General features: G+C 59.6%; 96 protein-coding genes, 2 tRNA genes and 1 riboswitch. Of the genes, 36 read left to right on the top strand and 62 right to left on the bottom strand.

Going from position 1 to position 98013, the window contains the following annotated elements; genetic code table 11:
• The 10 genes from Q0K07_RS02610 to Q0K07_RS02565 all read right to left on the bottom strand — a co-directional run.
• Positions 1-383, bottom strand: a 383-nt coding sequence (locus tag Q0K07_RS02610) for a rhamnan synthesis F family protein (protein ID WP_294555997.1), incomplete at its 3' end; no start/stop codon positions are given.
• Between the two features lie 102 nt (positions 384-485).
• Positions 486-2393: a rhamnan synthesis F family protein gene (locus Q0K07_RS02605; protein ID WP_294555995.1), complete on the bottom strand. Its 1908-nt coding sequence runs from the start codon at positions 2391-2393 to the stop codon at positions 486-488.
• 3 nt (positions 2394-2396) lie between these two features.
• Positions 2397-3410, bottom strand: a complete 1014-nt coding sequence (rfbB, locus tag Q0K07_RS02600) for a dTDP-glucose 4,6-dehydratase (RefSeq protein WP_294555992.1) — start codon at positions 3408-3410, stop codon at positions 2397-2399.
• 22 nt (positions 3411-3432) lie between these two features.
• A complete protein-coding gene (locus tag Q0K07_RS02595) occupies positions 3433-4725 on the bottom strand; it encodes a UDP-glucose/GDP-mannose dehydrogenase family protein (RefSeq protein WP_294555989.1) in 1293 nt (430 codons plus the stop codon).
• Between the two features lie 165 nt (positions 4726-4890).
• Entirely contained in the window at positions 4891-7203 is a 2313-nt protein-coding gene (locus Q0K07_RS02590; protein WP_294555986.1) for a glycosyltransferase, read from the bottom strand.
• A gap of 86 nt (positions 7204-7289) precedes the next feature.
• Positions 7290-8120 carry a dTDP-4-dehydrorhamnose reductase gene (rfbD, locus tag Q0K07_RS02585; protein ID WP_294555983.1) on the bottom strand — a complete coding sequence of 277 codons (831 nt, stop codon included), beginning with the start codon at positions 8118-8120 and terminating at the stop codon, positions 7290-7292.
• Entirely contained in the window at positions 8111-8659 is a 549-nt protein-coding gene (rfbC, locus tag Q0K07_RS02580; RefSeq protein WP_294555979.1) for a dTDP-4-dehydrorhamnose 3,5-epimerase, read from the bottom strand. Before rfbC ends, rfbD begins: the two co-directional genes overlap by 10 nt.
• Positions 8646-9533 (bottom strand): glucose-1-phosphate thymidylyltransferase RfbA, encoded by an 888-nt coding sequence (gene rfbA / locus Q0K07_RS02575; RefSeq protein WP_294555976.1) that lies wholly within the window; start codon positions 9531-9533, stop codon positions 8646-8648. Before rfbA ends, rfbC begins: the two co-directional genes overlap by 14 nt.
• Before the next feature lie 1518 nt (positions 9534-11051).
• Positions 11052-11138 (bottom strand) — tRNA-Leu (locus Q0K07_RS02570).
• A 66-nt stretch (positions 11139-11204) separates the two neighbouring features.
• Entirely contained in the window at positions 11205-12158 is a 954-nt protein-coding gene (locus Q0K07_RS02565; protein WP_294555974.1) for an ABC transporter ATP-binding protein, read from the bottom strand.
• Positions 12159-12447: 289 nt separating this feature from the next.
• Between Q0K07_RS02565 and Q0K07_RS02560 the strand changes: the two genes are divergently transcribed.
• Together Q0K07_RS02560 and feoB are read left to right on the top strand one after the other, a co-directional pair.
• A complete protein-coding gene (locus Q0K07_RS02560; RefSeq protein WP_077072415.1) occupies positions 12448-12681 on the top strand; it encodes a FeoA family protein in 234 nt (77 codons plus the stop codon).
• On the top strand, positions 12681-14900 hold the full coding sequence (gene feoB / locus Q0K07_RS02555; protein ID WP_294555972.1) for a ferrous iron transport protein B: 2220 nt from the start codon (positions 12681-12683) through the stop codon (positions 14898-14900). Before Q0K07_RS02560 ends, feoB begins: the two co-directional genes overlap by 1 nt.
• Positions 14901-15251: 351 nt before the next feature.
• On the opposite strand, the gene Q0K07_RS02550 is transcribed toward feoB, so the two are convergent.
• Positions 15252-16082, bottom strand: coding sequence for an Mrp/NBP35 family ATP-binding protein (locus tag Q0K07_RS02550; protein WP_294555970.1), 831 nt, complete (start codon positions 16080-16082; stop codon positions 15252-15254).
• 321 nt (positions 16083-16403) lie between these two features.
• On the opposite strand from Q0K07_RS02550, the gene Q0K07_RS02545 reads away from it, so the two are divergent.
• Positions 16404-16682: a hypothetical protein gene (locus Q0K07_RS02545; RefSeq protein WP_294555968.1), complete on the top strand. Its 279-nt coding sequence runs from the start codon at positions 16404-16406 to the stop codon at positions 16680-16682.
• Between the two features lie 286 nt (positions 16683-16968).
• Here Q0K07_RS02545 and thiE read toward each other — a convergent pair whose 3' ends face one another.
• The 7 genes from thiE to Q0K07_RS02510 all read right to left on the bottom strand — a co-directional run bounded on the left by thiE (position 16969) and on the right by Q0K07_RS02510 (position 22970).
• Positions 16969-17604, bottom strand: coding sequence for a thiamine phosphate synthase (thiE, locus tag Q0K07_RS02540; RefSeq protein ID WP_294555966.1), 636 nt, complete (start codon positions 17602-17604; stop codon positions 16969-16971).
• A gap of 10 nt (positions 17605-17614) precedes the next feature.
• The gene (thiF, locus tag Q0K07_RS02535; protein WP_294555964.1) at positions 17615-18235 is read right to left on the bottom strand and encodes a sulfur carrier protein ThiS adenylyltransferase ThiF; all 621 of its coding nucleotides are present in this window, start codon (positions 18233-18235) and stop codon (positions 17615-17617) included.
• Complete coding sequence (gene thiH, locus Q0K07_RS02530; RefSeq protein WP_294555962.1) at positions 18223-19374, bottom strand: 2-iminoacetate synthase ThiH; 1152 nt, start codon at positions 19372-19374, stop codon at positions 18223-18225. The genes thiF and thiH overlap by 13 nt, the downstream gene beginning before the upstream one ends.
• A 217-nt stretch (positions 19375-19591) precedes the next feature.
• Positions 19592-20359: a thiazole synthase gene (locus Q0K07_RS02525; protein WP_294555960.1), complete on the bottom strand. Its 768-nt coding sequence runs from the start codon at positions 20357-20359 to the stop codon at positions 19592-19594.
• Position 20360: 1 nt separating this feature from the next.
• A complete protein-coding gene (gene thiS / locus Q0K07_RS02520) occupies positions 20361-20585 on the bottom strand; it encodes a sulfur carrier protein ThiS (protein ID WP_294555958.1) in 225 nt (74 codons plus the stop codon).
• Between the two features lie 34 nt (positions 20586-20619).
• Positions 20620-20724: riboswitch (TPP riboswitch) on the bottom strand.
• A gap of 10 nt (positions 20725-20734) precedes the next feature.
• Complete coding sequence (locus Q0K07_RS02515; protein ID WP_294555956.1) at positions 20735-22126, bottom strand: Na+/H+ antiporter NhaC family protein; 1392 nt, start codon at positions 22124-22126, stop codon at positions 20735-20737.
• A gap of 28 nt (positions 22127-22154) precedes the next feature.
• Positions 22155-22970 (bottom strand): LpxI family protein, encoded by an 816-nt coding sequence (locus Q0K07_RS02510; protein ID WP_294555954.1) that lies wholly within the window; start codon positions 22968-22970, stop codon positions 22155-22157.
• Between the two features lie 282 nt (positions 22971-23252).
• Here Q0K07_RS02510 and Q0K07_RS02505 point away from each other — a divergent pair, with 282 nt between their 5' ends.
• The 14 genes from Q0K07_RS02505 (at position 23253) to hslV (ending at position 39909) form a co-directional block, all read left to right on the top strand.
• Complete coding sequence (locus Q0K07_RS02505) at positions 23253-25193, top strand: aconitate hydratase (RefSeq protein WP_294555952.1); 1941 nt, start codon at positions 23253-23255, stop codon at positions 25191-25193.
• Positions 25194-25253: 60 nt separating this feature from the next.
• Positions 25254-27155: a SurA N-terminal domain-containing protein gene (locus tag Q0K07_RS02500; RefSeq protein WP_294555950.1), complete on the top strand. Its 1902-nt coding sequence runs from the start codon at positions 25254-25256 to the stop codon at positions 27153-27155.
• Between the two features lie 273 nt (positions 27156-27428).
• Complete coding sequence (locus Q0K07_RS02495) at positions 27429-27911, top strand: cytochrome c3 family protein (RefSeq protein ID WP_294555947.1); 483 nt, start codon at positions 27429-27431, stop codon at positions 27909-27911.
• A 176-nt stretch (positions 27912-28087) separates the two neighbouring features.
• Positions 28088-28840, top strand: coding sequence for a hypothetical protein (locus Q0K07_RS02490; protein ID WP_294555945.1), 753 nt, complete (start codon positions 28088-28090; stop codon positions 28838-28840).
• Between the two features lie 115 nt (positions 28841-28955).
• Positions 28956-29459: a hypothetical protein gene (locus Q0K07_RS02485; protein WP_294555943.1), complete on the top strand. Its 504-nt coding sequence runs from the start codon at positions 28956-28958 to the stop codon at positions 29457-29459.
• Between the two features lie 293 nt (positions 29460-29752).
• A complete protein-coding gene (locus Q0K07_RS02480; RefSeq protein ID WP_294555940.1) occupies positions 29753-30061 on the top strand; it encodes a YggT family protein in 309 nt (102 codons plus the stop codon).
• A gap of 62 nt (positions 30062-30123) precedes the next feature.
• Positions 30124-30345 carry a DUF465 domain-containing protein gene (locus Q0K07_RS02475; RefSeq protein ID WP_077072431.1) on the top strand — a complete coding sequence of 74 codons (222 nt, stop codon included), beginning with the start codon at positions 30124-30126 and terminating at the stop codon, positions 30343-30345.
• 189 nt (positions 30346-30534) lie between these two features.
• Entirely contained in the window at positions 30535-31815 is a 1281-nt protein-coding gene (gene lysA / locus Q0K07_RS02470) for a diaminopimelate decarboxylase (protein WP_294555935.1), read from the top strand.
• Positions 31816-32086: 271 nt separating this feature from the next.
• A complete protein-coding gene (locus Q0K07_RS02465) occupies positions 32087-33508 on the top strand; it encodes an MATE family efflux transporter (protein ID WP_294555932.1) in 1422 nt (473 codons plus the stop codon).
• Positions 33505-34407 (top strand): phosphatidylglycerol lysyltransferase domain-containing protein, encoded by a 903-nt coding sequence (locus Q0K07_RS02460; protein ID WP_294555929.1) that lies wholly within the window; start codon positions 33505-33507, stop codon positions 34405-34407. Before Q0K07_RS02465 ends, Q0K07_RS02460 begins: the two co-directional genes overlap by 4 nt.
• A gap of 88 nt (positions 34408-34495) precedes the next feature.
• Positions 34496-35887, top strand: coding sequence for a glutamate--tRNA ligase (gene gltX, locus Q0K07_RS02455; RefSeq protein WP_294555927.1), 1392 nt, complete (start codon positions 34496-34498; stop codon positions 35885-35887).
• A 419-nt stretch (positions 35888-36306) separates the two neighbouring features.
• Positions 36307-37764 carry a cysteine--tRNA ligase gene (cysS, locus tag Q0K07_RS02450; protein WP_294555924.1) on the top strand — a complete coding sequence of 486 codons (1458 nt, stop codon included), beginning with the start codon at positions 36307-36309 and terminating at the stop codon, positions 37762-37764.
• A 26-nt stretch (positions 37765-37790) separates the two neighbouring features.
• Entirely contained in the window at positions 37791-39209 is a 1419-nt protein-coding gene (locus Q0K07_RS02445; protein WP_294555921.1) for a M48 family metallopeptidase, read from the top strand.
• A gap of 160 nt (positions 39210-39369) precedes the next feature.
• Positions 39370-39909, top strand: a complete 540-nt coding sequence (hslV, locus tag Q0K07_RS02440) for an ATP-dependent protease subunit HslV (protein ID WP_294555918.1) — start codon at positions 39370-39372, stop codon at positions 39907-39909.
• A 195-nt stretch (positions 39910-40104) separates the two neighbouring features.
• Here hslV and Q0K07_RS02435 read toward each other — a convergent pair whose 3' ends face one another.
• A complete protein-coding gene (locus Q0K07_RS02435) occupies positions 40105-40971 on the bottom strand; it encodes a MerR family transcriptional regulator (protein ID WP_294555915.1) in 867 nt (288 codons plus the stop codon).
• Between the two features lie 39 nt (positions 40972-41010).
• On the opposite strand from Q0K07_RS02435, the gene Q0K07_RS02430 reads away from it, so the two are divergent.
• Positions 41011-42225, top strand: coding sequence for an MFS transporter (locus Q0K07_RS02430; protein ID WP_294555999.1), 1215 nt, complete (start codon positions 41011-41013; stop codon positions 42223-42225).
• 24 nt (positions 42226-42249) lie between these two features.
• Here Q0K07_RS02430 and Q0K07_RS02425 read toward each other — a convergent pair whose 3' ends face one another.
• A complete protein-coding gene (locus tag Q0K07_RS02425) occupies positions 42250-43227 on the bottom strand; it encodes a DUF1848 domain-containing protein (protein WP_294555912.1) in 978 nt (325 codons plus the stop codon).
• Positions 43228-43549: 322 nt separating this feature from the next.
• Here Q0K07_RS02425 and Q0K07_RS02420 point away from each other — a divergent pair, with 322 nt between their 5' ends.
• Positions 43550-44728 (top strand): cyclophilin-like fold protein, encoded by a 1179-nt coding sequence (locus Q0K07_RS02420; protein ID WP_294555909.1) that lies wholly within the window; start codon positions 43550-43552, stop codon positions 44726-44728.
• 5 nt (positions 44729-44733) lie between these two features.
• Here the strand turns inward: Q0K07_RS02420 and Q0K07_RS02415 are convergent, their stop codons facing one another.
• From Q0K07_RS02415 to Q0K07_RS02385, 7 genes are all read right to left on the bottom strand, one after another.
• Positions 44734-45414, bottom strand: coding sequence for an HAD hydrolase-like protein (locus Q0K07_RS02415; protein ID WP_294555906.1), 681 nt, complete (start codon positions 45412-45414; stop codon positions 44734-44736).
• A 145-nt stretch (positions 45415-45559) separates the two neighbouring features.
• On the bottom strand, positions 45560-45973 hold the full coding sequence (locus Q0K07_RS02410; protein WP_294555903.1) for a zinc ribbon domain-containing protein: 414 nt from the start codon (positions 45971-45973) through the stop codon (positions 45560-45562).
• 93 nt (positions 45974-46066) lie between these two features.
• On the bottom strand, positions 46067-46915 hold the full coding sequence (locus tag Q0K07_RS02405; protein ID WP_294555900.1) for a hypothetical protein: 849 nt from the start codon (positions 46913-46915) through the stop codon (positions 46067-46069).
• 246 nt (positions 46916-47161) lie between these two features.
• Positions 47162-47497, bottom strand: coding sequence for an IscA/HesB family protein (locus tag Q0K07_RS02400; protein ID WP_294555897.1), 336 nt, complete (start codon positions 47495-47497; stop codon positions 47162-47164).
• 68 nt (positions 47498-47565) lie between these two features.
• On the bottom strand, positions 47566-47883 hold the full coding sequence (locus Q0K07_RS02395; RefSeq protein ID WP_294555894.1) for an IscA/HesB family protein: 318 nt from the start codon (positions 47881-47883) through the stop codon (positions 47566-47568).
• A 133-nt stretch (positions 47884-48016) separates the two neighbouring features.
• Positions 48017-49207 carry a cystathionine beta-lyase gene (gene metC, locus Q0K07_RS02390; RefSeq protein WP_294555893.1) on the bottom strand — a complete coding sequence of 397 codons (1191 nt, stop codon included), beginning with the start codon at positions 49205-49207 and terminating at the stop codon, positions 48017-48019.
• A gap of 148 nt (positions 49208-49355) precedes the next feature.
• Positions 49356-49808 (bottom strand): EF-hand domain-containing protein, encoded by a 453-nt coding sequence (locus Q0K07_RS02385; RefSeq protein WP_294555890.1) that lies wholly within the window; start codon positions 49806-49808, stop codon positions 49356-49358.
• Between the two features lie 130 nt (positions 49809-49938).
• On the opposite strand from Q0K07_RS02385, the gene Q0K07_RS02380 reads away from it, so the two are divergent.
• The 3 genes from Q0K07_RS02380 (at position 49939) to tig (Q0K07_RS02370) (ending at position 53181) form a co-directional block, all read left to right on the top strand.
• Positions 49939-50412, top strand: a complete 474-nt coding sequence (locus Q0K07_RS02380; protein ID WP_294555887.1) for a GNAT family N-acetyltransferase — start codon at positions 49939-49941, stop codon at positions 50410-50412.
• A 27-nt stretch (positions 50413-50439) separates the two neighbouring features.
• Entirely contained in the window at positions 50440-51720 is a 1281-nt protein-coding gene (gene tig, locus Q0K07_RS02375) for a trigger factor (RefSeq protein WP_294555884.1), read from the top strand.
• Positions 51721-51846: 126 nt separating this feature from the next.
• Positions 51847-53181 (top strand): trigger factor, encoded by a 1335-nt coding sequence (gene tig / locus Q0K07_RS02370; protein WP_294555881.1) that lies wholly within the window; start codon positions 51847-51849, stop codon positions 53179-53181.
• A gap of 114 nt (positions 53182-53295) precedes the next feature.
• Here tig (Q0K07_RS02370) and Q0K07_RS02365 read toward each other — a convergent pair whose 3' ends face one another.
• The gene (locus tag Q0K07_RS02365) at positions 53296-54303 is read right to left on the bottom strand and encodes a lytic murein transglycosylase (RefSeq protein ID WP_294555878.1); all 1008 of its coding nucleotides are present in this window, start codon (positions 54301-54303) and stop codon (positions 53296-53298) included.
• Positions 54304-54974: 671 nt separating this feature from the next.
• Here Q0K07_RS02365 and Q0K07_RS02360 point away from each other — a divergent pair.
• Both Q0K07_RS02360 and Q0K07_RS02355 read left to right on the top strand, forming a co-directional pair.
• Complete coding sequence (locus tag Q0K07_RS02360) at positions 54975-55565, top strand: hypothetical protein (RefSeq protein ID WP_294555874.1); 591 nt, start codon at positions 54975-54977, stop codon at positions 55563-55565.
• 316 nt (positions 55566-55881) lie between these two features.
• The gene (locus Q0K07_RS02355; RefSeq protein WP_294555872.1) at positions 55882-56307 is read left to right on the top strand and encodes a VOC family protein; all 426 of its coding nucleotides are present in this window, start codon (positions 55882-55884) and stop codon (positions 56305-56307) included.
• A gap of 310 nt (positions 56308-56617) precedes the next feature.
• On the opposite strand, the gene Q0K07_RS02350 is transcribed toward Q0K07_RS02355, so the two are convergent.
• Entirely contained in the window at positions 56618-57652 is a 1035-nt protein-coding gene (locus Q0K07_RS02350; RefSeq protein WP_294555869.1) for a branched-chain amino acid aminotransferase, read from the bottom strand.
• A gap of 444 nt (positions 57653-58096) precedes the next feature.
• Between Q0K07_RS02350 and Q0K07_RS02345 the strand changes: the two genes are divergently transcribed.
• A complete protein-coding gene (locus Q0K07_RS02345; protein ID WP_294555866.1) occupies positions 58097-58597 on the top strand; it encodes a single-stranded DNA-binding protein in 501 nt (166 codons plus the stop codon).
• Positions 58598-59302: 705 nt separating this feature from the next.
• Here the strand turns inward: Q0K07_RS02345 and Q0K07_RS02340 are convergent.
• A tRNA-Glu gene (locus Q0K07_RS02340) sits at positions 59303-59378 on the bottom strand.
• 55 nt (positions 59379-59433) lie between these two features.
• Entirely contained in the window at positions 59434-60036 is a 603-nt protein-coding gene (locus Q0K07_RS02335; protein WP_294555864.1) for a GDSL-type esterase/lipase family protein, read from the bottom strand.
• A gap of 427 nt (positions 60037-60463) precedes the next feature.
• Between Q0K07_RS02335 and Q0K07_RS02330 the strand changes: the two genes are divergently transcribed.
• Positions 60464-61018, top strand: coding sequence for a hypothetical protein (locus tag Q0K07_RS02330; protein ID WP_294555862.1), 555 nt, complete (start codon positions 60464-60466; stop codon positions 61016-61018).
• 340 nt (positions 61019-61358) lie between these two features.
• On the opposite strand, the gene Q0K07_RS02325 is transcribed toward Q0K07_RS02330, so the two are convergent.
• The 26 genes from Q0K07_RS02325 to Q0K07_RS02200 form a co-directional block, all read right to left on the bottom strand.
• Positions 61359-62369, bottom strand: coding sequence for a hypothetical protein (locus Q0K07_RS02325; protein ID WP_294555860.1), 1011 nt, complete (start codon positions 62367-62369; stop codon positions 61359-61361).
• Complete coding sequence (locus Q0K07_RS02320; protein WP_294555858.1) at positions 62362-63078, bottom strand: lytic transglycosylase domain-containing protein; 717 nt, start codon at positions 63076-63078, stop codon at positions 62362-62364. Before Q0K07_RS02320 ends, Q0K07_RS02325 begins: the two co-directional genes overlap by 8 nt.
• A gap of 2 nt (positions 63079-63080) precedes the next feature.
• On the bottom strand, positions 63081-63506 hold the full coding sequence (locus Q0K07_RS02315; protein WP_294555856.1) for an ATP-binding protein: 426 nt from the start codon (positions 63504-63506) through the stop codon (positions 63081-63083).
• 103 nt (positions 63507-63609) lie between these two features.
• On the bottom strand, positions 63610-63945 hold the full coding sequence (locus Q0K07_RS02310) for an STAS domain-containing protein (RefSeq protein ID WP_294555854.1): 336 nt from the start codon (positions 63943-63945) through the stop codon (positions 63610-63612).
• Between the two features lie 15 nt (positions 63946-63960).
• Positions 63961-64611 carry a type III secretion system export apparatus subunit SctR gene (gene sctR, locus Q0K07_RS02305; RefSeq protein WP_294555852.1) on the bottom strand — a complete coding sequence of 217 codons (651 nt, stop codon included), beginning with the start codon at positions 64609-64611 and terminating at the stop codon, positions 63961-63963.
• Between the two features lie 16 nt (positions 64612-64627).
• Positions 64628-65680 (bottom strand): type III secretion system cytoplasmic ring protein SctQ, encoded by a 1053-nt coding sequence (gene sctQ / locus Q0K07_RS02300; protein WP_294555849.1) that lies wholly within the window; start codon positions 65678-65680, stop codon positions 64628-64630.
• A 15-nt stretch (positions 65681-65695) separates the two neighbouring features.
• Positions 65696-66343: a type III secretion protein gene (locus Q0K07_RS02295; RefSeq protein WP_294555847.1), complete on the bottom strand. Its 648-nt coding sequence runs from the start codon at positions 66341-66343 to the stop codon at positions 65696-65698.
• A gap of 19 nt (positions 66344-66362) precedes the next feature.
• The gene (locus tag Q0K07_RS02290) at positions 66363-66863 is read right to left on the bottom strand and encodes a YscO family type III secretion system apparatus protein (protein ID WP_294555845.1); all 501 of its coding nucleotides are present in this window, start codon (positions 66861-66863) and stop codon (positions 66363-66365) included.
• A gap of 2 nt (positions 66864-66865) precedes the next feature.
• A complete protein-coding gene (sctN, locus tag Q0K07_RS02285; RefSeq protein WP_294555843.1) occupies positions 66866-68182 on the bottom strand; it encodes a type III secretion system ATPase SctN in 1317 nt (438 codons plus the stop codon).
• A gap of 12 nt (positions 68183-68194) precedes the next feature.
• Complete coding sequence (locus tag Q0K07_RS02280; RefSeq protein ID WP_294555841.1) at positions 68195-68815, bottom strand: HrpE/YscL family type III secretion apparatus protein; 621 nt, start codon at positions 68813-68815, stop codon at positions 68195-68197.
• Positions 68794-69453 (bottom strand): hypothetical protein, encoded by a 660-nt coding sequence (locus Q0K07_RS02275; protein WP_294555838.1) that lies wholly within the window; start codon positions 69451-69453, stop codon positions 68794-68796. The genes Q0K07_RS02280 and Q0K07_RS02275 overlap by 22 nt, the downstream gene beginning before the upstream one ends.
• Before the next feature lie 12 nt (positions 69454-69465).
• Entirely contained in the window at positions 69466-70230 is a 765-nt protein-coding gene (gene sctJ, locus Q0K07_RS02270) for a type III secretion system inner membrane ring lipoprotein SctJ (RefSeq protein ID WP_294555836.1), read from the bottom strand.
• A 15-nt stretch (positions 70231-70245) separates the two neighbouring features.
• Positions 70246-70692: a hypothetical protein gene (locus tag Q0K07_RS02265; RefSeq protein WP_294555833.1), complete on the bottom strand. Its 447-nt coding sequence runs from the start codon at positions 70690-70692 to the stop codon at positions 70246-70248.
• A 93-nt stretch (positions 70693-70785) separates the two neighbouring features.
• Positions 70786-71157, bottom strand: coding sequence for a tetratricopeptide repeat protein (locus Q0K07_RS02260; protein ID WP_294555831.1), 372 nt, complete (start codon positions 71155-71157; stop codon positions 70786-70788).
• 239 nt (positions 71158-71396) lie between these two features.
• A complete protein-coding gene (locus Q0K07_RS02255; protein WP_294555829.1) occupies positions 71397-71642 on the bottom strand; it encodes an EscF/YscF/HrpA family type III secretion system needle major subunit in 246 nt (81 codons plus the stop codon).
• 14 nt (positions 71643-71656) lie between these two features.
• Positions 71657-71863, bottom strand: coding sequence for a hypothetical protein (locus Q0K07_RS02250; protein ID WP_294555826.1), 207 nt, complete (start codon positions 71861-71863; stop codon positions 71657-71659).
• Positions 71856-73367: a type III secretion system inner membrane ring subunit SctD gene (gene sctD / locus Q0K07_RS02245; protein WP_294555824.1), complete on the bottom strand. Its 1512-nt coding sequence runs from the start codon at positions 73365-73367 to the stop codon at positions 71856-71858. Before sctD ends, Q0K07_RS02250 begins: the two co-directional genes overlap by 8 nt.
• On the bottom strand, positions 73368-75170 hold the full coding sequence (sctC, locus tag Q0K07_RS02240; RefSeq protein ID WP_294555822.1) for a type III secretion system outer membrane ring subunit SctC: 1803 nt from the start codon (positions 75168-75170) through the stop codon (positions 73368-73370).
• 20 nt (positions 75171-75190) lie between these two features.
• Positions 75191-75637 (bottom strand): hypothetical protein, encoded by a 447-nt coding sequence (locus Q0K07_RS02235; protein ID WP_294555820.1) that lies wholly within the window; start codon positions 75635-75637, stop codon positions 75191-75193.
• A 119-nt stretch (positions 75638-75756) separates the two neighbouring features.
• On the bottom strand, positions 75757-76629 hold the full coding sequence (gene sctB / locus Q0K07_RS02230) for a type III secretion system translocon subunit SctB (protein ID WP_294555818.1): 873 nt from the start codon (positions 76627-76629) through the stop codon (positions 75757-75759).
• Between the two features lie 107 nt (positions 76630-76736).
• A complete protein-coding gene (locus tag Q0K07_RS02225; protein ID WP_294555816.1) occupies positions 76737-77750 on the bottom strand; it encodes a type III secretion system protein in 1014 nt (337 codons plus the stop codon).
• A gap of 3 nt (positions 77751-77753) precedes the next feature.
• Complete coding sequence (locus tag Q0K07_RS02220; protein WP_294555813.1) at positions 77754-78236, bottom strand: SycD/LcrH family type III secretion system chaperone; 483 nt, start codon at positions 78234-78236, stop codon at positions 77754-77756.
• Positions 78237-78307: 71 nt separating this feature from the next.
• Positions 78308-78841: a hypothetical protein gene (locus Q0K07_RS02215; RefSeq protein ID WP_294555810.1), complete on the bottom strand. Its 534-nt coding sequence runs from the start codon at positions 78839-78841 to the stop codon at positions 78308-78310.
• Between the two features lie 95 nt (positions 78842-78936).
• Positions 78937-79464 carry a hypothetical protein gene (locus Q0K07_RS02210; RefSeq protein WP_077072495.1) on the bottom strand — a complete coding sequence of 176 codons (528 nt, stop codon included), beginning with the start codon at positions 79462-79464 and terminating at the stop codon, positions 78937-78939.
• A gap of 51 nt (positions 79465-79515) precedes the next feature.
• Complete coding sequence (locus Q0K07_RS02205; RefSeq protein WP_294555806.1) at positions 79516-79809, bottom strand: hypothetical protein; 294 nt, start codon at positions 79807-79809, stop codon at positions 79516-79518.
• An 11-nt stretch (positions 79810-79820) separates the two neighbouring features.
• On the bottom strand, positions 79821-79991 hold the full coding sequence (locus Q0K07_RS02200; RefSeq protein WP_294555803.1) for a hypothetical protein: 171 nt from the start codon (positions 79989-79991) through the stop codon (positions 79821-79823).
• A 132-nt stretch (positions 79992-80123) separates the two neighbouring features.
• Here Q0K07_RS02200 and sctW point away from each other — a divergent pair, with 132 nt between their 5' ends.
• The 10 genes from sctW to Q0K07_RS02150 all read left to right on the top strand — a co-directional run bounded on the left by sctW (position 80124) and on the right by Q0K07_RS02150 (position 90022).
• Entirely contained in the window at positions 80124-81242 is a 1119-nt protein-coding gene (sctW, locus tag Q0K07_RS02195) for a type III secretion system gatekeeper subunit SctW (RefSeq protein ID WP_294555800.1), read from the top strand.
• A gap of 4 nt (positions 81243-81246) precedes the next feature.
• Positions 81247-81612, top strand: coding sequence for a type III secretion chaperone SycN (locus Q0K07_RS02190; protein WP_294555797.1), 366 nt, complete (start codon positions 81247-81249; stop codon positions 81610-81612).
• A 42-nt stretch (positions 81613-81654) separates the two neighbouring features.
• Positions 81655-82020 carry a type III secretion protein gene (locus Q0K07_RS02185; RefSeq protein WP_294555794.1) on the top strand — a complete coding sequence of 122 codons (366 nt, stop codon included), beginning with the start codon at positions 81655-81657 and terminating at the stop codon, positions 82018-82020.
• A 1-nt stretch (position 82021) separates the two neighbouring features.
• Positions 82022-82378 carry a hypothetical protein gene (locus tag Q0K07_RS02180; RefSeq protein WP_294555791.1) on the top strand — a complete coding sequence of 119 codons (357 nt, stop codon included), beginning with the start codon at positions 82022-82024 and terminating at the stop codon, positions 82376-82378.
• Entirely contained in the window at positions 82375-84465 is a 2091-nt protein-coding gene (gene sctV / locus Q0K07_RS02175; RefSeq protein WP_294555789.1) for a type III secretion system export apparatus subunit SctV, read from the top strand. Before Q0K07_RS02180 ends, sctV begins: the two co-directional genes overlap by 4 nt.
• Before the next feature lie 8 nt (positions 84466-84473).
• Positions 84474-84734, top strand: coding sequence for a type III secretion system export apparatus subunit SctS (gene sctS / locus Q0K07_RS02170; protein ID WP_294555786.1), 261 nt, complete (start codon positions 84474-84476; stop codon positions 84732-84734).
• A gap of 76 nt (positions 84735-84810) precedes the next feature.
• The gene (gene sctT, locus Q0K07_RS02165) at positions 84811-85629 is read left to right on the top strand and encodes a type III secretion system export apparatus subunit SctT (protein WP_294555783.1); all 819 of its coding nucleotides are present in this window, start codon (positions 84811-84813) and stop codon (positions 85627-85629) included.
• A complete protein-coding gene (gene sctU, locus Q0K07_RS02160; RefSeq protein WP_294555780.1) occupies positions 85626-86669 on the top strand; it encodes a type III secretion system export apparatus subunit SctU in 1044 nt (347 codons plus the stop codon). The genes sctT and sctU overlap by 4 nt, the downstream gene beginning before the upstream one ends.
• 126 nt (positions 86670-86795) lie before the next feature.
• A complete protein-coding gene (locus Q0K07_RS02155; protein WP_294555777.1) occupies positions 86796-88070 on the top strand; it encodes a sigma-54-dependent Fis family transcriptional regulator in 1275 nt (424 codons plus the stop codon).
• On the top strand, positions 88067-90022 hold the full coding sequence (locus Q0K07_RS02150) for a SpoIIE family protein phosphatase (RefSeq protein WP_294555775.1): 1956 nt from the start codon (positions 88067-88069) through the stop codon (positions 90020-90022). The genes Q0K07_RS02155 and Q0K07_RS02150 overlap by 4 nt, the downstream gene beginning before the upstream one ends.
• Positions 90023-90157: 135 nt before the next feature.
• Here Q0K07_RS02150 and Q0K07_RS02145 read toward each other — a convergent pair whose 3' ends face one another.
• From Q0K07_RS02145 to Q0K07_RS02125, 5 genes are all read right to left on the bottom strand, one after another.
• Entirely contained in the window at positions 90158-90826 is a 669-nt protein-coding gene (locus tag Q0K07_RS02145) for a GNAT family N-acetyltransferase (RefSeq protein ID WP_294555772.1), read from the bottom strand.
• The gene (locus Q0K07_RS02140) at positions 90823-91806 is read right to left on the bottom strand and encodes an alanine racemase (protein WP_294555769.1); all 984 of its coding nucleotides are present in this window, start codon (positions 91804-91806) and stop codon (positions 90823-90825) included. The genes Q0K07_RS02145 and Q0K07_RS02140 overlap by 4 nt, the downstream gene beginning before the upstream one ends.
• On the bottom strand, positions 91806-94142 hold the full coding sequence (locus Q0K07_RS02135) for an MFS transporter (RefSeq protein ID WP_294555765.1): 2337 nt from the start codon (positions 94140-94142) through the stop codon (positions 91806-91808). Before Q0K07_RS02135 ends, Q0K07_RS02140 begins: the two co-directional genes overlap by 1 nt.
• Complete coding sequence (locus Q0K07_RS02130; RefSeq protein WP_294555762.1) at positions 94135-95271, bottom strand: ABC transporter substrate binding protein; 1137 nt, start codon at positions 95269-95271, stop codon at positions 94135-94137. Before Q0K07_RS02130 ends, Q0K07_RS02135 begins: the two co-directional genes overlap by 8 nt.
• Positions 95272-95389: 118 nt before the next feature.
• Positions 95390-96616, bottom strand: coding sequence for a PqqD family peptide modification chaperone (locus Q0K07_RS02125; protein ID WP_294555759.1), 1227 nt, complete (start codon positions 96614-96616; stop codon positions 95390-95392).
• Positions 96617-98013 lie beyond the last annotated feature (1397 nt).

Below are 98013 nucleotides of genomic sequence, written 5' to 3'. Positions count from 1 at the left end.
TTTTCCGGTACTTCCGGCTGCCGGTTGATGCCCCAGAAATCGCATTCCCGCCCTTCCATGGCCCGGAACATTTCGGAGAAAGGATACATGGGGCCGTAACAGGACGAGTTGCAGAGAATAAGCTCATCGTACCGGGAAAGCGTCTCCCATCCTGTGCGGGCAAGGGCCGCCTGCCATGCCGCAAAGTCGATTCCCCTGTTTTCGCGGACAAAAAAGTCCACACCCAGCGCCTCAAGGCGCTTTTTTCCCTCTCCGGACAGCGTGCCGTTGACAATGACCACCACATCCCGCGCCACCTCAGAAAGTCCCCTGAGGTAATACGCAACATGGTCATGCACGTCCCCGTTCCGTTCCCAGAACACATAAAGAGCGAGGCGGTTCATGCGATTCCCAGCCCTGTTCTCATGCCGATTCCCCGCATTCATGCCGCCGGAGGATCCGCCTGTTCCGGCTTCCCCTCCGTTTTCGTGAGTACCCTGCACGGATCAATCTTCCTGCTGCCGTTTCCATTTCTTGAGGAACTTATATTTCTTCTTGTAATGACTGCGTATACTGCCGAATGTTATTTTTGAAAGCACTTTATATTTATAATAGGTAATCTTATTGAATTTCCTATCGACAAGGAAGGAAAATTTGTCATGAATATCCCTGTCGAGCGTTTCAACCATACCCGTCCAGTTATTGAATTCATAAAGTTTATACAGGCGCTTATTGTATTCACGCATCATATAGGATAAATTGTTCATATACAGAGATGCATGAATGTCGGGAGAACACCAGGCCGTATAGTAGCCTTCATCCTGCACCGCAAGAGGGTATATCCGTTCCATACCATGGGAAATGGTGGAATCCACGGGAAGCGGCTCGTCGGGGAAATCCTCATACTTCCAGTCGTGGCGGAACATGGCCGCAAGGGCCGCCCCTCTGGCCCAGAAATACGCCCCGAAGGGCGCCACGGGGGTATCATCCATGGGGCAGGAAAGGGAAAGCATCTCACAGGCCTCCGTCATCGACTTCCTGTTACGGAAGGATTCCGCCCCCAGCGTGCAGAAATCCCCATAATACACCGTGGGCGGGACAAGCAGTCCGCAGAACGGTTCCTTATGGAAAAGTTCTATGATATTGCGCATATAATCTTTACTGTGCAGGCAGCATTCCATGCAGTGATAGCCGAAGTCCTCCGCCATGATCTGGCAGGAGAGCTGCTTCGACTTCTTGTCGTGAACACAGCAGACAAGTTCATGGTTCTGCAGAATATCCCGGCCGGTGACAAGGTAGGCCGACACGTCCCTTCCCCGGTTGGGCTTGAGGCGGTATTCCACGTTGCGGAAGGGAAGTTTCGCCATTTCCTCCCGGTAGGCATCCAGCGTGTCTTCCCGGGATGAAATGATGCAGATATGCGCATCCTCGGGCATGGAGGCGATGTAGCGGCACATGAAGGCGCACAGATCGGGATAGTAGGCAAAGCACAGAAGCGCCGTATCTGTTTTTTCTTCCGTCTTCTCCGAAAGCTCCGAAGGCAGAATGTAGTTGAGGTGCAGGGCGTCCTTCACTTCAGAAAATTTCTGTGTGGCGAGCAGATCCTGCCAGATGAAGGCCTCGGGATAGCCGGTGCGCTCCTTCAGCAGGCGGAAGACGTCTCTTGCCACATGCCCCATGCACCTGCGTATCCACCATCGCGGGTCATGCACGAAAAGCTTTCGCTGTATCAGCGGCATCCGGTCTGACACAAGCATTTTGTCCGCATAAAGAAGCGTGACATTGTCATCAGGCGCAAGATCAAAATATTTTTTCATGTCCACAAGGCAGGACGACGTATAGCCTGCGGACTCAAGGTATTCCGTAAAGGTTACTTCAGGATGATCAACCTCCTCCACAAAGCCCTTTGCGGGATCAAGTTCTTCCCACCAGCGGCGGAAATGCTCACCGGAGAGGACTTTTTTGCGGAACACCATAAAAAAAGACTGGATATGCTCTTTAATACTGCGTTCCGGGTCATCCGAAAGGAGACGTCGTGCTGTTTTCGGGTGCCGGGCCATGCCCCAGAAGTCGCATTCACGCGCTTCCATGGTCCGGAACGCTTCGGAAAAGGGATACACCGGTCCATAGCAGGATGAGTTGCAGAGAATAAGCTCATCGTACAGGGAAAGCTTATCCCATCCGATATCCTCAAGCGCAGCCTTCCACGCCGCAAAGTCCAGCCCTTCATTCTCCCTGACGAGAATGTCTGCGCCGAGTTCTTCCAGCTTCTTTCTGCCTTCGGCGGACAGCTTCCCGTTGACAATGACGATGATATCCTGCGCAACTTCCTTCAGGGCGTTCAGATAATACGTTACATAGTCACGGACTATGCCGTCTTTTTCCCAGAATACATAAAGAGCGAGGCGGTTCATGAACTATCCCAGCTTTTCCAGATACCACTCCACAGTCTTCACAATGCCGGAATCAAAGTTTTCATCCGGTTTCCACCCCAGTTCCGTGACGATTTTGGTGGGGTCGATGGCGTAGCGCCTGTCGTGTCCCGGGCGGTCGGCCACAAAGGTCATGAGCTCTTCGTACTTTGCGCCGTTGGCGCGGGGCCGCATTTCGTCGAGAATGCCGCACACCTTGTGCAGAATCTGGAGATTGTCGCGCTCGTTGTGGCCGCCTATATTGTAGGTTTCGCCGCTTCTGCCCTTGTGGAAGATGAGGTCGATGGCCTTGCAGTGGTCGAGCACATAGAGCCAGTCGCGGATGTTCGCGCCGTTGCCGTACACGGGGATGGGCTGCCCGACAAGGCACTTTGAGATGATGACTGGAATGAACTTTTCAAAGTGCTGTTTGGGGCCGTAGTTGTTGGAGCAGTTGGACGTGGTCACGTTCATGCCGTAGGTGTGGTGATAGGCGCGCACGATGAAATCCGAACCCGCCTTGCTCGCGGAATAGGGGGAGTTGGGCGCATAGGGCGTGGTTTCGGCAAAGAATCCGGTTTCACCCAGGGTGCCGTACACCTCATCCGTGGAAATGTGGTGGAAGCGTGCGTTCTCATAGCCCGCCTTCACCTTGCCCGGGGCCTCCATCCAGTGGCGGCGCGCGGTTTCAATAAGGGTGAAGGTGCCCATAAGGTTGGTTTCCATGAAGGCGCGGGGGCCCTTGATGGAGTTGTCCACATGGCTTTCCGCCGCAAAATGAACAACGCCCCTGATGTCGTATTCGGTGAACAGCTTCTCAACAAGCGCCTCGTCGCAGATATCCCCCTGCACAAAGGTATAGTTGGGCAGGCCCTCGCATTCCTTCAGGTTGTCGAGATTGCCCGCGTAGGTGAGCTTGTCGAGATTGATGATGTGATAATCCGGGTACTTTTCGCAGAAGTACGGTACAAAGTTGGATCCGATGAATCCGGCTCCGCCGGTGACGAGAATGGAGGTCATGACTTATCCTGTTGAATTAACATTATCGGCCGATACTGTAATATTCCACGCCGCTTTCCGCCATTTTTTCAGGCTTCCAGATGTTGCGGCCATCAAATACCAGCGCATTCTTCATCCATGACTTGAACATGCCCGGCTCAAGAGATGCAATTTCCGGCCATTCCGTAAAAATGAAGCAGGCATCAGCATCGGTTAACGCTTCTTTCACCGACGCGCAATAGGTGACTTCCGAAGGATACTTTTTGCGGAAATGGGGAATGCCCGCCGGATCATAGGCATACACGTCCGCCCCCGCTTCAAGAAGCAGCGGAATATTCACCAGCGACGGGGCTTCGCGCAGATCATCCGTTCCCGGCTTGAAGGTCAGTCCCAGCACGGCCACCTTCAGCCCCTGCAGCGTCAGCAGTCTTTCCCTGGCCTTCTGGAAAAGGCGGAGTTTCTGCTTCCTGTTGATCTGTATGGCCGCGTCCACGGTCTTGAGTTCGTAATGCAGGGAATTGGCAAGAGAAAACAGTGCACTGGTATCCTTGGGGAAGCAGCTGCCGCCGTACCCTATGCCCGCATGCAAAAACTTTTCACCGATGCGTGAGTCATACTTCATGCCTTCCACCACATCATCGATGCTGGCGCCGACAAGTTCGCATAAGTTTGCAATATCGTTGATATAGGAAATCTTGAGTGCCAGAAAGCCGTTGGAGGCGTATTTGATCATTTCCGCACTGCGGCGGCTGACGGAGACTATGGGCAGCCCGAAAGGTTCATAAATCTCTCTCAACACGGCCTCCGCTTCGGCAGACTCTGTCCCTATGACGATGCGTGCGGCCTTGAGGGTGTCGTGCACGGCCGTTCCCTGAGCCAGAAATTCGGGATTGGACGCCACTTCTATCTTCACGGGATGTTTCTGAAAGTCGTGCAGAAAACGCTCCACCTTGTCATTGGTGCCGACCGGAACCGTGGATTTGATCACGACAAGGCAGTCCTGCTCCACACTTTCCGCAATCTGCCTGCAGACATCGGACAAATAGCTGAGGTTTGCGCTGCCGTCCGCCATTTCCGGCGTCCCCACACCGATGAAAATGGCATCGGCATGAGCGTAGGCGGAACGGTAATCCGAGGTATAGTGCAAACGTCCCGCCGCATTGTTGTTGCGCATCAGCTCCTCAAGATCATTCTCATAAATGGGGGAGTGCCCCTGGCGCATGAGTTCGAGCTTTGCTTCATCAATATCCACACAGGTGACATGATGTCCTTTCTCCGCAAGACATACCCCGGAGACAAGGCCAACATAACCGGTACCTGCAATTGCAATATTCATCCAATCTTTCTCCTGCCAATTTCAATGAATGACATATCTATATATTTATTATAGGTATCTCCATAATTACACTTTTCATCATGTTTTTTTATTTTTATTTTTTTGTTTATTATGCCTTCTATAAATGTAATAAATTCATCATGATTTTTTGCTATGTATATATTATTACTGTTGTATATACCGTTTACGTCTGTTGAAACTACAGGTATATTGAAAAAAGTCATACATCATGACTTTCAACGGGTTCATATAGTACGATATATCATCATTTTTGTGAGGAATTATCAAAATATCACAATATTCGATAAGGCGGATAAGTCGTTCTTCATTTAATGGTCCATAATAAATAACATTGTTATATTTTAAAATTTTATACAAATCACTTTGTGAATTGTTTGCAACACCAACAATATGTATTTTTGAATTTTTAAAGACTTCAGCTGTTTTAATAAACAGGTCCCAGTCAATACGGTCATTCATATTTCCTGAATAGATAATATTTATACAGTCATGTTTCTTTGGACTGTATTCTTTATACCATGTATACCAATTTTGTATAAGTACACTCTTATCTTGCCTGTCCGACAGGAAAAGTTTGTTGAAATAATCCATATTATATTTAGAATTGAATATATTCAAGCTTGATAAGCTGAATACTTCTTTGTAATATTGACTTTTTATATCATATTTTTCTTTATCCCACATAAGATTATTGTCTACAATATCAGCTATGGTATGATACATACTGACAATTTTTAATATTCTCTGGTCGGGTATTATGGGAAATATAATCATACATGTGTTTAAAACAGACAACTCGTTATTATGTATGAATTTAACAAATTCCTTATTTATATCATCATTCTCATAAAAAATGGATATATATTCCACACCATTTTGAATATAGGTATTATATTTTTTTTGTAATAAGCTGTATTTTAAATTTGCATCGGAGTCCATATTTAAAAGTTCTGAATTTAAATTTACATAAACTTGATGAGAAGCTATCTCTAATACGATAACACGGCAATTTTTATTATGATACTTGTATGTGCGGGCTATTTGATCAATTCTTCTTCCATACAGCCCGGCATCAAATTGTTTCCAAATTAATACAAGGTTTTGTTGTTTATGCTGAATATTATTTTCACGAAGCGAAAGCATGCTGTCGGAATTTGATGCAGCTTTTTCAGCATTACAAAATATCTCATAGCCCCTTTCCAGGGTAAACTCATAAGGCATGGGATATATTTTTTTTGCTTTGGAGATATGATATATAATAGATTCAAAATTGTCCTCATCATATATAAAAATGCCATCTATATCTTTAATATCTGCCACTGATGGACTGTCTGGAACCAGTACTGGTATGCCTGCAGCAAGAGCATCACCAATTTTTGATGATATCTGATAATGGGAAACTGTCGATTCCTCCGGTCCTCCTGTTATGGATGCATCCATCGATGAAATAATAGTATAGAGCTCTTCTCTTGAAATGAGCCTATTTTCTATAGTAATATTTTTGTTTTCTTTAATCGTTTGTAATGTCTCTTCGTCGATATCTCCATAAATGTGTAATTTAATTTGTAAGTCATTATTTGTATTGAATGTGTGAATGATTCGTATCATCCCAAGAATGTCTTTATGCTTTCTGACCGTTCCCGCAAAGCATATATGAAAAAAATTATCTGTATTTCTATTAAGTGTAATATTTTGTTTTTTTCTTGCGTGTCTGCATATAAGACCACCGAATTTTTCTTTAAGTGTACAACTTGAAACTGTTTTAGAGTGTATATTTTGAGTTAACTCATTACAAATATTTTTAGATATTGTACTATAAATGTAGTTATAATTGTCATTATCATAAAATAATTCTTCAAAATCATCTATATCAAGAATAAATTTTGTATTATTATTTGATAAATTCGACGCAAGTATAAGACTTGGCAAACGATTCTTTGATATCCATACGGTTTTAAAGGTAATGTTGAATAAATTTAATATATTGAAATATATATTTCTTTCACTCCATGGAATAATAAAAATATGACTTTTTCCATCGTCTATGGGGGACCAGATTTTTTCACCAAAAGATCCCATGGAGAACGCAAATAACACTACGGGGCGTCCTGCATTTTCCAATATATCATAAAGAACTTTTGCTCTTCCAATCGGATTATGACAGCCTTCCCAGCAGGCAATGGCAACTGAATCTTCAGATTCAGATATGTCTTTTATCATATTTATATTATCTATAAAAATATCTAAATTATCTTTTTCATTTGATGAAAAGGGCATTTTTCTTATAATGTTTTTTACACGACCTTCTTTTTTTCCATATTTAACATAGTGCTCCCATGGATCTGTTCCTGACTTTTCAACATCAGGATAAAGGCATAGATAACCTTCAGGAAAAAAATTTTTGGAAAATATCATTTTATGTAATTTCCAGTAATATTTTTTTATATATTTATTCATACTCAATACTCCTGTATTGGCATATTGAAAGTTATAAGGTCAGACTTTTATGAAAGGATATTGTTACATCATAGATGGTAATTTTTTTAATTTTCTATGATTCGGACACACCTTTTCAGTCCGTCTCTCCAGTGAGGGATGGTGAGGCCGAAATCCTGCCTGATTTTCGCCTTGTTGAGCACGCTGTAGGCCGGACGCACGGCACGGGTGGGGTATGCCGAACTTTCGATGGGGCGCACGGCGCAGGCAAGGTGCGATTCTTCCATGATGGCCACGGCGAAATCGTACCAGCTGGTCACGCCCTCGTTGCTGAAGTGATACACTTCCTTCATGCCGGGCCTGATCTGCGGCAGCATGGAGACAATGGCCGCGGCAAGATCCGCCGCATAGGTGGGGGTACCCGCCTGATCGAACACCACGCCGAGGCTCTCGCGTTCCGCGCCCAGGCGGCGCATGGTCTTCACGAAATTTGCCCCGAAGGAGGAGTAGAGCCACGAGGTGCGGATGACGACGGCGCATTCGGCCCCGGCAAGCACGGCGTTTTCCCCGGCAAGCTTGGTTCTGCCGTATACGGAAACCGGATTCGGGGCATCCTTTTCCGTATAGGGGCGGCAGGAGGTGCCGTCGAACACATAATCCGTGGAAATCTGTACGATGCGGCGGCCGTAGCGCGCAAGGTACAGGGGGCCGAGCGAGTTCACCTTCTCCGCCGCCTCTGTGTCGTCCTCGGCCTTGTCCACCGCCGTGTAGGCCGCGCAGTTGATGACGAAATCGAAGCTGTTTCCGGCAAAAAAGGCCTTCACCGCCTCTTCATCCGTGATGTCGAGTTCCCCGTGCCCGACATACACGGCCTCTTCGCCCAGAAGAAGCCTCAGTTCACTGCCGAGCTGGCCGCCGGCTCCGGTAACTAGAAACATGTTTCAAACTCCGAGAAATACGGGTGCTGCTTATCCTTTTCCGAAGTGAGGGCCTTTGCCATGTCGATACGCCAGTCGATGGCAAGGGTGGGGTCGTCAAAGCGGATGCCGCCTTCGGATTCCCTGCAATAGAGGTTGTCGCACTTGTAGGCGAACACCGCCGTTTCACTCAGCACGGAAAAGCCGTGGGCAAAGCCGCGCGGAATCATGAGCTGGCGGTTGTTTTCCGCAGAAAGCTCCACGGCCACATGCTGCCCGTAGGTGGGAGAGGCGCGGCGAAGGTCCACGGCCACATCGAGCACCACCCCTTCCAGCACGCGCACCAGCTTGGCCTGGGCGTGTTCGCCCTTCTGAAAATGCAGACCACGCACCGTACCGTAGGAGGACTTTGACTGATTGTCCTGCACGAAGTCGTAGAAAAGCCCGGCCGCCTCAAAGGCCGCCTTGCTGTAGCTTTCAAAAAAATAACCGCGATTGTCGGTGAAGACGCGGGGTTCTATGATGAAGACGCCCTCAAGGGCCGTTTTAATAAAGTTCATGGCTTTCCTCGAACACTTTGACGCAGTACTCGCGGTACGCGCCTTTTTTCATGGAGTTGATGAGACGTTTCATGCCCGCGTCGTCGATGAAGCCCTTGCGGTAGGCGATTTCCTCCACGCAGGCGATCTTGAGGCCCTGGCGCTTTTCAATGACCTGCATGAAGTGCGTGGCGTCGGCCAGAGAATCGGGCGTGCCCGCGTCCAGCCACACGATGCCGCGGCCCATGGGCACCACGCTCATGCGGCCTTCCTTCAGGTACATGTTGTTGAGGTCGGTGATTTCCAGCTCCCCGCGCGCCGAAGGCTCAAGGGTGGCCGCCTTGCCGCACACGTCCCCGGGGTAGAAGTAAAGGCCCACGGAAGCGTAGTTGGACTTGGGATGTTCGGGCTTTTCCTCAATGCTCAGGGCGCGGCGGTTCTCGTCGAATTCCACCACGCCGAAGCGTTCGGGATCGGAAACATGGTAGGCGAAAATGGTGGCCCGCACCCCCGTGTTCTGCTTCACCGCGCGGCGGTACACCTTCATCTGATCGCCCATGTAGAAGATGTTGTCGCCGAGAATGAGGCACACGTCCTCATCCCCCACGAAATCCGCCCCCAGGGTGAAGGCCTGGGCTATGCCCTTCGGTTCCGGCTGCACCTTGTAGGAAAGCTTCAGCCCCAGCTGCGAACCGTCGCCTAAGAGCGCCTCGATGTTCGGCGTGTCCTGCGGCGTGGAAATGATGAGAATCTCCCGGATGTCGAAGAGCATCAGCGTGGAGAGCGGGTAATAGATCATGGGCTTGTCATAAACGGGCAGAAGCTGCTTGGAGGTGATCCTTGTAAGCGGATAGAGCCTTGTGCCGCTGCCGCCTGCGAGAAGTATGCCTTTCATGACGGGTCCTTGTGTACGGTTGAATGACGTTGTCTATGCGTCGGAGTTTCAGGCCGGTAAGGTCCATGATGCTGCGCAGTTCCGGTCTGCCGTTTGTTTTTGCGCAGAAGGTTTCGTGTATAGGTGAAGGGATGCGGACCGGTTGCCGTTTGCAGAGGAGAAAGGAGAGGGGACATTCTTGTATTCTGGAAGATTACAGATGCGCTTCATGGCCCCGTTGTTGAGCGGAATGAGGCGGCTGCACTCCGTGCAGGTGCTGCTTGCGGCAAGAATGCCGTATCTCAGACTCACGTTTTCCCGGCGGGCATGCAGAATTTCCGACTTGGCCGTACCTGTGCGCAGAAGCAGATGGATGGCCTGGGCGCTGGGCCTTATGCCGTATTTCTCCGGAAGGCGGGTGAACGTGCAGGCTTCTTCCGGGCTGAGCATCCTGCGTTGTTTTTCTCCGGGGAAGGCGGCGTTTCTGAAGGTTTCCCCATCGGGAAGGACATGCCGGCACACGGCGCAGTTCCGGATGTCTTTCACCGGCCAGAAAATGCGGCAGCAGGAGACGGAAAGCTCCGTCACGTTCAGCGTGAAGAGTCGGTTTCTGTGCTTGTTTTCCTTGATAACCGCAGGGGGGAGGGCATCCAGACAGGGCAGAACATGCGAGCAAAGGTGCCGTCCGTCCGTATTCCAGCGGCGCTTATGTCTGCGGATAAGGAAATTTCCGGACAGAAGCGGGGAGCCGGAGATCATGCCGCTGAGATCATGTTGTTGTTCCGTCATGATGCTTCTGTCCCCCGGTGTCGAAGAAGAGTGCTTTCCTGTCACAGGAAATAGTGTCAGTCGTTAGTCTGAGCTATATTAGGGAATCCTTGAAAATTCCAGTAAAAAATGCTTTGTCTTTAAAATCCATCCGTTCAAAAAGTACATTTTTTTGATATGTTACGAATGATTCTGTATTTTTGTCAATCGGTGTTTTTTGCAGAAATGAGCGCATGTTTTTCTGCTTTCCGGGGAAAAAGAATGCCCGGGACATCATGCCGCTTCCGATGCTCCGGGAAAGAGAGCTCTTCATGTCGGACGGCGTGGGGCAGGGGAGTGCCTCCGGTGCGGGCATGCGGAAGGAGGGGCTGCACGGAATTATTCCGGAAGGCGTGTTCCTGCGCAGGGCCCGGACGTGCCGCAGAAACATGTATCCGGGAGCATGTGCAGAGTGCGGGAGCGGCGTGCCCTCGGGGGCCGGGATGGAGAGCGCGGGGAAAACACGTCCCGGTCATTGCTTTTGAGAGGGAGCGGGATTCAGGCCTGCCTGAAAAGCAGAGAAACAGCCGTGAGGGGAGGGGAGAGGCTGTAAAAGGCGGCGTCTTTCTTTTTAAAAAGGCACGGCGGAAAAGATACGCGGAAAACAACAGCCGCAGAAAGCATTGTGTGAGCTCGGAAGCGCCGTGCCCTGCAGCGACGCAGGAAAGAAGTACCGATAAGGAAGAGACGAAAAAAGGGTCATGGTAAAAACCATGACCCTTGCTTTCTTACTGGTGCCGAAGAAGAGACTCGAACTCTTACTCCCGAACGGGAACTAGACCCTGAACCTAGCGTGTCTACCAATTTCACCACTTCGGCGCAGGAATGTTCTTAGTAAATTTGCCTCCCTTTGGCAAGCATTTTTTTTCGTTTAACGTAAATTTTTTATGCAAGGGGTTTCCAGCAGCGGACAAGATGCCCTTCGCCCATGCTCTGAAGGGGCGGCGTGGTCAGGCATTCAGGGGAAGCATGGGGGCAGCGCGGACGGAAGGCGCAGCCCTCCGGCAGTTCCGAAGGCAGGGGCACCATGCCGGGAATGGAGGGGAGGCGGCTGCTGTCGTGATTGCCCACCAGCGGCGCGCAGGCCATGAGTCCTTCGGAATAGGGATGAAGGGGGCGCTCGAAAAAGGCGTTTACCGGGGCCTGTTCCACCAGTTCCCCGGCGTACATGACGGCCACGTCGTCCGCAGCTTCCGCCACCACGCCGAGATCGTGGGTGATGAGCAGCACGCCCATGTCGCGTTCCCGGGCCAGGCGGCCGAGAAGCCGCAGAATCTGCCCCTGTATGGTGATGTCCAGTGCGGTGGTGGGTTCGTCGGCCAGAAGCAGCTTCGGCGAACAGGCCAGAGCCATGGCGATCATCACTCTCTGGCGCATGCCTCCGGAAAACTGATGCGGGTAGTCGGAGAGGCGGCGGTGAGGATCGGGAATGCCCACAAGAGCCATGAGCTCCGCAGCCTTCTCCAGAGCCTCGCGGTGGCTGAGCTTCTGATGGATCTCCAGAGGTTCCGCGATCTGCCCGCCTATGCGGAGTACGGGGTTCAGGGAGGTCATGGGCTCCTGGAAGATCATGGAGATGTCGCGCCCGCGTCTGCCGCGCATGGCTTTTTCGTCAAGCTTCAGCAGGTCTTCCCCGGCAAAGAGAAGGGAACCGGAAACAATGCGGCCGGGTTCCGGCACCAGACGCATGAGAGAGAATGCCGTCATGCTTTTGCCTGAGCCGGATTCGCCCACCAGACAGAGCGTGCGTCCTTTAAAAAGACGGAAGCTGAGGTCGCGGACCACGGGAACATTGCCGAAGGAAACGGTAAGATGCTGGACGTCGAGCAGGGGAAGCATGGAAATCTGCCTGTGGCGGTAGGAGGAAGCAGGGATTTTTACAGGGAACGGGGGCTGTTGGAAACAACGGCCCGACTATGCCACAGCTTGCCTTCCGGGGCAAGAACGGGCGGGCATGATTTGACAAGGCCGCCATTGGGGAGGTAGCTTGTTGCAACGCATCAGTGTCGGGACATTCAGTGAACAGGCGGGCTTCAGGCTGGAGCCTGCAGAACAGAGCGGACTTTCTCCGCGCGGCCCTGAACTCCCGATGCGAGGAGCTGAACCTCAGCATTTTAAGGATGTTTCCATGAGCATACCTCTTCGTTCTCTTCCCGTGGGTCGCAAGGCACGCATCGCCTCCGTACTGGCCGACGGGGAACTGGGCCGCCGCATCCGCGACATGGGACTGGTGACCGGAGCCGAAGTGGAAGTGATCGGCCGCGCCCCTCTGCGCGATCCGGTCGCTCTCCGTCTTCCCGGTTTTACCTTGAGCCTGCGCAACAACGAGGCTGATTTCATTCTGGTGGAGACTGACGACTGATGTCTTACTTCCATCATTCTGATGAAGGGCTGACGCACAGCGGCATGCCCACTCTGGCGCTCGCCGGAAATCCCAATTCAGGAAAGACCACATCGTTCAACGCCCTCACCGGCGCCCGTCAGCATGTGGGCAACTACCCCGGCATTACCGTGGAGCAGAAGGAAGGCATAGCCCACTGCGACGGGGAATCCATACGCATCATCGATCTGCCCGGTGCCTATTCTCTTACCGCCTATACTCAGGAAGAGCGGGTGGCAAGGCGCGTCATCGGCAGGGAAAGGCCCCTGGCCGTCATGGCGCTGCTCAATGCCGGGGCGCTGGAGCGCAACCTTTACCTTGCCGTGCAGCTTATGGAAATGGGCGTGCCCGTATCCATAGGCCTGAACATGATGGACGAGGCCCGCGCCATGGGCATGAGCATCGACGTGCCCACCCTTTCTCAGAGGCTCGGCGTTCCCGTTGTGGAAACCGTGGCCCGCACGGGCGAAGGGCTGCAGGAGTATCTGCGCGAAACCCTGGCCTTCAGCCGTTCCAAGGAAGGGCAGCCGTGGAAGCCGCTGCATATTTCCTACGGCCCGGACCTGGATCCGGTGCTGAATCATCTGACGGAATCCCTGGACGAGGAGGGCGTGGGCTGCGCTCCCTATCCCACGCGCTGGCTGGCGCTGAAGCTTCTGGAAAACGATGAGGAAATCCTTTCCGAACTGAGTCACGACAAGCCCGACGTCATGGCCCATGTCAAGGAACATCTCGACGAAGTGGAAGCCCACCTCAAGGCCACGCTGGGCACCAGCGCCGAAGCCATCATTGCCGACTACCGCTACGGCTACATCAGTTCCCTTCTGCGCGGCGTGCTCACGCGGCGCGACGACATTGCCCAGCGCATGGATCTTTCCGACCGGGCCGACCATATTCTGACCCACCAGTTTCTCGGCCCGCTCATCATGCTCGGCATCATGTATCTCATGTACCGCATCACCTTCACCCTGGGCGAAGTGCCCATGCAGTGGGTGGAGGCTCTTTTCGGCTGGCTGCGCGATGTGGTGGACGCGGGCATGGCCGACGGCGTGCTGAAATCCATGATCACGTCGGGCATCATCGACGGGGTGGGCGGCGTCATGTGCTTCGTGCCCCTCATCCTGCTCATCTTCATGCAGATCGCCATTCTGGAAGACTCCGGCTACATGGCCCGCATGGCCTATATGCTGGACCGCATCTTCCGTATCTTCGGCCTGCACGGCGCTTCCGTGGTGCCCTACATCCTGGGCGGCGGCATTGCCGGCGGCTGCGCCGTGCCCGGCATCATGGCCGCGCGCACCCTGCGCAGCCCGCGTGAGAAGCTTGCCACGCTGCTTACCGTGCCCTTCATGGCCTGCGGGGCGAAACTGCCCGTATTCATCGTGTTTGCCGGTGTGTTCTTCCCCGGAAACGAGGCCCTTGTCATGTTCGGCCTTACCCTCACGGGCTGGGTGGTGGCCATGCTGGCGGCGCGCGTTCTGCGTTCCTCCTTCATCAAGGGGCCGGCCACGCCCTTTGTCATGGAACTGCCTCCCTACCGCATGCCTACCCTGCAGGGCATGATCATTCATGCCGGGGAACGGACCTGGGAGTACCTGAAAAAGGCCGGTACCGTCATTCTCGCCATATCCATCGTGGTGTGGGCGGCCATGACCTATCCGGGCCTGCCCGAAGACAGGGTGCAGAACCACGAGCTCACGCTGCGTGAGCTTCAGCAGCAGCTGGATGCCGCTCCTGCCGGATCGGAACTTCAGCGTACGCTGGAAGAAGCCGTCCGCGGGGAAAACGGGCGCTTCAGCGAAGAAATGCTGCGCCATACCGTGGCAGGCCGCATAGGCGCCGCCATGGAACCGGTGAGCCGTTATGCGGGCTTCAGCTGGGAAGCCAACATCTCCCTTCTGGGCGGCCTTGCCGCCAAGGAAGTCATTGTGACGACGCTCGGCACGGCCTATTCCCTTTATGATACGGAGGAGGATTCCACCACGCTCGCCCAGTTCATCGCCCGGGACGACAACTGGAGCATTCCTTCCGTGGTTTCCTTCCTGCTGTTCGTGCTGCTGTATGCGCCGTGCTTCGTGAGCCTTGCCACCATACGCATGGAAACGGGCTCCGTGAAATGGGCGCTGTTCAGCTTTGCCTTCAATACCTGCGTGGCCATGCTGGTGGCCACCACGACCTATCAGATTCTTTCCCGCTGGTAGGAGCAGTCTGTACCGGAAAAAACGCCCTTTCCCTGCGGGGGAAGGGCGTTTTTTTGTGCTCCGGTCTGCCGGAAGGGACGTGCGTTTGTTGCATGTTCCCGGTGTGCGCCCGGTATGCCTTTTTCGGGGAAAAGATGCCGGAGGCGCGGGGCTTATTTTTCCTGCGTTCCTGAGGCGGGGCTGCTGCCAACATGCCCCGGCGTTTTTCAGGTGCCGGTTGCAGGATAAAAAAAAAGAGCGGGGTGCGTACCCCGCTCTTTATGTGTCTGCCGCGCGCTGCCCGGTGCAGAGAAAGATCTGCGCCGGGGCGACGGAAGCGCCGCCCTTTCCGAGGGATGGACGGCGGCCTGGTTACAGGCTGCTGATGGCGTCGGCCAGATCGTCCAGCCAGGGGCTGTCCACCGCTTCAATGGCGCCCTGGTCGCAGGAACGGGCGATGGCAGGATCAATGGGCAGGCGCGCCGTGTGCTTGATGCCGTACTGGGCGGCGATTTCTTCCAGACGGCTTTCACCGAAGATGAAATGACGCTTGCCGCAGTCCGGGCATTCAAAATAGGACATGTTTTCCACAAGGCCGATGACGGGGATGTTCAGACCGTCCAGCCGGGCCATGTTCACGGCCTTTTCCACGATCATGGAAACGAGTTCCTGCGGCGAGGTCACAATGACGATGCCGTCGATGGGCAGGGACTGATAGACGGTGAGGGGCACGTCGCCGGTTCCGGGAGGCATGTCCACGAACATGTAATCCACGTTGTTCCAGATGACTTCCGACCAGAACTGGGTCACCACGTTGGCGATGACGGGGCCGCGCCAGACCACGGGATCGGTGTCGTGCTCAAGCAGCAGGTTCATGGAGGCGATGTCCACGCCGGTGGCGGAGCGCACGGGGTTCAGGCCGAGCTGCGTGCCCGACATGCGTCTGGTGACGCCGAAGAGGCGCGGAATGGAAGGGCCGGTGATGTCGGCGTCGAGCACGGCGGCATGGGAGCCGCGACGCTGCATCTTGGAGGCGAGCAGGCCGGTGACCAGGGATTTACCCACGCCGCCCTTGCCGCTCACCACGCCGATGACCTTCTTTATGGTGGAGAACTTGTGAGGCTTCACCTTCATGTCGGCAGGTTCGGTGCGTTCCGCGCAGTCCTGGCCGCAGCTGCCGCACTTGTGATCGCAATCGCTCATAATAAGACTTCCTTTGTTCTCCGGCGGACGGTCGCCGGTAATGTACGTTCTTTTCCTATAGTGCTTTCCCCGGCCTCTGACAAGTCGGCGGGCGATTTGCCGCTGTGCGGAAAGGCGGCAGGGCAGAGGGAAAAGGAAATTCCGCCTTGACGGCCGTTTTCCGCCGGGGCTAAGGTTGCGGGCAAAGGATAATCCCGCGTTTTTTAAAGAAACAGGCCGTTTTTCCTGGCGTTTTCAGAGACGGGGAAACGTGCGCTTTTTCTGACGGGAGAAAAGCTCCCGCACGGGGCGGGAAAGCATGGAAAAAGTGAAGGATGAGTCATGACCAGATTTGAATTTCATGATGCCGCAGGCAACGTGCACCCTTTCGACACCCGTGCCGAAGCGGAGGCCTTCGCCCGCGCCTGCGGGTATGTGTTTGTGACCAGCCGCAGCGTCATGGAAGGTTCGGATGCCAGAATTTCCTATTATCTCGCCCCGTCCGACGTGCCGGAAGGCGTGAAGGACGAGAATGCGCTCTTTACCATTCTTCTTTCCCGGTATCAGGAATGGCAGGAGCCGCGCATCATGCCCGTGATGGACGCGGACTGGGCAAAGTAGGGCCTTTCTGCAGCAGAGCGCTGCGGAGAGAGTCCGCCCGGCATCGTGACGCGCTGTATTTCAGGCCTGCACGGGCCATGGCGGAGGAGCCGGGCATGCCGGAAGAGGCCGGAGGGGACGTGTCTTTTGTGCCGCGCGCAGGCGCTCCTGGAGATCGTCGCGGAAACGGCACGCAGGGCCGGGAAGCCTGTTTTTCTGCCGGGTATGCTGATCATGGCGTCATGCCGGAAAAGCGGGGTATGGGAACATGCCCCGCTTTTTTCGGTAGGACGGCGGAAGTTCGGGATCAGGCGTGCATGGCCGCACGCACGGCCCGCACTTTGGCGGCAATGTCCGGTGCGCCCACCAGTTCGGAAACCAGGGCGCAGCAGCGGGCGCCGCGCGCGGCCACTTCGCCGATATTGTGTTCCTTGATGCCGCCTATGGCCACGAAGGGCAGGCTGATGTTGGCCGCCACCCATTCCAGGTAGGAAAATCCCACCGGGGCGCACACGTCTTCCTTGGTCTGCGTGGCGAAGATGGGGCCCACGCCTATGTAGTCGGCTCCGGCGAGCACGGCAGCCTTTGCCTGAGCGGGGCTGTGCGTGGAAAGACCGATGATTTTATCCGGCCCGAGCAGGCGGCGCACTTCGGGAACGGGCAGATCCTCCTGTCCCACATGGACGCCGTCGGCATCGACCAGCATGGCGATGTCGATATGGTCGTTGACGATGAAGGCGGCTCCGGCCTCCAGGGTGAGGCGGCGCAGTATGCGGCATTCTTCCAGCATGCGCCCGGCATGGGCGTGCTTTTCGCGGTACTGCACTATTTTCACACCTGCCGAAAGCAGGGCGCGGGCCTGTTCCTCCACGCTTCTGCCGAGGGCAAGGCGGGAATCGGTAAGGGCATAGAGATCGGTTTCTCCGGGAAGTATGCGGGGCATGGCGGTATCCTTAAAGCAGTTCTTTCATGGTTCCGGTAAGCAGCCATTCCAGCGCGGCGTCGGCCTGCATGGCGGCGCACTGCATGACGCGCGGCGCAAGCGGCGGAAGTTCGGCGACATCGGAGCGGAAATCTCCCACCACGGTCATGCCGCCCATGAGGCGGCGCTTCATGGCGAATCCGCCGACGCCGCCCATGCCCGAGGCGCAGATGACGGGCTTTGCCGCACTCAGGGCGCAGGTGGCGAAAAGAGCCTTGGTTTCCGGCCCGTCCAGGGCTTCTATCCAGAGCTCGGCCCCGGCAAGCAGGGGGGCAATATTGGTTCTATCCAGCCAGACGGCGTGCGTTTCCACGTTCATGCCGGGGTTCAGGGCAAGAAGCTGCTCTGCCAGAGCTTCCACCTTGAGGCGGCCCACATGGACGGGAAAGTAGTGCTGCCGGTTGAGGTTGGAAGGTTCCACCCTGTCGCCGTCGATGACAAGAAGCGTTCCCACGCCGGAGCGGGCAAGCATCATGGCCACGTTGGAGCCGAGGCCTCCGGCCCCGGCAATACCCACACGGGCATGCCGGAGCCGGGACCTCTGCGTTTCGCTCAGCGAGGAGAGCACCTCATCCATGGCTAGAAGTCGCACGCTTCCCAGTCCTTGGCCACGGCCTGATAGCCCAGGGCGGCGAGGTCGCGGACCATTTCCGGCACGGAGCGGTGGTCGGAAATGTCGAACTGACCGGAGTTTTCCGCTTCCACCACGCGGCCGCCCACAGCCGTGGACACGCCTGCGGAAACGCGCGTCACGCCTATGGGCACGATGTGGTTGCGCATGTAGGCGCTTTCCCTGCTGGAAACCGTGATGCCGCAGCGCGGCAGGAAGCAGCGCAGCGCCGTGATGTACTGCACGAACTGCCTGTCGTTCACGGCGTGCTTCACTTCAAAGCTGCCTTCATGAGGGCACATGCGCGGTACGGAAAGGCTCACGTCCACACCGGGGAAGTGCTTCTGCAGCCACCAGGCGTGCAGGCCCGTGCAGAAGGCGTCGTGTATGAATTCGTCAAGCCCCATGAGCGCCCCGATTCCCACGCCGTGCAGCCCGGCCCTGGCGGCGCGGGCAGGCGTGTTCAGCCGCCACAGAAAGTCGTGCTTGGGGCCTGCCGGATGCAGCCATTCATAAAGTTCCCTGTTGTAGGTTTCCTGGAACATGGTCATGCTGTCCACGCCGTTCTGCAGCAGCAGGCGGTATTCCTCCAGCGTGAGGGAGTAGACCTCCACCCCCACGGAAGCAAAGCGCGGCTTGATGCGCGCGGCCACTTCCGCAATGTATTCGGGGGAGGCAATGTGGCGTGCGTCTCCGGTGAGCAGCAGAATGTGCGCGATGCCCGCGTCGGCCAGAGCGAAGGCTTCGGCCGCGGCTTCCTCCACGGTGAGGTGGCGGCGCTTCTGATGGTTGTCGGCATTGAAGCCGCAGTAACGGCAGTGGTTCGTGCAGATGTCGGAAATGTACAGCGGCGAGAAGATATTGACGGCACGGCCGAAGAAACGGAGCGTGATTTCCCGGGAGCGGCGGGCCATCTGTTCAAGAAAGGGTTCGGCGGCGGGGGAAAGCAGCGCCATGAAATCTTTCGGGCTCAGCACGTCTTTTTCCAGTGCGGCGAGCACGTCGTGCGTTGTGGCGGCTGCGGCAAGCGCTGCGCGGCGTTCCCGCGGCCATTCGGCCAGACATTCATCGAAATGCGCCTCTCCCGGCGCAAAGTGATCAGCCAGAACAGGATGATTCATAGCATAATGCCCTTATGGTGCAGCCCGGGCGTTTTTAAGGAAAAGGGAACGTCCGCCTGCACCTTCTGGATGGTGAAGGAAGAATGCGGAAAGAGCCCCCCCGGCAGAGGGGCGGAACATATCTCCCGGCAGGGAGAAGAAGGGGCGCGGTCTCTGCCCGCAGGAAGCGGGAAGTTTTTCCGGGGCCTTCGGCACACGGCAGAAGGCCCCGGAAAAATCAGCGCAGAAAGCCCGTGAGCGGAGAGGAAGCCACCGCTTCGCCGTGACTTACGGCCCCTGCTCCGGCAAGGTAGGCCGCACGGCCCGCTTCCACGGCGCGGCGGAAGGCCATGGCCATGGTCACGGGATCGTCGGAAGAGGCGATGCCGGTATTGACCAGGCAGGCGGCGGCGCCCATTTCCATGGCTTCGCAGGCCTGGGAAGGACGGCCGATGCCCGCATCCACCACGATGGGAAGCTCTATTTCCTCAATGAGAATGCCGATCATTTCCCTGGTGCGCAGGCCGCGGTTGGTGCCTATGGGCGCGCCGAGAGGCATGACGGCGGCGGCGCCGGCGTTCACGCAGGCGCGCGCCACATAAAGATCGGGGTTGATGTAGGGAAGAACGGTGAAGCCTTCCTTGGCCAGAATTTCCGTGGCTTTCGCGGTTTCATACCCGTCGGGCAGAAGGTGGCGCGTATCGGAAATGACTTCGATTTTGATCCAGTCGCCGCAGCCTGCGGCGCGGGCCAGCCGGGCGAGGCGCACGGCTTCTTCCGCATTGCGCGCGCCGGAAGTGTTGGGCAGAAGGCGCATGGAGGAGGGGATATGCCCCATGACGCCGGTGCCGCCTCTGTCCACGCGGCGCATGGCCACGGTGATGACCTGCGAGGCGCTGGCCTCGCATACGGCCGGAATGAGGGCGTCGTCGCTGTATTTTCCGGTACCGATGAACAGGCGGCTGTCCAGTTCCACGCCGCCGATGACAAGCTTGTCCTGCTGCATGTTAACCTCCTCCCACAAAGTGCAGGAGCTCCAGGCTGTCGCCCGGGTTGAGACGAACGGCAGCGAAGTTGTCTCTGGCAACGATGTCGCGGTTGAGCTCGGCGACCACGATGTCGGGGTTGAGCCCCCGTTCGCGGATGAGGTCGAGCAGGGTGAGGCCTTCGGTGATCTCTTCTGTTTCGCCGTTGACGGTGATGCGCATGGAAACCTCGCTGAAGATAAACAAAAAACGTCCGCCGGAAGGGCGGACGTGAGGTTTCTGCAAGGAAACCATGCTTCCCTTCGGCAGTACTGACTGCATCAGGTTCCAAGGGTCAGAGGCATGATCCTCTTTCTCAGCCGTAAAGGCTCCCCTAGCTGGCGGACGAGATTTTTTTAATCCCGGTGATGTTTTTTTGCAAGAAGAAACTGAAAAAGCGGTCTCGGGCAGGACTGATGCACGTCGCGGGAGCGCAGGCACCAGTACAGGGGCACCATCCATAAATACAGGGCGAAGGGAATGATTTCCGGCCCCTGCTGCAGGGTGAGTCCGCACATGGAGAAGGCTATGCTCCACGGCAGCACGGCGGAAAGCAGCACCACGCTGTTTTCCAGGTACATGGCCATTTCGCGGCGGTTGTGCTGGGCATGGGCGCAGAGCTGACGGGTGAGAATGATGGAAAGGGTCTGGTTGCAGGAAAGGCCCGTGGTCAGCAGCCCCACCAGCGCCGTGGCCCGGAAGGCTCCTGTGCGCCGGGCGAGGCGCTCGATCATGTACTCGAAGCTGTCCAGAAGGCCCGACTTTTCAAACAGCGCGGAATAGGAGGAGGAAAGGGCCACGATGGCGGCCACGCCCGCCATGGAGATGATGCCCCCGCCGTTGAGCATGGCGAGTTCCTCCAGCGGCGCTTCATAGCCGAGGACCATGGCGGAGAGCAGGGCGGAAAACGACGCGTCCTGAAAGATGAGCGCCGCAAGGGAGGCGGCCACGATGCTTGTGGCCATGGCGATTTTCACGTCGATGCGCAGAAGGCCGAAAATGAGGATGACAAGCGCGGGCAGCACCACCATGAAGTGGAAGCGGAAATGCTCGCGCAGGGCATCCGTCGCGCCTTCGGGCATGACGTGTTCCGGCCCCAGCAGGGAAAGGAGCGCATAGCCTGCACATGTCAGGAGAAAGGGCAGGGCGCCGTTTCGCATCATTCGCTTGAAATTGCCGTAGATGTCGGTATGGGTGAGCGCGCAGATGAGCGCCGCGCTGGAGGACATGGGGGAACAGCGGTCACCCACATAAATGCCGCTCAGAATGGCGCCGCCCACCAGCACCTCGTTGAAGCCCGCCGTATGGGCCATGAGCATGCATACCACGCCGAGCGTGCTCACGGTGCCGAAGGCCGTGCCGATGAGCGTGCTCAGCGTGGCGCACAGAAGAAAGCTCCAGAGCACGAAGAAGGTGGGATTGATGAGGGAAAGCGCCCAGTCGATGAGCAGGGGGATGGTGCCGCTTATGCGCCATACGCCGGTGAGTATGCCGATGAGCGTGAAGATGGTGAGAATGTTTGCAATGCGGCGCACGCCCTGAAAGAGCAGCCTGACGATGACGGGGAGAGAAAAGCCCACGCTGAAGGCATAGCCTGAGAAGCACAGAAGGCCGAAGCCGAGGGCCCAGAGCAGGGAAATGCCCCAGAGTATGCAGCAGACGAGGCCGGAAACGAAGAGCGTGAGCGTGACGATCTGGCCGCGCGTGACGCGGCCTGCCCTGGAGGGGGAAGGCATGGCGTGTCTCATGAGAAAGCCCCCTTGCGGGGGCGTTTTTTCAGGCGAAGTCGTCGGGAAGGGCCACTACGGCAAGACCGTGTTCATCGGCCAGGGCGAGGGCTTCCTCCCTGTCGAAGAACAGTGTTTTTCCCGCCTGTATGGCCAGTGCGGCATAATGGTGTTCCACCAGGTTGCGTATGGTGGCAAGGCCCACGGAAGGCAGGTCCACCCGTTCATCCTGCCCGGGCTTCACCATTTTGATGGCGATGCAGCCGTCGCCGCCGAGTTCTCCGCCGCGTCTGATGGTGGCGTCGGTGCCTTCCAGACATTCCACGGCCATGACCATGCCTTCGCGCACGATGAGGCACTGGCCTATGTCGAAGGAACCCATGGAACGGGCGATGGGCCAGCCGTAACGGATGTCCTTCCATTCCGCATCGGTGGGGGAGCGGCGGGTGAGCGTGCCTTCGGGCGCGCGCAGGCCGGGGGCGAGGTCGGCCGAGGCGACAATGCGTATGCCGTCTTTTTCAATATCGGCCATGATGGCGCGAAGCAGTGAGTCATCTCCTTTTTTCTTCAGGGAAAAGAGGAGCTTTGCGGCTCTCCAGTCGGGCCTGAAGTCCAGGGCCTTGGGCTTGCTGATGGAACCGGCCATGCAGGCCCTTGTCACATGATGTTCCTTGAAGAAGTCGACCATGCGGTTCAGCTGCCCCAGATGGAGCATTTCGAACACGTCGGCATACTGCCCGGTGGAAGGGTCGGTATGCCCCTGAAATCCGCAGATGATCACGCCGAGGCCGGCGGCCCGGGCCTCCTGTGCCACAAGGCGGGGAAACTGCCCGCCGCCCGCGATGATGCCGATGTTTTCTGCCATGGGAACTCCGAAGGAAAAATCGCAGGCAGTATAAGCTTATCGTGCCGTCTCTGCAACCGCACGTTTCCGGCGCTGTTCTGCGCCTGCGCCCGGAGGAAGAGGCCCGGAGCCATATCCGCGCTTGCCCTCCGGGCATTATGTTTGTATAAATGAACCTTTCAAGCGCCCCGCCTCTTCGCCTTGAGCATTCGCACAAGGTGAAGAGGCGGGAACAGTGCGGCCTTTTTTTGTGAATTGCCGTAGAAGACGCGCCGCTTACGCCGGCCGGAAAGGTTTTTTGCCATGAATATCGCTCACAAGATCATCAGCGCCCATCTTCTGGAAGGGGAAATGATCCCCGGAAAGGAAATCGGGCTTCGTGTGGATCAGACGCTCACCCAGGACGCCACGGGCACCATGGCCTGGCTTCAGTTTGAAGCGCTGGGCCTGCCTTCCGTGCGTACCGAGCTTTCGGTAAGCTATGTGGACCACAATACCCTGCAGATGGGCTTCCGCAACCCCGACGATCACCGTTTCCTGCGTACCTGCGCCCAGCGTTTCGGCGCCGTGTATTCCGCGCCGGGCACCGGTATCTGCCATCAGCTCCATCTGGAAAATTTCGCCCGCCCCGGGCGCATTCTTCTCGGTTCCGACAGTCACACCCCCAATGCGGGCGGCATGGGCTGCCTTGCCATGGGCGCGGGCGGCCTTTCCGTGGCCCTTGCCATGGCCGGGGAACCTTATTCCATTCCCATGCCCAGAGTGGTGAAGGTGCATCTCACCGGCCGCCTTCAGGGCTGGGCGCAGGCCAAGGACGTGATCCTGCACATGCTCTCCCGCCTGAGCGTCAAGGGCGGGGTGGGACGCATCTTTGAATACTGCGGTCCGGGCGTGGCCACGCTTTCCGTGCCCGAACGCGCCACCATCACCAACATGGGCGCGGAACTCGGCGCCACGGGGTCGCTCTTCCCCTCCGATGAACGCACCCGGGAATTTCTCCGCCAGATGGGCCGTGAACAGGACTGGGAACCGCTTTGTGCCGACGAAGGCTCGCAGTACGACGAGGAAATGGAAGTGGATCTTTCCTCCATCGTGCCCCTTGCGGCAAGGCCTCACATGCCCGACAGAGTCGTTCCCGTGGCGGAACTCGACGGCCTGAAGGTCGATCAGGTGGCCATGGGTTCCTGCACCAACTCTTCCTACGCCGATCTGCACCTGGTGGCGGAAACCATGCGAGGCCGCAGAGTCTGCCCGACCACGGACACCTGCATGGCTCCCGGTTCCCGTCAGGTGCTTGCCATGCTCACGGAGGAAGGTTCGCTCACCGCGCTTCTGGAAAGCGGCGTGAGGCTTCTGGAATGCGCCTGCGGTCCGTGCATCGGCATGGGCAGCTCGCCCGTTTCCGGCGGCGTGTCCGTGCGTACCTTCAACCGCAATTTCGAGGGCCGCAGCGGCACGCGCGACGCGCAGGTCTATCTGGTCAGCCCGGTCACGGCGGCCCAGTGCGCCCTGAACGGCCGCTTCACCGATCCGGCCACCTGGGGCGAGGCTCCGGCTCATCCCGATTTTCCCGCCCATATTCCCGGCGGACGGCATCATTTCCTGTTCCCTGCGGAAACGGAAGAGGAACGCGCCGGCGTGGAGATTCTGCGCGGCCCGAACATCGTGGCGCTGGAAACCTTTGAGGCCCTGCCCGGCAATCTCACCGGCGAGGTCACGCTCAAGGTGGGCGACGGCATCACCACCGACCACATCATGCCCGCAGGCGCCGAAATCACCGCTCTGCGTTCCAATGTGCCCGCCATTGCCCGCTATGTGTTCAGCCGTACGGATGAAGGCTTCGTGGCCCGGCAGGACAAGGTGAAGGCGGCAGGGCTGGCCGGCGTCATCGTGGCCGGGGAAAACTACGGCCAGGGGTCCAGCCGCGAGCATGCGGCGCTTGCCCCCCGTCATCTGGGCGTGCGCGCCGTGCTTGCCAAGTCGTTCGCGCGCATCCACAGAGCCAATCTCATCAATTTCGGCATTCTTCCGCTCATTTTTGTGAACGGAGAGGATTATGAACGCGTAGCGCTCGGCGCCGCCGTGCGTCTGGATACCTCTTCCATGACGGCGGGCGGGGAGGCCGTGCTCTTTGTCGAAGGCGCGGGCGAGGTGGCCGTGCGCAACGACCTTTCCGAAAAGGAATGGGCCGTGCTTCAGGCCGGCGGCCTGCTCAACGCCGTCCGTGCCCGTCGCGCCGGGTGATATGCCGGAATTTCCGGCCGGCCATGTGAACATCAATAACACAGCAAGCAAGGAGTCGTCATGCTGGACGGCATCAGAGCCAATGCCCAGTCGCTGGGCGTGAAACTGGCTTTCGGCATCATTATCGTGGTCTTCGTTTTCTGGGGCATCGGTTCCTACACCGGCCCCAAGGGGCTTGTGGCCTCCGTCAACGGCAAGAACATCACCGAGGTGGAATTCCAGCGGGCCTATGCCATGATGGAAGACAACCTGCGCCGTTCCATTCCCAACATGACGCAGGAAATGCTGGAAAGCTTCCAGCTGGAACAGCGGGTGCTTCAGTCGCTCATTCAGGAAAAGCTCATTGAGGACGAGGCGGAACGTGCCGGACTTACCATAAGCGCCTATGAGCTGCGTGCTCTGCTGGAACAGCTTCCCTACTTCCAGAAGGACGGCAAGTTCGATCCTGAAGTGTACAAGGAAGTGCTCAGCAAGAACCACATCACCCCCCGCCAGTTTGAAACCGACCAGGCGAAGTCCATGCTTCCGGCAAAGCTTCAGCGTCTGGTGACGGCCGGAGCCTATGTGTCCCCCGTCGCGGTGAAGGCCATCTTCGATTATGCGGCCGAACGCCGCCGCGTGGACTATATCCTGTTCCCCGCCTCCGCCCACAAGGACAAGGCCGCTCCTTCCGAAGAGGACATCGTGAAGACCTATGAGGCGCAGAGCGCCAGCTTCACGGTACCGCCCAGCGTGAACGTGGAATTCGTCCGTCTGGATCCGGCGACCATGGGCGATCCTTCCGCCGTGACGGAGGAAGAGCTCCGCGCCGCCTATGACGCCCGCATCGCGCAGTATACGGAAGAAGAAAAGATTCAGGCCCGCCACATTCTCATCCGCGTACCCGCCAACGCCCCCGAGGCCGACGTGAAGAAGGCCGAGGAAGAGATCAAGGGGCTGGAAGCGCGCATCCGCGGCGGCGAAGACTTTGCCGAAGTCGCCAGGAAGTACGGTCAGGACGGAACGGCCCCGCAGGGCGGTGATCTCGGCTGGTTTGCCGCCGGTCAGATGGTGCCGGAATTCTCCAAGGCCGCCTTTGCCCTGAAGGACGGGGAAATGTCCGCTCCCGTGCGCACCCAGTTCGGCTTCCATCTTATTAAGAAGGAAGGCCACAAGGCTGCCGTGACGCACGGTTTTGACGAAGTGAAGGACTCTCTGCGCGCCGATCTCGCCACCGAGGCCGCCTCGCACGGTCTTGAGGAAAAGGCCGACGCCGTGCTCGCCCAGGCCCTTGCCGGAAAGAGCATGGCCGAAGCTGCCTCCGCCGCCGCTTCCCCGGCCGTGAAGGCCGAGAGCACCGGTGTGATCTCCGCCGAGGATCTGGCTGAAAAGCTCAATATCCGCGACGTGGACGTGCAGAGCATCATGACTGCCGCCGCAGGTACGGTGCTGGATGCTCCCGTGGCTTCCGGCAATTCCCTGCTGGTGCTCAAGGTGCTGGAAAGCAAGCCGCAGAGCGTGAAGCCTCTGGAAGAGGTCCGTCCGCTCATCGTGGAATTCCTCACCGGTCAGAAGGCTGCTGAAATGGCCATGGACGAAGCCCGCAAGGCCCGCGCCGCCTTCCAGAACGGCAAGCCCGCCGAAGGCGCCGAGATCAAGACCAGCGAACCTTTCGGCCGCGACGGCAACATTGCCGACCTCATCGCCGACCCGGCGCTCGCCCAGGCCGCCTTCCAGGTGCCTGCGATAAGCGATGCCTGGCTCAACGAACCCTACCGCGTGCAGGACGGCGCCGTGCTTGCCAGAGTTTCCTCCATAGAGGCTCCCTCCGAAGAGGAGTGGAAGCAGGCGGAACCGCAGATGGTGGAACGCCTCGGCGCCGACAGAGCCGGCGTGATCTACCAGATTTATCTGACGCAGCTCGGCTCTCAGGCCACCATCAAGATGTATAACTCTCCGCTGCTTTCCCGGAAGGGCAGCTGAGGCATGAAGATGCCGCGATAAGGCCGGAGCCTGCGTGCGGTATCTTTTCCGGAAATGAGAAAAGCCGGGGCGCGGAAGCGCTCCGGCTTTTTCGTGCGGTGTTTTGTGCCGTGGGGCGGGGAGGGCAGAATATCAGGTTCTTCCCGGGGAAAGAGAGGTGTCCTTTGCGCTGCATCTCTTGACATTATTTCTGTTTTGGAAGTAACGTAATTCTGCTTATGCCTCTGCGGCGTGAGTTTTGGTTTCGTGTAAAGACCAGGAGGAGGTCACCCTATGAAAAAGCTGCTGACGTTCGGCTCCGCCGCTCTGATAGTCGCCGCTTTGGCTCTGCCGGCTGGCGCCGCGCAGTTCGCACATATCCCTGCCGGGCCCATTAAAATGGAATTGACCGACAAGCCCGTGTACTTCGATCATAATATCCATACCACGCAGGACTGCACGGCCTGCCATTCCAGCATGCCCGCCCACTTCCCCCCGCTGGCCGTCGATACGGAGAAGCAGTGCGCCGTATGCCATCACAAGGTGGCCGGAACCACTCCCAAGTTCAAGTGCGGCACCGCAGGCTGCCACAATCCTGAAGACAAGCAGGCGGAACGCAGCTATTTCAAGATCGTGCATGACCGCGAAATCTTCGGCAAGGGCCATGTGGCCGACTCCTGCCTCGGCTGCCATACTCAGGTAGCCAAGACCCGTCCTGAAAAGAAGCAGGCTCTCACCGGCTGTGCCGGTTCCGCCTGCCATCCCAAGCAGAACTAAGCGTTTTTCCGGTATTGCCCCGCCTGTCGAGGGGCGGGGCAAGCCGCAAGCAGCGTTTCTGTCGTTGTGTCCTGCCCCCGGAAGGGGGCTTTTTTTTGCGCTTACGCAAGACTTGCCTTTTATCGGCAGTTGTATATCTTTGAGCCACATTTTTCTGTTACCGCCAAGAGGGGATCATGGAAGAAAAAGCGTTTTCTTCGGAGCAGCCTGAAGAGGTCATCGAGCTTTTGGATATCGTGGGGCAGTCCGCCGGTGAAAAGACCGGTGCCGTGAGCGAGCAGGAGAACCCCGCGCCTCTGGCCGCCGGAGAAGAGACGGCTTCCGCAGAACCTGCGGGCGAGGAGCTCCTTGAGCTGGAGGCGGACGCGCAGGCATCCGTTCCGGAAGAGGAGGATCTGCCCGAGGAAAAGGTGGAAGAGCCGGTTCTTCAGGAAGAGAATGCCCCCTGTCCGGTCCCCGGAGAGGCGGATGCCCCCCGGGCCGTGGAACCTGAAGGCGGGGAGGGCGGCTGCGCCGCCTGTGAGGCGCGTCTGCGTGCGCTGGAGGAAAGCCATCAGGCCGCCGTGCGCGCTCTGGAAGAGCGCCTTGCCGCCGTGGAAAAGGCCTGTGCGGAACTGGCGGAGAATGTGGAAAGCCTGAGCCAGCAGCTGGCCCAGGCCGGAGCCATGTTCCTGGAAGATGCCTCCGTCCGTCTCAATATGGAAGAAATGGTCAGCCACATGCTCGATGCCCGTCTTCCCGCCCCCCTGGAGCAGGAAGAGGAGAGTCCTCTGAGCATGCAGGACCTTGCGGGGCGCATGGATGAGCTTGAGCGGCGCATGGATGAAGGGCAGGTTCACAGCGAACAGATGGCCGCCCTTGCCGCTGCAAAGATCATCCGCGAAGAGATAGCCGCCATGAAGGCGGCGGGCGTCCCTTCCGGCAACTGAAGTGTATTTCCGGCCGTATCTGCGGTCGTGAGCCTTCCTCAGGGAAGGCTTGGTATTCCCTTGTGTCGAGCGCAGGCCGTTCTGCGCCGAAAATCCATCTGGAGTTTTTCGTTTCATGAGTTCCTTTGTTACGGGCCAGATCATCGAGGCGCGCTGCACGCGCTGCAAGGATGTGACTGGCCATGTCGTCATGGCATGCCTGGACGGCGTGCCTGTCAAGGTGGAGTGCCGCGCCTGCGGCAGTGTGCATAAGTATGTCGCGCCCGAGGTTCATGCCCGCCCGAGGGGGGAGAGGGCCGTGCGCGTGCAGGGCGGGCACAACCGGGTGGAAGCCGGGGACGCCACCGTGAAGGCCGAAAAGCGCGCCGCCGCTCCCCGCCCCACCCGCGAACAGCAGCAGATGTCCCGCCGCATGGAAGAAAACGAGCAGCGCTGGAACAGCCTTGTGGCCGGAAGGGCCGCCGTTCCCGCCGCCTACAGCATGAACGGCACCTTTGCCGTGGATTCGCTGGTGGATCATCCCGTGTTCGGCACGGGCGCGGTGCTGGAGCTCTTTCCCCCGGACAAGATGGACGTGATGTTCAAAGACGGCGTGAAGCGTCTGCGCTGCGTCTGCTGATCCTTCAGGAAGAGCGATTTCTGCAGAGGGACAGGTTCAAAGGGCGGTTGCGCCGCGATCCGCCGTTCCGTGCCGTGCACGGCACGGAAGAAGGCGAGGCTTTTCTGCGGCGGATTCCGGCCTGAAGCGCATGCATCGGTGGCGGCGGTGTCGCCTCCGGCCTCCTCAGTCCGCCTTCATGCGGCGTTTCGGCGCAAAAGGCGCGAAAATTATGGACGGAATATCCATTTTTTGCTTGCATCCGAAGGCCAATCAGGCAACACTCTGAATACAGGACTTTTCATGGAGGCGCCATGTTCGTCTTTGCGAACCTTGTCACTACCGTTGCCGGGCTTCTGAGCCTGGTGATCAATCTTTACATCTTCGTCGTTATCGTGGCGGCTTTCCTTTCATGGGTGAAGCCCGATCCGTATAACGCCATTGTCCGTACCCTGAGGGGACTCACGGAACCGGTATTCTACCGTGTCCGCAAGGCGTTTCCCTTTGTCATGGTCAACGGCATCGACCTTTCACCCATCGTGGTGCTGGTCGCCCTTCAACTGTTAAACGGCGTGGTCGTGCAGTCCCTTCTTCAGCTGGGGCTGCGTCTGACCGGCGTGTAAATGTAGAGGAAGCCGGTCTGCCGGCTTGTTCCCTTCCACCCCAACGCAATGGAGTCTGTGCCATGGAAGAACGTGATCTCAAGATTGTGGAACAGTACGGCGATACTGATCCTGAACTGAAGACTCTCTGGGAAGAACACATGCTGTACGAAAAGCAGCTTGCCAAGTACGAAGGCAAGAGCTACCTCACCCCCAGTGAAGAACAGGAAGTGAAGATGCTCAAGAAGCAGAAGCTGGACGGCAAGACCCGCCTGGCCGCCGCTCTTGATAAATATAAGAAGTAAGACGCCCGGCCCTGCCGTTCCGGCAGGGGCGTTTTTTTGTCGGCCCGGGGTACGCCCCGGGCCGGATGTGGCCGTTCCCGCCAAGGCGGCGCGGCCATTCTTTTGTGTTTCAGGCCAAAGGCCATGGTTTGCCGTTCCATGCCGCGGGCCGGATTCCCGTCATTCTCCCTTCAAGGTACAAAAGAGAACATGGCAAACGTACGATCCACCTATACTGACAGCATGCATTTTTATGGGCAGGAAGACCCCCGTGAACTGGTCTCCCGTTTCGGCTCTCCCCTGTATGTGTACAATGAAAACATTCTGCGCGCCCGTTGCCGCGATCTTACAGGGCTCAGCAGCCTTCCCGGCTTCCATGTGAACTATTCCGCCAAGGCCAATACCAATCCTGCGCTTCTTCGCATCATCCGTTCCGAAGGCTGCGTGGCGGATGCCATGAGCCCCGGCGAGCTTCACATCAACAGCCTTGCGGGCTTCACGCCCGATGAAATCACCTATGTCTGCAACAACGTGAGCGCCGAAGAGCTGAAGAACGCCGCCGATCACGGCTGCGTGGTGAGCGTGGACTCTCTTGCCCAGCTGGAACTTTTCGGCAGCGTCTGCCCCGGCGGCCGCGTCATGGTGCGCTTCAACCCCGGCATCGGCGCGGGCCACAGCGACAAGGTGGTGACCGGCGGCAAGAAGACCAAGTTCGGCGTGGATCCGGACATGCTGCCCGAAGTGCGCGAGATCATTAAAAAGTACGATCTCTCCTTTGTGGGCGTGAACCAGCACATAGGTTCGCTGTTCATGGAGGAAGGCCCCTATCTCGAAGCCATGAACGTTCTGCTTGCCATGGCGGAAAAGCTGCTCCAGCTGGGCTACCCTCTGGACATCATCGACTTCGGCGGCGGTTTCGGCATGCCCTACCACAAGTACGAAGGGCAGAAGCGCCTGGATATGGAGGCCCTCGGCCGCGCCATTCACGAACGCCTTTCCCAGTGGGCATCCGCCACGGGCTACAAGGGGCGTTTCTTCATCGAACCCGGCCGCTATGTGGTGGCGGAATGCGGCGTGGTGCTCGGCACCGTGCATGCCGTGAAGAACAACGGACCCCACCGTTTCGTGGGCACGGACATAGGCTTCACCGTGCTTGCCCGTCCCATGCTGTACGACGCCTTCCACGATGTGGAAATCTACCGTGAAAACGGCAGTCCCTGCGCCGATACCATGGAACAGACCATTGTGGGCAATATCTGCGAATCCGGCGACATCCTCGCCAGGGACCGCATGCTTCCCCCCGTGGAGCAGGGCGATGTCGTCGCCATGCTGGATGCGGGAGCCTACGGCTGGGTGATGGCCTCCACCTACAATCAGCGCACGCGTCCTGCGGAAGTGCTCATCGGCGCGGACGGCAGGGCAAGACTCATCCGCCGTCGCGAAACGCTGGACGACCTGACGGCCCTTTTCGTGCCGGAACAGGAAGCCTGAGCGGGAATACCGCGTTTTTCAAAGACCCGTGCCGCGGCTTGCGGCACGGGCAGCATGGGGCCGCCTTGAGCGGCCCTTTTCCTCCCTGTGGGATGAGAAGCACAGGCAGTTGCGCCTTTTTCTGCGCGGAACAGGGCCGCGCGGAAAGTTTTTTTCTGCAAACAGGCAGGGCCGCCTTCAGGCCCGAAGTTTTCCTCCGCGCTCTTTTGCGGACGGAAACATGTTCTGCCCCGGCCTTTCCGGGGCGCAACCTCTGCATGAGGTTCCACCCATGCCAGCACTGTTTTCCTCCTTTTCCTTTCCGCGTCTCGGCGCATGGCTCCGGGAGGTGCCCTTCGGCACCATCTGGGGGCTTGTCTGGCCGCAGATGATGATGCTTTTCTGCAGCATCGTGGTGAACCTTACGGATATCTGGGCCGCAGGCCGCGTGGCTTCCGACGTGCAGGCCGCCGTGGGACTTTCCTTTCAGCTGCAGGTCTTTCTCATGGTGTTCGGCTGGGCCCTGGGCGCGGGGGGCATGGCCGCCGTCAGCCAGTCCATGGGCGCAGGGCGCTTTGGGCGGGCGCAGAATTATGTGAGCCTCGTGCTCATGAGCTGTGCGGCCGTGGCCTTTGTGCTTGCGCTGCTTACCTGGATTTTCCGCGGCCCGGTGCTCTTCGTGCTGCAGACGCCGCCGTCGCTTCTTCCCGCAACGGATTACATGGTGCGCGTCATGCTCATGGGGCTTCCCGCCTTTTACATCATGCAGGTGGGGGGCACGCTTTTCCGCGCGGCACGGCAGGTCATTGCGCCGCTTCTGGTGGCCGTGGCCGCCTGCATGCTCAATGTGTTCGGCGACTTGTGCTTCGGCCTGGGCTGGCTGGGCTTTCCCGCCCTGGGCATGACGGGGATAGCCTGGTCCACCTTCAGCGCCAACGCTCTGGCCGCCGTGCTTACCCTGCTTTTTCTGAAGAAGGGCGGACTGATAAGCCGCCATCTGCTGCCGCCTCTGCGGTGGCTCCGGAGCGGCGCTCCCTATCTCGTCAAGGTGGCGGTTCCGGCCTGCGGAAACAGCCTGCTCTGGCATACGGGCTATCTCGTCATGTACGCCATCACCGCCTCTCTGCCCGACGGGGTGGAGGCCCTTGCCGGGCTCACGGCGGGCAACCGCATAGAATCGCTGCTGTACATGCCCGCCAACGCCTTCATGGTCACGGCGTCCATTCTTGTGGGCAACGCCCTGGGCGCGGGGGACAAGGCCGGGGCAAAGCGCATCGGCGTGGTGCTTTTCCTCATTTCCGGTATTTCCATGAGTTCCGTGGCCGCCTGCATGTGGCCCTTCATTCCCGATCTGGCCGCATTTTTTTCCACGGAAAGCGCTGTTCAGACGCAGATTGTGAATTATCTGTTCTTCAACGTGCTGGTTGTGCCCTTCACCGTATCGGGGCTGGTGCTGCACGGGGTGATGAACGGAGCGGGTGCCACCATATATCCGCTCATCGTCAATACCGCGAGCATCTGGCTCATCCGCCTGCCCTTCGGCTGGGGCCTTTCCCGCCTTGTGTTCCATGACGCCTGCGGCGTGTACATGGCCATGTTCCTTTCCATGTCCATCCAGACTTCCGTCATGGTCTGGGTGTTCTTCCGCAAGGACTGGACCCGCTTCGCCATGGGCGCATCATCCTCCCATTCCAAGCATAAGGAGAAGGCATGAACCTTCCTGCCGGATATGTTCCTCTCACTCTTGATCTTTATGACGACTATCGCCGTTATTTCGAGCGCACGCCCGAGCCGACGGCGGATCTGACCTTCACCAATCTCTGGGGCTGGGCCGAATATTTCGGTCTCGGCATTTCGCCGCGCGAACATCTGTGCTGGATATGCCAGACAAAGCCCTTTGTCCGCTACTGGGCTCCCGTGGGGGACTGGGCGGCGGCGGACTGGAGCGCCCAGGAGGAGATACGCCGGGGCGTGGAGCTGATCCGCGTGCCGGACAGGCTTGCCGCCATCGCGGTGGAAGCGCTCGGCGACCGCGTGACGGCGGCGGAAGACCGCGATCAGTGGGAATACCTGTACGATCGCGAGGAACTCGCCCAGCTTCCCGGCCCGAAGTTCCACAAGAAGAAAACGCACGTCAACGGCTATCACCGCCGCTACGGCGAGGATTACCGACCCCTCGGCGGCGCGTCCAACCCCGACGGCATAGAGCATGTCCTGCAGCTTCAGGAAGAGTGGTGCCGGTGGCGCGACTGCGAGAACAGCCCTTCGCTTCAGGCGGAGAACGAGGCCATTTTCCGCGTGGTGGGCAACTGGAACCGCCTGCCCGGTCTGGTGGGCGGGGCGCTGTATGTGGAGGACAGGATAGGGGCCTTCGCCGTGGGCGAAAAGGTGGGGGACATGATGGTCGTGCACTTTGAAAAGGTGCAGGCGGAGCTCAAGGGTGTCTATCAGGCCATCAACCATTCCTTCGTCAACCATTCCGCACAGGGCGTATCCCTCATCAATCGTGAGCAGGATATGGGGGAACTCGGCCTGCGCCAGGCCAAGGAAACTTATAACCCGGTGGGCTTTCTGAAAAAAAGCCGGCTTGTCATCAAGGCGGATGCGGAGTAGTATCGTCTGCGCCAACGGAAGCGGCGGAAGTTTCGGCCCTCCGGCTTCCTTTTACATAACCTTCTGATCTTTTTTCGGGATGAGCTTCATGAAAATCGTTACGAGATTCGCTCCCAGCCCTACCGGCCATCTGCACATCGGCGGTGGCCGCACCGCCATTTTCTGCTGGCTTCTCGCCCGCCATTTCGGCGGCGAGTTCCGCCTGCGCATCGAAGATACCGACGCCACGCGCTCGAAGCAGGAATACACCGATTCCATTCTCGCCTCCATGAAATGGCTGGGCCTGGACTGGGACGGCGATCTGACCTACCAGAGCAGGCGCCTCGACATTTACAACGCCTATATCGACAAGCTGCTGGAAACCGGCCATGCCTACTGGTGCGACTGCACTCCCGAGGAAGTGGAAGCCATGCGTGAAGTGGCCCGCGCCAGAGGGGAAAAGCCCCGCTACAACGGCAAGTGCCGCGACAGAGGCCTCACCGCGGGCCCCGGCCGCGTGGTGCGTCTGCGTGTTCCCGATGAAGGCCGCATCGTCTTCAACGACATCGTGAAGGGCACCATTTCCGTGGATGTTTCCGAACTCGACGACATGGTGCTCCGCCGTACCGACGGCATGCCCACCTACAACCTCGCCGTGGTGGTGGACGACCACGACATGGGCGTGACCCACGTCATCCGCGGCGACGACCATGTGTCCAACACGCCCAAGCAGATTCTGCTCTACAACGCCTTCGGCTTCGAGGTGCCCACCTTCGGTCATGTGCCCATGATCTGCGGGCCCGACCATCAGAAGCTCTCCAAGCGTCACGGCGCCCGCGCCGTCATCGAATACGAGCAGGACGGACTTCTGCCCCAGGCTCTGGTCAACTATCTGGTGCGCCTCGGCTGGTCCCACGGCGATCAGGAAATCTTCTCCCTGAAGGAACTGGTGGAACTTTTCGACGGCAGCAACCTGAACAGTTCTCCCGCCGCCTTCGATCCGGAAAAGCTGAAGTGGCTCAACGCCCACTACCTGCGCAACACGCCGTTCCCCCAGCTTGCCGCCATGGTGCGTCCCTTCCTGGAAAAGCTGGGCTACGATGTGCCCGCCGAAAAGGTGGAGGCTCTTCTGCCCATGTATGTGGAGCGTGCATCCGACCTTGCGGCTCTCGCCCAGGCCCTGACCATTTACTTCAAGCCTGCCGAAGAGCTGGTGATCGAGGAAAAGGCCATGAAGGCTCTGAACGAGGACGGCAGGCATCAGCTTTCCGTGCTGCACGACATGATCGCCTCCATGCCCGAGTTCAGCGCGGAAGCGCTGGATACGCTGCTGCATGAATATGTGGAGAAGGGCGGGCTCAAGTTCAAGCAGGTGGGGCCGCCTCTGCGTTCCGCCCTTACCGGTCTTGCCGGCGGGCCTTCCGTCCATGACGTGATGGCCGCCCTGGGCCGTGAGGAAAGCCTGAAGCGCATTGAGCGCGCAGCCAGTCTGAACGCGTAGTCTGGATGCTTCCTTCATGCCGGCCGGCCCCGGGCCTCCGGCATGAAGGTACGGAGCAGAAAAGGGAGCGGCGCGGCCGTTTCCGCGCTCCGCAGGCCGGAAAAAGCGCTTTTTCGTTCATCCGGCCCTGTCCGTACTCTGGACGGGACCGGATGACTGCTTATTTAATACGGAAAGCGCGCCTCAGGGAGGGAAAGCTCTTTTCTGAAGGCGCGCAGGTGCAGTTTCAGCCGTCCGTTCTCCATCGGGAACGGAAAGGCGCGGGATGCGGGGAAATTTTTCCTGCATCCGGCAACATGAGTTCCGATAAGAGAAACGCGCGGCGGCAGACCGTTCATTTCTCCGCACCGGGAAGGCAGAGGAAAGTTGTCCTTCCGGCGGGAAAGGCCGCAGGAACGCCGCATAATGGGAGAATTCTCATGCAGTTGTATAATTCCATGACTCGCCGCAAGGAAAATTTCGAGCCCCTCAGGCCCGGCAGGGTGGGCATGTATGCCTGCGGCATCACGGCGTATGACCTCAGCCACATCGGCCACGCCCGTTCCGCCGTCGTGTTCGACGTGCTGAACCGCTATCTGCGCCATATCGGCTACGACGTGACCTTCGTGCGCAACTTCACCGACGTGGACGACAAGATCATCGCCCGTGCGATCCGCGAGGGAAAGACGAGCACCGAGATAGCCGAAACCTATATTGCGGCCTTCCATGAGGACATGGACCGCCTGAACGTGCGCCGTGCCGACATTGAACCGCGCGCCACCGAGTACATCGACGACATGCAGGATCTCATCCGTACGCTCATTGAGGGCGGGCATGCCTATGCCGTGCCTTCGGGCGACGTGTATTTCCGCGTCCGTTCCTTTAAAGATTACGGCAAGCTTTCCGGCAGAGATGTGGACGATCTCCGTTCCGGCGCGCGCATCGCCATCGGTGAGGAAAAGGAAGATCCGCTGGATTTTGCGCTGTGGAAGGCAGCCAAACCCGGTGAACCCTTCTGGGAAAGCCCGTGGGGCAAGGGCCGCCCGGGCTGGCACCTGGAATGCTCGGCCATGAGCAGGAAGAATCTCGAACTGCCTCTCGACATTCACGGCGGCGGTCAGGACCTCATCTTCCCCCATCATGAGAACGAGATAGCGCAGAGCGAGGCCTCCACCGGCAAGGAACTTGCCCACTTCTGGGTGCACAACGGTTTTGTGCAGATCAATTCCGAAAAGATGTCCAAGTCGCTCAACAACTTTAAAACCATCCGCGACATTCTGGAACATCGTCAGCCGGAAACCCTGCGCTTCTTCCTGCTGGGCAAGCATTACCGCAGCCCCATAGACTTCAGCTTCGAAGGGCTGGACGAGGCGGAACGCGCCCTGAAGCGCGTCTACGAATGCCTGCGCGACGCAAGGCAGGCGCAGAACCGCGCCTCGTGGAAGAAGGGCGACGTGCCGGCTTCCGTGCTTGATGAATTCGAGCCTCTGGAAAAGGGCTTCTTTGAAGCCATGGATGACGATCTCAACACCGCCGGTGCCCTGGGCCATGTGTTCGGCATGGTGCGCCTCATCAACCGCATTCTTGAAGACAAGGCCCTGCGCAACAAGGAAGGCATCCGCGCGCTTCTGGAGCGCTTTGATGCGCTTTCCCGCGCCTGGGCCGACGTGCTCGGCGTGTTCGGCACGGATCCTGCCGTTTTCCTTGAAGAGCTGCGCGATACCCGCGCACAGCGTGCGGGCATCGACATGGAAAAGGTGCGCGCTCTCATGGCGGAAAGGGCCGAAGCCCGCGCCGCGAAGGATTTCGCCCGTTCCGACGCCACGCGCGACGCGCTCATCGCCATGGGTATTGAAGTACGCGATACGCCCTCCGGCGCGGTGTGGGATATCGCCTGACGGGCCGGAAAGGCCGGGAATAAGACATGATGCGCGTTCGTCGCCTCATCGCCGTTGTCTGCATGGCGGGCATGCTGCTTTCGCCGTCGCCCGCCCTTGCAGGGCTTTTCGGTGATTTCACGCTTCAGGATGAAATGAAGATGGGCCGGGAATTTGAAGTTCTGGTCAAATCGACCATGCCCATCATTGAAGATCCGGTGGTGCACGACTATGTGCAGGATGTGGTGGACCGCCTCGTCAAGCCGCTGCCTCCCCAGCCCTACAAATTCCCGGCCAACGTGGTTCTGCACAATTCCCTCAACGCCTTTGCCGCGCCCGGCGGCTTCGTCTTCGTGTTTTCAGGGCTCATCATGCACCTGAACCATGAATCGGAGCTGGCGGGCGTGCTCGCCCATGAAGTGGCCCACGTCACCCAGCGGCATATTGCCGGGCGCATGGAAAGGGGCCGCGTCATATCCATGGCCTCCCTTCTCGGCATGGTGGCCGGTGTGGCGGCGGGCCTTGCCGGAGGCGGAAGCGCGGGCGGCGCGGCCATGGTGGGAAGCATGGCCGCAGGTTCCGCCGCCATGCTCAACTACAGCCGCCTGGATGAAGACGACGCCGACCGTTTCGGCCTCAGATATCTGGTGGATGCGGGCTACAACCCGAAGGGGCTGGGCGGCGCGTTCGAGGTGCTGCGTTCCCAGGACTGGGGCGGCGGTTCGGCCATGCCCGCCTATCTTTCCACCCACCCCGACCTGAACATCCGCCTTGCAAAGCTGAGGGCCGATATTCAGAGCATGCCGGCGAACCTGACAAACCGCAGGGAGGACGACGGGCGCTTCCGCCGTGTGCAGGCGCTGCTCTGGGCCCGCTACGGTGACGCGGCCCATGCGGAGCAGATTTTTGCCCGGGGAGGGGAGAAGGATTCCGTCTGCCTCATGGGCAGGGCCATGCTTGCGGCACGGCAGAACCGCATCAAGGATGCGGAAGGGCTGTTCGCTTCGGCTTTGAAGCTTGCGCCGAACGATGCCCTCATCCTGCGCGAGGCGGGTATTTTTGAATACACCAAGGGCGGCGACGTGACCCGGGCCCGCCGTTATCTGGAACAGTCGCTCCGCCTTTCCCCCGGGGATTATTACGCGGTGTTCTTCTACGCGCGCCTTCTGGACGATGCCGGCGACAGGGCCGGGGCCCAGCAGCGCTACCGCGAGGTTCTGCGCCATGTGCCGGAAGACAGTGAGGTGCATACCTATTACGGAAGGTCCCTCGGTGCGGTGAACAAGCTCTGCGAGGGCTATCTGCACCTTGCCTATGCGGCCCTCTACAGCAACGACCGGCGCCGGGCCGAAAGCTGGCTGGAAAAGGCGAAGGCCTCCGCGCGCAGCGCCGAGGAGAAGAAGGCCATTAAAACCTATGAGGAAAAGGCGGCGGCGCGCGCCAGGATCATGAAGGAAGCCCGCTGAGTCGCGAGGCATTCCGCTTTCATACAGACTCCGGGCGGAACAATGCCCGGCAGGAGACATTCAACGCAGGGCGGCGATATGTGAGAATCGCGGATACGTTTTCCGGCCTGAGCCGGAGATGGGCCGCCTTTCCCGCACGCTGCCCGACGCAGGAGACCATATGGAACTGAGAGGAACAACCATTCTGGCCGTGCGCAATGAACACGGCGTGGCCATCGGCGGGGACGGTCAGGTGACCATGGGCCAGACCATGGTGATGAAGCACACGGCCCGCAAGGTGCGCCGTCTGTACAGAGGCCAGGTACTGGCCGGTTTCGCGGGAGCCACGGCCGACGCCTTCACCCTGTTTGAACGTTTTGAGGCCAAGCTTGAGGAATCGGGCGGCAATCTTCTGCGCGCCGCCGTGGAAATGGCCAAGGACTGGCGGCAGGACAAGTTCCTGCGCAAGCTCGAAGCGCTTCTGCTGGTGGCCGATGCCGACCGCACGCTTATTCTTACCGGCACGGGCGATGTCATAGAACCGGATGACGGCGTGGCCGCCATCGGCTCCGGCGGGGCCTACGCCCTTTCCGCCGCGCGTGCGCTGCTTCGGCACACGCAGATGACGCCTTCGGAAATCGTGAAGGAATCCATGGCCATTGCCGCGGATATCTGCGTGTTCACCAACACGCATCTCACCATGGAAGTCATAGAAAAGTAGTCCGGCAGAAAAAGAGAAAAGCGGCGGTTCCCGTGAGGGAGCCGCCGCTTTTCTGTGCCCGATGCGCCGTGCCGGCCTTCGGGATGAGCGGTCATGCCCGCAGACTCAGGCATCCTTCCGGGCGGCAGGCATGGTTTTCCTTCCGGCTCACGGCAGGGGAGATGGAACGTTTCCGCCATGCCCGGCAGGGGGCGTTCAGGGGATGCGGGGGCCGCTTTGCAGGGCAGGCTCCTCTTGGGGCTGCTTTTTCACCCTCACCGCGTATTTTGCGACATAGACCTCGCCGGTTTCGGCAAGGGCGTAGTTCATCTGATCACAGGCGAACACGGGGCCGCACACACGCAGCCCCATGGCCGCTGTTTGTCTGAGCAGCGCATGGAAGGCCTCTTCGTGGCTTTCCAGGGTGCCTTTGTGGAAGAGGCAGGCATAGCGGCCTTCTTCCACGCGCAGAGCGTTCTTCAGGCTTGTGTTGTTCCAGGCGGCCGTGAAGATGTGGCAGATGCGGAAGCGGCCCTGCCGGGCGTCTTCTTCGGGAATGATGACGCCGAGGGGCGGGTCGATGGCGTTGCCGTCCGCCATGCTGTTCAGCAGGCAGGCGGAATAGCATTCCACGCTCGATTCCCTGTCGGTGATCTTGTCGGAGTCCACGGGGTAGATAAGTATGTCCTCCGCGGGCCTTTCTTCAAAGAAAAGTTTGTCCGTATCCGCCGCAAGGGCCTCTTCGCTCATGGCCGTGAGCTTTTTCAGCATGGAAAGCCGGTGCTCGATGCGCTCCTGTTCCTTCATGAGAGCGGCGATGCGTTCCCGGAACAGCGGCAGGAATCCCTCCTTTCCGCAGCAGGCGCGGCAGTTTCTGATTTCTTCCAGCGTACTGCCTCCTTCCTTCAGCAGGCAGATGAGGTCGAAGTCGAAATACTGCTTCATGCTGTAGCGGCGGTACCCGTTTTCCGCGACATAGGCGGGCTTGAGAAGGCCCTTCCTGTCATAGTGCAGGAGCGTTTCCCTGGTAGTGTGGCAGATGCGGGCGAATTCACCCACATTCAGAAAAGTTCCGTGTTCCACGATTTTCTCCTTGACCCTTGTGTTACCCGGTAGTTTACGCTGAACGGATGCTCAGGAAAAGCCGCCGGACAGCTCCGGCGCAGATCAAAGGAGAAGCATGGCATGCATCAGGCAGAATATTCCGTTGTCCGCGCGGCGTGCGCCTGTTTTTTCATCTGTCCCGGATTGGCCTACGGTGTCCTTACCTCCCGAATGCCCGCGCTGAAAATGCAGACCGGCGCCGATGAGGCCGAAATAGGCCTTCTGCTGCTCTGTCTCGGCCTTTCCAGCCTTGTTGCGCTCTTCTGCAGCAGCCGCGCCATTGCCAGGTGGGGTAGCGCGCGGGTATTGAGAACGGCCTCTCTGGCACTGGCCCTTGCCGTGGCGCTGTGTTGTCTTTCGCAGAGTCCGGTGCAGCTTGGCGCAGGATGCCTGCTGACGGGCATGAGCATGGGCCTTGTGGACGTTTCCATCAATACGCAGGGCATACAGATAGAAAGGCGCTACCGCTCGCGCTGCATGTCGTTCATGCACGCCGCGTACAGTTTCGGGGGCGTGACGGGTTCTTTGTCCGGGGCATTGTCTGCGGCGCTGGGGCTGAGCCCTTTTGTCAATGCCGTGTGCGTGCTGGGTGTGTACAGCTTTTTCCGCCTGTGGGCTTCCCGCCGCCTTCTGGACGATCTGCCGGAGGCTTCCCCCGGCAGGGAAAAGGCTTCCGGCTCTCTGCCGCTTTTCGTGGTGCTGTGCGGCGTGTTGTCCATGCTCGCCTACGCCGCGGAAGGTTCGGTGGCCGAATGGGGCAGTCTGCTGCTGTTCACGGTCAAGGGAGCGGGGGAGGAAACCGCCGCCCTTGTGTTTGCGGCCTTTTCTCTCACCACCGTGTTCTGCCGCCTTTTCGGCGACAGGCTCCGCAGCGGCATGGGGGATTTTCCGCTGCTGCTTTCCGGTTCCCTTCTGGCGTTTTGCGGCATGTTCGTGGTGCTCCGGTCCTCTTCGGCGGCGCTCTGCCTTGCGGGCTATGCCCTCATGGGGGCCGGGCTTTCCCCGCTGGTGCCGCTGTTTTTCAGCCGTGCAGGGAGCGTTCCCGGCATCAGCGCGGGCAGGGCAAGCGCCGTGGTTTCTCTGCTTTCCTACAGCGGACTGCTGTTTTTCCCGCCGTTTCTCGGCTTTGTCGCCCGTGACAGGGGGCTTCCCGACGCCTTGCTGATCGTGCTTGCTGCATGCCTCTGTCTTGCCGCAGGATCCGTGTTCTTCCGGGGCGGAAAAAAGCGCTGAACCCTCTTTAAAAAATGAGGCTCTTCAGAGCATAGCTTCGTGCTTTTCCGGCTGAGAGAGGCAGTATTTCATATGTTTTCTCACCAGTTCTTCCGAAAGGTTGGCGTAGCAGTAGGTGCAGAGGTGGGGGCAGGTGCTGTAGGCCCCGATGTCCCTGCTGGGGAAACAGTTGCAGGCCTTGCGCTGGCCTGAGTCCTTGTCGGAAGCCTTCTTCAGGGGCAGGAGGGAAAGCTGTTCTTTTTCCGGGGAGAGAATCTGCCGCAGTTCTTCATCCTCAGGGCACAGGCGGGCGATGAGCTTTTTGTCGATGCAGGCATTTTTTTCCATGCCCCAGGTGCCGAGGTCCATGGCTTCGGCACAGGAGGCAAGGGCGAGGGGATGCGGCCAGGAGCGGTTCATGTCCGCAAGGTTCCGGGCAAAGTATGCCATTTCCCCTTCGGAGGGGGCGCGGAAAGAGGGATCTGCCTTGTGCAGCGCCCGGGCCGTTTTGCGGTACATGTCCACAAAGCTGAATACCAGCTTTTCCGTAAAGGGGGAAAGTTCCCGCCCCAGGCGCTCCAGCCGTTCCAGAACCGTGTCCACCTCCATGCCGCCGCCGAGAATGACGGGATCGAAGCGCCAGATGACGCGCTGCGGCCCGATGAGGTCGGCCAGACGCTGAAAGGTGTCGATTCTCGCCCGCAGGGAGGGAAGATGCGGCTCCAGCTTCTCTTTTTCGTAGTCGTTCAGCGTGAACTGAAAGTAAAAGGAAAAGCCTGCGTCGCCTATGGCGGCGAGATGTTTCAGAAAAGGGGCCGGATCCTTGCTCCAGAAAACGATGACGCGGGTCTTTTCAAAGGAAATGAGGCTTTCCTGCCTTACGTTGAACGGATTTTTCCGGCGGCAGAATCCGGCCTTCAGCCTGCCCATGAACCACGCGCCGTGGAAGGCGGGAATATCCGTGGCGCGGCTTGCGGAAATGACGAGGGGCGTTTCTGCGCCGGGAATGTGCGTGCGTGTCATGGTTTCTCCCCGGCAGGGCCGGTTCAGCGCGCTCCGGCAGAGGTCGGAACGTGTTTTACGGGGTACGGCCACACGGCGGGCCGCAGGTTCCGGCAGGGATGCGCGTTCTGAAGGATGTGTTTCTGGTGGAAGCATACGCCGTTCTGCGCCGAAGGTATATCCCGCCTCCTTGTTGCCGCTTCATGGATGCGCCGGAAGAATCGGGCAAGAATTTGCGAGAAGCGTATCTTCAACGGGCAGGGGGAAATCGCGTATCTTTTTCTCATGCCGGGTTCCTGCCGGAAGCGCATCCGGCGGAAGTATCCGGCATGAGGAGAACACCATGAAAAAAGCGGGCAGACTCCGGCTTGACGGAGTGATGGCGGCATTGTTTCTTCTGCTCATGGCCGGTCGCCATACGGGCAATGCGGCTCATGAATGGCTGGGCGTGGGCCTGGCGTGCCTGGTGGCGTGGCATGTATGGCTGAACAGACACTGGTTCAGCACCCTTTTCCGGGGCGGATACCCTGCTTCCCGCATGCTCCGGCTTGTGGTGAACGGGCTTCTTTTTCCGGCATTCTTGTGCGCGCTGTTCAGCGTTCTGCCCATTTCCCGCACGGTGTTTTCCTTCCTGGGACTGGAAGGCGGCATGTTTTCAAGAACGCTGCATGTCTTTTCCGCGCACTGGGCCTTTCTTCTCGCGGCGCTGCATGCGGGGCTGTATGTGCGGAGAGTCATGCCTTCCGGAAAGGTAAGTTTTTCTCCCTTTGCACGCAGAGGATCGGGCTTTGTCTGCGCAGCCTTTGCCCTGTACGGCGTGCACGCCTTCCCGGAGCGGGACATGGAATATGTGCTTACCATGCGGAGCGCCTTCATGGCCTGGGGAGGAGAGGACGGCGCCTGTCTTCTGCTCATGGATTACGGGGCCATGTTCTTTCTTTTCGCCTGGGCGGCATGGATGTGCTCCCGGCCGGGCAGGGAAGGGGCGCGACATGCCGCTGCGGCGCTGCCTGCCGCAAACGGCGAAGCTCTGCGGGAAACATACGGAAAAAGGCACGGACGGACTTTTGTGAACAAGGAGTGTGCGATGAAAGGAATGATGCGTATGCTGGCCCTTGCGGCCGTGATGGGACTATGCGGTCATGCTTCGGCCGCCGAGGATGCCGGGCAGAAAGTGCGCGTGCTGTTTGCGGACGGAGAAGCCGTGGTGCGCCTGGAGGATCATCCGGCATGCAGGGATTTTGCGGCCATGCTGCCTCTGACCGTGACCTTTGAGGATTTCAACGGTACGGAAAAGATCGCCTATCTGCCGGAAAAGCTGGATACGGAAAAGTCCCCCGCAGGCTGCGATCCTTCGGAAGGAAGCTTCACCTATTATGCTCCCTGGGGCAATCTTGCCGTGTTCTACCGTGATTTCCGTCCCTCCAGCGGGCTTGTTCCCCTGGGGAGAGTGGAATCCGGCATGGAGCACTTTGCCGGGCTGGAAGACGGCGCTTCCGTCCGGATGGAGCGGATGGACTAGGCGCCTCAGCGCCGCATGAGGGAGCCGAGCTCCTCCACGCTCTGCGCGAGCCACGATGCCCCGGCCTCGGAAAGTTCCTCCCGGCTGCCGAAGCCGTAGAGGACGCCGAGGGCGGGGATGCCGTGTACACCCGCGCCGAGCACGTCGAACTTGCGGTCACCGATCATGACGCAACCTTCGCCATGGGAAAGGCCGAGTTTTTCCATGGCATAGCCTATGACGAGCTGCTTCTCCACCCGTTTTTCCTCCACGTCGCCGCCGGCCATGAGGAGAAAGGCTCCGGCCATGTCGAAGCGCTCCAGGATACGCACGGCGAACACTTCCGGCTTGGAGGTGGCAAGCACCAGCTTGCGGCCTTCCGCCTGCCACGCGTAGAGCAGTTCCCTGATGCCGGGATAGGGCACATTCTCATACATGCCCTGCTGTCCGTAGTATTCCTGAAAGTATTCGATGGCCTTGTAGGCCGAGGGAAGATCGAAGCCGTAGTGGCGCATGAAGGAATCGTAGAGAGGCGGTCCGATGAAGGGATAGAGCCTGCGCGGGTCTTTTTCATGGATGCCGAAGCGTTCCAGCGCGTACATCACGCCCCGGGTAATGCCTTCCGAAGGGTCGGTCAGGGTGCCGTCGAGGTCGAGAAAAAGGTATTCGGCCAGGGAAGGGGAGGAAAGGGGCGTGGAAGAAGGCATGGATCACCAGAAAAAACGCAGCAGCTGCGCGTAGAAGTGCCACCGGCAGAAGCGACTGCCGGAAAAAGAGCGGAACGGAAAAACGGCAAAGGCCGCAGCAGAGCCCTCCTGCATCGGCAGAGGAGAGCACAAGGTCACGGGCGCGTCATGATGCGAGCCAGGCCACGAGGCTCCAGCAGCAGAACCAGGAAACGATCTGCAGAATCAGCGGATTGATGGAACGGCCCATCATCATGAGCTGTATGTTGACGGCAAAGGTGATGACGCGTGCTATGCCCGCGAAAACCAGAAAGCCTATGCAGGCCAGCAGGCCGAATTTCAACCCCATGGCAAAGGCCAGAGCAAGGGTGATGATGCCCATCTGGCAGGAAGGCAGGATCTGGTTGGAATGGGACTGCATGAAGACCACGCGCTGGTGGAAGGTGCCGTGCTGTTCCCGTCCGGGGCTGTCCATCAGTTCCGCATCCACGACTTCACGGACATGGATGACGGGCTGGCCGCAGCGGGGGCAGGAGGTGCTGTTGTCGGGAATGTCGGCATGGCAGTTGGGGCAGAGCATGGAGGAAAGCCTCACAGAGTGGATGTGTGAACAGGATGGGTTAACTCTAATCATCCTGTGCCGCTTGGCAAGGGAAAAGGGCGTCCTTCTCTGTTACAAAGTGTGACCGGAGGGCAGAAGGCCGGTGAGGTCGGTGCGGCCGTGCGCGGTCATGCGTACGGGGCCGCCCACCCAGACATCCCAGCCTTCGGGTCTGTGTTCCATGCGCACGCTCAGCTGGAACCCGCTGGGCTGGCGTATGGCACAGCGCGTGACGTGAAGGCTGTGGTGCAGCGCCAGAGCACAGGCCAGCGTGCCCGAACCGCAGGCGCTTTCGCGGCAGAGGGTGGCGGTGTCGCGCACCCATACCACGGGATAAAGCTCCGCCTCGGCGTTGTCACCGTCCTTTTTCAGGCCCGAGAGCCACAGATGCCCCACGGCTTCCTCTGCGGCGACACCGCATGTTTTGCGCTGTCTTTCGCAGAACAGGGGCAGTTTGTCCTGAGAAGGGACGGAACCTTCCTGCACAATGTGAATGATGCCGGGAATGCGCAGGAGCCTGCCCTGTTCCGGGAGCGTTTCCGGCACGGGCAGGGAGGCAAAGTGCAGGCAGGCTTCGGCAAAGGGCAGCTGATCCGGTTCAAGGCGCACGTGCACGGCCACGTCGCCGGGCACTCCGGAAACTTCCACGCTGCCTGAGTATTCATGGCCGTTTCCCGCAAGAAGCCCTTCCTGAGCAAGAAGCACGGCAAAGGAGCGCGTGGCGTTGAGGCAGAATTCTCCGCCCATCATGTCCAGCCGGGGCCTGCCCGAAAGGCGCACATAGCCCACCTGTTCCGCACCGATGTGCTGGTCGCTCATGACCGCGCCCGCCGCCTGAGCGCGCATATTCCGCGGGAAATCCTCGGCTCTCAGAAGAATGGTCGGATTTCCGCCGGGGGTGATTTTCCAGAATTCGTACATAGGCTTTCCTTGAAGCGCATGTCTGCCGGAATATGCCGGAGGCCTCAGCAGGGCAGGGAGACATGCCGGAAGACACGGCGTGTGGCCGGGAAACGCCGCATGGCGGGGAGTATGCCCTGCCTCCGGCGGAAGATGAAAAGGCCGCCATGCTTGCGCACGGCGGCCTGTCATGCGGGAATCTTCCCCCGCAGGTGCGGCATGGCCGCTTGCGGAACCGTTGGAAAAACGGCTCCGCCGGGGAAGGCATCAGTGGTGGCAGCCGCCGCCACAGGTGCCGGTGCCGCAGCTGGAGCAGCCGCAGCCGCCCATGCTGGGCAGGGGAATTTCAGGGGTGACGAGGAAGCCCATGGGGCTGGCATCGACCGTGGCTCCGCCTATGGTAGCCCACAGATCCTTGGTCGCGCAGAAGGTGTAGCCATCCTGTTCGGTGACGAAATCCCGTTCGTTGGGATCGTCAAGAGCCAGACCGATGCGGGGGCCGCTGCACCCGCCGGGGGCGAGATACAGACGGATGGCGGATTTTTCCTTGTCGGCGAAAAAGGCGTCAAGTTCAGTGCGGGCGCTTTCGGTGAGAGTAAACACAGTGTGCTCCATTAAGTAAGAAGGTCCTGTGGGGATGTCTCCCCAGAAAACCCTGGAAGACTACGGTATCAGTGGCTGCCGCAGCTGCTTCCGCAGGTTCCGCAGCTGCTTCCGCCCTGAAGCGGGATTTCGGGATCGACGATGAAGCCCATGTAGCTCACGTCGATTCTTACGCCGCCGATGCGTTCCAGCAGCGAGGATTCCAGACAGAAGGTGAAACCGTTGACTTCAAAGGCCTTGTCGTTGTCGGTAGGCTCATCCAGAGCCAGTGCGAGACGGGGGCCGCTTCAGCCGCCGGGGGCCAGGTAGACGCGGATGCCGGCCTTGGGCTTGTCGGCGAAGAAAGCCTCCAGCTCCTGCCGGGCAGCATCGGAAAGATGAATCATGCGTATCTCCAGAAGAAATTGTTTTGGGTAAAAATAGGAACCGTTCTTGACTTTGTCAATGGACGGAAGGGGCATTTCTCCTTTTTTGTGCCGGAGCCTTCCGCTTTGCACAAAGCCTGACCGGCATACCGGCTCAGGAAAGGGCGGCGCGCAGGCGGGCGAATCCTTCCTCAAGGTCGGCTTTGAGGTCGTCCACGTCTTCCAGCCCTATGGCGTAGCGCACGAGGGTGCAGTTGTCTTCGTTCCACACCGGTGCCTTGCGGTTCAGCGCCGTGCGTTCGGGATGACAGTGTTCCACAAGGCTGTCGAAGCCGCCCCAGCTTGCGCCTATGCTGAACAGCCTGTAGCCGTTGAGCATGGCGGCCACGGCCTTTTTCTCCATCTTCGGCAGAACGATGGAAAAGAGCGATCCGCCGCCTGTGAAGTCGCGCGCCCAGAGCGCGTGCCCGGGGTGACTTTCAAGGGGAGGGTAGAGCACCTGCAGCACTTCCGGCCGGGTTTCCAGCCAGCGGGCCAGTTCCAGAGCCTGGGAGAACTGCTTTTCCATGCGCACCTTCATGGTGCGCAGGCCGCGCAGGGCAAGGTAGCAGTCGTCGGGAGAGGCGATTTCCCCCATCTGTACGCAGAAGGCGCGCATGCGGAGGTACAGTTCCCGGGTCCGCGCCGTGATGATGCCCATGACGAGGTCGGAGTGCCCGGCAATGAACTTTGTGGCCGCCTCCACGCAGATGTCCACCCCTGCAAGGAGGGGCTTGAAGTAGAGGGGACCGGCCCAGGTATTGTCCATGATGACCACGGCGCCGTGGGCATGGGCGGCCCGCACTATGGCCGGGATGTCCTGCATTTCAAAGGTGAGCGAACCCGGCGCCTCCGTGTACACGACGCGGGTGTTCGCCTTGATGAGCACGTCTATGCCTTCGCCTATGGCGGGATCGTAATAGGTGGTCTCCACCCCGAAGCGGCGCAGAATGCTTTCGCAGAACATGCGCTGCGGGCCGTAGACGCTGTCGGGCATGAGCACATGGTCGCCCGCGCCCACAAAGGCAAGGAGCGACTGCGTGCACGCGGCAAGGCCGGAGCTTGTCACCATGGATCCTGCGCCCTGTTCCAGCCTGTTCACGGCATCGCACAGGGCAAAGGAATTTTCCGTGCCCAGAGCGCCGTAGCAGACGTTGCGGAACTTGGCGTCGCCTTCCTCGTTGGCGTCGAATTCCTCAAGCGTGGGGGAAACGATGGTGGAGGCGCGGTGCACCGGCATGTTGACGGGGCCGCCGACGCGCAGCGGCGCGCGCCCGGCGTGTGTGAGAATGGTGGAATCCTTCATGCTGCATTCCTCAGAATATCCCTTCCGGCAGAGCATCTGCGCGAAAGAGTCCAGGTTGCTTTTTCATGTCCATGCCTTGTTGCGCAGTAGCGGCATCCGGCGCCCTGCGCAGAAAAAGGGCATGGCTTCAGGCGGGAGAGCGGAGCGTTCAGTTTTCCTTCGCAGGGGGCGTGACGAGAAGCGGCATGCCGCCGGCGGGGGCGTCTTTCTGCGCCGGGGGCATGACGAGGGGCATGGCTCCGCCGGAGGCGGAACCCTTGTCGCCCGCGCCGCGCATGGCCTTCATCATGCCTTCCATATCGGGCATCTTTGCGGAAGCGCTGTGCCCGGCGGAGAAGGTCTTCCATTCCTCAAGGCTGATGCGGCCGTCGTGACCGGTGTCTATGGTGTCGAAGGCGTTGCGGTTGAGGTTGGGCCTTGCGGCGGAAAGTTCCTCCCAGGTCAGAGCGCCGTCCTTGTCGGTATCCATGGCGTGGAAGCGCTCCACCGGGTCGCCGGAGAGAGCGGAAGAGCCATCCTGCATGCCGGGCATGGCATGAGCCTGCAGGGGAAGGGAAAGCGCGAAGACAAGGGTCGCGGCCCGAAATACAGCGATATTCATGGCATATACCTCTTGTAGGGTTGAAAGCGCAGCATGACACGAGGCGGGGGCAAGTGCAAGCCTGATTCGCGGCCCGTCCCCGCAACTTGCCATTCCCTCTGTTCTGATACAATATCCGCGGGGAGGCTGTATGATACGCCCTTTCTGCAACGATGACATGGATGCCGTCATCCGGCTGTGGCTGGAGGCATCTGTTCAGGCACACTTCTTTATTGCCCCGGAATACTGGGAGGCTGAGGCTGCGGACATGCGCGAGCTTTACCTTCCCGTGAGCGATGAAATCGTCGTGCATGCCGACGACGCCACGGGGGAGGTGGATGCGTTCTTCGCCTTTGTGGATACGTTTCTCGCCGCGCTTTTCGTGGCTCCCGGCGCCCAGGGCATGGGTCTCGGCAGCCGTCTGTTCCGCATTGCAAGGCGCATGCACCCCGATCTTTCCCTGTGCGTGTACAGGGAAAACGAGCGGGCCGTGGCCTTTTACCGGAAACAGGGCCTTTCCGTGCTTGAGCGGAGAGTGGAAAGAAAGACGGGGCATGAGGAACTGATCATGGGTTTTGCGCAAGGCCCCGCCGGGGAAGAGACGCCTGCGCGGACGGTTGATTAACCTTAAAGGAATGGTTCAGGTTTTAATATGGAATACCATGTGGAGAAAGGGGCGGACGGAGAGTGCCGCCTTTCCTGCTTCTTTTCTGCGGCGGAGGTGACTGCCGAGTGGAAAAAGGTTGCCGCGCCTTTTGCATCTTCTTTCCGTATGGCGGGATTCAGGCCCGGCAAGGCTCCGCTGGAAGTGCTGGAGAGGCAGTTCGGGCGGCAGATTTCCGAAGAAAGCACCGATGCTCTTGTCGAGCGCGGTGTGAGAAAGGCCTTGTCGGGGGAAGGGCTTCTTCCCGTCACCGCTTTCACCTGGGAAGGGGAAGGCGCCATGCGCGGGCAGGATTTTCGTTTCAGCGTGAGCTTCGGCGTGCTTGTCGAGGGCGACGTGCCGGATTTTTCGGCCCTTTCGCTGGAAGAAAAGACGCCTGAGGCGGATGCCGATGAGGACGCCGCGGCCCTGCATGACATGCTGAGCCGCATTGCCGGAAAAGTTCCGGTGAAGGAGGGCCGCCCGCAGGATGGCGACATCGTGCAGGCGGAAGTGACGGGCCGCATCGACGGCCGCATCCTGCCCGGCATGAACACCGGCCCCTGCCGCATGCGTCTCATGCCCCTCCGCCCGGGCGAAAAGGCCCCGGATCTGGATCCCGTGGTCCGCAGTCTGAACGTGGGGGAAACCGGCACCGGCACCACGGTCTGCCCGGACAATTATCCCGATCCTTCCCTGCGCGGCAGAGATATTGAACTTACCGTGACGCTCCGCGCCGTGGAAAGGGAAGTTCTTCCTCCGCTGACGGAGGAAACGGCACGGCGTCTCGGTTTCCGCAGTGTGGAGGCGCTGAAGGCCGGGGCGCATGAACTGGCTCTGGAACGGAGCCGCGCACGCCTTCACATGGAGGCTAAGCGGGATCTTGCATCACGTCTGGAAGCGTGGGAAGCCTTCGAGGCTCCCGCCTGCCTTGTGGAGCACTGCCGCCGCGAGGCCTTGCGCCGTTCCCGCCAGTATCTGCAGAGTCGGTATGATTCGCCGGACAGGCTGAAGGAAATTCTTGCCCTCATGAAACAGGAAGCGGAAGAGACGGGTCGGAAGAAGGCCGTGAAACGTGCGCTTCTGCTCGGCTGGGCGCGCAGGGAAGGCATCGACGTGCCGGAGGCGGAACTGCAGAAGGTGCTTGCCGGCCGTGCCGCCGCGCAGAACACGGATGCCGCCTCCTTTGCCCGCCGCCTTGCCCGCACGGGTGAGGTGTATGAGATGCGCGCGGCCATGCTGGAAGAACGCGCGCTGGAGGCGCTTCTTTCGCGCGTGTGCAGGCCGTGATGTCCCGCCCGGGAGACATGGACGAAAATCTGTCTGAAGAGACAGGCGCGGGGCGCTTCCGCCGGACGGAGCTTCGCGCCTTTCCCGGAACAAGAAGGTAACACGTTCTCTTTTGAGGAGCTTTTCATGGAATACAGCATAGAGAAAACATCCCCCACTTCCGTTTCCCTGGCGGTGACCTGCTCTGCCGACGAAGTGAAGAAGGCCTTTGACCGTGCGGCGAAGGCCATAGGCAAGGGCATGAATCTCCCCGGTTTTCGCGTGGGCAAAATTCCCGTCAATGTCATAAAGAGCCGCTTCGCTTCCCGCGTGGCCGCCGATGCCACGGAAATTCTTGCCGACGATACCATGATGGACATTCTCAAAAAGGAGGGAATCCGCCCTCTGTGTCCTTCGCAGTATCACGGTGAGCCCGCGCAGGAAGGAAAGGAATTCGCCTTTTCCTCCACCTTCGATACGCTGCCCGAGGTGGACCTGCCCGATCTGGAAACCCTTTCCGTGGTGGTGCCCGATCCTGCGCCCGGCGACGATGCGCTGAATGCCATGCTCGATCAGGCTCTGCGCCGCGTGGCCGCGTATGAGGATGTGACGGACCGCAAGCCGCAGGATCATGACCTTCTTACCGTGGACGTGCGCGGCACCGTGGACGGCAGGTCCCTGCCGGGCATGACGGCGGACAATTTCCGTCTTCAGCTTCTGCCCGTGCGTCCGGGGGCGAAGGTGCCGGAAATGGATCCCATCGTCCGTGCGCTGAACGTGGGCGAAAGAGGGCAGGGCGTGATGATCTGCCCGGACAATTACCCCGACCCCACGCTTCGCGGCCGTGAAGTGCAGCTTGATGTGGTGCTTCGCCGCATACAGCGCGAAGTGCTGCCCCCGCTCACCGATGAGACGGCGCAGAAGCTGGGCTTCAAGACCTTCGACGATCTGAAGCAGGAAGTGTGGCAGCAGACTTTTGCCGCACACATGCGCCAGATACAGCGCGAAGGCAAGCACCGTCTCATGGAGGAGCAGCTTGCGCGTCTGGATTTCCCCCTTCCGGAAAGTCTGGTACAGCGTTTTTACCGCGAACACCTGCGTGATGCGGAACATTACCTCAAAAAGCAGCATGCCGATGAACAGACCATCCGCGAAACGCTGGAACACATGCACGACGAGGCCATGGAATTCGCGCGCAAGAAGGCCAAGGGCCATACCTTCCTTCTGGCGCTGGCCCAGCGGGAGGGCATCAGCGTGAGCGGCAGGGAAGCCGAGGAGGCCGTGCGCTCCATGACCAAGGGCACGGGGCAGAACTATGAGGATCTGCGCAAGACGATATGGGAAACGGGTGTCATCACCGCCATGCAGGAACGCATGATCGTCGACCGGGCGCTGGATCGTCTTTACGGCGCGGCGCGCAAGGTCATGGCGGAATCGACCACGCTCAGGCCTTTTTCCGAGGTGAAGAAGCAGGGCGCGTAGCCGGTGTCGGGAAGGCCGTCAGCCATCAATGGGATGACGGTCTGTGAAAAGTCTGCCAGCATGAAAAAAGCCGCCGGAAGGATATTCCGGCGGCTTTTTTCATGCGCTGAAAGCTTACGGGAGCTGACGTATGGTTTTTGCCAGGGCAAGAATGGTGTGGGCATAAATGTCCATGGCGTTGTAGGTACGCAGTACTCTGGTCTGCCGCTGTACGCTCAGGCCCTTTTTCCAGCCGTTCCGGCGCAGGTAGTTGCTCAGGCTCGATACGGCGTCGTCCACGCAGAAAAGGTCGATGATACCGTCGCCGTTGCCGTCCACCCCGTAGCGGGGAATGTTGGTGGGCATGAACTGGCACAGGCCTATGGCCCCGTACACGGAACCCTTGACCTTGAACGGGTCGATGTGGTTGGCATGGCAGTAGGAAAGCAGGGCCTTCAGTTCCTTGTAGGCCCAGTCGGCCTTGACGGCCATCTTCTGGCGTATCCACGGAATATGCTGCTCCGATCCCGGGAGCTTTTTCATGTATTCGGGAATGGCCGAGGGGTCTCTGGTCACCGACATGCTGGCCAGCATGTAAAAGGCGTTGTGCTTGCCGAGGTAGCCGCCGAGCCTTGTTTCCACAAAAAGCAGCGCCGCCGCCACTTCCGAGGGCACGCCGTAATTGAGTTCCGCTCTGGCAAAGGCCACGGCGTGCTTGTTTATGAATTCCCGGCAGAGCTTTGCATTTCTGGTGGTGACGACGCCCTTGAACCACGGACCGGGAATGCCGAGTTTTGTTTCAAAGCTCCGGGCCGGCCGGGCCTTGGGCCGGGGAATGAAGGCGTTGGTATAAAGTTCCCGCACCTTGACGCCCATGGGTATGGGGGAGGGCGGCATGTCGAGGCGGGCGAACAGCTCGTCGGTAAAGGCGGCGTCCAGTCCGTCGTGCCGGAGCTTTGCGGCAAGCTGCTTCCAGTTTTCCTGCCACGAAGAGGACGCAAAGAGCGCGTCGCCGTCGAGGGGAGCTTCCATCCTGCTGTCGGTGGGAGAGGGAGAGTTCTGCCGGGAAACAGCCTGTGAACATGCGGAAAGGGGCAGTATCAGAAGGACCGGAACAAGGTATTTCAAAGAAGAAAAGCGCATGAGATATCCTTTTTATGGTCGTATCGCCAGCTTTTCAGGCGGGTGTCATTAAAGTCACCTGACAAGGTGCTGTCAAGCGGACACAGGGCGGGAAAACATACGTTTTCTGCTGTTTTCATGGGATGTTTCGGGGGGTGATATTTTTCCCTCCTGCAGAAGAAGGGCGGGGGGGGGAGAAAACGCTCTTTTCTTCCTGCCTCTGCCCGGCGGGGCGGAACAATACCGGCTTCCATCATCGGTATGCAGGCCCGCCGGGGGCTTTTCCGACAGCGTTTCAGAAAAAGGTATTCCAGAACATACCCCGGCATGCCCCTGTGGATGAGGGGCGGGACGGTTCCTGCCGGAGAGGCCGGAGCCTGCGGGGGCCGCTGTCTGCCGGGGCGAAGGCACGGTTTTCAGGGAAACTTTGCCCTGCTGAAGCACATCCCCGGTCCGGGCATGAACAGGGCGGCTTTTTTCCGCGTCTTGTCGTTGCCGTTGATTTACGCTATAAAAAAACACCTTTTATTAACGTTCCTCATGGGTTGAAACTTCTCTTCTCCGGGGCGCGGCGCTTTCATGGACCGGGGATTCCGCTCCTTGCGAGAGCGGCGCGGCGTATCCGCCGGGAGGGGCGATGTCCGGCCCATGGTGATTCTTAACCATGAGCTTTTTGCCGGTACCGGATTTTTATGAAGAAACTTTTCGTCTCCTGTCTTGTTCTGGTCTGCCTGCTGTGCCCGGCCGCCTCTTCCGGTGCAGCTCCCCTCCCGGTGGCGGGTTTTGAGAAAACGATGCCGACGCAGGGGCAGGACTGGGAAAAAAGCTATGTGGACGCGGCGCGCATCACCATAGAAAAAGGGGTGATGAGCGTGATGAGCGGCATTTCCTCCCCGGAACAGCTGCGCGATTCCGTGGAGTATTTCTGCCGCACCTGGGAAAACTGGGCTGATTCGCGCCTGTTCATCCTTCAGGATGACAGGGATATTGACGTGTACGGGAATCTGTATTCCCTGCAGGTCATGTGCAGGACGCTGCACCTTGCCGCAACTGACTGGCATGAAATGGAAAACAGCTCCCGTTCCGCCGTCACGCTGGAAAAGGCCCTTGAACTTGAGCAGAAGAGCCGTCTTCTGGCCGAGCCTGTGGCGGAAATCATCACCCGCCAGAGTTACAGCGCCTATCTGCCGCGCCGCGTGGAGATCATGAAGGAACAGTTCCCGTATGTAGATGAATTTTATCAGAAAAATTCCTTCCGCAACGTCATGGAAGGGCGGAGCTGAACTTTTCGCGGCCTTTTTTGTTCTGCACCTTCGTGCAGGGATGAGGCACGGGAGCGGAAGGCATGATCCTGCGCATGCGTTCTGTTCCATGCCGTGCGGAAAGGATACCTGAGGCCCCCGAAGGCATTAAAGGCTTGCCGCAGCGTTGCGGCATGGCGTGCCGCGCGGCGTGTATTCAGAAAAAGGAAAAACTTCTCTTCGCATGTCCGGCCGTTGCCGCAGGGCGCGGCCACATGCGGAAGCGGCGCGGTTCCGGCGGCTGCCCGTCGGAAGCCGGGAAAAATTCGATCAGCTTCGGAAGGAGCGGGAGGTTGGTATGAGCGGATGCGGAAGGCTGCATCATGTGGCCATGGCCATTCAGGACAGGGAAACGTATGACAGGACGGTGGCGTTTTACAAGGATGTCATCGGCCTGCCGCTTTTGCGTACCTGGTCCAGAGGGGCGAGACATATCACCATGCTGGATTTCGGCAACAGCATTCTGGAAATCGTTTTCGGTGCGGAAGGCACGGGTACGGGCGTGTTTTCCCATATCGCGCTTCAGGTGGAACGCCCTGAAGAGGTGGACGCCATGCTGGAACGCTGCATAGCCGCAGGCTGCACCCTTTCCCGCCCGGCGGACAGCGTGCAGGCCGAGGAAGAGACCTGCGGCGGCGGGAGACCGACGAAGTCTTTCCGCCTGCGCAACGGCTTCTGCACCGGCCCTGCCGGGGAAAGCCTGGAATTTTTCTGCGAATATTAACCGGGTCTGAAGATTCCGTCGGGCGGCGTGTTCTTCCGCCCGCGTCGACGCGCGTCTGCCTCCGCCGTGCAGGAAACTGCGCATGCCGGGAAGAGGCCCTCTTCCGGCAGAGAGGACGGCCTCTTCCTTTGCATACGGTGTTCCGCCTCTGCGGCCATGGGAAGGCCGGGCGGCGGAATCCCCCGTACCGTGAAGAACAAAAAAGGCCTCCCGCATAAGCGGGGGGCCTTTCCTGTTGCGGCTGGCGGATGAAGCCGGTTCAGCACGGCACGCGCGGGCCCGCCGGGCGCCGCGCCGTTATGCCGGAAGATCAGGCAATGCGCTTGATCCAGCCTTCGGGGGCTTCGATGCGGCCCATCTGTATGCCGGTGAGCGTGTCATACAGCTTGCTGAGCACGGGGCCCATGTTGTCCATGCCGGAAGGCACGATGATTTCCTTGTCGTGGTCCACGATCTTGCCCACGGGCGAGATGACGGCGGCGGTGCCGCACAGACCCACTTCCGCGAAGGAAGGCACTTCGGCCAGGGGCACTTCGCGTTCTTCCACTTCCATGCCCAGGTAGTGCTGAGCCACATAGAGGAGGGAACGACGGGTGATGGAAGGCAGAATGCTGGCACTCTTGGGAGTGACGAGCTTGCCGTCCCTGGTGATGAAGATGAAGTTTGCACCGCCGGTTTCCTCAACCTTGGTACGGGTCGCAGGATCGAGGTACATGTTTTCCGCATAGCCCTGACGATGAGCGTCCATGATGGCATGCAGGCTCATGGCATAGTTCAGACCGGCCTTGATGTGGCCGGTGCCATGGGGCGCGGCGCGGTCGAAATCACTCACGCGGATGACGATGGGCTTGGCGCCGCCCTTGAAGTAGGGGCCCACGGGGGTGACGAGAATGCGGAACTGATATTCTTCAGCGGGCTTCACACCGATGACGGCGGAGCTGGCGAACATGTAGGGGCGGATGTACAGGGTCGCGCCGGAACCGTAGGGAGGCACCCAGGCGAGGTTGGCCTTCACGGTTTCCACCACGGCGTTCACAAAACGTTCGGTGGGATAAACCGGCATTTCCAGGCGGCGGCAGGAATCTTCCATGCGCTGACCGTTGAGGTCGGGACGGAAGCAGACCACATGACCGTCTTCGGTGGTGTAGGCCTTCAGGCCTTCAAAGCAGGACTGGGAATACTGGAGTACGCCGGCGCACTCGGTAATGACGACCTTGTCGTCATCGGTAAGCAGACCGTCATCCCAGGCCCCGTCCTTGTAGTTGGACACGAAGCGCTTGTCGGTCTTCATGTAGCTAAAGCTCAGATTTGCCCAATCCAGATTCTTCTTTTCCATGGTACACATCTCCTGACAGCGTACACGAGATTGCGTGTATAGGGACCGGCCTTGTGGTCGGGAGCCTTCGTTTCCGCCGGGGTGACCCTGCGGCGAGATACACTTTCGGAAAATTCTGGCATTGTACGGCGTACTCGTCAAGTCCCGGAATGGGGGAATTTGTGTATCCGGCAAGTTTTCCCGCTGTTTTTGTGCGAGGAAAGAGTGACAATTATGTAAAATTGTATGCAGCAGAGGCGCTCCCCGGCCCCGGCCGGAAAAGAGCGCGGAAAAAAGAAACGGACAGAAGGAGGGCGTTGCAGAGGAGTGCCGCGCATGGAAGGGACCCGGGCGGAGGGAGGCTCCGGCAGGTTTTTTCTTGTGTTCCATGGGCATTCGGTCTATGTTGACCTCGTATGAGAGCCGCAGTGCCTCCCCCGTTTTCACCCTTTGGAGCAAGAAGGATTCTTTTCCATGCTGAATAAAGTCATGATCATCGGCCACCTTGGGGCCGACCCCGAACTGCGCTATACCCAGAGCGGTTCCCCGGTGACCACCCTGCGCGTCGCCACGGATGAATCATATACCGATAAGGACGGCAACCGCGTGGAGCGCACGGAATGGCATCGCATCGTGGTGTTCCAGCGTGCGGCGGAAAACTGCAATCAGTACCTGCGCAAGGGCAGCCTTGTTTATGTGGAAGGCAAGCTTTCCACCCGCAAGTGGCAGGATCAGAACGGGCAGGACCGTTACACCACGGAAATCCGCGCCGACCGCGTGCAGTTCCTGGATCGCCGCAACGCTTCCGCTCCCATGGACGGCGACGGCTATGCTCCCCGCCAGGCCGCGCCCCGTCCGGCGCAGGCTTCCCGCCCCGCGCCTCAGCGTCGCCAGGCTCCCCAGCAGGACAGCTACGAAGACCTGGGCCCCGCCTTCCCCTCGGAAGCGAGCACCATGGACGATATTCCCTTCTAGGACAGCGTTTGTGCCGGAAGCAGAGGCTTTCGGCAGAGCAGTATGCCTGTGACGGCACGGCTTTCGGGTCGTGCCGTTTTTTTTGCGCTCTCCGCTCAGGAAAGGGTGGAGCGCCGGGCAGACAAGTTTTCCCGGCAGAGAGGAAACATTTTTTTGCAAGCCCGGGGAACATTCCGTCCCGCCTCATCCCGGGTATGCCGTATAGAAGGCATACTGAGGCAAAAAAGCCCGTGAACCGGGGCGCAGGTTCGCAGCACAGGCTTTTTGAGGGGGAAGAAAGCCTGGCTTTCCGGCAGAAGGAGGCGGAAACAGCGGGATGCCCGGTATGTTCAGGCTGCGCAGGCTGATGCTTTTTTCAGCTCTGCCGTGCCTGCGTTCCATTGTTGAGCGCCCGGGCTTATCCTCTCCGGGGCGGAACCGGCCGGATGTGCGCCCTGTCTCTGCAGAGGCGGGGAAAACGACATACAGCAGGAAGGCCTCATAAGGATGTTTCCTCATGAGGCCTTTTTCTGCTCCGGTGCCGGCAACGGGAGCCAGATTTCATAGATACGTTACGGATGTTGTTGACAGCAGGTTCTGTACCCCTGACGGTACCCTTATTTGTGGTCTGAGCAAAGGGTACCGGGGCCGCATGGAATCGCATAAAAGATAAAAAAGAAGGCTTTTCGATGGGTTGGCATCGAAAAGCCTTCTTTTTGTATTCTCTGGTGTCACCAACGGGATTTGAACCCGTCTTGGAGGCTTGAGAGGCCTCTGTCCTAACCGGATAGACGATGGTGACGTGTCGTTTGCTCGACGTGTTGCAATCTATAGGCAGCAGCCTGTTCTGTCAAGCATTAATTTTCGTTCTTACGGAACCAGTCCTTCAGGGGAGCGGCCTGCATGAGGGCGTCGGCGATCATTTCGTTGCCTGCCGCACCGGGGTGCACCCCGTCGGAAAGATCGTCGACATAACCTGCTTCCAGAAGGGGGTGGAAGATGTCGATGAAGGGCACATCCACGGCCGCGCACACGGAGGCATAGGCCGTGCAGAGGCTTTCAAGGCGTGCACAGTGTTCCCTGTCCTTCACGGGAGGGGCGCTTATCATGGCCACGGCACCGTATTCCTTCGCCTTCTGCAGAATGTCGCGGGCATTGGCGGCGGATTCTCCCACAGGAATGTTGACGGACCCCCTGGGCGCAGCCATATCCACCGTGCCGAAGCAGAAGAGAAGGAAGGAGGGGACGCCCTCTATGGTCCGGGCCTGAAATTCCCTTTCCCAGCGTTCCCGGATCATGGCGCTGGAGTGCCTGCGGACGCCCATGTTGTAAAAGGTGTCCGGCGGCACCTGCAGACCGGCGGCAGCCGCCTTGCCGGCCAGCCTTGCCACCCAGCCCCCGGCGGGGGCGTCGTTCACGCCGAGGGTGACGGAATCACCGAAGAAATGAAAAATTTTCATAGAAACCTCGCAGATTGCAGGTCCCGCCGAAGGGCGGGCCCAGGTTTGCCGGAAAAAGGCGTATCCGGGCAGAGAGAGCGTTTTTGTGCACAGGGGGAAGCACGTCGCCCGGCATACGCGCAGAAGTTCAGCCGCCGCAGAGGGCAGGCGCTGCCGTGACCATCGGAAAAGAAGCGGCGCATTCCGTGCGCAGAGGCTTGCCCGGCAGCACTGTACTAGCGTTTTTTTCCCTGCCTGCCAAGCGTGACGCCCGCTTTGTGGAATAGGGAGAGCGGCAGCGGATACGCCGCTCTCCGCCTGAGAACATCCGCATGGCCGGGCGGCCCGCCTCCTTGTGCCGGAAACCGGGAGTCGGCGCTCTTGAAATGCTCCCGGCTTGCTGCTAGTTTTCCTTGCCTGCAAAGACTCATGGAAGAGGAGGCCGTACATGGAAGGCGACAAGGACAGAGAAATTCTTAAAGCGGTTGCGGAATACAGGAACGGGCTTCAGAATATTCTTGCGCAGGAGGCCGTGAAAACGGGCTTTTTGAAGGATTCCGTGCGCAGTATTCCCGAACTGTCCGGTTTTGTGCGTTCCTTTTTTGAGCACTGCGTCAGGGAATACCATTCCCTGTACGATCATGTGGAGCCTCTGGCCGTGCTGGGTTCCTGCTGTTTTGCGGGGGCGGCGGCCGCCCATCTGTGGAACGCCGTAGGGGAAGAGCTGCTCAGAAGCAACCTTTTCGTGCTGCTGTCCCGGGAACGCGGCATGAAATATCTGGACGACACGGCGCTGGAACTTGCGGGCATTCCCGGAGGAAGTCCGGAAGGCGACCGCCTCGCGGCCTGCATCAAGGGCAGCTGGAGCATCATGGCCCTTGCCGCCATGAGCGGTGCGGTCAAGGACAGGCAGCCGGAAGAGGCCATGCTTTTCCTGCAGGCCACGGCGCAGGTCATGTTCATTCTCGGCGAGGCCATCGTGCTGGCCCGAGAAGAAGCCTGAACGTTCCCGGCAAAAAATCGTTTTCCGGCAGATCCGCCGCGAAAAGGATGCCGTGTATCTTAAAAGCACGGCCGAAGGGCGCAAGGCCGTATGTTCCGGCATATTCCGGAAGTGGAGTTTGCCGTGCTGTTCCGGGAGGCGGGGAAGCGTTTTTGCCTTTTCAGGGGAGAGGGGGCGGCGTTTCTCCTCTGCCGGGGCTTCAGTCTTTCCGGGGCGTGCGGGAGAACCGTGCTCTGCCTGAACACGGCCGATTTTTTCAGAAAGCACGCCTTACGCGGCCTTTGTCCGGGGAGAAAGGCATGGCTTGCGCCCGGAAGGCGCCGTATCCGGGCAGAGGGCGTTACCGTATGCGTACGGAAATGGTACGCGCATCTTCCCGTTCCACCGCGCAATGTGCGGGCTTTTGGGCAAGGGAGAAGATGATGATGGTGTTTCCCTGGCGGAATTCCGTTTTCATGTCTTCCACCAGCCGGGTTTTCACCACCCGGGAATTGATTTTCCAGGAGCCTTCCAGAGTGACTTCGTAGCAGAGCGGCGTTTCCCGCAGCTCTCCCTGCGCCTTCAGGCTGTCGCCGGCTCCGGCAAGGCGGAAGATCAGACTGTCTGCGTTCCGGGTCACCGAGCTCCAGGTTTTTTTCGGCGCCTTTTTCGGATCGGCGCTTTCTTTTTTCTTTTCAGGCGCAATGGCTGCCGCTTCGGCAGGCGGGGAATTCTGCTTCAAGGGCAGAGAAGCCTCTGCCTTTTCCGGGGAGGAGGCCTTTGCCGCATGCTCCCGGGCGGGCGCGCTCTGTACTTCGGGGGAATCACCGGAGCCTGCCGGGTGCGCTTTTTCCTTCGGCGCTGCCGCTGCGGCGGAAGCGGGAGTGTTCTGCACCTTTTCCTTCTGCACCTCTGCCTTCCCTGCGTCCGGCTTTTTTTCTTCTGCCTTCCGCACCGGTCCCTTATCCGAAATTTTTCCGGAAAACACATGGCTGCCTTCCGGTGCGTCTTCCTTCTTTTCCGACTTTTCCGAAAGAGCGGGGGCGGGGGCCTTCTCCTCCGGCACGGCCTTTTTTTCCACCGGAGCAGCCTGCGGGGCGGAAGGCACGGCCGGAGGTTCCGGCAGGCTGCTCATGGCCTCGCTGACCGTACCCCGGTTGCCGTCCACATCGCAGAGGGCATCCATGGGATACTCGCAGAAGTTGTCCAGACGGATGCGGGAGGCTTCCAGAGAGGCCAGAAGTTCACGGTTTTCCCGTTCCAGGCGTCTGCCTTCCTCCCAGGACTGCCAGAACAGCCATGCTCCGCAGCCGACTGCCAGAAGAAGCGCCGCAAGGCTTGCGGCAATGAGGGTGGTGAGGAGTTTATTCATGGCTGTCTTCCCGTCGCGTTGAGGCGGCGTTTTCCTCCTGCTGATGACGCGTTACCTGCCGCAGGTAGGCCTGTGTTTCAGGAAAGGGTGGGACGCCGCCGTATTTGATGACGTTGGCCGGACCGGCGTTGTACGCCGCAAGAGCCAGATCAAGGGAACCGAAGCGGTCGAGCTGACGGCGGAGGTAGGCGCTGCCGGCCATGACGTTGGCTTCGGCGTCATAGGGATCTTCCAGCCCCAGTTCCTTCTGCGTCTCGGGCATGATCTGCATGGCGCCGCGCGCCCCCTTGGGGGAGACGGCGTGGGCCTGGAAGGCCGATTCCGTCCGTATCACCGCAGCAATGAGCGAGGTCGGAAGGTTGTAGGCCTTTGCCGCCTTTTCTATGATGCGCCGCCATTCTTCCGGAGCGGTATGGATCCTGCCCGAGCTCATGGCTCCGGCCAGTTCCGGCGTCACCATGGGCCGGGGCAGGGCCAGAAGACGGGCCGAGGGCGACAGGCTGGAAACATCCATGCTGTCGATGAGAAATTCCTGCGTATGTTTTCGTTCCAGCAGGCTGGTTTCCGTAACGCTCACTTCTTCCGAAAGTATGACGCCCGCCTGAAGGCCTGAGGGAACAAGAAAAAGCGCAAGGGTCCATAGCGGAAGCAGAATGCTCCGGAGCATGCCCGTGCGGCGTGTTGTTCTCAGTCCGTTTTTTTCAGGCACGGTTATTCCTCTTCCGGCAGGGCGAAGTAGACGTCGATGCAGTTCAGGCCTTCTTCGCGGGAATAGGCCTGATGGGTGGTGACGCTGCGGATGAGGTAGATGCCCAGCCCCCCGATGGGACGGCTTTCCGTATCAAGGGAAAGATCCGGCGTGGCCGCCTCGGCAAAGGGATTGAAGGGCTCGCCTGCGTCCTTTACGGAAAAGCAGAGCATTTCCCTTCCGTCGAAGAAAATTTCCTTCAGCGCGATTTCCGCATTGCCCGTGACGCCTTCGGGATAGGCGTAACTGAACACGTTGACCAGAAGTTCTTCCGTCACCAGTTCCAGATTGAGGAGCAGAGGCAGAAACTTTTCCGGTATATTGTCTTTAAGAAAGCTGTTGACGGCGGCAAGCTGTTCCAGTCGCGCCGGAACATGAAGCTGCGGCATGGCGGCCTCCTGCGGTATGCGGGTATGACGAGCGAAAGCGGAAAATTCTGTCCTTCCCGGGGGAGGGCACAGAGCTACGTTTCAGTGTCGGCGGCTCCGGGAATCAGCGCATTCCCGCAAGGGCCTCGTTGAGGCTGGGGTAGACCTTGAGGATGGAGGTGAAGCCGGAAAGCTTGAACATGTCCGCGACCATGGCCTGCATGGAGCAGAAGGCCAGCACGGTCCCCGCGCTTTTGCAGGCCTTGCCCATGGTGAGAATGCCGCGCAGTCCGGCGGAGCTTATGTATTCCAGCCCTTCAAGGTCGACGATGATGCGCCCGGCGCCTGCGGCAAGCAGTTTCTGGCATTCCTCGTTGAACTGGGCGACCGTGGTGGCGTCCATGCGGCCCGAAATTTTGGAGACGGTCACACCGTCCTGAACAAAGGTATCAATCTGCACGGGAATCCTCCGTAATTACTGATAGCTGAGCATAAGACCCTGACTGATTTTCAGCCAGCCGTCCAGCGTGACGAACAGCAGCAGCTTGAAAGGCAGGGAAATGGTGGTGGGGGAAACCATCATCATGCCCATGGCGAGCAGGATGTTGGAAATGATGAGGTCGATGGCGATGAAGGCAAGGTACAGCACGAAGCCTATCTGAAAGGCCTTGGTGAGCTCGGAAATGGTGAACGCGGGGATCATGATGAGCAGGTTGTCCTTGCTGATCATGTTGTGGCGTTCCTTGGGCCAGATGCGCTTGGCCGTGCCCATGAACATGTTGGTGACTTTTTCGTCGGAATTGGCGGTAAGAAAGCGCCTGAGCGGCGGAGAGGCCTGTTCGGCCACGTTGAACACGTCCGCAAAGCCGGGATTCTGCGGAACGGTGATGTTCTTGACGATGTCCGCCGTATCCATGGCCACGGGGGCCATGATGAACACGCTGAGAATGATGGCGAGTCCGTTCATGACCATGGCGGGAGGAACCTGCTGCACGCCGAGGGCGTTGCGCACCAGGGAAGTGACCACCACGATCTTGACGTAGGAGGTCACCATCATAAGGAAAAAGGGGGCCAGTCCGAGTATGGACAGGCCCGCCATGAGATACAGCGGATTGATGTCGCCCATGGAAAGGCTCCGGGGCTTACAGCGTTTCGGCGATCTGTACGCCGAGAACGCCGTTCATATCCACAAGACGCCCCCGGGCTATGGCCTTGCCGTTGGCGCGTATGGTGACGGGGGACTGCGCATCGCAGTTGAGCGAGAAGGTATAGCCCGGTGTGAGCGCTTCAAGTTCACCCACGGTGATGAGCCTGCGGTCAAGTTCAAAGCTCAGGCGGATGTCGATATCGTTTTGCAGGGAGCTGTCCATGGAAGGTTCCGCTTCTTCGGATAGGGGTGAGGTGAGGGTGACGTTGCCGTCTGCCGCGGCACAGGTGGCGGAAAAGGCGCGTCCTGCACCGCAGGGAATGCGCAGCGTCAGCGTTTCCGGGGCCGTCCAGACCTCGGGCAGCAGTACGTCTTCCACGCCGAGCCCCGCGATCTCTTCGGGCTTCAGAAGAAGATAGCCCGATTCCAGAACGACTTCAAGGGGAACAGCTTTCAGCGTTTCGCTCAGAGGGCCGCTCTGTCTCTGGGGCAGAGTGCGCAGTGTCTGGACGAGCGAGGTGGTATCTTCCGCCTTTCTGGGGGAAAGGCGCAGAAAGAGCGTCTGTTCCGGCAGGCCGTTGCTCGGGGAGAGCGTGGCCTGAAAGCCCAGGGAAAAGGCTGTTTTTTCCGCTCCTTCCGAAGAAAAACGCACACGGGTCACCACAACGGGCTTTGCCAGTACGTCGCGCAGGCTGGAGAGGGCTCCCTCCAGCAGCGATTCCAGAAGAGCGCGGCGCACTTCCTCGGGCAGGGTGCGCTCGTCGATGTCGGCAGGGCCTTCTTCGCCTGTGTCCGAAAACACCGGATGGCGCAGAAGCAGGGAACTGTCGTTCAGCTCCGCCTGCCAGAAGGTGCCGTCCATTTCCACATCAAGGATGCAGGCCGGAGAAAATTCAGGCGCCTCGGGCAGGGGACGGAGGCTGAGTCCGCCCGCGCCGAACACCGTATTCCACGGGCAGGGCCGCAGACTGAGCGTATTCTGGACAAAGGCCTTTTCCGGGGAGAGAAGAGGGGCTTTGTAGGTGGGGTAATAGGTGTATTCCGCCATGATGCTGACCCGTGTTTAGAAATGGTTCTCGTCTTCCGCCATGTAGCCGCGCGACCTGCGGTTTGCGTCGTTGTCTTCCCTGTCGGTCTGATGGCTTACCTCCACGCGGACTTCGGCCTTTTCCATCCGTTCCAGTTCGGACTTGAGGGAGGTCTGCGCGGCAACAAGCGTCTGAAACGACGAGGGGTCGGAACATTTGACCGCCACGGAAAGGCTGCCGTCCACACTGCGCTGAAGCACGATTTCCGTGCCCTGCAGGTTGTTGCCTCCCAGGGAGAGCCGCACTTCATGGCCGCCCTTTTCCGGGGAGGAGACAAGAATGCGGTCCACCAGCTTTTCCAGATCCTGAGGATCCATTGCGGCTTCTGCGGGGGCGGCCGTCTGCTCCATGCGGCCGGAAAAGAGACTGTCCAGCGGGCTGGTCATGCCGCCCATGGCGGAGGCGGCATTCTGGGAGCCTTCGCCCGTGCTTTCCTTCAGCTGTTCCCACTTGTCTTTTTTGGTGCCGCCGCTTTCCAGATCGTGGTGTTCGGGCTTTTCTTCCATGGCTTTCCGGAACAGGGAGGAGAGCTTGTCGTCGGGGGCGGAGGAGAGGCCCTCCGTATGGCCGTATTCTTTTCCCTCGGAGGAAAAGGACTGGAAAATCTTGATATCGGTACTCATGGCTTCTCCTTCGGAAGGTTCAGGCGTCTTCGCCTTCTGCTTCGGCTCCTTTTCTGGAAATGGGGCGGAATTCCTCCAGTTCCAGATCTTCCTTGTGTTCGGCTTCCTTTTTTGCTTCTTCCTGCCAGATATCCTTGTGCGCCTGTATCTTGGAAGTGTTCTTGCGGGCCGTCTTCACGGCCTCCTGAGCATGGAGGAGTTCCTCTTTTCTGCGCTCCACTTCCTTTCCGGCCAGCACCACGGCCTGTTCCTTGTCGTTTTCCTGTGCAACGAGCAGGGCAAGGCCGTTTTTAAAGGCATCCAGCTTTTCCATGCGCATGGGCACGCCCATGATGGCGGCGTAGCGGCGGTCTTCCTCCTCCACGCGCCAGATGCGGAAGGCCTCCAGTTCCTTCTTTTTCTTCTCCATCTCCGCCTCGGCTTCGCGCAGGGCGTTTTCCGCGCCCCGTACCCTGCGTTTTGCTCCCTCCTCCCGGTAGTGACGGACGGAGAGCAGCGCTTCCAGAGGGTAACGCTCCATGGTCAGCGGACGGCTTCAAACAGACCTTCCAGGGTCTGCTCGAAGGTGCTTTTCTCGTCAAGGCCCTGCTTGAGAAAGGCGTTGACCTTGTCGATGTGGGCAAGGGCGTCGTCCGCCTCCTTGTCCGCGCCTTTTTTATATTCGCCTATCTGCACCAGAAGTTCCACTTCCGCAAACTTGGCGAGAATCTGGCGCAGTCTCTGCGCGGCCTTTTTGTGCTCCTTGCTCACAATGGCGTTCATCACGCGGCTCACGCTGGCCTGTACGTCTATGGCCGGATAATGGTTGCGCGCGGCGAGCTTGCGGGACAGCACGATATGCCCGTCCAGAATGGAGCGCGTTTCGTCGGCGATGGGTTCGGTCATGTCGTCGCCTTCCACAAGCACCGTGTACAGCGCGGTAATGGACCCCTTGTCGGAGTTTCCGGCTCGTTCCATGAGCTTGGGCAGTTCGGAAAACACCGAGGGGGGAAAACCTCTTCTGGTGGGCGGTTCGCCGGCGGCAAGGCCGATTTCGCGCTGGGCGCGGCCGAAACGGGTGACGGAATCCATCATGAGCAGAACGCTTTTGCCCTGATCCCGGAAATATTCGGCAATGGCCGTGGAGGTGTAGGCGGCCTTCAGGCGTTCCATGGAGGAACGGTCGGAGGTGGAAACCACGAGCACCGCCTTTTTCCGGCCTTCCGGCCCGAGGTCGTGCTCGATGAATTCTCTTACTTCTCTGCCGCGTTCACCGATGAGGGCAAGCACGCACACCTCCGCGGTGCAGCCCTTGATGATGCTGGAAAGCAGGGTGGATTTGCCGCCGCCTGCGGCGGCGAATATGCCCATGCGCTGCCCCTCGCCGCAGGTGAGCATGCCGTCCAGAGAACGCAGACCGAGAGAAAGGGGCCTGCTGATGATTTTTCTGGTCATGGGGTTGGGCGCTTCGGCGAATACGGGGTAGTGATGGCGGGTCTTGAGGGCAGGGCCGCCGTCCATGGGCTGGCCCAGACCGTCCAGCACACGGCCGAGCAGCTCTTCCCCCACGGGCACGGAAAGGATTTCCCCCGTGGGAATGACTTCCGTGGCCGGAGAAACTCCCTGACAGCTTCCCAGAGGGGAGAGCAGCGCCACGTTGCGCACGAAGCCCACCACCTCCGCCTTGAGCTGGAAGTTTTCCCACGGATTGCGGAGTATGCACAGTTCTCCTACCTTGACCCCGGGAACCACGGCGCGGATGATGGTGCCCACCACCTGTTCCACGCGGCCGCGCACCTCCACGGGTGTGGTGGTCTGCACCGCTTCTTCAAGGAGAGATCCGATATATTCAAAAGCCATGGTTCATTCCCGTCACTGCTGGCCGATTTTACTGTGAAAAGCGTGTTCCAGCGCCTTCAGCTGCGTTTCAAGGCCTGCGTCCACCACGCCGAGCTCGCTTTCCAGAATGCAGGAATCGCGGGGAAGCCGGGCATCCGCCACGATGGTGAGAAAGGAACTTTCGGCGCTTCCCGCCGTCATGGCGGAAAGGGCCGAGGCCACGGCCTGCTCGTCGGCCGGGGAGACGCGCACCGTCACCTTCTGCTGACCGCGCACCGTGTTCAGAGCATTGCGTACGATGCTCACGATGCGTTCCTTGTCGTCCATTTCCCCGATGATTTTGCGGATGGCCTGATTCACCACGCTGACCAGCGTGTTTTCAATGCCTTCGATGAACTCCACGGAAGAGAGGATAGTTTCCATCATTTTTTCCGCGTGTTCCAGCTTGCCCTGTTCAAGGCCCTCGCGGTACCCCTCTTCGAGCTTCTGCTCATAGGCTTCGTTCGCGGCCTTTTCCATGGCGGCGGCTTTTTCCTTTGCGGCGGCCAGCAGCTTGTCCGCTTCCAGAAGAAGGCCGTACTCTTCCGCCTTCAGCACCTTCGTGCCGGCGGCGGGGGTTACGAAATCCGTATTCAGTCGAAACAGGGTGCCCATTGCGGAGCCACCTCCCGAAGCAGAAGTTTTTTCATGGTGAACCACAGGGCCATACGCTGTTCCCGCGTAAGCTCCGGCCGGAAGGCGGGTTCTTCCGCAACCGGAAAGCGCGGAGCGGCAAGGCTGCGGAGCGGTTCCGGCCAGTCGGCCCGCACCAGATCAAGGGAAGCGGCGGCCAGCGCATGGATGCGCCACGGCAGAGGCCCCAGGGAAGGGGGCGGAAGCAGCAGGGCGCGCAGGCTCCCTATCTGGTAACGGCCGCGCTTCAGGGCATAGTGGAAAACATCGGCGCCTATCTCCTGCCGGAGGCTGTGCACCTGCGAGGCCAGAATCACGCGGGAAAGCTCTTCGGCATGGGCCGCCGCGCTGAGGAAAAGGCCGAGTCTTCCGAGCGTGTGGGCATCCATGAGGGCAAGGCGCTGAGACTCTTCGGAAAAGTTCCAGTATCCTTCATCCTGCTTCCTGCGGACGGGCCAGGCGCGGCGGAAGGAAGGGGTCTTCCACAGCAGGGCCGCCTTGTTGCCGAAGGGGGCCAGAGCCTCGGGCACGGCACAGGACGAGCCCCGGTTGAACTCCAGCATGGCCCGGAACAGCATGGGCCTGAGCGCGATGGTTTCGGCAAGAAAACGATGATCCATGGTGATGCCGGCTTACTGTTCCTTGTTCTTGTTTCTGCGCACATACAGTACTGCCGCCGCGGCGAAACCGGCGCAGGCCAGAAGAAGCAGCGCGCCGAGTCCGGCGAAGAGGTAGATTCTTTCCTTGTCCTGCGTTTCATCCTTCTGCGGCATGGGCACGCTCACCTGTTCCCTTACCGGCACGAGCATGACGGAAACCTTGTCCTGCATGAGACCGGGAACGGCGTTGGAGGCCAGTTCGCGGATATGGGAAATGAGGCGCGTGGCCTGGGATTCCGGCGTATGGCGCAGGAACACGGCGGCACTCGGCGGGGTGACGTTGCCGGTGCCGAGATCGGTCTGACCGAGCACCACATGCACTCTTGCGGTGAGCACGCCGTCGATGCGGGAGAAGGTGTCGGCCAGTTCCTGGGAAAGCGCGTAGGCGAGGCGCGCCTGTTCCTCCGTGGTGGAGGAAATCATGCCCTGGGCGGCGAACACTTCGCCGAGGCTCTTGAAGTCTTCACGCGGGAGACTGTTCTCGCGCAGGATTTCCAGCGCCTGAACGATCTGTTTTTCTTCCACGGCAATGCTGAAATCGCTTTTCGCCGCGATTTTTTCTGCCGATATGCCATGGCGGAGCAGCACGGAGAGCATGGTGTTGGCCTGCGTTTCGCTGAGGCCCTGGTAGATTTCGGCCTTGCAGGCTCCGAGCAGCAGGGCGGCCAGAACAAGAACAAGGCAAAGCGCGCGACGAAGTGCGGAGGCGGGGAAGAGGGCGGAAGGGAAGGACTGCATGACGGCGTTTCCTTGTCAGGACTGGTTGCGGAGCAGAGAATCAAGCCCCTGCGTTGTCTGCTGTTTGACGTTTGAGCCGGTTTCGGCCTGAAAGCGGAGCATTCCCACCTGAAACTGCAGGCGGTACAGCTCGGAAGGACTCAGAAGCGTTTCCTCCGTGCCGGAGGGTGGGGCGGCTTCGTTGCCCGATACCCTTTCCATGCCTGCGGCGCGGACCTGATCCCCCTCCTGTCCGACGGAGGACACTGCTTCCGTACCCGGGGACATCTGCCTTGCAAAGTCGGCCTGTCCGGCCTGCATGTCGGTCTGTCCCTGCTCCATGAGGGACTCGAACATGCGGGCGAGTTCCCCGGGCACGGGAGATGGGCCGGAACTGACCAGGCCTTCCCCCTGGGAAAGTCCCATGCGTTCCAGAGCGTCCAGCAGACGGCTCGATGTGGAAGCAGCAGAACCTATGTCCATATCATTCCTTTTCCGGTGTGTTGAAGTTCACACAGAAAGGCGTTTTCCGCGGAAGCAGTCCCGCCGTATCCGGGCGGGAGGGAAAGGGATGTGTTATGCCTGATCCATCTGTTCCAGAAGAGACCGGGCAAGGGCGGCGGAGTTGTTTTCCTCTCCGGCAAGATCCTGAAGGACTTCCCGTGCTTCCTCTTTCTTGTCCGCAAGGCAGAGAGAGAGGCCCAGCATGGCCCGGCCTTCGGCATCGTCGGGATGATCGGCAAGAACCTGATTGCGGAGTATCTGTTCCGCCTGTTCGTATTCGCCGATGACGATGTGGCTGAGGGCCTGGCCGATGAGCGCGGGGACATGGCCGGGACGCACGGCGAGAATGCCTTCATAAATGGTGCGGGCGTCCGTAACCATGCCTTTGTGGCAGCCGGCATTGGCGATGTCGAGCAGGCGGACTATCTGGGAATCGGTAAGCATGAATGCTCCTGCGTAGGGTGGTGGAAAAAGGAGGGAAGATACGCCGTTTCTGCGGGGCGTGAGCCGGATCGTGGCGCGCAGGGCTTTGTTCCGGAAAGGAAACAGGGAGAGCGCCCGGCGCTCTGCCGTTTTTTCCGCGGAAGGAAGGAGGCGGGAAGATATTCCCTGCCCGGCATGCCTTCCTCAGAAAAGACTGCGCGCGGGAGGCGGAGCCGGAACGTGCGGCCGGCTCTGCCGGCTCAGCTGGAACGCTGGGCCAGGCTCTTCATCATGTCGGTCATGCTCTTGGTCACGGTGGAAAGCGCTTCCATGAGCGTGTTGTACTGGCCGACTTGGAACTGCAGGGTGATCATCTGCTCATTGCTCAGTTCTCCGCCCTGAGAGAGCTCTTCCATCCTGGCGTTCAGTTCCGTACCCTTGGTGCTGACACCCTGAAGGGTGTTTTCAAACATCTGATTGATATTGAAACCGCTGACAGAGTCCATAATACGCTCCTTTATCAGGCAAAAAGTCTGCTGAGGATGGAAGATGCAGCCTGTACGGCCTCACGGGCGGCACGGGCCGTCTTCATATCGTCGGGAGTGAGCCCCTGATCCATGGTGCGGCGCAGTTCCGCGTCCATGGAGGCAACTTCATCCCGCACGGCGGTCTGCGCTCCGTAGGGGGCGTTTTCCATAATGTCGAGAACAGAGACAAACTCAGTCATGAGAACCTCTCAGAGGGTAGAGGGTGGTGGTATTGTTGCGGGTCAGCGTCAGTTCATCCACAGACACCTTCTCCAGCACATAGCCTCCCGGCAGTTCGCCGCCCTCGAACACACGCTCGCCGTTTTTGAGGGTGATGAATTTCATGGGGCCCATGGAAACAGCGGATACCTGGAAGGATGAGGAGCCGGTGTCGTTCTGCTGTGCTGCAGCGGAAGCCTTTTCCTTGTTTTCCTGCCGGGTGTAGATGTTGTCGGTCTTGGTCTGACCGGGGATTTCGGCGCTGTTGATGATGTCGAAGGGGGCGGGTACGCCGAGCTTTGTCTGAACGGCGGCGACCACTTCTTTCAGCGACGCCTTCGTCTGCGGGGTGAAGGCTCCGCGCAGCAGGATTCTCCCGGGCTGATATTCTGTTTTTACCGCACTGAGACCCGCTCCGGCAAGGGCCGGAACCAGCAGGACCTGCACGTCTTCCTCGTGCCGGATATCCTGAAAGAGCGCAAGCTTCGGCCTGCCTCCCTGAGCACCGGCCTGCAGATCGGGCACATTGCGGATGGCTTCCGTGAGCGCCTGCTCCTCCAGAACGCCGCTTTTGATGTAGCCTTTCACCAGAAGCCCCGGATGAGTGGACGGCGGCAGCTCCGTTACCTCCGGGAACAGTCCCAGGGCATTGAAGGAAGCCCTCACCGCATCGGCGGCGTCCGACTTCACCGTCACATCCAGATACACGGGGAAATGCAAAAGTTGTGCCAGACGGAGGAGACGTCCGCGCTCTCTGTCGGAGGCGATGCGCCCGGTGACGGTCACGCTGTCTTTCCCGCCCGTTACCGTGAGCTTCTGATAGCCCGCCTCATCCAGCAGGGCGCGCATGGTCTGCTCAGGGGTGCGTTCCTGCGTGCCGTCCTGCCAGGTGAAGCATAAAAGTCCCGCCAGACCGAGGGCCGCAATCGTTCCGGCCGCCTTGAAGATTCTTCTGGACCGCGGAGATTTTTTTCCCGCCTCTGCCGCGTCGCCTTCCGTCATGTCGGGAAGCGGAGCGTCACCGGCTACTTCGTTGGCATGTTCCGGGGCTTCAGCCTCTTCTTCCGGCAACATGGCTGCCATGGGAGCGGCGGCCTTTTCCTCTTCGTTCACCGGCTCCGCGCTTTTTTTGGCGCGGGTCAGCTGCTCCTCCACTTCCTGCCATGCGGCTTCGTCTGCGGAGGCCGTTTCCGTCCAGGCAAAGATGACCTGTCCGAGCATGAAGGGGTAGCGGGCGGGGAGTCTTTCCTCGCCGGGCACGGCGTCGCCGGAAAGGATGACGGCTCCGTCCAGAGGTTCCGCCGTGACCTGGGCACTTCCTTCAGGGAAGAGCACATGCAGCGCCGCGTGACGGGCCGAGAGCGAGGAATCGCTGAGAATGAGGTCGCAGGAATCATCGGCGCCGATGACATAGACCCCTTCCGTCAGTTCGATTTCCGCACCGGTATGGAGGCCGGAAAAGATTCTGAGCGTCACACCGTCCATCTACAGCGTCCTTTCCGCACCGGAAGCGGTGGCGGCGTCGGGCGTGCGGGAGCAGCCCGCGCCTTTGTTCCGCACGGGAATGCGCGGCTCATAGTCGGCCTGTGTGGCGGTACGGTGGAAGGAAGGATCGTTCACCTGACTCGGCACGTTGTTGCCCGTAAGCTCCACGATGCGCGGCGTGATGAGGATGAGTCTCTCCATGCGCTTGCTCTGCTTTGCTTTGGTCTTGAACAGGTTGCCGAGAACGGGAATGTCCTTGAGCAGGGGAACGCCGCTTTCATCCTGTCCTTTCTGTTCATAATAGTATCCGCCGATGAGCAGGCTCTGCCCGGCGCTCACGATGGCCTGGGTGTTGATCTTCGTCTGCTTGATGGGCGGAACGCCTCCCGAAGTGCTGACGCTCGAACTGTTGTCCTGATCGTCCTGCACGCTTACCGCAAGCTTGATGGAGGTTTCCCCGTGTTCGCGTATGATGTGGGGGGTCACGCGCAGTACCGTACCGGCTTCCACCTTGTACAGATCCACGGCCTGATAGCCCTGTACCTCCACATAATAGGTGGTGGTGTTTTCCAGCGTGGCCTGGATGTTGTCCACCGTGAGCACCGAAGGACGACCCAGCACACGGGCCTCGTTGTTTTCTTCAAGCGCCTGGATGCGGGCAAGGAAGAAATCGCTTCCGTGGGTATAGATGGTGGAAAGCGTCATGCCGGCGTTGTCCATTAATCCGGGGGAGGGCATGCCCGTACCGTCGGTGGCGGAACCGGTGATGGTGCCGCCGCCGCTCCAGCCGTCGCTGTTGGTGCCCGCGCCCTGGAAGGCGACGCCCAGTTCGCGCTTGAAATCGGTGTCGATATCCACGATGGCGGCGTGTATTTCCACAAGCTCCACGGGCTTGTCCAGATCCTTGATGACCTGTGCGTAATAGGGCATGCGGTAGGCTGCGTCGCTGACGAGCACGGCATTGACGCGCGGATCGGCCATGATGCTGATGCTGCCCGTGGAAACGGGCGTGGGGGAAGCCTGCGTCTGCGAAGAGGTGCTTTCCTCCCTGCCGAGGGCGGAAAGCCCCTTGCCGCCCAGCTTTTCCACCGTGGCCTTTTCCTGCGTGACGCGGGTACCCGATACGGGCGTTCCCATGACCATGGCGCGCAGAATGGTGGCTATGCCGGGCACGGTGACGGTCTTGTCCATGCTGCTGACCGTGATGTCTTCGGCCCAGGCATGTTTAAGAGGAAAAACCCGCATGACGATCTGTTCCGTCTGCGAGGCTTCAAAGGCGGCTACGGCGCTTTGTATCTGTGCAAGATATTCCGGGGGCCCGGCCACGGAAATGACGTCGCCCGCATTGTCCAGCGAGGGGGGCAGCTGCGCAGAGAAGACGGAAGCCTTTCTGAGCGCATCATAAAGCTGTTTCGCCGTGCCCGTGCGCGGGGAAAGAAAGATGCGGCGGCTTTCACTGGAATGATAGAAGTAGAGGCTTTTACCCAGAATATACCAGTTCACGTCAAAAGCGCTCTGCATCCCGGAAAGAAAGGTGAGCGGTTCCACATCCTGGAAGCGGCCGCTGACCTTTCCCTTGACATGCGGAGAAATGGACGCGGCATAGCCCTCGGTCCGCGCGAAATTCATGAGGACGGTTCCGAGTTCCTGGCTGTCGGCATAATAGGAGAAGGGCTGGCGGAATGTTGCCGCCGAAGCGGCCCCCACCGTGAGCACAAACAGACAAAGGCAGGCCACAAGGGCCTGCCGGAGAAAAAGAAGAGCGCACGATGAGGCGTTGAAGGGGGAGAATATTTTCCGCATACACTGTCCTTGAAAAGCCATCAGCCGGGGAACCAGTTGCTGAAGGGGAAGCTGAACGGCGAGGCACTTTTTGCCCCGGATGCTCCCGCCCCGGAAATCTGCCGTTTCCACCAGGCGAGATCATTGAGAAAATCGCGGACTTCCGGCACGAGAAAGCTCGCGGATGCTTCGGAAAGGGGGAAGGAGCGATGAAGTTCCATGCCGTGTTCCCCCATACTGAACACGGAACGGCGCTTTTTCAGACAGCCTGCGGCAAGGGAGGCAAGGCGCCTGAGCTCATCATCATTGTCCGGGGTTTTGCCGAGGGAGGCAAGCAGTATGCCGGTTTTGTTTTCCGGGGAAAGCAACATGAAGTCCAGTCCGTCTTCCAGAGAAAAGCGGAAAACGCCTTCCGCGTCGGGGGTGGACTGTTTCCAGCCTGCTGCACGGGTGATGAGATCGGCTGTCTGCTGAAGAGGCGATGCCATGACAAGCTCCTGAATTTTTCCCACTCTAGTGACTTTTGCCCTGCACTGTCAAATATCCGCGCAGGCCAAGCCGTATTGTGTCATGCCGTTTTCCGGCGGGGGGAAGCCCCGCCGGAAGTTCAGCCCAGAATCTTCGTTCTGGTCTGGTTCATGTTCTGCTGTATGGCGTCCTGGCTGCTCAGAGCCTTCTGGATGAGCGCCTTCAGGGATTCATCCAGGCTTTCGAGCTGCTGCTGCTGGGCGCGGATGCGCTCCACGGCCGCTTCGGATTCCTTGAGCTCTGCATCGTACATGGTGGCCACGCACTGACCGATGCTGCCGAGTATGCCGCTTGAGCCGCTCATGATGGAATTGAAGGACTGCACACGGGCATTCATCATGATGTCGGAATGCTGCCTTGCAAGGGTGGAGGCGGCAGTGGCCTTGTCCAGCGTGGCGTTCATGGCCACTTCGCCCCGGATGGGCTTGGTGCCGAAGCCGGTGGATTCGTCGATGGACTTCTGGAACGCACTTTCGCTCACCTTTTCACCGGCAGCCATGCCCTTGGCCGTCATGCCTATGGAGGCCGCACCCTGGGCTATGCTCAGCGTGCCGGTGACCACGCCGGTGACAAGCTGAGTAATGGCCTTGTTGCGGATGGTGTCGGCCTGTTCCTGTATCTTGTCGACCATTTCTTCCGTCTGCAGGGCACGCATTTCGGCGTTCTGACGGCGTTCTTCCGACGAGAGTTCGGTGATCAGGGCAAGATAGTTGCTGCCGAAGGAGGGGACGGCACCGAGGCAGGTGGAGGGGTATGAGGTGGGCGGGGGAAGAATGTCTCGGATCTCATCCGCCACATTCTTGAAGTCCAGCTTACCGTCTTCCGAGAGCCTGAGAACGAGGTTTTTAAAATCCTCGTCCGTCTTTCCGGAGGCCTTGGTGTATTCGAGCTTCAGATCGTCGTACAGCGACTGATCGAACCCTTTGATGTCGGTTATGTTGTCGATGGACATATCGGTATCCTTCTCAGAAAAAGAGGTGTCTCGCCCGGCTTGTCTTCTGCATGCAGGGGAGCGGAACGCTCCTGCCCTGCGGCGGGAGTGCACGGCAGGGGGCGTGATCAGGCCATGGTGGGAGCAGCGCCCAGGATGGCGGCCTGCGTATCCACGCATTCGCCCACGATTTCCCGGACCTTGGACATGAGGTCGTTGGCGCGTTCCATTTCCGATTCCACAAGATCCTGATCCATCTTGATGGCTTCGCGCAGGCGTTCCAGAATGGCCTCAAGCTCCTTGCTGTCGGCCTGACTCCGGGAGATGTTGTAGTCGAACACCGAGCCTGCGATGGTGGCCGCGCCCGTACCTATGCTGGTCACACCGGAGGCGATGTTCGTCACCTTCGAGGCGATGGACGTGATTTGTGCGGCCTTCTGAGCGGTCTGGCTGGTGATGTTGGCGATGCTGCCGGCGCTGGAGGCAAAACCTGCGCCGAAGCTGATGCCGATGGAAACCACCATGATGGCCATGTTCACGGCAAAGCCGAACCACTGGGCGGCTTCGTCGCTCATGCCCATTTTCTTGCCGAGTTCCGTGAACCCCGCGGCGATGCTGTACTTGCCGTCCGAGGCGAGGGAGACCACACTGTCGATGGTCATGGCCATGCCCACGACGCCCGCGGCGATGAGCAGAGGATTGCCCGTCAAAGCACCGGCCACGATGCTGGCAGCAGAGGCGATGGCGCCTACGATGGCCCCGATGATCTGGAAGGCCTTGAGAAAGCCGTTGGCCACGGACTTCTTCTTCATTTCTTCGAGGCGGTCGGCGATTTCCTGCAATTCCTTTTCGTTGATTTCCGCCTGCTGTTCGCCCTTGAGTTCCAGACTGGCCACGCCGTCGCGGCAGGCCTGACGGCGCACGTCGTCACCGATGGCGTTCAGCAGCGTGTCGAGCGAGAGGGAACTGGAGGAAACGGGCAGATCCGGGAGGCCGAGTTCGGCAAGCAGTGCCTGAAGAACCTGTTCGTCGGCATCGGGTATGGTGGTGCCGCCGGACGGGGAAGAGGTTTTGTTCGTACTGCTGGTCGTGGTGGTGTAATTTGCACCCCCCACGTTGGAAACGGTATTGAAGTCAACCATGGTTTACTCGCTTGCGTTGAGCATGGTGAGGAGGGCACGAGCCTTGTTGTGGCAGTCGGCATGTGCCGGGTTCGATTCTTCCCCGAGGGTGAGCAGCCCCTTGAGCGCGCCTATGGCGTTTTCCCTGTCGCCGAGCTGGATGTAGCACTTGGCCGCGAAAAGGAAGGGCACGGGGTTGCGAAGAAGGTCAACGGTTCCGGCCATGGCATAGGCGTCGATGGCGCCCTTCAGGTCGTTCTGAGACTGCCGGCATCCGGCAAGGCCCATCCAGAAGCGCACTTCCTTGTGCCTGTACAGACACAGGGCCTGGAACACGGTGCCTGCGTCGACGAAGTTGCCGGAGGTATAGAGGTTGTAAGCGAGGGCGTACAGACTTTCGATCTGGTCGTCGGAAACATTGCACACGTCGCCGATGCTGGCGCCTTTGTTCAGTGCGGTGATGATGGCGGCGATTTCGTTGTCGTTGAGGGGGGTATTGTCTGCCATGATGGTCCCATCCTGAAGAAGTTTGTTTGTGGTGGAGAAAAGCCTCGCGGCAAGAAAAGAGTCTGCCGGTCTTACTGGCCGCGGGCGAGGTTGGTGAGTGTCTGGTTGGCGTTGGCGATCTGGGTGTTCGCGCCCTGAAGGTAGGAGTTGTACTGCCCGATGAAATCCTGCAGGTACACCATGAGGGTCTGCGTCTTGTTGCCGATGGTTTCCTGGTAGTTGGTCAGGCTCTTCAGGTTGTAGTCCCATTCATCGGAATTGTGGGCAAGATCGTTGCCCGTGGTGTCGTAGCTCAGGCCGCGGGCGTTGAAGAAGTCCGCCATTTCCTGAGGCATCATGGAGGCATTCTTATCCCACGAGCAGTCACCCGTGCCGTTCTTGGCGTTGTTCTGGAGCGTTCTGGCCTGCTCGATCATCTTGGCGCAGAGTTCCTGCTCTTCCTGGATGTCTTCGATCTGCTTCATGTAGTCTTCAGCCTGCGACTTGCAGATTTCGGACTGGGCGAGCTGGAGCTTGGCGAACATCATCTGCACGCTGCCGGTGGGGCCGAGGTCGATGGTGTCCAGAATTTCGGAGAGAGAGCTTTTTCCGGTAACCTGTGACATGGAGTGTCCTTGCTGATGGAGAGGTATGAGCAGGGAAAAGCCGGGACGAGAACCTGTTCCGGCTCCGCGCCGGAAACCGGAACAGGAAAAAGGGGTTATTGACCGCGGGCGAGGTTGGTGAGGGTCTGGTTGGCGTTGGCGATCTGGGTGTTCGCGCCCTGGAGGTAGGAGTTGTACTGACCGATGAAGTCCTGCAGGTACACCATGAGAGTCTGCGTCTTGTTGCCGATGGTTTCCTGATGGTTGGTCAGAGATTTGATATTAACATCCCATTCTTCCTTATAGTGGTAATGGTCGCCGCCTGCGGAATCTTCAGTCAGCCCGTATTTTTCAAAGTATGCTACCATTTCTGCAGGCATTTCCGTAGTTTTTTTGCCGGAGGAGGCATCTTGTGAACTGGCTTCATTCTGAAGCTTTCTGGCCATTTCAATCATCCTGGCGCATTCTTCCTGCTCTGCCTGAATCTGTTCGATCTGGTCCATATAGGCTTCCGCCTGATTCTTGCAGATTTCGGACTGGGCAAGCTGGAGCTTGGCGAACATCATCTGCACGCTGCCGGTGGGGCCGAGGTCGATGGTGTCCATGATTTCGGAAAGAGAGCTGCTGTTGGTGACCTGAGTCATGGTAATACTTCCTTGAAATTAAAAAGAGTTGCTAGCTTGGAAGGAGTTCAGTCAGATGCGCATGGCGCCGCGGCGGGAACGACCGCCCGTGGTGGAGGGGCCGGCGGCGAGTTTGGCCTGAGCGGCGCGGGCTTCGCCTTCGCGCTTCGCTCTTTCCGTGGCGTCGGCCATGGCCTTTTCCAGTTCGGGGGTGATTTCCCCCTTGTCCACGGTTACTTTTTCTTCTTCGGAGAGGCCGAGGGCTTTTTTCTGCTCCGCGAAAATGCTGTTCAGGCGGGAAAGCTCATCGGCGAGGCGGGTGATTTCCTGTTTCTGTTTGTTGAGGTCCTGTTCAGTGAAAGCCATAATGATCTCCTTCAAAATGGGATGGCAGACTTATTGCCGCCGGGCGGCTTTGCCATAAATGATGCAAGAAGCGTGCCAATTTGAAAAAAACTGTGTTGTTTCGCTGTATGGAGAACAAGTTGGAAATTTCCATCCCCAGCAGATGCCAAGTTTTTTGGCGTGAATGGGAAGTGTGTTGCCATACCTCGTTCTTTTCGTCATACTACCAGAGCTGCCGGAGCCTTGCAACGGCAAAAACTCAGTGTGTCGCAAGCTGTGGCCGTTATGGCATGATATTTGCATGGCACAGGGCAGTACAGGAAGGAGTGCATATCATGGCTATTGATTCCATATCCGGACCTTTTCATGCAGGAGGGACGGCACATCTGGCGGAAAGCCAGACCGTCAGCGGCAGTTTCATGGGAAATGAAGTGGTTCAGGTTCCCTCTCCCGAGTCCTTACTTGCCGATGCCGCCGAAGAACTTTCCTTTTCCGCCGACACCACGGACGAGTTCGAGCTGGAGGAACGCAGGGAACGCGACAAGATCAGAGAGTCGGAAGAAGACCGCCTGAAGTTCTATCAGGAGCTCATGCACGAGGCGGGCAAGACCGAAGAGCTCAATCGGATGCGCGACAGCCTGCGGAACCGGGCCGATTCCCGCCGTACACTGGACAAGGTGCGGGAATATTTCCCCGATCCTTCCGATGCCTGGGCCGCCCTGAAGCAGATACAGGAAGAGCTGCGCAAGGAAGGCGCGGACAAGGCGCTTCTGGACGACGTGGACGCGGCCGTGGCCGAGCTGGAACAGCGCGAGGGTGCTGCCATACGCGCGGGCGTGCAGGGTGCACTTGCCGCCGCGGGATTCACCGATCTCGGCGGAAGCGACGAAATGCGCGATTTCTACCGCCGGACGGTGTGCGAATTTTCCACGGTGAACGAGGTGTTTGCGCATGTACAGGAATCCTACGGCGGCGATTTCGAGCGGGCCATGGATTTTCTTTTCTCCGCACTGAGCGCCGACATCGCGGCAGATACGCCCAGCATGGGCGTGCGGCACCTGGAAAACGTGCATGAGAACCTCGGCAAGGTACGCCTCACCCAGAGCGCCTACCGGCTGTGTGAAAAGATGATGGACCGCTGGGCAAACGTGCACGGCGTGAAACCGCGTGAAGGTTCCCTGACGGCCATGAGTCTGCTGGGCGAGATCATGGATCTGCGCACGAAGCGTTTTCTCGGCTCTGCGCTGATAGAGGGCATCCTTGCCAAGTCGGGCGCGCCCGATATAGAAAGAGAGGTGCTCTTCCTGCAGGAGCTTCTGAGCACCACGCGGAATTTCCCCACCGCTCTTTTCGACGACGAGCAGGGCCGCATGAAGGTGCTGGATGCCGTGCAGGAAGCCGTGGACAATGCTGTGGAGCGTGAAGACGAATTTCTGGCCCAACAGGAAGGGTAAGGCTATGCTGGAGCATGAAATCGAGGCCTTCGGGCGCAGGCTTGGGCTGGAGTCACTGTCTTTTTCCCGGGAAGGTCTGGCCCGGCTGGACATTGCGAACATCGGCAGTTTCTACCTTGAAAGGGCGGAACAGAACGGCAGGCGGGAAATTCTGGCCTACCTTACCGCACCCATACCCGGGCATGACACGGCCGCGGTGCGCCGCCTGATGGCATTTTGCGATTACCGGCAGGCTTTTCCCATGCCCGTGTATGCCGGAGTCTACGCCGACAGAGGCGTGGTTCTCACCCGTCTGGAGGAAGACGGCGTGACGGCGGCTTCGCTGGAGAACGCCCTGCGCTTTCTGGCGGAACTCATGCACGGCAAATAGCGGGCCTTTCCCGCCGGAACTCTATTTTCAGGAGCATGAACGATGCCCTCGTCCATCAATCTTCTTGATCCGTCTCTGGGGATTCAGCATGTCATGGACATGCCGGATTCTCCGAACCTGCCGAGAGCCCGGGAACTGGCCTCCAACGCGCTCAGCGAGCCCGGCCTTGAGGAACTCTACGCTCCGGGCAATGCCTGGCAGATCGTGGAACAGTCGCTCTGTCCCGATGTGGGGGATGGTTCCATGCTGAACCCGGAAACCTTTTCCGGTACGCTGGAATCCTGCCTGCATGATCTGGAAGGCAGTCAGGACCCCGCCGTCCAGGCCATGCTTTCCGAGGAGCTTGTGCCGCTCATGCAGAACGGGCAGCTTCTTCAGGCCTATCTCGGGCTGATGATAGGGGGCTGAGATGGCTCGACTCAATGAGCAGCAGCGGCGCACCCTGCATGTGCTTGCCTACATGATGCTGCGCATGGGGCAGGAGGCGAGGGCAGGCAGGATATATGCCGCTCTGGCGGCGCTTGCGCCGGAGCAGGGGCCTGACAGGCTGGCCCTTGAGGGGCTCGCCGCCCTGGCCATTTCCCGGGGAAACGGGGCAAAGGCGCTGGAATACCTGCGCGGAGCCATGGGCGGAAGGGTGCTTTCCTCCCGTCAGGCCGTGCTGCATCTCATGAAGGCCCAGGCTCTCTGGCTGGAAGGGCGCAGAGAGGAAGCCCGCGCCGCCCTCGATGAATATCTGTTCCTTGTCGGAGGAAAGAACGCATGAGTCTGATGGAAAAGGCGTCGCGCGGCGTCGGTCTGATGACCAGACACAACGACATTACCATGGTCATGCTGCTCGTGGTGGTGGTGGCGCTCATGATCGTGCCCCTGCCCACGCCTCTTGTGGATACGCTCATCGGCGTGAACATGACCTTGTCGTTTCTCATGCTCATGATGTCCATGTATGTGAAGACGGCGCTGGATTTTTCCTCCTTCCCCACCATGCTGCTCTTTACCACGCTTTTCCGCGTGGGGCTGAACATCACCACCACGCGACTCATTCTGCTTCAGGCCGACGCGGGCGAGATCATCTTCACCTTCGGTGACTTCGCCCTGGGCGGCAACTTCGTGGTGGGCGCTGTGGTGTTCATCATTCTCACCATCGTGCAGTTCCTCGTCATCGCCAAGGGCGCCGAGCGCGTGGCCGAAGTGGGCGCGCGCTTCACTCTGGACGCCATGCCCGGCAAGCAGATGTCCATCGACGCGGACATGCGCGCGGGCGTCATCGACATGGCGGAAGCCCAGGAACGACGCAACCGCGTGCAGCTGGAAAGCCAGATGTACGGCGCCATGGACGGCGCCATGAAGTTCGTCAAGGGCGACAGCATTGCGGGCATGATCATCGCCGTGGTCAACATCGTGGGCGGCACCATCATCGGCATCACCCAGCACGGCATGACCGCCGGGGAAGCCATGCACACCTACGGCATTCTCACCATCGGCGACGGCCTGGTTTCCCAGATTCCCTCGCTTCTGGTGTCCATTTCCGCAGGTATTCTCATCACCCGTTCCGGCGACAGCGGCGACAACGTGGGCGCGCAGGTGGGGCAGCAGTTCTTCGGTCAGCCCAAGGCCCTGCAGATGGCCGGCGCCCTGATTTTCCTCTTTGCGCTCATTCCCGGCTTCCCCAAGCCGCAGCTTTTCACCCTGGCCCTTGCCGTGGGCGGCTTCGGCTATGTTCTGGAGCGCCTGTCCTCCGCCCCGGAAAAGAGGGACAGCAAGGCGGAACTCGCCCGTTCCCTTGCCCCGGCCACGGAAAAGAAGACCCGGCGCAGCACCGGCCCGCAGGACGATTTTTCCCCCACCGTTCCCATCATTCTGGATATTGCGCCCGACATCGGCGAATCCATGGATTACGACACGCTGAACGACGAGCTTTCCAGCCTGCGCCGCGCGCTGTATTTCGATCTCGGCGTGCCGTTCCCCGGCATCAACATCCGGCCCAATCCCGGTCTTCCCTCCCTGGGCTATGTGCTCAACCTCAATGAAATCCCCATGGCCCACGGCAGGCTGGTGAAGGGCATGGTCATCGTGAGGGAAAAGAAGGTCAACCTGGAACTGCTCGGCGTTTCCTGCTATGAAGGGGAGCCCTTCCTGCCGGATGTGGACCCGCTGTGGGTGGCCGATGGCGACAGGGCACGCCTTGAGCAGGCGGGCATCACCTGCATGCCCCATGCCCGCATTCTGGCCTATCACCTTTCTCTGCTGCTTTCCCGCCATGCCTCAAGCTTCCTCGGCATGCAGGAGAGCAAGTACCTGCTCGACCGCATGGAGGAGCGCGCGCCCGACCTTGTCCGCGAGGTGACGCGCCTTCTGCCCGTGCAGCGCATTGCGGAAATATTCCAGCGTCTGGTGCAGGAACAGGTGTCCATACGCGATCTGCGCAGCATTCTGGAAGCGCTCATCGAATGGAGCCCCAAGGAAAAGGATGTGGTCATGCTCACCGAATATGTGCGCAGCGCCCTGAAGCGGCAGATAAGCTACATGTATTCGCGCGGGCAGAACATGCTTCCCGCCATTCTCATGGATCCCTCTCTTGAGGAAACCATACGCAAGGCCGTGCGCCAGACTTCCGCGGGCGCCTTCCTTTCCCTCGACCCCGACACCTCGCAGCGCATCATCAAGGCCGTGGGCGAGGCCGTGGGCAAGCACAAGGGCAGCACGCAGAAACCCGTGCTCATGGCGTCCATGGACATACGGCGCTATGTGCGCCGCCTCATTGAAAGCAAGTATTACGAACTGCCCGTCATGGCCTATCAGGAAGTGACGCCGGAAATCTCGGTGCAGCCCGTGAGCCGCATCAGGATATAGGAGCAGGCATGAACAGCATTGCCATGGACTATGCAAGCCAGGCTCTGTATCTGGTGCTTGTCATTTCTCTGCCGCCCATCGTCATCGCCTCGGTCATCGGCATCGTGCTCAGCCTTGTGCAGGCGGTGACGCAGCTTCAGGAACAGACGCTGACCTTCGGCGTGAAGCTCATAGCCGTGGTGCTTTCCCTGTTCCTTCTGGGCGGCTGGATGTCCGGGGAGATTCTCCGCTATGCCGACGAGATATTCACCAGGTTCTATCTTCTTTAGCGGCGCCGGGAAGGGAAGGCCTTCCCCCGCACGCAGGGATGCGATGGACAAACAGCATACCGGAGGGCGTTGAGCATTGGATACCGGCCTGTTATGGGGATTTTCTCCGCAACAGCATCTTCTGGCGTTCCTTCTGGGAACGCCGCGTCTTTTCATGCTGCTGCAGACGGCTCCTTTCATGGGCGGCACGCTGGTGACGGGACAGCTCCGTTTCACCATTGTGCTGGCCTGCTATATGGTGCTGCACCCCATGCTGCTCGGGCAGCTTCCCGCCTGGGAGGGGCTTTCCCTTGTCTCCGGTCTGCACATGGGGGCGCTCATTGCCAAGGAAGTGTTTCTCGGCATGCTCATGGGCTTTCTGGCGGGCATGATGTTCTGGACCATACAGTGTGCGGGCTTCTTCATCGACAACCAGCGCGGTGCGGGGCAGGCCACGGAAACCGATCCTCTGGCGGGGGAGCAGACTTCTCCCACCGGATCCTTCTTTTTCCAGAGCGCCGTGTACGTCTTCTTCTCCACCGGGGCCTTTCTCACCTTTCTCGGCACCGTCTATGCAAGCTATGAGTGCTGGCCCGTGTTTTCCCTGCTTCCTTCCGGGCTTTTCGAGCGCCCCTCGCTTCCGTTGTTCTTCGCCGAAAAGGTGAGCGACCTTGCCCTCGACATGGTGCTTCTTTCCGGGCCCGTGGTGGTGGCCTGCCTGCTTACCGATATTTCCCTCGGCCTCATCAACCGCTTCGCCTCCCAGCTCAACGTGTATGTTCTGGCCATGCCGGTGAAGAGCGGCATCGCCTCGCTGCTGCTCATTTTCTATTTCAGCATGCTCATGACCGGGGCGGTGAGCATGTTTGATTCCTTTGGTTCCGATTTGCGCTATCTGCAGGTGCTTTTGCCATGAGCGACGAAAAGACAGAACAACCTACACCAAAACGCCTTCGTGAAGCCCGGGAAAAAGGCGACGTCTGCAAGGGGCAGGATATTGCGCCCGCGCTGACCACCCTTGCGGTGGGCGTGTACCTTGCGGCCAATGCGCAGAACATCTTCGACACGCTTCAGGGAATGGTGCTTGCGCCCATGCAGTTCATGTCCATGCCCTTTGGAGAGGCCATGGCCAAGGTTGCGCCGCTCATCATCCATGCATCCATCATCCTGGTGGCCCCTGTGGTGGGCATCGTCATGGGCGTGGCCTTTCTGAGCACCCTTGCGCAGACGGGGGTGCTTTTCGCCGTGAAGGCCGCCATGCCCAAACTGGAGAATCTGGACCCGAAAAAGTGGTTCCAGAAGGTTTTCTCCATGAAAAACCTCTTTGAACTGGTGAAGAATCTCATTAAAGTGACGGTGCTCGGGGGCGTGGTGTACATGGTGCTCCGCGACTATCTGCCCATGCTTTTCAGCATGCCGGAAAGCGGCATAGGCGCCATGTGGAAGGTCACGGGCTCGGCGGTGAACGATCTTGTGCTCATTGCGGCAGGGGCCTTCTGCATTATTGCCGCACTGGACTATCTGTACCAGCGGTACAAGTACAACCAGAACCACATGATGAGCAAGGATGAAGTAAAGAGAGAATACAAGGAGAGCGAGGGCGATCCGCACATCAAGAGCAAGCGCAAGCAGCTGCACAAGGAAATGCTTGCCCAGAACTCCCTTGACAACGTAAGAAAAGCGAAGGTGCTTGTGACCAACCCGACCCATTATGCCGTGGCGCTGGATTATGAGAAAGACAGAACGCCCCTTCCCGTGGTGCTGGCCAAGGGCGAAGGCTATCTTGCCCAGCGCATGATGGAGGTGGCGAAGCAGGAGGGGATTCCCATCATGCGCAACGTGCCTCTGGCCCGCGCCCTGTACCGCGACGGCACGGAAAACGCCTACATCCCTCAGGACCTCATAGGGCCTGTGGCGGAGGTGCTGCGCTGGGTGCAGAGTCTGGAACGCAGATAAGACCTGCCGGGGCATGCCGTGTGCTGCTGGCCGCCTGCGGACGAGATGCGGGGAAACATGGAGGGCGCCGTGCCGGGGAGCGCGGCGTGAAGGGAAGGATGAAAACGCCATTGAAGGAGAGAGAAGGTGGAGAATAAGGGGACGGACAGGCTGCTTCCGCTGCTGACGGATCTCTGCGGGGATCTGGCTCTGGGAAAACATGCCGATACGGATCAGCTTTTCGATCTGACCCGGGACGGTTCCGGGCCGGATGAGCTGGTGCGCCTTGCCGAAGCCTTCGGCATGATGCTGGTGCGCGTGGAAGCGCGCGAGTTTCAGAACAGCCAGCTCATCCAGCAGCTGCGCTCCAAGAATGCCGAGCTGGAAGCCCTGCACAGGGTGCTGCTGGAAAAGAACGACGAACTTCAGAAAAGCGTGGAGGCGCTGTATTCGCCCGGCAACGGCATCATAGGCCAGAGCGAACCCATGCGCCGCGTGTTCGATCTGGCCCGTTCCATTGCAAGGCGGCCCATCAACACGCTCATTCTCGGGCCCACGGGCACGGGCAAGGAAGTTCTGGCGCGTTTTCTGCATCATCATTCCCCGCGCAGCCGGGGACCGTTCATTGCGGTCAACTGCACGGCCATCCCCGATACGCTGTTTGAAAGCGCCATGTTCGGCATAGAAAAGGGCGTGGCCACGGGCGTGACGGCCCGCAAGGGGCTGGTGGAGGAAGCCAGCGGCGGCACGCTTTTCCTGGACGAACTTGCGGAAATGAGCCTTCCCAACCAGGCCAAGCTTCTGCGTGTGCTGGAACAGGAGGAGGTCCTGCGCGTGGGCAGCGCCACGCCCGTGCATGTGGACATCAACCTTGTTTCCGCCACCAACGTCAATCTGGAAGAGGCGGTGAAGGAGGGGCGCTTCCGCGAGGACCTCTTCTACCGCGTCAATGTGGTGGAACTGCGCCTGCCGCCCCTTTGCGAACGCGGGGACGACATCCTTCTTCTGGCGCAGTCCTTCCTGGAACGCTACTGCGCGGAAATGGGCAGGGAAAGACTCATGCTTTCCCCGGCCGTGCAGGGGATTCTTCTGCGTTATCCCTGGCCGGGCAACGTGCGCGAACTCAATAATGAAATGAAGCGTGCGGCGGCCCTGACTCCCGGCGGCGTGGTGGAGCTTTCGCATCTTTCCCGGAGAATTCTGGAATCCGAGGCGGGGAAGGAGTATCTGTGCCGCAGAGAGCAGGAAGGGGAGCCTGAGGCGCTGGATCTGCCCCTCAACCTGCAGAAGGCGGAAGAGCTCATCATCCGCCGCGCGCTGGAACTCTCCGGCGGGCGCAAGGTCAAGGCCGCCGAGCTTCTGGGCATCACCCGCGAGGGCCTGCGCAAGAAGCTTCAGCGCATGGAGGGGGAAACGGCATGAATTTTTCTCTGCGCAGCAAGCTTTTTCTGCTTGTGGGGTTTGCCATCAGCCTTGCGGCGGTACCCATCATTCTTTTCAGCCGCGCGCGGCTTCTGGAAAGCGGCATGCAGCGGGAGAGGGAATCCTTCGTCAATACCGTCATGCTGGTGGAAGACAGCCTGAGCGTCCGTTACCTGCACCTGCTCACCTCCGAGGTGGAATCGGTGCTGGCATCCAAGCGGAATCTGCGGCAGTACGCCGCCATGATACGCGACATGCTCCTTTCCGAACGTGAGGATGAGGTGATGCAGAGCCTTTCCCAGTGGCGGAAGGTGCTCATACCCGGCGGGGTGTACCTTGCCTTTTACGACAGGCAGGGCAACGAGGTACTCGCCGGCGACATTGCCAAGAAGATCATGGAGGAAGGCCGGCAGGACTTCAAGGGCCAGTCCATACGGTCCATGCTGGAACACCGCGATGCCGTTTCCGACGGGCAGTTCGCCATGGTGCGCCTGCCCGGGCCCGGGGATCAGGAAATTCCCGTGCTTGTCTGTTTCATGCCGGTGAAGAATCTGGGCACCCTTCTTCTGTCCGATCCTGTGGCCGACACGGAGCAGAGCGGAAAGCTTCTTGAGCGGCACATGGTGCTCGGCATACAGGAGCGGCTCGACAGCCTGGAGCTGAGCCGGGGCGCTTCCATTTCCATCATTTCCAACGACGGCCGCGTGCTTGCAGGCAAGGGAAGCCCCATGTCCCTTTCCGTCATCCCCCAAGACGTGCTGAAAAGGGTACGCAAGGGGGAAGTGCTGGAGGGCGACACGTCGGCCACGGCAAGGCCGGTGCTGTATCGTCTGGCCTACTTCAAGGCCATGAACTGGTATGTGGTGGCCGCCATTCCGCTTGAGTCCATCACGGCCCCGGCCGAGGCTCTGGCCAGACACCTGTTCGGCGTGGCGGCGGGCCTGCTGGTACTGAGCCTTCTCATCATGCTGGTGCTCACCATGCGCATCATTGCGCCGCTCCGTCTGCTCACCCGCAGGGCGAGGGAAATAGCACGCGAGGATTTCAGTTCCGAGAGAGGCGTCGGTTTTTCGGAAAATATTGTCGAAGGCCTGCCCGTGGAAAGAACGGATGAGGTGGGTCAGCTTGCCGGGGCCTTTGCCCACATGGTGAAGGCACTGGATGAGAACATACACCGCCTGGTGGATACCCTGGCCGTGCGTCAGAGAATGCAGGGCGAACTGAATGCCGCACGCGACATACAGATGGGCATTCTTCCCCCGCCGAACGGCGCGCCGAAAAGCCTGGGCTATTCGGCTGCGGCCTTCCTGGAACCGGCCAAGGAAGTGGGCGGCGACCTTTACGACTTCTTCACCGTGCCCGACGGGCGGCAGGCCGTGGTCATCGGCGACGTGTCCGACAAGGGCGTGTCCGCCGCGCTTTTCATGTCCATGACGGTGACCCTGGTCCGTTATGCCCTGGCGGAAGGGATTTCCTGCGCCGAAGCCATGCTGCGCATCAACGAGCGCCTTGCCGAAAACAACCCTTCCTGCATGTTCGTCACCCTGTTCATCGGGCTTTTCGATCCGGCCACGGGCAGGCTCGACTACGCAAGCGGCGCGCACTGTCCGCCCTTTGTGGTCAGCCCCGATCCTTCCGTGCCGGTGAGAATGCTTACCGAAACCAGCGGCCCGCTGGTGGGCGCCATGCAGGGGCTTGACTATCAGCCCTGCAGCGCCGTGCTTGCGCCCGGAGAATACTGTCTGCTCTATACCGACGGTGTTTCCGAAGCCATGAACGAAAAGCTGGAACTTTTCGGCGAAGACCGCATTGCCGCCGCGCTGGAAGGCCTGCGTGACGCTTCGCCCGACAAGGTGCTGCACGGCGTTCTGGAAGCGGTGAAGGAGCACCGGGGTGCGGCCGCCCAGTCGGACGACATCACCATGCTCTGTTTCCGCCGGGCCATGTCGTAAACCGGACGTCTGTGAAAACCATGAGGCCCGGCCTCCCTGCGGGGAGGCCGGGCCTTTTTATACGATGCTCCGGCATGCGGAGGAAAACGGGATGCGGCGCGCGGGAAGTGTGTGCCGTCGAGCCTCCGGGACGGTTTACCGCCCGGCCTTCAGGGGAAGGTACTCCGTCAGAAAGGAGGAGCTTCCGGGATCTTTCCTGAGGCCCACGCCTGCAAGTCCTGCATCGAGGGCGGCGCGATGTCCCGCCACGTCCATGGCCTTCACAAGCACCGGTGCGGCGTCTGTGTCGGCTTCGCCGCCGCTCATGAGGATGAGGCGTGCCTTGCCCCCGTATTTGAAGGCAAAGGCGCGGATGAACAGCCCGAGATTCAGATGCAGCTTCAGGCTTGCGGCATTGCCCGGCCATGCCGTGGCCATGGAGAGGGTGCGGCCGCTTTTGTCCGTGACGTGCATGTTCTCCCGCACAAGGCGTTCCGCAAGCTTTCTGCCCTGCATGTCGGGCCGTACAAAGACGGACTCCAGGTGCCGCACACGCGCAAGGCTTTCCTCCGGCACCAGTCCGTGCCCCAGATTTTCCGGGTCGTCCCTGTCCGGGAAGCGGATGACGCTTACCCCGGCAAGGCGTTGTTCTCCGTCGATGGCCAGCAGTATATGCCCCTGCCCGGCAAGAATGGGTTCGTAGAACTCCTTTTCATCCACGGCAAAGATTTCGCGGGAGGGCAGGGCGGCTTCCACCTGATGTTCCAGGCGTACCAGGTCCTCCAGATCCTCCCTGTGCGCGGAGCGGAAAAGAACGTCGTTCATGCGTCCTCCGAAACTACGGGCAGCGCGCGGGAAGTGAGTGCGCGGGAGAGGGAATGATAATCCAGGGCGAAGGAAAGAGCCGTGCCTTCGCGTATGCTTTCCGGGCAGTCGCTCACGTCGAAGGAGGAGTAGGCCGAAGAGGCACCGCAGAAGACCATGCCCGGCACGGGGGGAATGAGCGCTTCCGGAGCGGTATGGAAGTGCCCCACGTCCAGAAGCGCCAGCGTGCGTCCGTTCTTCACGCGGCATTCCAGCACATGGGCCTCCAGACGGAAGGCATCCTGCCGTGTTCCCGGCACAGGCCGTCCTGAGAGGGGATACACGCCGAGCATGATGCCCGTGCCGCAGCGTATTTCTCCGATGGCGGCGGGCAGGGGGGCGTGTTCCGCAAGTTCCAGCACGTCGGTGCCTCCGGCGGAAACATCGGCGTCTTCCACGCAGTATTCACGCACGCGTTCAAGCTGTTCTGCGGCAAGATTCAGAAGCTCCGGGGTGGGAGCCTCCTTCGACAGGCAGGCGAAATTGACGGAAAGACCGCGCAGGGGCATGCCGAGGCGGCGGATGTCCCGGCAGAGCCCGGGAAGTTCCCCGGGCAGAACGCCGTCGCGGCCGTCTCCGACTTCCAGCGGGATGCGTATTTCGGGCATCGGTCCTCTGCACGCACGGCGCAGCATGGTTGCGGCATACAGGGAACTGACATAGACGCAGCTGCATTGCGCGTTTTTTTCCGCAAGCTGGGGAGAGGGGGCATAGACGTGATGCAGGCTCACCCCGGCAGGGCGGGGAAAATCCGCATCGGGCCAGGCCACGAGGCCGAGCCTTTCCACGGAAGATTCCGCAAGCAGGGAACAGACAAGCTCCGCATGAAGCGGCGCTTCCTTGAACACGAACATGCACGCCGCACCGGCGCGACGGCACAGCGCGTGCACTGCGGCAAGGTTATGCCGCAGTGCACGCCGACGGAGAAAAAGAAGGGGCATCAGGATTCCTTTGAAGAGGGGCGCGTGAGATTCATGGCGGCGAAGAGCAGCGCGGCAACGCCGGTGAAGACGGCAAGCACGGTGATGCCCGTGCGTGCGTTCCATACCGACATCATGATGCCGAGGCTCAGCGGGCCGAGAACCTGACCTATGCGCATGGCCACATTGTAGAAGCCCATGGTGCGGGCGCGGCCGAAGCTCTGCGCCGCGGGCAGGGAAAGGGCGTAGGCTCCCTGTCCGTTGGAAGCTATGGCCGTATTCACGGCCAGAAGCGCCACACTGAGCATGGCGGCGGGGAGTCCATCCAGCACAAGAAGGGCCGCAAGGCTGAGCACCACGATGAGCATGGAAACCACGAGCGGGGGCACCATGCTCTTTGCCTTGTCCAGAAGCGAGCCGAAAAGCGGCCCGGCGAACATGACGATGACGCAGTACAGCAGGAAGACACGGCCGATGGTGGCGGGGGATGTTCCGGCCTGACTCAGGGAAAGAGGCATGAAGAACTGGAACAGGCACACCGTGATGAGGGCGTTGGGTATGATGAAGAAAAGCAGCAGGGAGCCCATGCGCCTGTCCGAAAGGAAGGCGAAGGCCTCGCGGAAGCTGAGGCGTGCGGCGGAACTTTCCTCACTCTGCCAGGCTTCCCGCGGAAGCAGACGGGAGAGCACGACAACGGTGATCACGAGCATGACGGCGGAGGCCGGGAACACGGCATGATAGCCGAGTCTGTCGGCAATGAGGCCGCCCATGGTGCTGCCGCACAGCGTGCCGGCATAAAGACCTGCGAACATGAAGGCCAGATTGTGCGCCCGCCGGCTTTCCGAGGAATGGGCGATGACAAAGACCTGCGCGGCCAGGTTGATGAAGCCGTAGCCCAGACCGGACATGCCCCGGGCGAGAATGAAGGGCAGGGCGGAAGGGGAAAGCCAGCTTGCGAACGAACCCAGGCAGGCCAGCGTCACACCGGAAAGCAGCATGGGCTTCCAGCCGGATTTCTGACTCCAGAAACCTCCCGCGAACATGGCGAGTCCCGCCATGAACAGTTCGCAGGAAACAGGCAGACCGGAAACCACGTCGGGCGGCAGACCGAACAGATCAAGACCCAGTTCCCCTATGCGGATGGGCACATAGGACATGGACATTTCCGTGGCGAAGAGGCACGCGAAGATGATGGGCCGCATGAAGGCGGGCGAGGATGCCATGGTCTTTATTCCGGAACCGCTCATGAGCAGCAGGAAAATGAGTTCCGAAAGGAAGAGAGCAGCCACCACGGTCATGGTCAGGTTGTCCAGCATGACGGAAAGCAGGTTGCTTTGCATGATGGACGGGTCCATGATCACCTGCACGCTCCCTGCGGGGGAACCGTCGTCCGGGTGCGTTATGGCAAGCTTGACGGGGGGCTGCTTTTCGGTCAGGCGCTGCCAGTCCTGCGCGTCCAGATAGCCGTTGGCGGCTGCGGCGGCATGGAGGTTGCCGGTGACATCGAACACGGCCATGCCGAGGGTGGAAACATGCTGCTGCCTTTCCATCATCCACACTTCCATGCCGTGAATATTCCTGACGGGCAGGCCCATGCCTGCGAGGCGTTCCAGATCCCATGTCATCTGGCGGCCGAGCTGGTTGCCGGTATGGATCATTTCCTCTTCATAAAGGCGGGAAAGGGGCGTGTGAAGCAGAAAGAGAAAAAGAATCTGCCCCAGAATAAGCGGCAGCATGAAGCAGACGCGCAGTTTCAGGCCGGAAGGCGTTTTGTCCGTTCCGGCAGGAAAGACCAGAAAGCGCATGAGCAGGGCAAGAAGCAGACATTCTCCCAGCGATACGCCGAGAAAGATCCACAGCTGGCTCTGGGCCGCATGGGCGATGATGGTGGAAATCCGGGCCTTGTTGAGCGCCAGGAACACATGTCCGGCTATGGCGTCCTGCCTGCCGGAGATGGGGCAGGTGGTCCAGAAGCTGTCGTCGGTGGAAAATTTCTGCACGCTGCCGAAGACGGCCTTGGCATCCGGGGGCGTGAAAAGCTCGGGGGAGCCGTTCTTGTCCCACTGGAAGATGACCCTGCCTGAGGCGTCGGTCACGGCAATGTTTTCCGCTTCCGTGCGGGTGCGGTAAAGGGAAAGGAAGCGTTCCACCGTCTGCGGCCGGAGGCTCTTGCCCACGCGCACGAGAAGGCCCAGGTGATCGGCAATGTCCCGGCACACCAGTCCGTTTATCTGAAATACCGGTTCCTGATACTGCTTGTAGAGCGCGGAGAGCATGAGTGCGCCATAGAGAAGCTGAGCGCAGAGCAGGGCGAGAATGCCCCCCGTCAGAAGCCTGCGAAGGCGCAGATCAGTCATGATTTACCGCCGGAATCTGCTGATAGATTTCATCCACGGCGGCGAGAATTTCCAGAGGAGGGTTCCAACCTATGCGCATGGCCGTTTTCAGGTTGATGGCCAGCCCCAGTTCGGGTTCAAAGATCTGGCTCACTTCCCCGGGCTTCTTTCCTCCGATGACGGCGGCTATGGCGTCGGCCTCAAACTGCCCGATATCCGCAAAGCTTGCCTGGGCAAGGCTCATGAGCACGCCGTATTCCACAAGCTGAGGGCCGGCCTGGGCAAAGGAGGGGATGCCGGCCTCGATGACGGGCACCATAAGCTCCGGAATCCTGTCCATGGAGGTGGAGGTATAGGTAAGGTAAAGAGCGTCCGCTTCCCTGGAAAGTTCCTGCACGCATTTCTGAAGATTTTTGAAGGCCATCTCCGGATCAGGGAGATCCAGCGGGGCGGAGCGCAGCACCAGCTCGATGCCGAGATCCTTCGCCGTCTGCTCTATTTCGTCCATGGCGGCGGTGTTGCGGCCTTCGGGCGTGTCTTCAAACGGTACGCCGAGCTTTTTGAAGTGGAAGATTTCGTGGAACATGGAAATCTGGCGGCGGAAGCGCCCGGGCTCAAGCTGGGCATGGACGTTGTCCTTGCCGGAATCTTCGGCGGAATCGACGATGCCCGCGCTCACGGCGTCGGTCACGCTCATGGAGAAGACGGGGATACCCAGATCTTCCGAGCACATGTCAAGCCCGCTCCAGGTGCCCATGGCGATGATCATGTCCACATCCTTGCGGTTCCGTACCCGTTCGATGATGGATTCACGGATGCTCTTGCGGGCCACGGCGTCCCATTCGGCGGAGTAGTGGCCGTCGCGCAGAAATTTGATGCGTCCTCTGGCATGATCGGCCAGCCACAGCCACATGGCGCTGGTGGATTCCGTGTCCTTGGGAATGGAAACCTGGCCGTTGTCGATGAGCCCCAGCTTTTCCAGCCCCCGCGCCGTCTGGGCAAGCGTCTGCTGGTAGTTGGAAAAAGGCCCGCCTTCCACATACAGCACACGCCAGACCTTTTCCTCTGCCTGGGCGTGACCGCTCCCGGCAAGAAGCAGAAATAAAAGAACAAAAAGCAGGGAACGGAAGGTGCGGAAAGTTTCAGGCATGACAGACCTCGCAGGAATTGGGAAAAACATACGCAATCTGCCCGCAAAATACAATGTTCAGCAGCGGCAAAATACCGGGAGGCAGAGGCGGCGCATCGCAGGCAGGACTGCTGCACCTTCAGAGAAGGGCCTGCTCCCGGGGAGGAAGAGAAGGCTGCGGCTTCGGTTCCACAATGAGCCCTTCCGCTTTCAAAAGAGAGAAAAGCTCCGCAACATCGTGCGCTATCTGCTGCTTCTCTGCATGAGGAAACGCTTCCTGCAGCAGAAAGGCCGCTTCCGCTTCGCTCAGGGGCTCTTCCAGCAGGTTCCAGAGCGCTTTTCCCAGGCTGTTCAGCCCGTAGACGCGGTCGGAAGCGCCGTCCAGCAGAAAGGTGTTGCCGTGCTTCACCCTGAGCCGTGTTCCGGGGGCCTGAATGAAGCATGTTCGGGAAAGGGGGCCGCGCTGCTGCTCTGCCGGAGAAGGAAGGGGGAATCCGGCCGGGGGAAGCGGTGCCGCGGGCGCGGAAGGCGCCGCCTCAAGCCGGTGCAGCAGGGCGTCGCAGGCCTCGTCGAGGTTCGAGTAGCGGAACATCAGCGCGGGAATTTCCCGTATCAGCTGAGAGGCCTGACTGAGCACGGTTTCCGCGGAGCCTCTGCGCATGACATAGTGCGGCAGAAGCTGCATCAGGCCGGAACGATGCTCCAGAGAAAGGAAACGGGCGCTTTCCGTGCCCCGGCGTTGGAGTATGACGATGTGCGTGGGCAGAGCACGCTGCCCGAACGGTGCGCAAAGGCCGCAGGCCGCCTGCAGATACTGGTAGCGGTCGTCCCGTATGCCTTTATATGTCCGGGCAAAGGCGGCAAGGGCCGCAGAGGGCGGCAGAGGGAGCCTGAGGCGCGGCGGAATGCCGAAGGACAGCAGTTCCCCCTGCGGAGTGACGCCGATGAGATCGTCCCCCAGGCTGAGATGCCCCTGCGCCATGAGGCGTGCGACAAGAGTGCTTTTTCCTGCGCGGTTGTCGCCGAGCAGCAGCACCGTGTTTCCGCCGATCTGTACGGCGGCCGCGTGCAGGCATGTCACATCCGGGTGTTCTTCGCCGAAGGCGGCGACAAGTTCTATGGCCAGGCTGCACAGTGCGCTTGCCATGGTCGGTTCATGCAGCGGTTCCGGCAGCCACGGCGCGCGTATGTCGTAGCCCTTTTCTTCCCGGCCGAAGGCGCGCACATGAATGACGGCCCCTCCTGGAGACGGGGCTACCTCTTCATGCGGCCAGCTATGAAAAAAGCGCCGCACCTGCCCGAGAAGCATGGGACAGCGGAAAAAGCGCACAGGCTGTTTCAGACCTGCGAAGAGAAGATCCGTCATGGTTTCACCCTGCGCCGGAACAAGGCCCGGCGTATGCCCCTTTTTCCGGCCGCGTGATGCCCGCAGGCCCGCTTTTTAACGATGTGTTTCCGGCAGGGAACGGTGAAGGAGCGGCCGGGCAGCGCGCGGGCACGCAGGTCCCGTGGGCCTGCCGGGGAGAAGGTTTCGTGTGCAGATGGCGTGTGCGGCCTGCTTTTCTGCCGGACAGCGGAGAGCCGGGAGGAGGGGGGATGATGCCAATCCCCTCTCCTCAGACTTCACAAGGGCGGGCACATGGCGCGACCTTTTCCCGTCCGGCAGTTTCCTTCAGCAGAAGGCGCAGGGCGGAAGGCCGGACATGTTCCCGTGAGAGAAGGCCGGAACGCCCGGTTTCTTACATCGGGAAGCGCGGAGGCGGAGGCACGGGCGGCCTGCCGTTACGGGAAGGCCTGCTCGGGCGGCTCGGCCTGGAACGCCTGCTGGGGGGAGAAGGTCTGCTCGGGCGACTGGGCCTGGAGCGTCTTCCGGGAGGCGAGGGACGCGAGCGCCGGCTGGGCGGGGAGGGGCGCCGCGAGGGGCGGCTTCTCCGGGAAGGAGGGCTGGCGGCCAGAGCTTCGTTGACGGAAAAAAGCGCGGGGACAGTGTACACGACGCCGGCTGCAGCAAGAGCGGCCAGTACGCGCCGACGCTGCTTCCTGAAACTTTCGTTGCGGGATGTCTTTTGGCTGTTCATCGTTATTCCCCATGTCTGAGGTTTTCTGCTTTTCCTTCAGAATATTCCGAAAAAGATTCTCTGGTCAAGGAGTCTTCTCTTTCATTTTCTTGCGTTTTCCTGCAGAAATCCATGCTGATATGGTACTGTCGTCATCATGATGCCGATGGAGGGAAAACTGTTTCCGTAACACGGCAGTGTATCATGCCGAAAACAGGGAAAACGGCGTTTTGTTTTGCAGGCATGGGAAAGCAGAGTTGCCGCAGGGCACGGCCCTGAAAGGAGGGCGTACACGGTGATGCCGTTCCGGCAAGGGGAAGCGTGTATGAGCAGAGATGCGTGTTCAGCGCCGTGAGTGTTTTTTAAAGGATTTTTCCCGGAGGGGTGGCGTTACCGGATGGCTGTGGCCGGGCAATGCCTCTGCCCGGAATGTGGTACTGCATCCGGGGAGGGAAAGAAGGATATTCCGGGCAGGCCTTTGCCCGGGTGCGGATCTGAGCACCGGGAAAACGGAGCCGGAGAACCTCGTGATGGGGGAGGGCCTCCTCGGAGCGGGCAGAGATTGCCCGGACCCCGGGCAGAAAGGCGGAAGGAGAGACTCCTGCCGGAGCCTTTAATATAGGTACTAAGGCGACGGGCGCGCCCGAGGTGCTCATTTTTTCATGAGGGGAAGAAGCAGGTACGGCCCCTGTTCCTGCGAGTTGTC

This window comes from uncultured Mailhella sp. (assembly GCF_944324615.1).
GTDB lineage: Bacteria > Desulfobacterota > Desulfovibrionia > Desulfovibrionales > Desulfovibrionaceae > Mailhella.
This window is presented reverse-complemented; position numbering and strand designations above follow the sequence as displayed.

Coding starts and splice junctions, on each gene's coding strand:
- Q0K07_RS02135 (WP_294555765.1), bottom strand. CDS start 94,142: ATGACTGATCTGCGCCTTCGCAGGCTTCTGACGGGGGGCATTCTCGCC.
- sctC (WP_294555822.1), bottom strand. CDS start 75,170: ATGCGGAAAATATTCTCCCCCTTCAACGCCTCATCGTGCGCTCTTCTT.
- Q0K07_RS02215 (WP_294555810.1), bottom strand. CDS start 78,841: ATGTCACAGGTTACCGGAAAAAGCTCTCTCTCCGAAATTCTGGACACC.
- Q0K07_RS02360 (WP_294555874.1), top strand. CDS start 54,975: ATGAAGAAACTTTTCGTCTCCTGTCTTGTTCTGGTCTGCCTGCTGTGC.
- Q0K07_RS02560 (WP_077072415.1), top strand. CDS start 12,448: ATGAGCATACCTCTTCGTTCTCTTCCCGTGGGTCGCAAGGCACGCATC.
- Q0K07_RS02325 (WP_294555860.1), bottom strand. CDS start 62,369: ATGAATAAACTCCTCACCACCCTCATTGCCGCAAGCCTTGCGGCGCTT.
- feoB (WP_294555972.1), top strand. CDS start 12,681: ATGTCTTACTTCCATCATTCTGATGAAGGGCTGACGCACAGCGGCATG.
- rfbD (WP_294555983.1), bottom strand. CDS start 8,120: ATGTTTCTAGTTACCGGAGCCGGCGGCCAGCTCGGCAGTGAACTGAGG.
- Q0K07_RS02220 (WP_294555813.1), bottom strand. CDS start 78,236: ATGGCAGACAATACCCCCCTCAACGACAACGAAATCGCCGCCATCATC.
- sctJ (WP_294555836.1), bottom strand. CDS start 70,230: ATGCAGTCCTTCCCTTCCGCCCTCTTCCCCGCCTCCGCACTTCGTCGC.
- sctU (WP_294555780.1), top strand. CDS start 85,626: ATGAGCGACGAAAAGACAGAACAACCTACACCAAAACGCCTTCGTGAA.
- Q0K07_RS02225 (WP_294555816.1), bottom strand. CDS start 77,750: ATGGTTGACTTCAATACCGTTTCCAACGTGGGGGGTGCAAATTACACC.
- Q0K07_RS02595 (WP_294555989.1), bottom strand. CDS start 4,725: ATGAATATTGCAATTGCAGGTACCGGTTATGTTGGCCTTGTCTCCGGG.
- Q0K07_RS02210 (WP_077072495.1), bottom strand. CDS start 79,464: ATGACTCAGGTCACCAACAGCAGCTCTCTTTCCGAAATCATGGACACC.
- Q0K07_RS02130 (WP_294555762.1), bottom strand. CDS start 95,271: ATGCCTGAAACTTTCCGCACCTTCCGTTCCCTGCTTTTTGTTCTTTTA.
- Q0K07_RS02190 (WP_294555797.1), top strand. CDS start 81,247: ATGCTGGAGCATGAAATCGAGGCCTTCGGGCGCAGGCTTGGGCTGGAG.
- Q0K07_RS02500 (WP_294555950.1), top strand. CDS start 25,254: ATGCTGGACGGCATCAGAGCCAATGCCCAGTCGCTGGGCGTGAAACTG.
- Q0K07_RS02385 (WP_294555890.1), bottom strand. CDS start 49,808: ATGAATATCGCTGTATTTCGGGCCGCGACCCTTGTCTTCGCGCTTTCC.
- Q0K07_RS02480 (WP_294555940.1), top strand. CDS start 29,753: ATGTTCGTCTTTGCGAACCTTGTCACTACCGTTGCCGGGCTTCTGAGC.
- Q0K07_RS02460 (WP_294555929.1), top strand. CDS start 33,505: ATGAACCTTCCTGCCGGATATGTTCCTCTCACTCTTGATCTTTATGAC.
- tig (WP_294555881.1), top strand. CDS start 51,847: ATGGAATACAGCATAGAGAAAACATCCCCCACTTCCGTTTCCCTGGCG.
- Q0K07_RS02280 (WP_294555841.1), bottom strand. CDS start 68,815: ATGGGCACCCTGTTTCGACTGAATACGGATTTCGTAACCCCCGCCGCC.
- Q0K07_RS02250 (WP_294555826.1), bottom strand. CDS start 71,863: ATGACTGAGTTTGTCTCTGTTCTCGACATTATGGAAAACGCCCCCTAC.
- Q0K07_RS02515 (WP_294555956.1), bottom strand. CDS start 22,126: ATGAGACACGCCATGCCTTCCCCCTCCAGGGCAGGCCGCGTCACGCGC.
- Q0K07_RS02415 (WP_294555906.1), bottom strand. CDS start 45,414: ATGCCTTCTTCCACGCCCCTTTCCTCCCCTTCCCTGGCCGAATACCTT.
- Q0K07_RS02355 (WP_294555872.1), top strand. CDS start 55,882: ATGAGCGGATGCGGAAGGCTGCATCATGTGGCCATGGCCATTCAGGAC.
- Q0K07_RS02255 (WP_294555829.1), bottom strand. CDS start 71,642: ATGGACTCTGTCAGCGGTTTCAATATCAATCAGATGTTTGAAAACACC.
- Q0K07_RS02295 (WP_294555847.1), bottom strand. CDS start 66,343: ATGAGTACCGATATCAAGATTTTCCAGTCCTTTTCCTCCGAGGGAAAA.
- sctR (WP_294555852.1), bottom strand. CDS start 64,611: ATGGGCGACATCAATCCGCTGTATCTCATGGCGGGCCTGTCCATACTC.
- Q0K07_RS02350 (WP_294555869.1), bottom strand. CDS start 57,652: ATGTGTACCATGGAAAAGAAGAATCTGGATTGGGCAAATCTGAGCTTT.
- cysS (WP_294555924.1), top strand. CDS start 36,307: ATGCAGTTGTATAATTCCATGACTCGCCGCAAGGAAAATTTCGAGCCC.
- Q0K07_RS02485 (WP_294555943.1), top strand. CDS start 28,956: ATGAGTTCCTTTGTTACGGGCCAGATCATCGAGGCGCGCTGCACGCGC.
- Q0K07_RS02205 (WP_294555806.1), bottom strand. CDS start 79,809: ATGGCTTTCACTGAACAGGACCTCAACAAACAGAAACAGGAAATCACC.
- Q0K07_RS02545 (WP_294555968.1), top strand. CDS start 16,404: ATGACCAGATTTGAATTTCATGATGCCGCAGGCAACGTGCACCCTTTC.
- sctW (WP_294555800.1), top strand. CDS start 80,124: ATGGCTATTGATTCCATATCCGGACCTTTTCATGCAGGAGGGACGGCA.
- Q0K07_RS02550 (WP_294555970.1), bottom strand. CDS start 16,082: ATGAGCGATTGCGATCACAAGTGCGGCAGCTGCGGCCAGGACTGCGCG.
- Q0K07_RS02150 (WP_294555775.1), top strand. CDS start 88,067: ATGAATTTTTCTCTGCGCAGCAAGCTTTTTCTGCTTGTGGGGTTTGCC.
- Q0K07_RS02275 (WP_294555838.1), bottom strand. CDS start 69,453: ATGGATCATCGTTTTCTTGCCGAAACCATCGCGCTCAGGCCCATGCTG.
- Q0K07_RS02180 (WP_294555791.1), top strand. CDS start 82,022: ATGGCTCGACTCAATGAGCAGCAGCGGCGCACCCTGCATGTGCTTGCC.
- tig (WP_294555884.1), top strand. CDS start 50,440: ATGGAATACCATGTGGAGAAAGGGGCGGACGGAGAGTGCCGCCTTTCC.
- Q0K07_RS02605 (WP_294555995.1), bottom strand. CDS start 2,393: ATGAACCGCCTCGCTCTTTATGTATTCTGGGAAAAAGACGGCATAGTC.
- sctD (WP_294555824.1), bottom strand. CDS start 73,367: ATGGACGGTGTGACGCTCAGAATCTTTTCCGGCCTCCATACCGGTGCG.
- Q0K07_RS02335 (WP_294555864.1), bottom strand. CDS start 60,036: ATGAAAATTTTTCATTTCTTCGGTGATTCCGTCACCCTCGGCGTGAAC.
- sctQ (WP_294555849.1), bottom strand. CDS start 65,680: ATGGCGGAATACACCTATTACCCCACCTACAAAGCCCCTCTTCTCTCC.
- Q0K07_RS02475 (WP_077072431.1), top strand. CDS start 30,124: ATGGAAGAACGTGATCTCAAGATTGTGGAACAGTACGGCGATACTGAT.
- sctN (WP_294555843.1), bottom strand. CDS start 68,182: ATGGCTTTTGAATATATCGGATCTCTCCTTGAAGAAGCGGTGCAGACC.
- Q0K07_RS02405 (WP_294555900.1), bottom strand. CDS start 46,915: ATGTACGAATTCTGGAAAATCACCCCCGGCGGAAATCCGACCATTCTT.
- Q0K07_RS02525 (WP_294555960.1), bottom strand. CDS start 20,359: ATGCAGCAGGACAAGCTTGTCATCGGCGGCGTGGAACTGGACAGCCGC.
- Q0K07_RS02185 (WP_294555794.1), top strand. CDS start 81,655: ATGCCCTCGTCCATCAATCTTCTTGATCCGTCTCTGGGGATTCAGCAT.
- Q0K07_RS02590 (WP_294555986.1), bottom strand. CDS start 7,203: ATGAATAAATATATAAAAAAATATTACTGGAAATTACATAAAATGATA.
- Q0K07_RS02420 (WP_294555909.1), top strand. CDS start 43,550: ATGAAAAAAGCGGGCAGACTCCGGCTTGACGGAGTGATGGCGGCATTG.
- Q0K07_RS02125 (WP_294555759.1), bottom strand. CDS start 96,616: ATGACGGATCTTCTCTTCGCAGGTCTGAAACAGCCTGTGCGCTTTTTC.
- Q0K07_RS02365 (WP_294555878.1), bottom strand. CDS start 54,303: ATGCGCTTTTCTTCTTTGAAATACCTTGTTCCGGTCCTTCTGATACTG.
- Q0K07_RS02345 (WP_294555866.1), top strand. CDS start 58,097: ATGCTGAATAAAGTCATGATCATCGGCCACCTTGGGGCCGACCCCGAA.
- Q0K07_RS02145 (WP_294555772.1), bottom strand. CDS start 90,826: ATGAACGACGTTCTTTTCCGCTCCGCGCACAGGGAGGATCTGGAGGAC.
- Q0K07_RS02425 (WP_294555912.1), bottom strand. CDS start 43,227: ATGACACGCACGCACATTCCCGGCGCAGAAACGCCCCTCGTCATTTCC.
- gltX (WP_294555927.1), top strand. CDS start 34,496: ATGAAAATCGTTACGAGATTCGCTCCCAGCCCTACCGGCCATCTGCAC.
- rfbA (WP_294555976.1), bottom strand. CDS start 9,533: ATGAAAGGCATACTTCTCGCAGGCGGCAGCGGCACAAGGCTCTATCCG.
- Q0K07_RS02235 (WP_294555820.1), bottom strand. CDS start 75,637: ATGGCATCGCCTCTTCAGCAGACAGCCGATCTCATCACCCGTGCAGCA.
- thiH (WP_294555962.1), bottom strand. CDS start 19,374: ATGAATCATCCTGTTCTGGCTGATCACTTTGCGCCGGGAGAGGCGCAT.
- Q0K07_RS02465 (WP_294555932.1), top strand. CDS start 32,087: ATGCCAGCACTGTTTTCCTCCTTTTCCTTTCCGCGTCTCGGCGCATGG.
- Q0K07_RS02495 (WP_294555947.1), top strand. CDS start 27,429: ATGAAAAAGCTGCTGACGTTCGGCTCCGCCGCTCTGATAGTCGCCGCT.
- lysA (WP_294555935.1), top strand. CDS start 30,535: ATGGCAAACGTACGATCCACCTATACTGACAGCATGCATTTTTATGGG.
- Q0K07_RS02200 (WP_294555803.1), bottom strand. CDS start 79,991: ATGGCAACACACTTCCCATTCACGCCAAAAAACTTGGCATCTGCTGGG.
- Q0K07_RS02260 (WP_294555831.1), bottom strand. CDS start 71,157: ATGCTTACCGATTCCCAGATAGTCCGCCTGCTCGACATCGCCAATGCC.
- Q0K07_RS02265 (WP_294555833.1), bottom strand. CDS start 70,692: ATGGACATAGGTTCTGCTGCTTCCACATCGAGCCGTCTGCTGGACGCT.
- sctB (WP_294555818.1), bottom strand. CDS start 76,629: ATGTCCATCGACAACATAACCGACATCAAAGGGTTCGATCAGTCGCTG.
- Q0K07_RS02565 (WP_294555974.1), bottom strand. CDS start 12,158: ATGCTTCCCCTGCTCGACGTCCAGCATCTTACCGTTTCCTTCGGCAAT.
- Q0K07_RS02380 (WP_294555887.1), top strand. CDS start 49,939: ATGATACGCCCTTTCTGCAACGATGACATGGATGCCGTCATCCGGCTG.
- Q0K07_RS02315 (WP_294555856.1), bottom strand. CDS start 63,506: ATGCCGCAGCTTCATGTTCCGGCGCGACTGGAACAGCTTGCCGCCGTC.
- Q0K07_RS02505 (WP_294555952.1), top strand. CDS start 23,253: ATGAATATCGCTCACAAGATCATCAGCGCCCATCTTCTGGAAGGGGAA.
- metC (WP_294555893.1), bottom strand. CDS start 49,207: ATGAAGGATTCCACCATTCTCACACACGCCGGGCGCGCGCCGCTGCGC.
- Q0K07_RS02140 (WP_294555769.1), bottom strand. CDS start 91,806: ATGCCCCTTCTTTTTCTCCGTCGGCGTGCACTGCGGCATAACCTTGCC.
- Q0K07_RS02445 (WP_294555921.1), top strand. CDS start 37,791: ATGATGCGCGTTCGTCGCCTCATCGCCGTTGTCTGCATGGCGGGCATG.
- sctV (WP_294555789.1), top strand. CDS start 82,375: ATGAGTCTGATGGAAAAGGCGTCGCGCGGCGTCGGTCTGATGACCAGA.
- Q0K07_RS02290 (WP_294555845.1), bottom strand. CDS start 66,863: ATGGAGCGTTACCCTCTGGAAGCGCTGCTCTCCGTCCGTCACTACCGG.
- Q0K07_RS02510 (WP_294555954.1), bottom strand. CDS start 22,970: ATGGCAGAAAACATCGGCATCATCGCGGGCGGCGGGCAGTTTCCCCGC.
- Q0K07_RS02330 (WP_294555862.1), top strand. CDS start 60,464: ATGGAAGGCGACAAGGACAGAGAAATTCTTAAAGCGGTTGCGGAATAC.
- sctS (WP_294555786.1), top strand. CDS start 84,474: ATGAACAGCATTGCCATGGACTATGCAAGCCAGGCTCTGTATCTGGTG.
- Q0K07_RS02490 (WP_294555945.1), top strand. CDS start 28,088: ATGGAAGAAAAAGCGTTTTCTTCGGAGCAGCCTGAAGAGGTCATCGAG.
- Q0K07_RS02410 (WP_294555903.1), bottom strand. CDS start 45,973: ATGCTCTGCCCCAACTGCCATGCCGACATTCCCGACAACAGCACCTCC.
- thiE (WP_294555966.1), bottom strand. CDS start 17,604: ATGCCCCGCATACTTCCCGGAGAAACCGATCTCTATGCCCTTACCGAT.
- hslV (WP_294555918.1), top strand. CDS start 39,370: ATGGAACTGAGAGGAACAACCATTCTGGCCGTGCGCAATGAACACGGC.
- rfbC (WP_294555979.1), bottom strand. CDS start 8,659: ATGAACTTTATTAAAACGGCCCTTGAGGGCGTCTTCATCATAGAACCC.
- rfbB (WP_294555992.1), bottom strand. CDS start 3,410: ATGACCTCCATTCTCGTCACCGGCGGAGCCGGATTCATCGGATCCAAC.